Source organism: Streptomyces sp. NPDC002889 (assembly GCF_042888425.1).
Classification (GTDB): Bacteria; Actinomycetota; Actinomycetes; order Streptomycetales; family Streptomycetaceae; genus Streptomyces.
In genome coordinates this window covers 1-112876 of the sequence record NZ_JBIAPT010000018.1, presented here as the reverse complement: position 1 = coordinate 112876, position 112876 = coordinate 1, and the positions used below count along the sequence as shown (strand labels likewise).

Below are 112876 nucleotides of genomic sequence, written 5' to 3'. Positions count from 1 at the left end.
CTTCAGCGAACCAGCGCCCTCGCAGCTGCGCATCCCGAACGATCGCGGAGCGCGATCCTCGCAGGTCGGCGCGGAATTGACCGCCCGGTCCAGGGCCCTTCGGCAGGCCCGAGGGCGTGACTTCCGGATCAGGCCGGATCAGTGAGCGAGGTCCGGTGCCGGGGGCACCTCCCGTGCCCGAAGGGCTAGGGGGGCACCTCGCACGCCGAAGGCTGTGGGGAGCCTGCCGGGGCACGCGAGCCCGGCAAGATCCGAATGAGACTCCCCCTAGCCCTGCGAGACCAGGCGGTCGACCGCCGGTGTTCCCGAGGTGTATCCCGGCGTCATCGCTGTCGACGCGGCGGCGGGCAGCGGCGCCGGGGCCGGAGCGAGGCCGCGGGCGGCGACGGGCTGCTGGGCCAGGGCCAGCATCGGGGGCAGCTGTGCCACGGGCTGCGGCTGGGGCTGCTGCGCCTGGGGCTGGGCGGGGGCGGGGGTCTGCGCGAGCATCGGGGCCAGGGGCTCGGGGGCGGGGGCAGGGGCGGGGGCCTGGATCCGCTGGCCGTACAGGACCTGTTCCATCGCCGACATCAGGCGCATCACGTCCTGCTCGGGGCGCACCACGAGGCGCGCGAAGCGGCTCGAGCTGCCGATCTTGTTGCCGCATTCGCGGATCAGCACACCGTGTTCGGCGAGCAGCCGGTCGCGCAGGATCGCGCCGTCCGCGCCCTCGGGGAGGCGGACGTACACGAAATTGCCCTGGGACGGGTAGACGGTCAGGCCCGGGAGCTGGGAGAGCCGCCAGATCATCCCCTGACGGTCGCGGCGCACCTGCTGCAGGCTCTCGGCGTACTCCTGGCGGTGCTCCTTGAGCATGAACACAACCGTCTCGGCGAAGGAGTTGAGGTTCCACTTGGGCAGCGCGGCCCGCACCTTGCCGGCGAGCTGCGGGTTGGAGACGAGGTAGCCGAAGCGCACTCCGTGCAGGCCGAAGTTCTTGCCGAGGCTGCGCAGCACGATCACGTTGGTTCTCAGCACCGCCTCCGCCACGATGGTCGGGTCCTGGTCGGCGTCGGCGAACTCGAGGAAGGACTCGTCGACGACCACGAGGTCCAGGTCCTGGAGGGAGTCGACGAGCGACAGCACCTGCTGCTTGGTGAGAAGCCCGCCGTCGGGGTTGTTCGGGTTACAGATGACGGCGGCGCGGGAGCCACGTGTGCGGATGAACTGGACGAAGGAGGCAGGGTCGAGTTCGAAGCCGCGGGCTTCGGGGAGCAGCAGCATGTCCACCCGCTTGCCCGTCTCCATGGGCTGGTCGGTCCAGCGGCCGAAGGTGGGGACGGGCACGGCCAGCGATTCACGGACCAGCAGGTGGTCGATCCAGGTGATCAGTTCGGTGGAGCCGTTGCCCATGGCGACGGTCTGCGGATTGAGCCCGAGGACCTGGCACAGCTCCGCGGTGATGGTGTCCGCACTGCTCGGGTAGTAGGTGAGGATGTCGCGGAGGCTGTCGCCGAGACGGTCGAACATCGCGGGGGTGGGGAAGTACGGGTTGCAGGGGATGCAGAAGTCCACGATGTCGCCGGCCGCGCCGCCGCCCGCCCGGTTGAGTGTGAAGTACGACGGGCTGTGCGCGGTGGAACTGCGGAAAAGTGCGGTGACATTGCTGCCGGCCAAGACATGCCTCCCCTGCCTGGAACGGCCCGCGCCGATGCGTTCGAGCCGCTCTCAGGTACGGACGGGGTCGGGCCCGCGTTCAACCCCGGACCGGTTCACACGGCCACCGAGCGAGGCCTTCCGTCGCCTTTCAGCCGCACAGGGCCCGCTTCTCGGCGCCGCCCCGCGTCCCCGGGGCCTGTCGGCCGTGCATCAGCAGATAGAAACGGGCGACGGACTCCTTGGGCCCTTCCTCGAAGCGCTTCACGACCTTGCCCAGCGGGTTCCACACCCGGCCGTCGGGCATACGGATGCCGACGGGCTGGCCGAAGAGCTCACGCTGCTCCGGATCGAGGTCGACCCATCGGGCGCCTGCGCGCCGCACGATCACTTCGCCGGTGTACGCGCCGAGGCCGTCGAGGAAGCGGGCGACCTGGGATCTGCGCGGATGGCTGCGTCTGAGTCCGTCGACGACGAGGTCCACCAGCCGCAGGCTGTTCACGGAGTAGTCGAGCGGCAGTCTGCTGCGCCTGCTCATCTCGGTGACGAATCCCGCGACATGGCTCTGCATCCGCGCGGCTTCCGGCAGCGCCGCTCCTTGCCCGTTCAACAGCCCCCGCCTCTCCCCGACGACAATCTCGACCGTCCCAGCGGAGGGCAGCGGCGAAATGTCACGGGACAGGCAAGTGTTCGTTCTCACAACGGAATTGCCACAGCTTCATACAACCTTTGACGCTCTTCGGGCGTCCGGTCGGCAACTCGTCGCCCTTCACGACCGTTCGGGATTACTCACGCTCACCCGCGATCACGCCGGACCGCTCGTGATCTGGCTCACATTCGACCGTCCTCCCGTGATGTTTGCGCAGCCCGGCGCGCTGGCTCATGCGGGCCGCCCATGTGACGGGTGGGCCGCAAACGAACTGTTCTGAGAGGTGGGGCACTTGAGCCCGCGTACGTCGCATGCGTACCGACCACTGAGCATGACGCGCCGAGCCTGGCTGACGCTGGGCGCCGTTGTCCTCGGTGGGGCGGGGGTCGTCACGATCGCCACGGCCAATCCGTCGGATTCGCCCAAGAAACCTCAGCGGCAGGAGCGGGCAGCCAAGCTGCGCACGCTGCAGCTCGGCGAAGGCGGGGCGAAGGAACGGAAGTTGCCGGCCAGGGACACCGAGACGTTCTCGCTCGTCGGCATCGGCTGGGACAGCGCCGCGGCCGAGGTCGAGGGCACCGCCGAGGTGCGCACGCGGAACGCCGAGACCGGCAAGTGGTCCGGCTGGCAGCCGCTCGAGCTGGATGCGCACGGGCCGGACACCCCCGAGGGCACGGCGCACGGGGCCTCCGAGCCGCTGTGGGTCGGGCCCTCCACCGCCGTGCAGGTGCGGGTCGAGGGGCGCAAGGCGCTTCCGAAGAACCTGAAGCTGCACATGGTCGACCCTGGCGTCAGCAAGGCCGAGGCCAGGAATCCGGGGGCTGTGGCAGCCATGGAGACCGCCGCGTTCGCCGTGAGTGCCACCGAGTCGCCCTCCCCCACGGATTCCGTCGCCCCGTCGGCCACCGACACGGCCGCGCCCACCGATACGCCCGCACCGACGGACTCCGTCGCGCCCACCGCCTCCGCCACGGACACCCCCGCGCCCACCGCCTCCGCCACGGACACCCCCACGCCGTCGCCGACCGACACGGCGACGCCGAGCCCCACGCCCACCAAGCCGACCGCTCCGCCCTCGACGGTGAAGCAGCCGCCGATCGTCCCCCGGGCCCAGTGGGGTGCGGACGAGACGCTGGTGGACGACCCCGCCGAGTACATCGACAAGGTGCAGGCGGTCTACATCCACCACACCGTCGGATCGAACAACTACAGCTGCGCCGAGTCGGCCGCCCTGGTCCGCGGCATCATGACGTACCACATCAAGACCGAGGGCTGGAACGACCTCGGCTACAACTTCCTGGTCGACAAGTGCGGCCGTATCTTCGAGGGCCGGGGCGGCGGCGTGGACCTCCCGGTCAAGGGCGCGCACACCTACGGCTTCAACAGCTACTCCACCGGCATCGCCCTGCTCGGTGACTTCGAGGGCGACGCCGCCGCGGGCAAGGCGGCCGGCCGGCCGACGAGCGCGGCCCTGCAGTCGGCGTCCCGCGTCGCCGCGTGGAAGCTGGGCCAGTACGGCGGCAACCCCAAGGGCACGGTGACCCTCACCGCCGCCGGCAACACCGGCAAGTACACCGAGGGCCAGCAGGCCACGATGAGCGTGATCTCCGGCCACCGCGACGCGTTCGCCACCGCCTGCCCGGGCAAGAACCTGTACGCGAAGCTGACCGCAATCCGCGACTTCGCGGCGAGCGCCGGCCGCAACTCCGCCGTACCGACCTCCGACTTCAACCAGGACGGTGTCCCCGACCTGGTCGTCGGCCTGCCGCGGGTCGCGAGCAGCGACGGCAGCGTCACGGTGCTGCCGGGCACCTCCGACGGTCCGAACTCCTCGGCCCGCAGGACCCTCAACCAGAACAGCGCCGGTGTGCCCGGCGCTTCGGAGGCCGGCGACCTCTTCGGCACCGACAACGCGTGGGGCGACGTCAACGGCGACGGCGCCGCGGACCTCCTCGTCGGCGCTCCCGGCGAGGACGGCACCTCCACGCAGGCCGACACCGGGCAGGTGACCGTGATGTACGGCCCCGCTCTGAACACCGGCACGTCGTACTGGACCAACGCGACCACGCGTACCGCGGGCGAGAAGCTCGGCACCACTGTGGCCACCGGGGACTTCAACGCCGACGGCAGGTCCGACGTCTTCTCCGTGGCACCGGGCAAGCCGGGCCGCTGGTGGTCGTTCGACGGCGCGAGCGGCGCCGCCAGGTCGGGCAACCTCGGCTCCGTCGCGTTCACCGGTGCCGTCGCCTACGCGAGTGCCGCGACGGGCGACTTCAACAAGGACGGTTTCGCCGACGCGGCGGTCTCCTTCCGCGACCCGGGCGGCGTGGGCCGACTGCTGTGGTTCAAGGGGTCCGCGTCCGGGCTGCAGCGCGTGGGCATCCTGACGGCGAGCGGTGGGCGTTCGCTCGCGTCGGGCGACCTGAACGGTGACGGATACGCCGACCTCGCCGTCGGCCAGCCGAGCTCCACGGAGTCCGGTCACACCCTCAAGGGCGGTGCGGTCACTGCCGTGTTCGGCTCGTCCACCGGCCTGACCTCGACCGGCCGCAAGACGGTCGGCCAGGACACCACCGGCGTGCCGGGCACCGGCGAAACCGGCGACGACATGGGCGCGTCCGTGTCGGTCGGTGACGCGAACCTCGACGGCTACGACGACATCCTCACGGGCCTGCCCGGCGAGGACATCACCCGCAGCGGGGTCGCGCAGACCAACGCCGGTCAGGTCCTGCTGCTGCGCGGTTCGTCGACCGGTCCCACGGGCACCGGTTCGGCCGCCTACAGCCAGGACACCACGGGCGTGCCGGGCTCGACGGAGTCGAACGACCGGCTCGGTTCGTCCGTCACGCTGGCGGATCTGTCCGGGTACGTACGGGCCGACCTCGCGATCGGCGCCGACGGCGAGGACGCGAACAACGGCACGGTCCTGCAGCTCGACAACAGCGGTAGCAGCGGCATCGTGCCCGGCTCCGGGGTGTACTACGGCACCACGGCGCTCGGCGCGCCGACCGGTGTGCGCATCGGCCAGGTACTGACGCCGTAGAACGGGCGGAGGCGGCCGGCCCCAACAGGGGTCGGCCGCCTCCGTGTTCTCGGCGTCCGCGTCGTGCGCCTCCCCGCTACGTCGTCCCGTGGGCCGCCCGATACGCCGTCCGGCGAACCGCGACCACCGTCGTGCGCAGGGTGTCGCCCAGCTCGTCGTCGACGACAGCGCCGAAGGTCACGTCGGCGCGCGGCCGCGCCACCCCGGTCACGACCGTCACGGCTTCGTGGACCTCGTCGTCACCGGGATCCCAGCGACCTGCCACCGGGACGGTCAGACCTTGCGCGCCATCGATGGGCCGGCCGACGAGCCGACCCTCCACCGCCGCTCGCGCTGACGCGCCGGCCCGACCGGGGCCCGCAGCCTCGCCGACCGCTGTGAAGGCGGGACCGGTATCCGTCGGCATCGGCTTGACGGCTCGTAACCGATGCTGAGCACCGACCCGTTACGACAAGCCGGCGTCCTCGACCTGGCTCAGTGCTTCGTGGGCTTCCGCGGGGCGGCCGTGGGCGCGGGCGGCTTCTTGCCGTTCGCCGGCTTCGACCTGGCCGGCTCCGGGGACGACCCCGGCGTCCGCCCCTCCAGCAGCCGTGCGCAGTAGGCCGTGACCGCCTCCGGCCCGCCGCCCGCCTCGGCCTCCAGGCGCTGCCGCAGGCCGCTGTCGGCCGCGGCGCCGTGCCGCTGCTGGTTCTTGTACGCACGGCAGTGCGCCAGGACGTCCTTGGCCGTCGGCGGCCGCTCGCCCCACGTGCCCTTGTCCGCCGGAGCGGTCGGCGCCGTGGACATGGAGGGTGCCGCGCTCGCGGACTGCTGAGCGGGGCCGGACGAGGTGCCGGACGAGGTGCCGGGGGCGGTGCTCTGCCCCGTGGAGGGCTCGCCGAAGGGAGTCGGGATCGCGCCGCTCGCCATGGCGACGCCGCCCAGCATGACGCCGCCGAGAACTGTCCCGATTCCGATCTTGACCCAGACGGCCCGCAGCCGTGGGGCGCGGGGCCGCCAGTCGTCCCTGCGCCGGGTGGGGCTGTCGAGCGCACCCGCGTCGCGGGCCGCGCGGAACGCCGCCAAGGCACGTTCCCCGGCTTCGGGTGTACCCGCCACCGGGCGCGCGGCGGCGGCCAGGAGCTCATCGAGCGACGGCTCCTTGGACTGCCGCGCCTGCCACTGCGCGGGCGGCTGGGAGTGCGAGCGCGCCTGCGGCTGCCGCTGGGCCCGGTCGCCCATGGGACCTCCAGATCGGTTTTCGGTCATCTCTCATCCCCCAGCGCACGGGAGGCCGAATCTGTCACACGTCCTGATTCGAGCGCTGCGAGCTGCTTGGCGAGACGTTTCAGCCCGCGGTGGGCCGCGGACCTCACCGCACCGGGTCTCGTGCCGAGCACACGCGCCGCGGCCGGGCCGTCGAGGCCGATGACCGTCTGGAGCAGTACCGCTTCCGCCTGCCGGCGGGGCAGGGACGAGATCAGGGCCAGGGCCTGCCGGGTGGCGAGGGTCTCGAAGGCCTCGTCGGCGGTGTCCTGGCGGGCGGGCAGTTCGGCGAGATCGCTTTCGTGGATGGTTCCGCGCGGGCGGCTCTTCAGCCTGCGCAGATGGTCGAAGGCCCGGTTGCGCGCAATGCTCGCCGTCCAGGCCCGAAAGCCCGCCCCGTCGCCCCGGAACCGCCCCAGGTCGCGGGCGATTTCCAGCCAGGCGTCGGAGGCCACGTCCTCCGCGTCGTTGCCGACCAGACCGCGCAGGTATCCGAGAAGAGGGGGATGGACGAACCCGTACGCCGCGGCGAAGGCGCCTTCGTCCCCCGTCTGTGCTCTTGCGACCGCATCACCGAGCTCGGCGTCGTACGTCTCCGCACGCCGGCCGCCGCCACCCTTGACCACGCCATCCTCTTCGCCCTGCCGACACGGCGCACCCGTGCCCAGTGTTCCCCCGAAATGGTCAGCGTCAGCATTAACGGAAACGTCACACCTGACGGTGTGTGCGGGCCGCGCGGGCACGGTGCGGATCCGAGCAGTCGTTGCGGCTGCCCGAAGCGGTGGTTGAGGGGATGACGGCGGTGACCTCGGTCGCCTTGACGCTCGTCCGGACGGCGACCTTGTCGGCAATGCCGGGTTCGACGGCGGCCTCGGGGGTGATCTCTGCGGGCCTACGCCACGGACCCTATGCGCCCCACCGGTTCAGGAGGTCCGTCGTGGTGGATCGGGGTGTGCGCTCCCGTGAGCGAGACGCCGCTGCCGCCGCGGCGGCCCGCGACGATCTCCGCGCCGATGGACAGCGCCGTCTCCTCCGGCGTACGGGCGCCGAGGTCGAGCCCGATCGGCGAGCGGAGCCTGGCCAGTTCGAGCTCGGTGACACCTGCCTCACGCAACCGCTTGTTGCGGTCCTCGTGGGTGCGGCGCGAGCCCATCGCGCCGATGTAGGCGACCGGAAGCCTGAGCGCCAGCACCAGCAGCGGTACGTCGAACTTGGCGTCGTGGGTCAGGACGCAGAGCACGGTCCTGGCGTCGACCTCGGCCGACGCCAGATAGCGGTGCGGCCAGTCGACGACGATCTCGTCCGCGTCCGGGAAGCGGGTCCTCGTCGCGAAGACGGGGCGCGCGTCGCAGACGGTGACGTGGTAGCCGAGGAACTTGCCCACCCTGACCAGCGCCGACGCGAAGTCGATCGCTCCGAAGACGACCATCCGGGGCGGGGGGACGCTCGACTCGACGAGCAGGGTCAGCGGGCGCCCGCAACGACTGCCTTCCTCACCGATCACGACCGTGCCGGTGCGGCCGGCGTCGAGCAGCGCACGGGCCTCGCCCGCCGCGGTGCGGTCCAGTTCCGGGTGGCCGCCGAGCGAGCCGTCGTACGTGCCGTCGGGCCGTACGAGCAGGGCGCGGCCGGCCACGTCCGCCGGGCCGTCGGTGATCCGTGCGACCGCCGCCGCCGCCCCTCGGGCGGCGGCGGACAGCGCGGCTGCGAACACCTCCCGGGCGGGGGCGTCCGCGGGGACCGGGGTGATGAGGATGTCGATGACGCCACCGCAGGTCAGGCCGACGGCGAAGGCGTCCTCATCGCTGTAACCGAAGCGCTCGAGCACGGTCTCGCCGTCCTGGAGCGCCGTTAGGCACAGGTCGTACACCGCGCCTTCCACACACCCTCCGGAGACCGAACCGATCGCCGTGCCGTCGCTGTCGACGGCGAGAGCGGCGCCCGGCTGCCGGGGTGCGCTGCCGCCGACGGCCACCACGGTGGCGACGGCGAACGAACGGCCCTGCTCGACCCACCGGTGCAGCTCTTCGGCGATGTCCAGCATCTCGGTCTCCTCAGGAGTGAAGGGGGTGCGGAGGGCGACGGCGGGGTGTGATCCCCGGGTGTTACCTGACTCCCAGCCAGCCCTCGATCGGGTGCAGGGCGAAGTAGGCGAGGAAGACGACGGCGAGGACCCACATGAGCCAGCCGACGTCACGCGCCTTGCCCTGGACGGCCTTGATCAGTACGTGGGCGATGACACCGGCCGCGATGCCCGCGGTGATGGAGTAGGTGAAGGGCATCAGCACCGTCGTCAGGAAGACCGGGATCGATGTCGCCGAGTCGTTCCAGTCGATGTGCTTGGCGTTCGACATCATCATCGAGCCGATGACGACGAGCGCCGCGGCCGCGACCTGGGTGGGGATGACCTGGGCGAGCGGGGTGAAGAACAGGCAGAGCGTGAAGGCGAGGCCGGTGATCACGCTGGCGAGACCGGTACGGGCTCCGTCGCCGACGCCCGCGGTGGACTCGACGAACACCGTCTGGCCGGACGCGCCGGCCACGCCGCCGAGCGCACCGCCCGCGCCGTCGATGGCCAGGGCCTTGTTGAGGCCGGGCATCCGGCCCTTGTCGTCGGCGAGGCCCGCCTGCTGGCCGATGCCGATGATGGTGCCCATGGCGTCGAAGAAGCCGGCCAGCACCAGGGTGAAGACGATGACTCCGACGGTGATGCCGCCGACGCTGCCCATCCCGGAGAAGGAGACGCTGCCGAACAGCCCGAAGTCCGGGGTGCTCACGATCGAGCCGGCGATCTCGGGGGCGTTCAGTCCGCCCCAGGCACTCTTGTCGAGCCCGGCGAACTGGTGGACGAGCGCCGCGAACACGGTGCCGCCGACGATGCCGATGAGGATGGCGCCGGGGACCTTGCGGACCTGCAGCAGGAAGATCAGCAGCACGGTGACGGCGAAGCAGAGTACGGGCCAGCCGGTGAGCATGTCGCTGGTCCCGAGCTGGATCGGCTTGGCACCCGAGATCCCGCCCTCGCCGGGCATGGAGGTGACGAAGCCGGCCTGGACCAGGCCGATGAGACAGACGAAAAGGCCGATTCCCATGGTGATGGCGTGCTTCAGCGCCAGCGGGATGGCGTTCATGATCAGTTCACGTAGACCGGTGACGACGAGCAGGACGATCACGGCGCCGTAGATGACGCACATGCCCATCGCGTTTTCCCAGGTCATCTCGGGCGCGACCTGGAATGCCATGACGGCGGAGACGCTCAGTCCCGCGGCAAGGGCGAGGGGGACGTTGCCGACGATGCCCATCACGATGGTGGTCGCGGCGGCGGCGAAGGCGGTCGCGGTGGTCAGCTGATCACCGTCGAGCCTGTTGCCGGCCACATCGGGCACCGACAGGATCACCGGGTTGAGCAGGATGATGTACGCCATCGCCATGAAGGTGGTGATGCCGCCACGCACCTCCCGCCCGACGGTCGACCCTCTCTGGGTTATGTGGAAGTACCGGTCGAGCCAGGACCGGCCGGCGGGCTGGAGAGTTCCTGCGCCGGCTTCTTCCGCCGTCGTCCTCGGCTCAAGGGACTGCTGGGTCATTGTGCCTACTCCCAAGGTTCACAGGGGCACCCGCCTGAATCTTGCGGCGGCGGGATTTGGGATGGTGCGTTGGCGCACGACCCGGGGGACGGCCCGAGACGAACTGGCACTGCGGGGTACTGCTCGTACTGCCGGATGGTGCTGTGGCCGCGAGCGGTGCGGCCTGTCGTCTCCGGGCGGCGCGGCCCGGCGGGGAAAGGTGACGTTCCCTGGATGCCTGGCGCGCACCGCCCGGAGAGTTCATGGGGTCAGGTGCCGGTGAGGTGCTCGGGGCGCACCGGCGTCCGGTTGAGCTCAAGCCCCGTCGCGTTCCGGATCGCCGCGAGGACGGCCGGGGTCGACGACAGGGTCGGGGCCTCGCCGATGCCACGCAGTCCGTACGGCGCGTGCTCATCGGCCAGCTCGAGCACGTCGACGGGGATGGTCGGCGTGTCGAGGATCGTGGGGATCAGATAGTCCGTGAAGGAGGGGTTGCGCACCTTCGCGGTCTTCGGGTCGACGATGATCTCCTCCATGACCGCGACGCCCAGGCCCTGGGTGGTGCCACCCTGGATCTGGCCGACGACGGACAGCGGGTTGAGCGCCTTGCCGACGTCCTGGGCGCAGGCCAGCTCGACGACCTTCACCAGACCGAGCTCGGTGTCCACCTCGACCACCGCGCGGTGTGCGGCGAACGAGTACTGGACATGACCGTTGCCCTGACCGGTCCGCAGGTCGAAGGCCTCGGTGGGCCGGTGGCGCCACTCGAGCTCGACGTCGACAGCCTCGCCTTCGAGGACGTCCACCAGGTCGGCGAGCACCTCGCCGCCGTCGGTGACGACCTTGCCGCCCTCGAGCAGCAGCTCGGCGGTGGCCCAGGCGGGGTGGTACGAGCCGAACTTGGCCCGCCCGATCTCGAGGACCTTCTCGCGCACGGCCTCGCATGAGTTCTTGACCGCACCGCCGGTGACGTAGGTCTGCCGGGAGGCGGAGGTGGAGCCGGCGGAGCCGACCTGGGTGTCGGCCGGGTGGATGGTCACCTGGTTGACACCGAGCTCGGTGCGGGCGATCTGCGCGTGGACGGTGACACCGCCTTGGCCGACCTCGGCCATCGCGGTGTGCACGGTCGCGACCGGCTCACCGCCCACGACCTCCATCCGCACCCGGGCGGTGGAGTAGTCGTCGAAGCCCTCGGAGAAGCCGACGTTCTTGATGCCGACCGCGTAGCCGACGCCTCGTACGACGCCCTCGCCGTGGGTGGTGTTGGACAGTCCGCCAGGCAGCTCGCGTACATCCGCGTCACCGTCGGCGACCTCCCACTGGCGCTCCGGCGGCAGTGGCCTCGCCTTCACGCGGCGCAGCAGCTCGGCGACGGGGGCCGGGGAGTCGACCGGCTGCCCGGTCGGCATGATCGTCCCCTGCTCCATGGCGTTGAGCTGCCGGAACTCGACCGGGTCCATGCCCAGCTTCGCCGCGAGCTTGTCCATCTGGGCCTCGTACGCGAAGCACGCCTGGACGGCGCCGAAGCCGCGCATGGCGCCGCAGGGCGGGTTGTTGGTGTAGAGCGCGATGGCCTCGATCTCGACGTCGTCGACGACATACGGGCCGACGGCGAGCGAGGAGGCGTTGCCGACGACTGCCGGGGAGGCCGACGCGTACGCGCCGCCGTCCAGGACGATCCGGCACTTCATGTGCGTGAGCTTGCCGTCCTTGGTGGCGCCGTGCTCGTAGGAGAGCTTCGCCGGGTGCCGGTGGACGTGTCCGAAGAAGGACTCGAACCGGTTGTAGACGATCTTGACCGGCTTGCCGGTGCGCAGCGCGAGCAGACAGGCGTGGATCTGCATCGACAGGTCCTCGCGACCGCCGAACGCGCCGCCGACGCCGGAGAGCGTCATCCGCACCTTCTCCTCGGGCAGCCCGAGTACGGGGGCGATCTGGCGGAGGTCCGAGTGCAGCCACTGCGTGGCGACGTACAGCTCGACGCCGCCGTCCTCGGAGGGGACCGCGAGGCCGGACTCGGGACCGAGGAACGCCTGGTCCTGCATACCGAAGGTGTACTCCCCCTTGACGATCACGTCGGCGCGCCGGGCGGCAGCGTCGGCGTCGCCGCGGATGATCGGCTGGCGGTGGAGGATGTTGGGGTGCGGGACATGGCCGACGTGGTGGTCGTCGCGGCCCTCGTGGACCAGGATCGCGTCGGACGCGGTCGCGGACGCCTCGTCCGTGATGACGGGCAGCTCGGCGTAGTCGATCCTGATCTTCGCGGCGGCGCGGCGCGCGGTCTCCGGGTGGTCGGCGGCGACCAGGGCGACCGGCTCGCCGTGATGGCGGACCTTGCCGTGGGCGAGCACCGGGGTGTCCTGGATCTCCAGGCCGTAGTTCTTCACCTCGGTGGGCAGGTCGTCGTAGGTCAGCACGGCGTGGACACCGGGCATCGCGACGGCCTCGGTGATGTCGATCGATCTGATCTCGGCATGGGCGACCGTGCTGCGCAGGGTGTGACCCCACAGCATGTCCTCGTGCCACATGTCGGAGGAGTAGGCGAACTCGCCGGTCACCTTCAGGGTGCCGTCCGGGCGCAGCGTCGACTCGCCGATGCCTCCCCTGGTCTTCGACCCCTGGGAGATGTTGGTGGGGGTGCCCGCCGGAGAGGTGGTGACCCGTGGATGCAGCGCCATCGTCAGACCGCCTCTTCCTGACGGTCCTGACGGGCGGCCGCGAGGCGGACCGCGTCGAGGATCTTCTCGTAACCGGTGCAGCGGCAGAGGTTGCCGGACAGTGCCTCGCGGATGTCCGCGTCGGAGGGCTCGGCGTTGCGCTCGAGCAGCTCGTCCGCGGCGACCAGCAGGCCGGGGGTGCAGAAGCCGCACTGCACGGCGCCGGCGTCGATGAACGCCCGCTGGATCGGGGAGAGCTCGGTGCCCTCTCCCGTCCGCGAGTCGCCGGCCCCGGCGGGACGAGCGCTCCACCGCTGGGCGTCCTGCAACGAGGTGCCTCCCCCACAGCGCTCCGCGCCGGGGTGGGGCCCCCATGCGCCGGCGGTGCATCCGCCGTGCTCGTCACGCTGCTTGGCGTAGTCGGCCAGGCCCTCGACGGTGACGACCTCGCGGCCCTCCACCTGGCCTGCGGCGACGAGGCAGGAACAGACGGGTACGCCGTCCAGGCGGACCGTGCAGGAGCCGCACTCGCCCTGCTCGCACGCGTTCTTCGAACCGGGCAGGCCCAACCGCTCACGCAGGACGTACAGCAGGCTCTCGCCCTCCCAGACGTCGTCCGCTTCCTGCCGGCGTCCGTTGACGGTGAAATTCACGCGCATGGCTTATGCAGCTCCTTCAAGCGTGCGGGCGGTGCCGCGGTACTGCTCCCAGGTCCAGCCGAGGGTGCGGCGGGCCATGATGCCCACCGCGTGGCGGCGGTACCTGGCGGTGCCGCGCACGTCGTCGATCGGGTTGCAGGCACCGGACGCGAGCTCCGCGAACTGCTTGGCGATCGACGGGGTGATGATGTCGCCGCTCTCCCAGAATCCGCCTTCTTCGAGCGCCGCGTTCAGGAAGTCCTCGGCGGCCCGCGCGCGGACCGGGGTCGGGGCCGCGGAGCCGATGCCGGTGCGCACGGTGCGTGTCCCGGGGTGCAGCGCGAGACCGAAGGCGCACACCGCGATCACCATGGCGTTGCGGGTGCCGACCTTCGAGAACTGCTGGGGGCCGTCGGCCTTCTTGATGTGGACGGCCCGGATGAGCTCGTCGGGGGCGAGTGCGTTGCGCTTGACGCCGGTGTAGAACTCGTCGATCGGGATGAGCCGGCTGCCGCGCACCGATTCGGCCTCGACCTCGGCGCCCGCGGCGAGCAGGGCCGGGTGGGCGTCGCCGGCCGGGGACGCGGTGCCGAGGTTGCCTCCGACGCCGCCGCGGTTGCGGATCTGCGGGGACGCGACGGTGTGCGAGGCCAGGGCCAGACCGGGCAGTTCGGCGCGCAGGTGCTCCATGATCCGGGTGTACGGAACGGAGGCACCCAGCCGGACGTTCTCGCCACCGACCTCCCACTCGCTCAGCTCGGCGATGCGGTTCAGGTCCAGGAGGTACTCGGGCCGACGGTGGTCGAAGTTGATCTCGACCATCACATCGGTGCCACCCGCGATGGGGACAGCCGTGGGGTGCTCGGCCTTTGCGGCGAGCGCCTCCTCCCAGCTGGCGGGGCGAAGGAAGTCCATGAGTGGCTCTCTTCCAGTAATCGGGGTCGGTCGCCGCAACGGGCCCGGGACGGCCGGCCCTCGATTGGTTGTTCACGTCCTGTTAATGCGGTGTGGAGTCAGTACACAAGGCGCGATCCGCCCGGTGCAGTCACCGAAACCATGAAGGAGTTGGCTGGCCACCTCTTTTGTCTTGTAGATTCGAACGAAAGGCGAGGAGCGGCAACCTCACCGTTTTCCCCTGGAAACGGTGGCCACGGGGCACCGCCCACAACGAGACAGATCGGCGGCGACGAGATGCGGCTGCGCGCACTGCTGGAAACCGATGCGCTGGGCCTGCGGCTGCTCGGCGGCGAGGACGAGCTCGACCGCGGCGTGCGCGGCGTGATGACCACCGATCTGCGGGACCCCAGCCGCTATCTGTCCGGCGGCGAGCTGGTGCTGACCGGGCTCGCCTGGCGGCACTCGCCCGAGGACTCGGAACCGTTCGTACGCATCCTGGCGAACGCACAGGTCGCGGGACTGGCGGCGGGCGAGGCGGAGCTCGGGGACATCCCCGAAGACCTCGTCCAGGCGTGTTTGCGCCACCGGCTGCCACTGTTCGCGGTGAACGAGTCCGTTGCATTCGCAACGATCACCGAGTACGTGGTACGGCAGGTCTCCGGGGAACGGGCCGGTGATCTTGCGGCTGTTGTGGACCGCCACAGACGGCTGATGACCTCGGGTCCGGCGGGCGGCGGACCCGACGCGGTTCTGGACCTGCTCGGCTCCGACCTCGATCTGCGGGCCTGGGTGCTGTCCCCCACCGGACGGCAGATCGCGAACGCGGGGGATGCGCTGCCGCCCGAGGTGAGCGCCAGGCTCGCGGGCGAGCACCTGGCCGCCACCCGCACCGGCCGCCGGGCCCCGCACCGGGTCGCGGTCGACGGGGTCACGTACTCCCTGTTCCCGATCCGGAACACCGGGCGCGGGGCCGGCCCCGCCTCCCGGGATGTGCGCGAGACGATCCTGTCTGACTGGCTGCTGGCCGTCGAGGCGGACGCGGGCGACTGGCCTGCCGCCCGCCTCGATCTGCTGCAGGGCGTCACCCAGCTGATCGCGGTCGAACGGGACCGGCGCGATGCGGCCCGTACGGTACGGCGCCGCCTCGCCCAGGAAGTCCTGGAACTCGTCCAGGCGGGCGCCGCGCCCGCGGAGATCGCGGCCCGGCTGCGGGTGGCCGCGCCGGTGCTGCTGCCCGGCCTCGGTACGGCGCCGCACTGGCAGGTCGTCGTGGCCCGCGTCGACTGGGCGGCCGGGCCGGCCGGAGCGGCGGTCGAGTCCGGTGCGATCGCCCAGTCGCTGCTGGAGGAGATCCTCGTCGACCCGTCGGCGGCCGGGCCCGACTCCGCCGACCGGATCGCCGTCGCCCACACCGGCGACGAGGCGATCGCGCTGGTGCCGCTGCCGGCCATGAGCCTCGGCCTCGTCATGGACCCGGACGCCGACGCCGAACCGGGCACCGGGGAGGGCGCGGCGGAGGCCGGGCTGCACGCGGACGCCCTGCTGGAGTCCGTACGCACCCCCCTGTCGGCCGGCCTCGCCGACGACGGCCGCCTCACGCTGGGCGTCAGCGCGGCCGTGCACTCGGCGGACGGCCTGCGCGGCGCCCTGGAGGAGGCCCGCCACGCGCGCCGCGTGGCGGCGGCGCGCCCCGGCCGGGTCTGTGCGGCCGGCCACCACGAACTGGCCTCCCATGTCCTGCTGCTCCCGTTCGTCCCGGACGACGTCCGTCGCGCGTTCACGGCCCGCCTGCTGGACCCACTGCGTGACTACGACCGCCGCCATCGCGCGGAGCTGATCCCGACGCTCGAAGCGTTCCTCGACTGCGACGGCTCCTGGACGCGATGCGCCGCACGCCTGCACCTGCACGTGAACACGCTGCGCTACCGGGTGGGCAGGATCGAACAACTGACGGGCCGCGACCTGTCACGCCTGGAGGACAAGCTGGACTTCTTCCTGGCCCTGCGGATGAGCTGACGCTGCCCGCCCCGCGGTGCGGGCGACGGGTGACACGGCGTTCGGTACGCGCAGCCGCCGTGCACCGCGCGCGCCCGCTTCCCACCACGGCCCGTGTGAGCTACGGCTTCGCACCGCGTAGCGCACGGGACGTGCCACCACACCCGCATCCGAGACACCCCCGCGGCGCGGCCGGCCGCTGACACGGCGAGCGGGGCGCGCACTCGGCGATGCGCAGCCGCCGCGCACCGGGCGCGGGGCGTCGGCCCCCGCGACTTCGGGGGCTCCGGGGCGCAGCCCCGGTTTCGGGAAGGGGCGGGGTGGGGAAGTTCCCCGCCACCACGCCCACCCGCCCGCGCCACCACACAAACACGCCACCGCCCGCCGCCAGTTGCGGCCGTCACCCCTGGGGGTCATCGCGAGATCCATCGTGTTGACGGCCAGGCATCCGCCCTGGTGAGGGCCCTCCCCGTGCCCGTACCGCTCAACCACGGGGCTGCCGCGTCCCCCTCAGCCACCGAAAGATTGTGAACTGATTCACCAGACCTCTTGGTCAGGCGTGCCTGTCCATGCTGAAATGCCGTCTGACCCAACAGCTCAATGGCGTGCTCGGGGAGGGCAAGTGGCGCATACCGCCATGTCTGGTTCCGGAACCACAGCAGGTGACGATCCACTCCAGACCGCGGTATGGCGGCTGCGTTCGCGCGGCTGCTGGACCGACGCGGCGGCGCTGCTCGCACCCCTCACCGCGGACCCCGCGGCCGCACTCGAACGCGCGGGACTGCTCGTCGAGCGCTGCCTGTTCACCGGCGAGGGCTGGGCGGATGCGGAGGACGCGCTGCGCACCGCGGAGGCCGTGGCCCGTGACGACGAGGAACGCGGCGGCGCGGCCTCCGAGCGCGGCCGGCTGGCCTACGCGGCGACCCGGCTCTCCGTACGCGACCGGGCCGACGAAGCCCGTTCGGCGCTCGGCAGGGCGGCGGCGCTGCTGGCCCCGTCCTCGCCCGGCCGTCCGCTGCTGGACTTCCGGCGGGGCCTGGTCGCCGAGCACCTCGCCGACTCGCCGCAGGCGGCCCGCGCCGCCTACGAGCGCGCCCACGCGGGAGCGACCGCGCAGGGCGACCCGCTGCTGATGTCCTTCACCTGGCAGCAAAAGGCCGGACTCGCCTTGCAAGAGGGCGAGTTGGCCGAGGCGCGGCACGGTTTCGGCGAATGTCTGCGCCTCCGCGAGGATCTCGGCTATCTGATCGGCACCGCACCCGCACTGGCCGGACTCGCCGACTGCGAGCCGGAGCCGGAGGCGACGCGGCTGCGGACGGAGGCGGCCCGGCTGTTCCGGCTGCTGGGCGGGGTACCGGTATGGCTGGCCGCACAACTGGCGACGGCACCCGACCCGCACACGCCGACCGAGCCCGAACCCGCCGCGTGACACGGGAGTACGTGTGAAGACGCGCCGCAGGGAAGGCGACGTCCCGGAGCCACGGTCGCGCTGGGACGAGATCACGACGGGCCTGTGGGTCGGCGGCCATGTCTGGTCGGTCGCCGACCGCGCGCACCAGGACGTGGTCGTGGAGCGCGAGTTCGACCTCGTGATCAGCCTGTACACCCGCGCCGGCCACGGCCCGGCCGACGGAGTCGAGCACCATGTCGCCCCCATCCCGGACGACTGGCTGACCGCGGAGGAGATCGACCGCGTCCGCGGGCTGGCCGTCGTCGCCGCGGACGCCGTACGGGCGGGCAGAAGGGTGCTGGTGCGCTGCTACTCCGGCTACAACCGCTCGGGCCTGGTCGCCGCGCAGGCCCTGATCGAGTTGGGCCACGACGGCGCGGGAGCCATCGACCGGGTGAGACTCCGGCGTTCGCCGTGGGCCCTGCACAACCTGGCGTTCGAGCAGTACCTGTTGACGGGCCTGGATGTCGCGTCCCTGCTGTCCGGCCTGGAGCCGCCACCCGAACGCCGCTGATCAGACCAGCCAGGCGAACACGCGCTCCGGGTTCAGCATCAGCACCAGCAGTCCGATCGCCACGACCACCCAGAGGAAGCCCCGGACGCGGCTGCGCCGCTTCGGCGCCTGCCGCGCGGGCCAGGCCCGCCACCCGTCCGGCTCGGCCCGCACAGGAGCTTTGCCCCGACGGGCCCATCGCCGCACCCTCCCCTGCTGCCTGGCGGCCTCCTCGTCGGCACGCCGCAGGCGCTCGGCCACCAGCCGCGCCCGCGCGGACGGTTCCTTGGGCGCGGCGAGCCGTGCGGGCCCTTCGCTCTCCATCTGGAACTTCGTCCACTCCTCGTCGGGTATGGACGACCCCGGCAGGTCCCCGTTCATGGCTTGCCCCCCGCTCACCGATCGACTGTTCGGCCGCACAGAGTAATGCAGCTTTGGCCAAGCATCAGCGTTGAGTAGCGGATGGCGCCCGAGCCTGGCCGAGACGCGACACCCGTGGCGTGATACACCCGCTCGGCTCACCGCCACGCGTAGCAGCCATCATCAGGGGGCAGGCATGGCGGGGTTGACGGGCAGCGCCGGAAACGGACCGCACCGGGGCTTGTGGGGGCCACCGGCGCCCTCTTCGTGGCCGAGGTGGTCGGTGCGTGGTCCGATCGGTCGGGCGTCTTGCGGTTGCCGGCGCAGCTCTTCCATCACCCCTTGCTGTTCGGCTGCTCGGCACCGGCATTCCCCGGCGGCGAGCTGCGCCGTGTTCACCACCGTGCGGGGAGGAGAGGGCGGAGATGATCGACCCCGTGTGGCGGGTCGATGTCCACGAAGGATCCTGGCTGAGCGAACGGCGCCGGCAGGTGGCCCACTTGAACGGTGATGCCGCCGACGGATATCCGACCGGCGCGTCCTGGGCAGGGCCCGACCGGAAACGGCTCGTCACCGGAAACGGCGAGGACCGCCAGGTTCCCTCACTCTCCGAGGACGGAAAGCCTGAACGCACGGTCTCGATCGGCCGGTAGCCGTCCTCAGACCTGCGAGCCCCTGAAGTGCTCCCGTACCAGCGCCTGGACCACCGTCACGTCCTGGGCGATCAGGGCCTCCAGCAGCGCCATGTGTTCCGCCGCGTCCGCGACCAGGTCGGCGCGCCGGGTGACGGGGGCACTGGTCAGGGGCCACTGGGAACGGCGGTGCAGGTCGTCCGCGATCGTCAGCAACTGCTGGTTGCCGGCCAGCGCCAGCACGGCCCGGTGGAAGGCGCGGTCCTTCTCCGCGTACCCGGCACGGTCGCCGGTCGCCGCCGCCACGGCCGTCGCCTCGGCGAGCGGGCGCAGCGAGGTCCAGCCCGCCGCGGGGACCGTACGGGCCAGACGGAGCATGACCGGGACCTCGATCAGGGCCCGGACCTCGGCCAGTTCGGCCAGTTCACGGGGACTGCGCCGGGCGACGCGGAAGCCTCGATTGGGGACCACCTCGACCGCGCCCTCGACAGCCAGTTGCTGCATCGCCTCGCGTACCGGGGTCGCGGAGACGCCGAAGCGTGTCCCGAGCGCGGGGGCCGAGTAGACCTCGCCCGGGGTCAGGTCGCCGTCGACGAGGGCGGTGCGCAGGGCCTCGAGGATCTGGCCGCGCACGGAATGGCGCTGCACCGTGTGCGGGGCGGGCGGCTCGCTGTGGGTGTGTTCCCCACGGGCCTGCTCCGGTATGCGGGGACGGGTCGTGCCCGCCTGCTCGGGGACGCGTGCGCAGGCGTGCGGCTGCGTCGCGGCGGCATCGCGCGCTCGGGCCTGCTCCACTCGTCTCCTCTTCCTGCCGGGTCGGCGGGCCCTGCTCACTCCGGCGGGCCCCGTGTGCACGATAGGCGGACGGGACCGCAGTTCAAACCTTCGCAACGTCGGGTAAGGTAAGGCTAACCTCCTAACGATCGCGATTTGGTGGTCCCCGGCATGATGCTTCCCGCTGCGCCCCCCGCCCTCGCCTCACCCGTCGGCAGCGCCTACGCGCGGCTGACCGAGGCTTTCCCCGGGCTGCGTGTCGACGAGCTGCGGGACGACGAGACGGCTCCCGCCGGCGCCGGCTGGGTGGGTGCCGAGGAGCTCGCGGCAGGCGGTCCCGGCCTCGACGCGTTCCTGGCCTGGGACAGCGCCCAGGTGCTGCGTGACCACGGCCGACAGGCCCGCCCCGATGTCGTCGCCGGCTTCGGACTGCACCGCTACGCCTGGCCGGCCTGCCTGCTGTTCACCGTGCCGTGGTTCCTGCACCGCCGGGTGCCGCGGCTGCGGGCCCGGGATGTCGCCTTCCACCGGACGCTGGGGCGGATGACGGTACGGGTGCGGGAATTCGCGTGCCTGCCCGGCGACCCGGCCGCCGGGCTGCCCGGCGCCCGGATCGCCTCGGACGAGGAGGCGCTGCGCGCCGAGGTGCGCACGGCCGTCGCCGAGCACATCGGGCCCGTCCTGGACGGCTTCGGTCCGCGGATGCGGCGCGGCAGGCGCGCACTGTGGGGCATGGCGACCGACGAGGTCGTCGAAGGACTGTGGTACATCGCACATCTGCTCGGCGAGGAGCGCCGCGCGGTCGAGGAGCTGGAGCAGCTGCTGCCGGGCACCACCGAGCCGTACGTCGGCGCCGCATTTCGCGAGCTGACGGGCCCGAGCGGCGAGCAGCTGCCGACCCGTGACCGGGCGAGCTGCTGCCTCTTCTACACCCTGCGCCGCGAGGACACCTGCATCACCTGCCCGCGCACATGCGACGCCGACAGGGTCGCCCGGCTGCAGCAGGCGGGCTGACTCCCCTCGATTCCCCGCGGCCCTTTCGATGGCGCGAAATCGAACTGAACTCCAAGTGTTCATACGGCAGTTCGAGGAGTTCGTGCCTATCTGCGCACCGTACGGCCCCGTTGGCGGGCTCTTGCTCCGAAACCCCCTGGGCGCACGGCCGCTTCGGCCAATATGGGCGGCCGAACCGCCCTACGCGACGCAAGGGACACCGCAACATGAGACTGACCGACATATCGCTGGACTGGCTGCTTCCGGGCGGCGTGATGCTCGTGGGAGTCCTGGCGGCTGTGACGGTACTCGCGCGCGGCAAGCGCTTCGGCGACAAGGCACCGGCCGACGATTCCTGGGAACGCAGCGAGGAGCGCCGACGCCGCAAAGAGGCGGTCTACGGCATGGCCTCGTATCTGCTCCTCTTCTGCTGCGCCGCGGTCGCCGCCGCACTCTCCTTCCACGGCCTGGTCGGCTTCGGCCGGCAGAACCTCAATCTCTCCGGGGGCTGGGAGTACCTGGTCCCGTTCGGACTCGACGGCGCGGCCATGTTCTGCTCGGTCCTCGCGGTGCGCGAGGCCAGCCACGGCGACGCGGCGCTCGGCTCGCGGCTGCTCGTGTGGTTGTTCGCGGGCGCGGCCGCCTGGTTCAACTGGGTCCATGCGCCACGGGGGCTGGGTCATGACGGAGCGCCGCAGTTCTTCGCGGGCATGTCGCTCTCGGCCGCGGTGCTGTTCGACCGTGCACTGAAGCAGACCCGCCGGGCCGCGCTGCGCGAGCAGGGACTGGTACCCCGTCCGCTGCCGCAGATCCGGATCGTACGGTGGCTGAGGGCGCCCCGGGAGACGTTCGCCGCCTGGTCGCTGATGCTGCTGGAGGGCGTACGCACCCTGGACGAGGCGGTCGACGAGGTGCGTGAGGACCGCCGCGAGAAGGAGCAGAACCGGCTGCGCCGTCGTGGCCGGGAGAAGCTGGAGCGCGCCCAGCTGAGGGCGTACAACCGGCAGCACCGGGCCTGGGGGCTCGGCCGGGCCGGCCGCCCTGCCGAACTTCCCGCGCTGAGCTCCGCGACCGGCACCGCGCAGAGCGCGGGGTCGGTCGTGGAGCCTGCCATATCCGAGCCGGCGCCACTACCGGGAAACGTCCCGGTACGCCACCGGCCCTCACTGCAGGCGGTGCGGCCGACCGGCGGGGCTGAGCCCCGCACGGTGGACCTCACCGCCGAGGACGACACGATGGCACTGCCGCGTCTGGATTCGCTCGAGCGCAAACTCAAGGATCTGGAGCAGCAGTTCGGCTGACCCCGGGTCATATGACGGAGGGCCGGTCCGATGGTTTCAGACCGGCCCTCCGTGCAATTCGAACCAGATCACCTTGCCCACCCCATGGGTGGTGCGGACCCCCCAGGCGTCCGCGAGGCTCTCCACCAGGACCAGTCCCCGGCCGTGCGTACCGAGATCGGCGTTGGGCACGTGCTGCGGCACCGGCAGCCCGGCCATGAAGTCCCGTACCTCCACATGGAGTGTGTCGGCGGCGACGGTTGCGGTGAACACCGCGCCCTGGTCGGTGTGGATCAGCGCGTTGGTCACCAGCTCGCTCGCCAGCAGCTCCGCCACATCGGCCACGTCCGACAGAGTGACCTCGGTCTCAGGCTTCGCCGGATGTCGCACCAGTAGGTCGCGTAATGCATGTCGCACTTCGGGTACAGCGGTGAGATCCCCGTTTCCCAGTCTGCGGTGCAGACGGCCGTGCGATCCCCCGCAACCATGACGCCCCGTCATTTTCCCCCACTTGCCCGTCGGAACGAGTTGTCGCTTCGTATGCGTTCACGGGATGCATGCCCGCAGCGGGGAACACCACTCATGGGATTCGCCGAGAGGAATCGTGATGCATGACGACCGCACTTTGGTGGAGGGTCGGCTGGAACGTGCCCTGCGCCAGTTCATCCGTCCGGCGCAATACGCTGCCCGGACACCGCTCACCCTCGCCGTCTGGCATGCACCCGGGGAGCCGGTGCCCGTCGCAGAGGCGCTGAGGGGTTCGTACGAACCGTTCGCGACCGGAACCGAATGGGGAGCCCCGTGGTCCACCAGCTGGTTCCGGCTGGACGGCACCGTGCCCGAGGAATGGGCGGGACGGCGGGTGGAGGCGGTCATCGACCCCGGATTCACCGGCGACGGCCCAGGGTTCCAGGCGGAAGGGCTGGTCCACGACGCCTCGGGCGTGCCCCTCAAGGGCATCCATCCGCGCAACCGGCACATCCCCGTCGCCGCGCCCGCCGCCGGCGGCGAGGACGTGAGCCTGCTGCTGGAGGCGGCGGCGAACCCGGCGGTACTGCGCGACTTCGAGCCGACCCCGCTGGGCGATGTGCTGACCGCGGGCGACCGGCCGCTGTACCGGTTCGCCTCCGCGGATCTCGCCGTGCTGGACGAGACGGTGTGGCATCTGGTCCTGGACATCGAGGTGCTCTCGGAGCTGATGCGTGAGCTGCCCGCGGACCGCTCACGCCGGCACGAGATCCTCAGGGCTCTGGAGAACATGCTCGACGCGCTCGACCTGCACGATGTGGGAGGCACGGCGGCCGCAGCCCGCGCCGAGCTGGCCGATGCGCTCGCCAGGCCGGCGGCGCCGAGCGCCCACCGCATCTCGGCGGCCGGGCACGCCCATATCGACTCGGCGTGGCTGTGGCCGCTGCGCGAGACGGTACGCAAGGCCTCGCGTACCTTCGCCAATGTCACGGCGCTCGCCGCCGACTACCCCGAACTGGTCTTCGCCTGTTCCCAGGCCCAGCAGTACGCCTGGGTCAAGGAGCATCAGCCGCACATCTGGGAGCGCATCAAGAAAGCGGTCAGGGAGGGCCACTGGGCTCCGGTCGGGTCCATGTGGGTCGAGTCGGACGCCAATATGCCCGGCGGTGAGGCACTGGCCCGGCAGATCGTGCACGGGAAGCGGTTTTTCGCCGAGGAACTGGGTGTGGAGACCAAGGAGATCTGGCTGCCGGACTCCTTCGGCTACACCGCGGCCTTTCCGCAGCTGGCCGAGCTGGCCGGGGTGAAATGGTTTCTGACGCAGAAGCTCTCCTGGAACCAGTCGAACAAGATGCCGCACCATACCTTCTGGTGGGAGGGCATCGACGGGACGCGGGTGTTCACGCATTTCCCGCCGGTGGACACCTACAACGCGCAGTTCCATGCCGCCGAACTGGCACATGCGGAGCGCAATTTCGCGGACAAGGGGCGGGCGACCCGCTCGCTGGTGCCGTTCGGGTGGGGCGACGGCGGTGGCGGGCCGACGCGGGAGATGATGGAGAAGGCACGCAGGCTGCGGGACCTGGAGGGCTCGCCCCGGGTCACGGTCGAGAAGCCGTCGGCGTTCTTCGCTGCGGCCGAGGCGGAGTACGGGGCGGCCGCGCCCGTCTGGTCCGGCGAGCTGTATCTGGAGCTGCACCGGGCGACGTACACGACGCAGGCCAGGACCAAGCAGGGCAACCGGCGCAGTGAACACCTGCTGCGCGAGGCCGAGTTGTGGGCAACGGCGGCCGCCCTGCGCAATCCCGCCTATGCGTATCCGTACGACGCGCTGGACCGGATCTGGAAGACGGTGCTGCTGCACCAGTTCCATGACATCCTGCCCGGCTCGTCGATCGCCTGGGTGCACCGGGAGGCGCGGGACACGTACGAGGCGGTGCGGGCGGAGCTCGAGGGCGTGATCGCGACGGCCGTGGCCGGTCTCGGCGGGAGTGGTGATGCGGCACCGGCGGCGCTGAACGCGGCACCGTACGCCCGCGCGGAGCCCGTCGAGTTCGACGCGGCCCAGGTGCCGGAGGGGGTGGAGACCCAGGCGCTGTCCGACGGGCGCGCGCTCGCGGCCGTCACTGCGCGCCCCCACTCCCCCGGCGAGTACGGCAGCTCGGGGCAGCCACCGGTCCGGGCCGACGCCGGGGCGGGCACCATCACACTCGAGAACGAGTGGGTCCGGGTGGTCGTCGACAGCGACGGGCTGTTCTCGTCCGTGTACGACCTCAAGCAGCGCCGCGAGGTGCTGACGCCCGGCAGCCGGGGCAATCTGCTTCAGCTGCATCCCGACCACCCCAACCAGTGGGACGCCTGGGACCTCGACCGGCACTACCGCCGCAAGCACACCGATCTGACCGACGCCGAGTCGGTCGAGCTGGTGGAGGAGGGCCCGCTGCGCGCGGCGGTCCGGGTCGTCCGTGCCTTCGGCAGCTCGCGGATCACCCAGGAGATCCGCCTCGCACAGGGCCGCCGTATCGACATCGTCACCGACGTCGACTGGCAGGAGTCCGAGAAGGTCCTCAAGGCGGCCTTCCCGCTCGACGTCCATGCCGAACGGTCCACCGCGGAGATCCAGTTCGGCCATGTGCACCGGGCCACGCACGACAACACCGGCTGGGACGCCGCCCGGTTCGAGATCTGCGCCCACCGCTGGCTCAGAGTCGCGGAGCCCGAGTACGGGGTCGCGGTGCTCAACGACTCGACGTACGGCCACGACGTGACCCGGACCCCGCACGAGGCGGGTCTTGGCACGACCGTACGGCTCACCCTGCTGCGTGCCCCGCACAGCCCGGATCCCCGGACCGATCTGGGCACGCACCGGTTCACCTATGCCCTGCTGCCCGGTGGCACCCTGCCCGAGGCGGTGCGGGGCGGCCTGGAACTCAATCTGCCGTTGCGCGTCGCCGCGGTGCCGCCTGCCGGGCCGCTGGTGGCCGTCCCGAACCCCGCGATCACTGTGGAGTCCGTCAAGCTCGCCGAGGACCGCAGCGGAGATGTGGTCGTGCGGCTGTACGAGTCGGGGGGCAGCCGCGCCGAGTCCGTGCTCAGCGTGGGATTCCCCGTCGTACGGGCGCAGATCACCGATCTGCTGGAGCGACCGGTCCAGGAGGCGGAGACGGGTGAGGAGGGACTTGTTCTGCGGCTGCGGCCGTTCCAGATCCTGACGCTGCGGCTCACGCCCGCGTGAGCGCGCCGCGCCGGGGCCCTGGCCGGAGCGCCGGTCAGGGCCTCGGCACGTGCCGCAGATTCGAGCGGGCGAGCTGCAGCATCCGGCCCACCCCGCCGTCCAGCACGATCTTGCTGGCGGACAGCGCGAAGCCGGTCACCATCTCGGCCTTGATCTTCGGTGGGATGGACAGCGCATTCGGGTCGGTCACGACATCGACCAGCGCGGGACCCTGGTGCTTGAAGGCGTCCTTGAGCGCGCCCGCGAGTTGCTTGGGCTTCTCCACCCGTACGCCGTACGCGCCCGCCGCCCGGGCGATCGCCGCGAAGTCCGGGTTGCGGTTGGTGGTCCCGTACGACGGCAGTCCCGCGACCAGCATCTCCAGCTCGACCATGCTCAGCGACGAGTTGTTGAACAGCACGATCTTCACGGGGAGGTCGTACTGGACCAGGGTCAGGAAGTCGCCCATCAGCATGGCGAAGCCGCCGTCGCCCGACATGGAGATGACCTGGCGGTCGCGGTCGATGAACTGGGCGCCGATCGCCTGCGGCAGGGCGTTCGCCATCGAACCGTGGCTGAACGAACCGATGATCCGGCGGCGGCCGTTGGGCGAGATGTAGCGCGCCGCCCATACGTTGCACATTCCGGTGTCGACGGTGAACACGGCATCGTCGTCGGCGAGTTCGTCCAGGACGGAGGCGACGTACTCCGGGTGGATCGGAACGTGCTTGTCCACCTTGCGGGTGTACGCCTTGACCACGCCCTCCAGCGCGTCGGCGTGCTTCTTGAGCATCTTGTCGAGGAAGCGGCGGCTGGTCTTGGGGCGCACCCGCGGGGTGAGACAGCGCAGTGTCTCGCGTACGTCGCCCCAGACGGCCAGGTCCAGCTTGGAGCGTCGGCCGAGGTGCTCGGGCCGGACATCGACCTGCGCGATCTTGACGTCGTCGGGGAGGAAGGCGTTGTACGGGAAGTCCGTGCCGAGCAGGATCAGCAGATCGCACTCGTGGGTGGCCTCGTAGGCGGCGCCGTAGCCGAGCAGGCCGCTCATCCCGACGTCGTACGGGTTGTCGTACTGGATCCACTCCTTGCCCCGCAGCGCATGCCCGACAGGTGACTTGATGCGCTCGGCGAACTGCATCACCTCGGCGTGCGCGCCGGCCGTGCCGCTGCCGCAGAACAGCGTGACCCGCTCGGCCTCGTCGATCATCCGGGCCAGCTTGTCGATCTCCGTGTCCCCCGGGCGGACCGTGGGACGAGTGGTCACCAGGGCGTGCTCGATGGACTTCTCGGGGGCCGGCTGGGATGCGATGTCGCCGGGCAGCGCGACCACGCTGACACCGCTGCGCCCGATCGCGTGCTGAATGGCCGTCTGGAGGAGTCGGGGCATCTGCTGCGGGTTGGCGATGAGCTCGCAGTAGTGGCTGCACTCGCGGAACAGCTGGTCGGGGTGGGTCTCCTGGAAGTAGCCGAGGCCGATCTCGCTGGAGGGGATGTGCGAGGCGAGGGCCAGCACGGGAGCCATGGAACGCTGCGCGTCGTACAGGCCGTTGATGAGGTGGAGGTTGCCGGGGCCACAGGAACCGGCGCAGGCGGCGAGGCGGCCGGTGAGCTGGGCCTCGGCGCCGGCCGCGAAGGCGGCGACCTCCTCGTGCCTGACCTGGATCCAGTCGATGGCGGCGTTGCGGCGGATGGCGTCGACGACGGGGTTGAGGCTGTCACCGACGACTCCGTACAGCCGTTCGACGCCGGCGCGGACGAGAATGTCGACGAACTGCTCCGCCACGTTCTGCTTGGCCATGGATGCGCACCCCTTCTCGGTCGGCTCGGGCTTCGCGTGCCCCCTGGAAGGTCCATCAACCCACGGCCCGGGCCGCTACGCCTCCCAGACGGCTGCCGCCGTGCGGTCGTCGGCATACCCCTTCACCCGCAACTGGGTGTCCGCGAGGAACGCGGCCATGCCCGGAGGCTGGGGGCTGCGCCAGCGTGCGGCGAACTCCTCGGCAAGGGCGGGCTCGCCCCGCAGGGGATCGGCGAGGCCGGCGCTGCACAGCAGCAGCGTGTCACCGGGGCGGGCCACGGAGGCGCGGAAGCGGAACAGTTCGGCGGGCGGCCGGGACGGGGCCTCTATGTACGGCGGCGACGGGGGCGTGGCGATGCCCAGGTCCATGGTGAGCCGGTCGCCCTGCGGGGTCTCGGACGGGACCTCGCCGGCGGGCGGCGAGCCGAACCCGACCACCGGCGCGCCCGTGACATCGCCGGTTTCGGGGATGAACGGCTCTATGTCCTGCCAGACGCCGTCGCGCAGACGGAACAGCCCGCCGCCGCCGACCCCGAAGAAGACACGGGTGCGGCAGTCGGGGTCGGCGGACAGGAGCAGGCAGCGGAGATTCGCGGAGTACTCCTCGGGCCCGACGCCGAGCTCGGCGGCGCGGGCGCGGAGCTTGCCGAAGCTGCGGTCGACGAGGCGGTGCAGCCCCGACTTGAGGGCGCCGCGGCGACCGTCCCTGATGTCCTCGGCCAGCCGGGCGTGACTGCGGCCGACGGCCGCGCCGATCCAACGGCAGGCGTCCGACGCGGCGAGGTGCGCGCCCTCGGCGGCGCGGGCACCGCCGGCGACGGCAACGAGGACGAGCGCTGCGGGCCCGGTGCCGAAGCGTGCGGTGAGCAGGGCGTCGCGACGGGGCTCGCCACGGAAGCGGGCGGAGTCCCCCCGGACGGACGCGGCCCGCAGGGTGTACGTCCCGTACCGCGCCCCGTCGAGCACGGTATCGGCGACGACGTCACCGAGCTCGTGCGCCTGGGCCGGGGGCAGGGCGGTGGGCTCGGGGTCATAGGTGGGCGGGCCCCCGCCGACGATCCCGGTGACGGGCCGCGCGGCTGCGTCGAGGGGCGCGGTGCGGGGGTCGGCCACGGCCGGCGGCTCGGGCTCCGCCCGCGTCTGCTGGGGTACGTACGCCCGCTCGGGCCGCGCGGCGGGCGGCCGGGGCCCAGACCCCTCTTCGGACGCCGCCTGCGGCCCGGCGGGCGGTTGCGCCGCAGGCGGACCGGCCTGCGCACGGGGCGGCCCGCTCGGCGGCCGCGCTGCCGGCTGGGCGGACGGCACGTCCTTCCCGGTGGCGGGCGGTCCGCCCGGACCGCCGTGCCCCGGCGCCTGCGGCCGCACGGCGCCCGACGGCCGCGGGACCCCAGGGGGCGTGGGACCGGTCGACGGGCCCGAGGGTGTCCTGGGCCCGGACGGCGGCACAGCCTGCGGCGCGGGCGTCTCCCACCATGTCCGGGAGCGGTCCGGTGGGACCGGGGGCGGGACGTCGGGGGACACCGTGTCGGACGCGGAGTCGAAGCGGTCGTCGAGTGTGTCGCCCGTCGACGGTGCCGGGCCCGTGTCCGGGGCGGAATCGTCGTACAGCCGGGTCCACCAGTCGTCCTCGGTGGGCGGCCTCTCCCCCTGCTCGCTCATGCCCTTATTGTCCACCGCACAGGGCGTACGAAAACGGCGCATGCGGAAAATGACATCACCGCGGAGCAGTCCGCCGGGCGACCCCACCCCCCACGGGAAGGACGCCCGGCGGACCGGATTCGTGGTCAGCGCGTTACCGCACCGCGTAAGCGTCGACCACGAGCTGAGAGACGGAGTTGCCGTCGTCGTCCGTCAGTTCGGTCTTCAGGGTGACCGGCTCGCCGACGCGTCCGCGTGGGTCACGGTCGCGGTCCAGGCATTGTCGCCGGGCAACGCTCCGGCGGCCGAAGGCTGTTGGTGCTGCGGTGGCGCCACATTGGCAGAGGGACGGCCGGTGCAGGGATGATGTGCGCGGCGGGTTTACGCCGTGGCCGATTTCCGCCACGGCGACGGAGAAGTGCACGTCCGGGAGGGGTCACGGTGCTGGGAGCGATTGGGCTCGACGAGAAACAGGAATCGGCCTACCGCGCATTGGTCGCGCTGGGGGCGGCGGAGGTCCCCGATCTCGCGCACCGGCTGGCCCTGCCGGAGCCGGACACGGAGCGTGCGTTGCGCCGGCTGGAGCAGCAAGGGCTGGCCGCTCAGTCGTCGGCGGGCACCGGACGCTGGGTGGCGGCGCCGCCGGGCGTGGCGCTCGGTGCGCTGCTCACCCAGCAGCGGCACGAGCTGGAGCAGGCGGAACTGGCCGCGGCGGTGCTGGCACAGGAGTACCGGGTGGAGGCGCACGAGCTCGCGGTGCACGACCTGCTGGAGGTGGTGACGGGCGCGAGCGCCATCGCGCACCGCTTCCTGCAGCTGCAACTGGGCGCGACCGAGGAGGTATGCGCTCTGGTCACCGGGCGGCCGGTCGCGGTCACGGCGATGGACAACGAGGCGGAGGAGAAGGCGGCCGCCCGCGGGGTCACCTACCGGGTGGTCATCGAGCGCGAGGTGCTGGCACCGCCGTCGGGGATCACCGAGCTGAGCGCGGCCCTGGGCCGGGACGAGCAGGTCCGGGTGGTCGAGCGGGTGCCGACGAAGCTCGTCGTCGCGGACCGTACGATCGCGATGGTGCCGCTGAACCTCAGTGGGGCCGAGCCCGCGGCACTGGTCGTCCATGCGAGCGGTCTGCTGGAGTCGCTGACCGCCCTGTTCGAGTCGGTGTGGCGGGCGGCGCTGCCGCTGCGACTCGGGGTGCGTGGCGAGATCTCGGAGGAGGCCGCCGCGGGACCCGACGCCACCGATCTGGAGGTCCTGTCGCTGCTGCTCGCCGGGATGACGGACGCGAGCGTGGCCAAGCAACTGGACCTGGGACTGCGGACCGTACAGCGCCGGGTGAAGGGGCTGATGGAGCTGACGGGTGCGACGACCCGGCTGCAGCTCGGCTGGCATGCCTACGCGAAGGGCTGGGTGGCCCACGACCTGCGGGAACGCCTCTGATCCCGGGAGTCCGCGACCTGCGGGAACGCTCCTGATCCTGCACCCTTGGCAGATGGGCGAGTGGCAGCTGCTGATGGTCGGCGGGGTGATGCTGCTGGGCCTGTTGGGGGTGCTGGTCCCGGGTGTGCCGGGGCCGTGGCTGGTGTGGGCGGCGATGCTCTGGTGGTCGCTGCATGTGAAGACGGGCCTTGCGTGGGTGCTGCTGGTGGGCTCGACCGGACTGCTGCTGCTCACCCAGGCCGTGGTGTGGCTGCTGCCACCACGGCGCCTGCGCGGCGTGGGCATCACCCGCCGGATGGCGGCATTCGCGGGCGCGGGCGCACTGCTGGGTTTCTTCCTGATCCCGGTGGTGGGCGCGGTCCTGGGGTTCATCGGGGGGATCTACGGCTCCGAGCGCATGCGCCTGGGCGGCCACGGCCCGGCGATGGCGGCCACGCGGGCGGTGATGCGGGCGGGGGGAGCGAGTGTGCTGGTGGAGCTGCTCGCCTGCCTGCTGGTGGTGGGGGCGTGGATGGGGGCGGCGATCCGGGGCTGAGTCCCCGGCCGGCCCGCGCCCGCGGCGACCGTTCCCGGCCCGCGCATCCGCCCGGTCGCGCCGAATGCACCGGCGCCCGCGGGGGTCCGGCCGGTCCGAGGTCGTAGGACCCGGTTCCGTCCCCGTACCGATGCGGAGGGCGAGGTGGGCGTGTGAGGCTACTTGCATGGCGGAATTCAGCGAGGCGGAACGCGCGTATCTCTCCTCCCAGCGACTGGGGCGACTGGCGACAGTCGACCCGAAGGGCCAGCCGCAGGCGAACCCGGTGGGCTTCTTCCCCCAGCCGGACGGAACGATCCTGATCGGCGGTTACGCCCTGGCGACGACGAAGAAGTGGCGCAACCTCCAGGCGAACCCGAAGGTGGCCCTGGTGGTCGACGACATCGTGAGCGTTCATCCCTGGGAGGTGCGGGGCGTCGAGATCCGCGGCGAGGCGGAACTGCTGACGGGCCCCCATGAGCTGGGCCCGCACTTCAGCGACGAGCTGATCCGTATCCATCCGCGGAAGATCCACAGCTGGGGACTGGACTGACCGGTTCCGAGGGCGGCCCGCGCGGGGTTCGGGCCGCCCTCGTACCGGCGGGCCGTCAGCGCACGTGGCCCCGCTTGGCCTGCAGGGCCGCACGACCCTCCGCGCCCCGCATTTTCCAGCCGCGGAGCATTTCCGCTCGCAGCCGCGCGTCCGTCTTGGCCACGATGCGCTGGTTCTCGCGCAGCAGCTTGCGGTAACTGTCCAGGCGGCGCTCCGGCAGTGAGCCGTCCTCGATCGCCTCCTGTACCGCGCAACCGGGTTCCGAGGCATGGGCGCAGTCATGGAAGCGGCAGCCCTCGGCAAGATCCTCGATCTCCGAGAAGACCTGGCCCACGCCGACCTCAGCGTCCCACAGTCCGACACCCCGCAGCCCCGGGGTGTCGATCAGTGCGCCCCCGCCGGGGAGTACGAGCAAGTTGCGCGTCGTGGTGGTGTGCCGGCCCTTGCCGTCGATGTCACGGGTGGCCTGCACATCCATCACGTCCTCGCCCAACAGGGCGTTGGCAAGGGTCGACTTGCCGGCTCCGGACGCGCCGAGCAGCACGGCGGCGCCGTCGGAGAGGATCGCGCCGAGCACCTCGATGCCTTCCCCGGTCGTGGAACTGACCGGGAGCACCTGCACCCCGGGCGCGGCCGTCTCCACGTCCTGCACGAGATAGGACAGCCCGGTCGCGTCCGGCACGAGGTCGCACTTGGTGAGGACGACGAGCGGCTGTGCGCCGCTCTTCCAGGAGAGCGCCGACTTATGCAGCAGCGCATCACCACTGGAGCTGGACATCGCAAGGGTGAGGAACCGCTCGATCCGCCCGAGGTCGAGTTCGACCGCGAGCGACACACAAATGACGACGTGATCGATGTTAGTGGCCAGCACCTGGCCTTCGGAACGCTTGGACGACGTCGAGCGCACGAAGGCCGTACGGCGAGGCAGCAGCGTCCGCACGTACCGCGGATCACCGCCCTCAGGGTCGACGGCAACCCAGTCCCCCGTGCACACGACCTTCATCGGGTCGTGGGGGACGACGAACTCGGTGTCGGCTCGCATGGCACCAGCAGGGGTGATGACGTCGCACTGGCCACGGTCGACACGTACAACACGGCCAGGCAACAAACCCTGATCGGCATACGGAGCGAACGCCGCCTCCCAACCCTCATCCCAGCCATACGGGGCGAGAGGGTGCGACGAAGCCTGAAGAGAAGAGAAAAACAAGGGGTGACCCTTCACAAGGGTGGCCCCGGCACGCGCACAGAGGCGCAGAAGAAGAGGACGGTCAGCCGGAGACCACGGGAGTGGAATTGATGAACTTCTGGATGCGGGCAACGCCCATCGCAACGACAGCCATCAGTCACACCTCCCGGTCATACACAGCTGAGAGCAGCAGCCACCGGCCACCGCAAGGAACGATCACACCCTAGTCCGGCCCATGTGACAGTGCTAAGCATTTTCTTCGCCGAGAGTTCGGCGGTCTGTTGGCTTGAAGGGTGACCACCGCCCGGGTGCCAGCGACAGCCCATATTGAGATGCCTGCCCTGATTGCGGCCTGAAAGAGGTGCCAGATGACTCGTACGGTCGAGGAACGCGGGTTCTACTCCGGTCGGGTCAGTTGGAAGCGATAGCGCAGACCCTCGCCGACCGAGCGGAAGTAGCGCGCCGATCGGGGGTCGAGGGGGTTGGGGAGCAGGCACAGCCGCCGCATATCGCTGTCCAGGGCATGGGCGACGTACAGCACGTGGTAGGTCTCCCGTCTCTTCAGGGACCGCGCCCGCGCGATCTCGGTGGGTGAGAGCGGGAACTCGCCCGCACCACCGGCTGACGACTTCACTTCGAAGAGCAGGCTCGACCGCTTTCTCTCGATGATGAAGTCGTAGCCGAGAGTGTCGTCGCCCATCGCGTCGCCCAGGACCTGGTTCCGGTCGCCAGAGACCCAGGCCCCGTCGTCCACGCCCTCATACCGGTACTTGAGCCACTCAAGAGCGGCGATTTCCCCAGCGAGACCGACCGCAATCGCCTGTGTGTCGGAGAGCTTGGTCGACCTGGCGGCGGAGAATCCCGGACGCGCGCTGCCGGGGGCCCGCGAAGTGTGGGGTGCCAGTTCGGAGAGGGAGGCTGTGCCGCTAGAGGCAAGGAACTTCTGGGTGAGACCAGACCGTACAGCGGCTACAAGTTGACCGAAGTTCTCCTCCTCCGCCCACATGTCCTGGCCGTCCACCGTGATGCGTCGTCGTGCATCCTGCCGCTGACGACGTTCGCGTTGTTCCTTCCGCACGGCCTCGTCCAACTGGGCGGGTGTCAGCCCGAATCCTTCGGGTGTCAGCGTGAGGGGGGTGTCGGACGGCCACCGGCGTCCCTCCTGGAGCCAGCTCAGGGTCGCATCGTCGTTGAGGATCTCGAAGTCCAGCAAGCCGCCCGCACCTGCCTCGTCGGCGAGGGTGATCGGGTCTCCTGGCAGGCTCGAAGCAGGCAGGTCCCGCGCGGCTGCCCAGGCCAGGACCAGGTTCCGCGCGCGCTTCAGCTGGTCTAGGAGCCGGCTGCGGTTCACCGTCCGGAGTTCGTCCACGGACGACAGCCCAGGGTCCGATCCCAGCGACGGGGCACCGATGCCGGCCAGCCACCGGTCCACATGCTCTTGCATGAGGGCCGGTTCGAGTGCAGATACTCGTCCGCCCACGCAGGATTCGGCTGCAGTTTCGCCAGCGTCCGGTGCTCGGCGTACGACGAGAGGGATGCCCTCGATCGGAAGACGTCGAGGAAGCCAGCCCGCAGCGCGTTCATGATTTGGGCGCGTCGGCCGGTGACAAAGTGCCGGAACTCCTGCTCGATACCTTCGGAGTTGCGAAGAGGCCGGTATCGGGCCCCGAGTGCCGTGATCGCCACGTTCAGCGCGGTCAGGGACAGGTTCATTGCATTACGGGCGGTATCCAGCTCCGTGTGGCGTGCAGCGGCCAGCAGCGCTCCGCGCATCCACCTCTTTCTGGCTGGCCCTCCTCCTCGGCCACCGCTGGAACCGGCTGCGCCCCACTGTCGTGTACGAGGACGTCCGCACCGCGCAGGGCTACGAGGCGGCCTTCACCGTTCAGGCATAACAACGCACTTCAGGAATCCGCCCTTCCGTGCCCAGACCTCCACCACTCCACCACAGACCACGTCCTGCCTCACGTGCAGTTGCAGAGCCGCGAGCGTAGAGCAACAGCGCCATGTCCCATCCATCCGAACCAGCCGGAGGCATCGCTCGCCCCTCTGCTCCAGGGACTTTTCAAGGACTTTCAGCGCTGTCCGAGGGACTTCCGAGGGACTTTTCGCCGCCTAACGCGGCAAGCCCCCGAAAGATCGGAAAGGACCTCCGACACAGGTCAGAGGCCCCTTCCGAGGTAAATCCGCAGGCAGCGGCGACGAGTCGGCCTGTACGCCGGGTACAGTGCCCCCGGGCAAGAAAAAGCCCGGGATTCGAACCCGAGACCTACGCATTACGAGCACACGAGCGATCATGCCGTCCGGTGACGGCTCATGCTGCCGGATACCGTCTTGCCTGATCAGACCACACGCGCCGTACTCGGCGCCGCTACCTCGTGCCACACCGTCCAAAGGCGTCCGGCCACCTCTTGGCCACCCCTGGCGCGGGCTCGCGCTAGTTGGCGCTTCTGAGCACCAGCTATTGGTTCCCGACAATGCACCCACTTCGATACTCCCTGGATAAGGAGGGGGTTGTGGAGGAAGGAGAAGAAGGCTTCCCAGAACCACATGACACTCGCCCTTTCCGTCGTGGGTGACGTCGGCTACTCGGCGATGATCTCGCCGGTGGTCGCCTTGAGGGCGCTGGAGTAGGCCGTGACGCCGTACTTGAACAACATCCTCAGTCTGAGCTGGCCAGATGGGGGGTGAGGACGGCTTGGACGAGGCTCATGATCCGGGTTGTCGAGCAGCGGAGCTTGAGGATGAGCCGCCAGGGCTTGAGGGTGGCGGGCTTGTTCGACCAGTGCGCGGACCTTCGCATGGGATCGGTTGACGGCCTGCGACCGGCGGAAAGGCTGCTCCATCGGCCGCGGTAGGGAAGACGGACCGTGCCGCCTACGCCCTGGCAGCCCTTGTCCGCCCAGCAGGTGATGCCGGCCTCGGCGAAAGTGCCGATGATGCCGTGCTCACGTGCGGCCCGGACGTCATGGACGGCACCGGCCAGGGTCGGTGAAGCCCAGAGGAGACGACCCTTCGGGCGCCAGGTCCGCCGGCATCTCCGCCGAGACCGCGCGCGACGTCCGGGAACGGGTCGGCAAAGGGGACAGCCCGTTGCCCGTTCCCGATTCGTCCGGTGATTCCCGGCCGCGCTCAGGAGCGAATGGGCAGCGCAAGGACCCATGGCAGACAGACCTGGCCATGATGCTCAACTCGCTGAAACGAGATCCGGCCGTCAAGTACTCTTCGGAGGGCCGTGCCCTGGTCCGGTGGCTGGAAGTACGGCTCGTCTGCAAGGACGACACAGATCTGATGATGCGGACCCCGGCGCATCAAGCCACCAAAGTGGCCACCATGGCCCGGGTGTTCGCGGCTCGCTGGGACGAGATCGCCGCGCAGTTGGAGCAACAGGGCCTGTCAGAGGAGAACCCTGGGCAGGACGGCGCGGGCGCGGGCCCTGCCGGGTATCCGGGCGACACCACCGGAACCTGACTCGGGCCGGACCATCACACCCGGTGGGAAAGCTCGTACCGACGGGCATTCCCACCGGATTCCCGGTTCGCCCTCCCGGCGCTCTGGACACGGGGCCCACTCGAAATACGGAACGGCAGGGCCACGGAACTCTTCCGGTCCGTGGCCCTGCCGTTGTTTGGACATACCAATCGACAGCTGGGCTGCCTGATCGCGTCAGGCAGCGGGCTCGATGTTCTGATTCCGGCGGAAGACGTTGGCTGGGTCGTAGACCGCTTTGAGTGCCGACAGCCGGTCGAGTACGGACTTCTCGTACAACTCGGACCGGAAGTCCGCGGCGTCACGCATGCCGTACAAGAAGTTCAGTGACCTGCCCAGCGTCCACGGTGCGACGGCGTCGTCGATCCGCTTGAGCGCCGCGCGCACATCGGCCAGTTCGATGCCCTCGGGAGACGAGAGCACCCGCAGGATGTACGCCGCCTCGCGGAAGGACACCGCGTTCGCGACCTTGGGGGAACGCGACAGGGCGCCTCCGAGGTGACGCAGGTCGACGATGCACGAGACCGGGGCGTCCGCGCCGGCCAGTTCCCGTACGGCATCCAGAATCTGCGGGTTGAGTTCACTCAACAGGACACTGTTGCCGTCGAAGTAGTGGGCGAAATTGGGTTCCCGGTAGATCGAGCCCGCCTCGCTGTAGGGCAGCTCACCGATGTGCTCCAGGAGTGTCGGTGCGACCTCCCGCCACGGCTGTACGAGCGCCGGCCCGCCCTTGAGGTCGGTGGTGGCGAAGCGGACGTGTACGACATGCCTGCCGCGCAACGGCTCGGGGAAAACCGGAATCGGCGGATACCCGATCATGCCGACGGACGAGGTCATAGTCTCGGGGACCGTCGCAGTCCACTCGCGGAAAAAGGCGAAGACCGCCTCGGCGTGCTCGAAGCCGAAGAACATCCCGCCGCCGAAGATGCGTTCGACCGGCTGCAGGTCGATTTCCAGGCCGGTCACGACACCGAAGTTGTCCCGGCCGCCGCGGAGCGCCCAGAACAGATCCGCGTCGCTGTCGGCGGTCACATGCCGGAGTTCACCGTCGGCGGTGACGACGTCGATGGAGCGCACATGGTCGGCGGCGTAGCCGAGTTCACGGGCCAGCAGGCCCATGCCGCCCGCCAGTGTGTAGCCGACCACGCCGACGTGCCCGGCGGAGCCACTGGGCGGGATCAGTCCGTGCGGCTCCGCCTTGGCGACCACCTGCTCCCACTTGGCACCCGAGCCGATCGTCGCGTACCTGCCGGCCGGATCCACGGTGACATCGTCCATACGCTTGGTGGAAATCACCACACCGCCCTCGTCGAGCACGGTGACCCCGTGGCCAGTCGACTGGACGGCGACGGCCAGGTTCCGCTCGGCGGCGAACCGTACGGCCGCGCGGACGTCCTCGGCTCCGGTCACGCCGACGACCACAGTCGGCCGATGGTGGTACCCGGTCTGGAAACCGCTGAGCTCCTCGTCGTAACCGTCCTGCCCTGGACGCAGCACCGGTCCGGCCACTCGATCCGCCAGATCGGAGAAGTCGTCCCGTCCAGTCTCATTGGCCATGTGTCAGCGTCCCCACTCGTCACTCGTGCCCATGGCGACCCATCGCGTTGTTCGCCGGGACGCCAAGCTTCCGCATTCCAGCCTGGGTGGGCTGCGGTCAGAAGTCCAAGAGCCAGTTTTTATCGCAGCCAGAACTCCTGGTTATACCCAGCGACTCACGGCCTGGCGCCCACCCGTGTTACGCGGTGGCCTGACCCCGGTTCTCCACCGATGGCCCGAGGACGAACCGCGCATGCGCGACGAACGCGCGAGTCGCCGGGCTGACCGGATCCTGCGCACGCCAGGCGAGGGCCATACGCCCGTGCAGCCCTGGGGGATCCACGGTGAGAGCGCTGAGCTTGCCGTGGTACCCGGCGGCGAGGGACGCCGGGAGAACGGCGGGTCCCAGGTCGCGCATCGCCAGTTCGGCGAGCACGACGGGATCACTGACTTCGAAGGCGACGTACGGGACGAAGCCCGCGACGGCGCAGGCCTCGTCCAGACAGGCCCGCATACCGGTGCCTCGTGGCAGGCTGACAAGCCGTCGGTCCCGCAGAACGTCGATGGACACGGCGGAGCGTTCGGCCAGCTGGTCGCTGGAGCTCACCGCGATGACGAGTGGTTCGTCCACGAACACATGGAGATTGACGCCGGGCGGGGTCGTGGCCGTCAGGGCGACCAAGGCCGCGTCGAGTTGCCCGCTCTGGACGTTCTCGATCAGCCTGTCGGAGTTGTCTTCGGCCAAAGTGACCTCGACGTCTGGATACTCCTTGTGGAAGTCCGCCAACAGGGCGGGCAGATCAAGGCCCGCGCAGGCCCGGACCACCCCGATGGTGACACGGCCGCGCACAAGTCCGGTGAACTCGTCAATGACAAGTTGGATTCCGGCCACACCGTTCAGTACATCGCGGGCGCGTACCAGGACCGCGGTCCCCGCCTCGGTGAGCTTGACCGTACGCCCCGTGCGGTCAAGCAGTTCCTGTCCGAGTTCACTCTCAAGACGGCGGATCTGCGTACTCACACCGGGCTGTGCCACAAACAGTCGCGCTGCGGCTTTGGTGAAACTCGCTTCCTCCGCCACCGCCACGAAGTACTCCAACTGACGTAACTCCATGGTTGACCATCCTATGCTTCGCGAACTCACCTGGCGCGCTGCTTGACAGGAGCCGCCACAGCGGCCCTTGCCAAGCTAATGCTTCCCTTCCCCCAAGGACCGGTAGAGCGGCGTCGGGCTGATTCGCCCACCGCAGGGCCATAAGCAGCGCTTCTGGCAGCCAGAAGTACTGGCTCTTGGAGTTCTGACCAGATCCGACTCACGATGAATCAACGAGAGTTCGAGCCCGGGCCGAGTGGGTCCGGTTCGCCGAGAGCGGCTGCGGCTGCGGCTGCGGCTGCGGCTGCGGCTGCGAACTGTTCCTCAGCCCCGCACTGCCATCACTTAGGAGTAGCGAGTTGACCTCCTCTGCCAAAACAGTCAATCCATGGCTTGCTCTGTCGGCGCTCTGTATTGGGTTCTTCCTGATCATGATGGACATCACCATCGTGAACGTGGCGATTCCCGACATGCTCACCGACCTGAACGCCGATCTGAACCAGATCACCTGGGTCAACAGCACCTACCTGCTCACCTACGCCGTACCTCTGCTGGTCGCCGGCCGGCTCGGCGACCGATGGGGCCGCAAACCCCTGTTCGTCACCGGCATGGCGATCTTCACCTTGGCGTCGCTTGCCTGTGGGCTCTCGAACAGCACAGACATGCTGATCGCCGCCCGTGGTCTACAGGGTGTGGGTGCCGCGGTGATGGCCCCGCAGACGATGGCCTTCATCACCACCCTCTTTCCCGACAACCGACGCGGTACGGCCCTGGGCGTCTGGGGCGCCGTCGCCGGAGTGGCCTCCACCGTGGGCCCGTTGCTCGGCGGGTTCCTCGTCGACACCGTCGGCTGGCAGTGGATCTTCCTGATCAATGTGCCGATCGGCCTAATCGGCCTGGCCATGACAGCCAAACTGGTGCCGGGCGGACAACCGCGAAACGATCGCAGCTTCGACGTGCTCGGTACCGTACTGTCCGGCCTCGGTCTCCTGGCGTTGGTGTTCGGTCTGCAGAACGGTCAGCACTACGACTGGGGAACGGTCGTCGGGCCACTCACGGTCCCCGGTGTCATGGTCGGCGGAGGCCTCCTTCTCGTCTCGTTCGTCGTGTGGCAGCGCTACAACACCCGTGAGCCGTTGATGCCACTCACACTGTTCGGGCAGCGCAACTTCAGCGCGGCGAACGTGGCGGCAGCCTCGATCGGATTCGCCCTGACTGCTCTGTATCTTCCGCTGACCCTGTTCCTGCAGTCGGTACTGGATCTGTCTCCACTGGAGACTGGTGTGATCATCGTACCGATGGCCCTCTCCGCCGGCCTGGCCGGTCCGCTGTCGGGTCCCCTGTCCGACCGGGTAAGCGGCAAGTGGGTCGTCCTGACGGGGTTCTTACTGTTCGCCGTCGGCATCGGCATGATCGCGCTCGCGATGCGTCCCGGGGCGAACCTGTGGGTGCTCGCCCTGGCCCTGTTCGTGTGTGGCCTGGGGACCGGTTCGGCCTTCGCGCCGATGGCTAATGTCGCAATGACCGGCGTCCCGCTCCAATTGATCGGTGCGGCGTCCGGTACGTACAACACCATCCGCCAGTTCGGAAGCGTCGTCGGCAGCGCGGCTGTGAGCGTGGTGCTGCAGGCCCAGCTTTCGCAGTCGATGCGGTCTTCGGCCACCGCGGTGGCCGAAGACCTGCCGACCGGTTCCCGACAGGACTTCATCGACCAGATCAGTGGCACGACCAGTTCATCCGAAGGATTCGGCGCGGCACCGCCCGAGGTGCCGAACGATCTTCAAGGTCTGGCCACACAGGCCTTCCACAAGGGCCTGGCGGATGCCGCCGGCAGGACGATGGTGCTCTTGATCGTGGTGTTGGCGGTCGGTTCGCTGGCTTGCCTGACCATGGCCCGCCGTACGCCGGTCAAGCACGACAACGACCATCCGAGCGCTCGGCCCGCGACGCCAATCGATCGAGAGCCGCAGCACGGCTGAGCGCGCTCTTTCACGCGGCAGGGCGTCCGGTGGGTGACTCTGTCGGGGATCTTGGTGTTTCCCGGTGCGGCAGCATAATCAGTGGGCATGCTCGGGTCTGTTTCGAAGGCCGATAGAGTTGTCAAGGTGTCCGTTGTCCGTCCGTCCCCGTTCCGGTGAGCAGGTCCCGTCTCTGGCTGCGCAGGTCGCGCGGGCGAGCGATCCGGGCGGTACGACGGTGTGGGTGAGAGACCGGTTGGACGGGCTGTGGTGCGACGAGGACTTCGCCGACTGGTACCCGCGCGACGGGCGCCCCGGCCTCTCGCCCGCTCAGTTGGCCACCGTCTGTGTGCTGCAGTCCTGCTAGATCTGTCGGACCGTCAGTCGCCGAGTCGGTGCGCTGCCGCATCGATTTCAAGTATGCCCTGGCCATGGAGCTGGACGATCCCGGCTTCCATGACAGTGTCCTGTCCGACTTCCGCGAGCGCTTCGCCCAGGGCGACCGCGCCAACCGTCGGCTCGACCTCGCACTGGCCCGCCTCAAGGACACCCGGCTGGTGCGCGAACGCGGCACGCAGCGCACCGATTCCACCCATGTTCTGGCCGCGGTGCGCGACCTGACCCGGCTGCAGCTGATCACCGAGGCGGTGCCCGCCGCGCTGGAAGAGATCGCAGGCACTGCCCCGCACCTGCTGGCCGGCCTGGTGGGCGATGAGTGGGGCCGCCGCTACGGCCGTCCGGTCCGCCTGGGCAAGAACCCCACCCGGCCCAAGAGCAGGATCAACACCACTGGCGACGACGCCTTACGGCTGCTGGAGCATCTCCGCGGGCACGGTGCAGGCCGCGCGTTCGGTCCCAGGGTCCAGGCCCTGCGGCAGATCATGGTGCAAAACCACTACCGCGACGCGGCGGGCCGCCTGCGCTGGCGCACGGATGACGACGGCGGGCTGCCGCCCTGGTCCCGCGCGATCGTCTCCCCCTACGACACCTCTGCCCGCTACGCCCGCCGCGGGCAGACCACACGCTGGAAGGGGTTTGTCGCCCATCTCACCGAGACCTGTGCTCCCGACTGCGCCAACGTGATCACGGACGTGGCCACCACCCCGGCCACCACGTACGACGCCCAGGCCCTGCCCGGCATCCACACCCGGCTGGGGCGCCGCGGCCTGCTGCCCGCCGAGCACCTGGTCGACGGCGGCTACACCTCCCTGGTCCACCTGGATCCGCCCAAGAGCAACAGGTCACGGTCACCAGTCCGCTGCCGGGCAACCCCACCCGCCAGCACCGCAGGAACGAAGGCTTCGGCAGGGACGACTTCCACATCGACTTCGACCGCCGACAGGTGACCTGTCCCCAAGGCCAGGTCAGCAGGGGCTGGCACGGCCCCTACCAGACCTCCTCGCCTACTGCGGCCCCGCTTATCGTGGCGCGGTTCACCAAGGGCCAGTGCCAGCCGTGTCAGGTCCGCGCCCAGTGCACCACCTCCCGTGGAAGCGCCCGGAACGTGGGCTTTCCCCCTCGAGAACTCCGCGACCTGCAAGTCCGCGTCCGCGCCGAACAGCAGATGCCCGACTGGCAGGCCCGGTATGCGGTTCGCTCCGGAGTGGAGGGCACCGTCAACGAGTTCGCTCACGGACACGGCATGCGCCGCCGCCGCTACCGGGGGCAGTCGAAGGCCCACCTGCAACACGTCTTCACGGCCATCGCCATGAACATCGAGCGCCTCAGCGGCGCCGCCCTCACACGGAGCGTTGTCGAACAACCACAAAAACACAGAGTCTCGATCAGCATCCGACGCCCCCGCCTCAGCCCGTTCCCCGCACCGATGGCCACCCCTTGGCCGCCGCATCGTCTGTAGATACTGGCCAGTCATTCAGCAGCACACAAGGAAATCGCAGGTCACCGGCGTTTCTGGACGCCACAAATGCGCCACCACCTCCGGAGAGTGAAACCTCTGACCTACGCATTCCATGCACAGCCTCAAGAAGCCCTCGGCACGCACATTCCAAGGTCAAAAACAAAGAAACCGCAGGTCAGAGACCTGACCTGCGGTTCACCTTGGAGCCGCCTTCGGCATTCGAACCCGAGACCTACGCATTACGAGTACATCACGCCACCCATTCAGGAACGATCCTGTCCATGATCGGCGTGTGGTCTCCCTGACGGCGAGCGGGAGTGATCGTCAGGGAGTCCAGGACGCATCCGAGCAGCATGCGCCAGTCTGACATCGTCGACTCCTGCCATGCTTCCGCCAGCGCCTGTCCGTCCGCGAAGAAGATCGACAGGTCGGCTTCTCGCGCGAGCTCCGCAGCTTCAATTTCGAGCGTGTCGATGACTGGCGAAGACGATGCGGGTGCCCTGTTGGCTGGAGTCCAGGTTCTCCTGAAGGACGTAGAGCCGAGCCCTGCGTCGGTCGAATTCGTCCAGGGCGCTGCCGATGGCGGCCATGCCTCGTCGGTCGAAACGGTCCGTCTTCCACACTGCCAGCGTCTTGACCTCGCCAGCGATGACCGCGTCCATCGCACCTTCGAGTTTCAGGCGACGGACATGTGCCTTGGAGGCGCTCCGCTGCTCCAGCCACACCTTGCGCACAGCAAGTCCCTGCCGCTCCATCTCTCGGCGGAGGTCGCGCGCGTGCTGCTTGAGTGTCTCGAGGGTTTCCCGCTTCTTACTGCGGCGGAGATAGAGATCGTCCAGGTCGCCCGGGCGCTTGCCCGCCAGTTCCTCCGGAGTCGCGTCCCGGAACTCCTCTGCCACCTTCTGCTTCGCCATATTACCCTCCTACAACACAGATCCGGCCGCTCCAAACGGCATCTGTGCAGGTGAGGGCTGTGCTGTATTAGGCGGCGCTCTCCCAGGCCAGCGCGAGGAACCGCTCGATCCGGCCGAGGTCGAGTTCGACCGCCAGCGAGACACAGATGACGGCGTGATCGACGTTGGCGGCCAGCACCTGGCCTTCGGACCGCTCCGACGACGTCGAGCGTACAAAGGCGGTGCGCCTTGGCAGGACGGTCCGCGCGAACCGCGGATCGCCGGCCGCGTCGACGGCGACCCAGTCGCCCGTGCACACGACCTTCATCGGATCGCGGGGCGTCACGAACTCGGTGTCGGCCCGCACCATGCCGCCCGCGGTGACGACATCGCACTGACCACGGTCGACCCGTACGACACGGCCGGGCAACAGACCCTGATCGGCATGCGGAGCGAACTCCGCCTCCCAACCCTCGTCCCAGCCGTACGGGGCGAGTGCGTGCTGGGCATCAGAAGTGGAAGAGGTGTTGAGCGAAGCGTGGAACAAGGGGAACCCTTCGAAGGGTGGCCCCGGCGGCGCGCTCGGCGCGCGGAAGATGTGGGTGTCAGCCGGAGACCACAGGGGTGGAAACGATGACGAACTCCTGAATGCGGGCAGCGCCCATCGCCGTGACAGTCATCAATGTCCTCACCTCCTGCTTCCTCAACGAACCAACGCTGTTCCTTCGAGAGCGACAACGGCCGCGCCCGGGAACGAACGAACGAACCGTAAACCCACACCGCGACGCGACGCCACCCGTTAATTCCTGGGGCCGCCTCAGCCCCCGGCGCGCATGGACGGAGGGCCACGCTCGGATCGGGGCGAAGGCGGACGCGGACGCGGACCGGGTGCGAGCCATACTGAGCGAGAACAGCGTTCCGGCAGCTCCGGCCCGCACGCCCTTGGGCACGCCTCCCGGGTGGGATGCCCTCACCGACGCCGAGCGGGCCATCGCGCATCTGGCGGTTGCACAGAAATTGACTCAATCGGTCGCGGGCGGCGGTGGGTGGCTTGAGGCCGAACCTAGGGCGGACCCCCAGATGCTCTGACCACAATGGCTCCCCGGAACGCAGCTATCCCCACTCCTGCTTATAGGTGGGCATCAATTCCCCGACGTTGAACTGCCCCACGAGCCGCATCATCTCCACCGCCGTCGTGCGGCGCGGCTCCTGAACTCTGTGCACCTCGTCCTCGAAGCCCCTGTACTCACGCTGAGGCATCCTGCGCGTCAACCCTGGCCTGCTGCTCAAACTCAGCCTGCCTTGCCCGCGCCTTGACCCGCTCTCGCGTGTCCCAGGGATCCGGCAAACCAGATCTTGCTCTGCCCTGCCAAGACAACCAGGTTCACCCGCCGCTTCCGCTGCACAGCCAGTTCTTCGTCGTTTGTTTTGCAGTGAGTTGCCTCTGCACCCTCGGCTCAATCGAGGGTGGCGAGATGATCGGCGTCGCCGCCGCGCCACTCGATGAGGAAGATGGTCGCGTCGTCGCTGGTGATGCCGCCTCGTTCAAGTTTCAGCGCGTGGGACAGCGCGCGCACTACCGCCCGCACCGCAGTGTGGTCACGGACGGTGCGGTTGGTGCACTCGATGAGTTGTTCCTCACCGAACTGTTCCCCGCCGACTTGGTGCTCCTCGATCAGGCCGTCGGTGAAGCACAGCAACTGATCTCCGGGCTGCAGCATCCGCTCGCTGACTTGCGGCTCCTCGCCGCCGAAGCCGACCGGCAACGTGGTCGGGCTCTCCAGCCGGTCCACCACTGAGCGGTCGCGGATCAGCAGCGGCGCCGGGTGGCCGGCGTTGACCCATTGCAGATGGCCCGTGCCAATGTTCAGACGCATCATCTGCGCCGTGACGAAGTGGTCGGGCCCGAACTGCTCGTCGATGGCCCTGTCCATGAACGCGTAAACCTGGGACAGATCGGTGTTGGCGCGCCGGGTGTGTCGATAGGCGCCGATCGCCACCGTCGCCATGGTCGCGGCGCCCAGGCCGTGGCCCATCGCATCGATCATGGCCACGTGCAGGATGTCGTCGTTGAGGGCGTAGTCGAAGCTGTCGCCGGCCACCTCGTAGGCGGGTTCCAGGATTCCGGCCACCTCAACCTGCGGGACCATCATCGACAGCGGGGGCAGCAGCGACCATTGGATCTCGGCGGCCACGCTCATCGGGGCACGGCGGCGGACCTGGAAGAACTGGTCGGTGTAGGAGTCCTTGGTGACGATCATGTCGGCGACCAGACCAGCGAGTCTGCGCAACAGCCGCCGGTCGTCGTCGTCGACGCTGTCCAGGGTGACGACCATGACCCCGACCTGGTCACTGCCATCCAGCAGCGGCAGATACATCCGCACACTGCCGGCCTGTGGCACCTCTACGGCTCTGCGGTTCAGGAACGCCTCGCCGGCGGGGGAGTCCTCGATCGGTTCGGGGTCGCCGACCGTCAGCCGTCGGCCCGGCAGCGGTACCAGGAGCAGTTGTTCGTAGTCCTGCAGGAGGATGGAGAGGTTCCGGCCACCAATCCTGGCGACTTCTTCCGCGACGAGTGGGGCGATCAGATGCGGCGGCATTTCGTGTGCACGGTCCAGCAGCACACCCAGCAACCGCTCGCCGAATCCCTCCGATCGGTCCACCCCGACCGCGCTCTCCCTCCGCTCACCTTCCATCGTCGCTGCCTGTATCCCTTCGTCCCGCTGCTGGTTCGGGGGAACTCACTGGGCCGGGTGTCTCCGGGGAGGTTTCCGCTGAGCAACCGGATGTTCGACTTCGGGGGCTGGAGCCGGTAGGAGTCGGTGCCGTCTGGATGGGGGCGGCTTCCTCCTCCCCCGCGGCGTCGGCGCTTTCAACGCACCGGCCGGCGACCGGCTCACCGTGCCTCCCCGAGCCAACACACGCCTCGATACGCTTGGATCCTCCGGCGGCCACCGAAAGGATCAGCTCGATGGCCACGCAGGCGATCCGCACACACGGGGCGCCTGATGTGAGTGCGATCGACCCGCACAGGTTGACACCGCCAACCGGCCCATCAAACCCATTACGCCAAAGGCAGCATGTCACGCCCGGTCAGGACCGGAGGCCCCCAGTTCCGATGTCCAACCCACTCCCGATCTCACAGTCCGAGTGCCCCGCGGCGGTGACTCTGAGAGCCGGAGCCGCTCTGCGGCAGCCGTGAGAAAGGGGCGGCGGGGCCTCATCGGAGGCGGTAGACGCGGACGCCCGCGCGCGCACCGCCCTCCGCGCCACCACCGGCGAGCGCCGGCAAGACCGCGCGGCGTCGGCGCCCGGCCCGATCCTCACCTGCCCGTCGCGCTGGCCGCCGAGCGCGCCGCGGACGCCTACAACATCTCCCGTACGGACATGGACGCCTACGCCGCGCGCTCACGCCGCCCGGCGGTCACCTCGTGGCAGGACGGGTTCTTCGCCCCCGAAATCGTCCCCGTCCTCACCCCGGAAGGTGAGAAGGGTCGTCCGCGACGACTGCCCACGCCAAGGCGTCACCCCGCAGACTCTGGCCGTGCTCGCGCCCGTCGCCCGCCACGGCGGCCGGGTCACGGCCGGAAACGCGGCCCCTCTCAGCGACGGGGCAGCTGCCCTCATCGTGATGAACGAAGCCACTGCCCGCGCCCGAGGGATCACCCCGCTCGCCCGCATCCTGGCCGGCGCGGTCAGCGCCTACACCCCCGAAACCGAAGGCCCCGCGCCCATCGCCTCAACCCGGCAAGCACTCACACGGACGGCCATGACCCTCGACAGCATCGACGTCTGCGTCGGCAATGAGCCGTTCGCCGCGCAGATGCCCGCCTACTGCCGCGCACTCGACTGCGACCCGGAACGCTTCAACACCCATGGCGGATCCGTCGCACTGGGCGAGCCCTACGGTGCCGCAGGCGCTCGGTTGGCCACCACCGCACTCAACACTCTGTGTCAGAGCGACGCCACCACAGCGCTCATCTCCGTCGTCGCCGCCGGAGGCATCGGCATGACGACGATCCTCGAACGTGTGGCCCAGCTACCTCCATGCCGGCCGCTGTACTGGTGCCGTTACTGGCCGCCTCCGCCCACGCTCCCGCGGAACTCAGTCCCAAAGAGCCACCCATGTCGCTGACTCCGGGGCGCAGCCGGCCCACGATCTGCTGCTGAAGGTGGCACTCGACGAGGACCATGAGGACTTCCTGACGCTGCCGGCGTACAAGCGAGCTGTCGGCTGAGCCCGGCTCGACGCCCGACACCGCACAGCACCGGGGGCGTCGTGGTGCCGCCCTGCGCTACGGCGGTTCCCCGCACGCCGGGGTGCATGCGCTGCCCCGGGACGCCGGCGAGGCCGGGCCCACGTGGGCCCGGCCTCGCCAGAGGCGGTGGATCGGTGATCTGTGATCAGTGGTTGGTGCCCGACGCCCAGATCGCGCGGCTGCCGTCGTAGATGACCACGTTCCCGTCGTCCTGAACGACCAGGCGCGAGCCCGGGTGGCCGGCGGTGTTGGAGGCCCAGACCGCTCGGTTGGAGCGGGTGTAGACGACGAAGTTCCCATCTGTCTGGAGGCGGGCCGTCCACCCCTGGCCAACGGTGTTGGAGGCCCAGCGAGCCCGGTTGAACTCGTCGTAGATGACGAGGTTGCCGTCGGATTGCATGACGAGCCGGGCCGTGTCGGAACTCACCGACTGGTTGCGGTTGAGGGTGAACGGCGCGTGGCGCGTCTGGTTCGACGGGACTGCCGCCTCCGCCGCCCGGCCCGTGGCAGCCGAAGGGGTGTGGTCCGAGGGTGCCGCGTTCGCCTGGCCGACGAGCGTCATGGTGGCGAGTGCGGCGGTTGCGAGAAGCGTGGTGACTCTCTTCCCCACGAGAGAACTCCTTGAGTCAGGTAGTTCATCCAGAGGTGCCCCTGATGGGGCACCTCCCCCGGACTCTGGCATCCGGGCCATGCCGGAAGGATCCACTCCGCACCGCCATGACGTGTTCGTGTCATGCTTTGGCCTGAAATTGCGGACGGCAACTGCCGACGGCTCACTCCACGGCAGGTCCGTATACGAGTCGTCCCGGCAACGGGCTGGCGGTCGAGCCCGCAGCGCCATGCGGCTTCTGTGAGGACCTCTCAGACCTTGTCTGCCGCGACCAGCAGATACTGGAAGCTGCCGTCCTTGTAGGCGTCCAGGAATGCCTTCTCGATGCCGGTGGCCAGGGAGGACTTGGCGCGCAGTTCCCAGTAGGGGATGGTGGCCGCGGTGAGGTCGATGACGCTGACGGGGACGAGACGGTTGGCGGCCATTTCCTTGAAGTAGCTGCTGCGGGGATGAATGCTGCAGATGTAGTGGGCGTTGATCTCACTGACGGCCCGGGACGGCAGTCCGTAGGCGTCGTTGTAACAGCCGGTGATAGTGACGTAGCGACCGCCGTGCTTGAGGAGCCTGGCGTATTCGGGGAACAAGAGGGACAGGTCCACGTACATGGTGCTCTCGTTGTTCCAGACAGCCTGGAAACTGCCGCTCTCGAAGCCGGTGTGGAGCATGTTCTTGAGGTGGAAGCGGACCTCGTTGTCCACCCCGCGTTCCCTGGCCTGGCCGTTGGCAAAGGCGACCTGGGTTTCGGAGATGGAGACGCCGTCGACGCGGCAGCCGAAGCGGCTGTGGGCAACGAAGCTGCTGCCGCCGCGGCCCGAACCGGAGTCCATGAGGCGGTCCGCAGGGGTGATGTCGCCGAGGTGGGTCATCAGCAGGTCGGCCTGGGCGCATTCCAGGCGATGGAGCTCGGCGGTGAGGCGTTCCTGGCGGGTTTCCTCGGGGCCCTCGAGGACGGACCAGTCCACGTCGCCGATGCCGTAGTGGTGGTGGTAGATGCCGTCGACCTCGCCCAGGCGGAGGTTGACGGGGTTCTTCTCCTGGTTCCAGTAGCTGGCGACGGACTTCTGGTAGAGGCTGCGCAGGGGATGGGTGGTGGTGTCCTGGACGGTCATGGGCTTCTCCTTCATGCGGGTTTCTTTACGGGTTCAGTTCGCGTTCTGGTAACGGGCGCTGGTGGCGTGCCACTGTTTGCTGCCGCCCATCCACGCCCACAGACCGGCCAGGTAGCGGCGCAGCTGGGGAGAGCCGGCCGCTGCCAGGACGGCGCAGTCGGCCTCAACGGTGTGCATGAGTTCGTCGTGGATGGCTGCCGTGCGGTCGACGGCTTCCTGGAGGGAGCAGTTGTCCTCGGCGGCGATGAGGTTGGGCAGGTTGGTGTCGGCGGGATCTTCCTTGGCCATCGAGTAGAGGTCGTTGAGCAGGACGTTCGCCATGCCTGCGTAGAGGTAGGTGCGGCGCACGGTGGGGTCGGCGAACTCGTGGGCGGGCAGTTCGTAGCCGCCGACCGGGTCGATCAGCACCATGCAGGGGTAGAAGGCGTTCTCGTAACGGTGCAGGAGGTACTCCCACACCGCGGGCCTGCGCCCGCTGCTGCGCCATTCGGCTTCTTGCCCGTATGCGACGAACATGACGTCGAGTTCGTGGCGCAGACGTGCCACTTGGGTGGTGCTGGCGATCTGGGACAGGTGGGCCAGGCTGGATCGGAAGGCGCGCAGGACGGGCTGCCTGTGCACGAGTTCTTCGAACTGCGCGAGGTAGCGGGCGGGGAGGCGGACGGGGTCGATCACCGCGTGGGCCATCGCGAGGCGGGAGCCCAGGAGTTCCGGTTCTGTGTCGTCGCCCTCGTCGACCCAGTGGTCGTCCACGGACCATTCCGCGAGCCCGCAGCGTGCCGCTGCCAGCAGGCGGTCGGGGTCGTCGCAGTCGGGATGCGCGAGCATGAACAGGCGCCCGAACTGGTGCGAGCGCAGGCGTTCGAGGCGGCCGGTGAAGATGCCGATCTCCGCGGCCCAGTCGACCAGGCGGTTGTTGACCTCCTGCCCGAGGGCGGGGTCGTCACGCACCGCGTCGGGGCAGTACAGGGGCGGGATCCGCACCGCCGCGTCCTGGCCGGCCGAGGGGACTTGCGTGGCGGACGGTGGGACCTCGTCCTGTCGGGCGGACGGCGCCGCTTGCGACGCCGTGGACGGGGTGAGGGAGCTGAAGGCGCGAGCGGCGGCCGTGCCCGGCCCGGCGGGGCCGGCCAGGAGGCGCTCGAGCGCGACGTGCGGGGGCGGGGCCGGTAGGGCCTGCGCGATCCTGCGGGGTGTCGGGGCCGTGGGGAGGACTGGTGGGTGGGCCGCCGGCGGACCGTTCGACGTCCACGGGGGAACGCCGGCGCCACTGGTTCGGGTCATGCGAGGAGTGCCTTTCGGATGGGGCGGGTGGGCGCGCCTGCTGGTGGCCGGGCGTGCGAGGCATGCGCGGTATGCCTGCGTGGGGCGTCATATGTGGGCGAAGGCCCCGAGCGGCCGCGGACGGCGCGTGGCCAACGGCGCCGGTGCAGCGGGGCGGTTGAGGTGCCTGTCGGCTCCGGTCAGCGCCAGCGGCCGACTTCGACGTTCTCCAGGATGCCGAGAGCGTCGGGGACGAGAATCGCGGCCGAGTAGTAGGCGGTGACGAGGTAGGAGATGATCGCCTGCTCGTCGATGCCCATGAACCGCACCGACAGGCTCGGCTCGATCTCGTCCGGGATCCCCGACTGCCGCAGCCCGATCACGCCCTGGTCGTCCTCACCCGTGCGCATGCACAGGATCGAGGTCGTACGAGCTTCACTGAGGGGGATCTTCCCGCACGGATAGATCGGCACACCGCGCCAGGAAGGGACGCGGTGGCCGCCGATGTCCACCGGATCCAGGGGCAGGCCGCGCTTGTTGCACTCGCGGCCGAACGCGGCGATGGCCCGGGGGTGGGCGAGGAAGAACTTGTTGCCGCGCCGTCGCGAGAGGAGCTCGTCCATGTCATCGGGACTGGGCACCCCGTCATGGGGCTGGAGGCGCTGCGCGTAGTCGCAGTTGCTGAGCAGACCGAACTCCGGGTTGTTGACGAGCTCGTGTTCCTGGCGCTCGCGCAGCACCTCAAGGGTGAGGCGAAGCTGCTGCTCGGTCTGGTCCATCGGATCGTTGTAGAGGTCGGCGACGCGGCTGTGGACCTTCAGGACCGTCTGCGCGATGGAGAGCTCGTACTCGCGCGGCTTGGGCTCGTAGTCGACGAAGGTGTGGGGGACGAGTGGCTCGCCCACGTGTCCGGCCGCAAGGTCGATCGCCGCCTCGCCGTACCTGTTGGTGCGCTGCTGCGGGAGCGCCGCGACCGTGTCCAGATGGCTGCCCAGCGACTGGGCGCGTGCGGCGAGGTGGTCGACGTCCCTCCTGGACAGCGCCAGCACCGTGCAGGCGGTAGTGGCGCGGAACGTGCACTCCCAGACCGGCTCCGTTTCGGTCAGACACTGGTCGCCGAAGTAGGCGCCGTCGGCCAGGAATCCCAGAACGGCGTCTCCGCCGTACGGTCCGGTGCCAACCTTGTCGACGCGGCCGTGCGCCAGCAGGAAGACGCGGTCCTTCGCGTCGCCGGCACGGGCCAGCACCGTGCCCGGCGCGCAGTCGACCTGCTCGCAACGACCGGCCAGCTCGCCCAGCACCGCCTCGTCGCAGTACCCCCTGAGCGCCGGCAGCTCCCCCAGCTCAGCCGGGATGACCGAGACCTGCCCGCCGGTCTGCACGAACGTCACCCGCCCGTCGCCCACGGCATGGCTCAGCCGCCGGTTCACCCGGTAGGTTCCGCCTCGCACGTCCACCCACGGCAGCATCCGTAGCAGCCACCGCGAGGAGGTCTCCTGCATCTGCGGAACGGACTTCGCGGTCGTCGCCAGCTTCCGCGCGGCGGACGCCGCCAGACTCTGCTGCCCGGCCCCTTGTCCTTGCGCGGCTTCCCGGTCGGCTTCAACGGTCATATGTGATCCTCAGCTCTCCTTCAGGTGCCGACTTACCCTCCTTCTTAATCACTTCGCCTGTCATCACACGAAAGAAGGCGAATGCCCCTTTCCCCTCCGGGGTAGCCAGGAAGCCGTGTCGTTTCTTCGCGCAAACGTCCACATGCGGTCGATCGCTGGGTTCCGCCTGATCTCCTCTCCCACCGACGACATCACGGACGAGGCGACCCTGCCCTGCACCACCGGCGGCGGTGGTGGAAGTACCCGGATACTGTGCATGTGGCGCTTGTAGGCGCCCTGTTGAAGGGACTGATATGGCAGACCTGTTCACCGTGCGGGTTACCGTCCGGGGATATGAGACCGATACGCAGGGACACCTCAACGGGAATGTGTATCTGCAGCATGCGGAGCACGCGCGCTGGGAGTTGCTGCGGGCAGCCGGAATCGAGCAGAACGCACTGCTGGCGAAAGGAGTCGGCCCGGTCAATCTGGAGAGCACGATCCGGTACCACCGCGAGGTGGTCGCGGGTGACGATGTCGACATCACCTGCGCGTTCATCTTCGGCGAGGGCAAGTCGTTCCGGGTGGAGCAGACGTTCCACCGCACGGACGACAACACTCTGGTGGCCGAGGTCTTCAACGTCGGGGGTCTGCTCGACCTGAAGGCACGCAAGCTGGTCACCGACCCGCGCGAGTACTTCCGCGCCGTGGCCTCCGACCCTGGCGTGTTGGGCCTCTGACACGGTTTCGACGAACCGCGATGTCGCGGCCCGGACGGTGATCGGTCCGGAGCCCGTCGGGCACGTCCACAGGTGGTCGGGAGAACGGCCCGCCGGGTTCCCGTGGCGGTCCGGGAGAATCGTCACGTAGGACGCGCCGGAGTACGGGGAGTTGAAGGCCCCTTGCCGTGCCAGCATGAGGACCACGGGCCGTGCGGACTGCCCCGGCCCGGGCCGCCCTGTGTCTTCACGGCCCTCGAGCTGGGGCAACCGGTGTGGGCCCCCGTTTCTGGAGTGGCGATGGCAGACGTGCAACACCCCCTTGTCCATGCTGTCCGTGCTGTCCGTGCTGCGGGCGCCTTCCGCAGGTGGGCGCCTCCACCGGCGCTGACCGGGTTCCTGGTGCTGCTTGCGGTGATGTTCGCCCTCTCGTACGGCGTCGGATCAAGGGTCGGTCCCGTCGCGCCCGGCATGCACCCCACCGGCACCGGATCCGATGACGACTCCGACCCCCATGGGGACGGCGGCATGGGCGACATGCACTCCGGCGGTGAACGATGACGGCGGAACCGGCGAGCGCCCTGGCGACCACCGATCTGATCGTCAGCGGGATGACCTGCGCTGCCTGTGTGAACCGGGTGGAGAAGCGCCTCGCCAAGCTCGACGGGGTGAGTGCCTCGGTCAACCTCGCCACCGGCCGGGCCAGGGTGAGTCACCCCTCGGGCGTCACCGCGGAAGAGCTGGTCGCTGCTGTCGAACGCGCGGGCTACACCGCCGAACTGCCCCTGCCGCCCGAGCCGCAGGAGGACGCCCGGCCGTCGGAGTCGGCAGAGAAGGATGAGGGTGAGGAACGCCGGCGGCTGCTGATCACCGCGCTGCTGTGCGTGCCGGTCCTCGTGCTGTCCATGGTGCCCGCCCTCCAGTTCCGCAACTGGCAATGGCTGTGTTTGACACTGGCCGGCCCGGTGGTGGTCTGGAGTGCCTGGCCGTTCCATCTGCGTGCGGCGCGCGGGTTGCGTCACTCGACGGCCACCATGGACACCCTCGTCTCCCTCGGTGTGGTCGCCTCGTTCTCCTGGTCCGTGTATGCGCTGTTTCTCGGCGGCGCGGGTGATCCGGGGATGCGGATGCCGTTCACCCTGCTTCCCTCGGCGCGCGGGGATGTCGCGCACATCTATCTGGAGGCAGCGGTCGGCGTACCGCTGTTCGTGCTGATCGGCCGCTTCCTGGAAGCGCGTGCCCGCCGCGGCACGGGTGAGGCCCTGCGCTCACTGGCCGGGCTGGCCGCCAAGGACGTCACGGTCCGGGAGAACGGACAAGAGCGGCGGATCCCGATCGAACGCCTTGCGGTGGGAGCGGAGTTCATCGTCCGGCCCGGGGAACGCGTCGCCACCGACGGGGTCGTGGTCACGGGAAACTCGGCCCTGGACCTGTCCCTGGTCACCGGTGAGAGCGAGCCAGTCGAAGTCGGTCCGGGCCAGGCGGTGATCGGCGCTGCCGTCAACGCCGGGGGGCTGCTCGTCGTGCGGGCCACAGCGGTCGGTGCGGACACCCAGCTCGCCCGGATCACCCGCATGGTCACCGAAGCCCAGGCAGGCAAGGCCCGGGCCCAGCGCCTGGCCGACAGGGTGGCGGGCGTCTTCGTCCCGGTCGTACTGGCACTGGCTGTCACGGTCCTCGGCTTCTGGCTCGGTGCCGGAGCCGACCCGCAGGCGGCCGTCACCGCCTGCGTGGCGATACTCGTCGTCGCCTGCCCCTGCGCGCTCGGCCTGGCGACCCCGACCGCCCTGCTGGCCGCCACCGGCCGCGGCGCCCAGCTCGGCGTCCTGGTCAGCGGTCCTCAGGCTCTGGAGGCACTGCGCCACATCGACACTGTGGTCCTGGACAAGACCGGTACCCTCACGACCGGGCACATGACCGTCGCTCAGGTCACGCCGGTCACCGACGGCATCGGCCGGGAGGCCGCCCTCAGGCTGGCCGGTGCGGTGGAGCGGGGATCGGAGCATCCGCTGGGCCGCGCTCTGACCGCGTACGCGCAGCGGGCACTGCCCGAACGCCCGTTGCCCGAAGTGACCGGCTTCCGGGCGACTCCGGGCGCCGGGGTAACCGGCCTCGTCGACGGCCGCCGTGTCGAGGTGTGCGCCCCTGGCGACGGCCTTCCCGGGTCGCTGGCCCAGGCGCTGGCCGACGCCGAGGTGTCCGCGCTCACCCCGGTCCTGGTGCGGGTGGACGGCGTGGACGAGGCCCTCATCGCCCTGGGGGACGTCCTGCGACCCGGGAGCTACCGGGCCGTGGACCGGCTGAGGCGCTTGGGAGTGGAACCGGTCCTGGCCACCGGCGACCGCGATGCGGCAGCCCGCGCCGTGGCCGCTGAACTGGGCATCACCCAGGTGCACGCCCGCTGCACTCCCGAGGGCAAGGCGGACCTCGTACGGCAGTTGAAGGGTGAGGACCGTCAGGTCGCCGTGATCGGGGACGGTGTGAACGATGCCGCCGCGCTGGCCGGTGCCGATCTCGGCATGGCCATGGGAACGGGCACCGACGTGGCCATCGGGGCTGCCGATGTGACCTTGGTACGCGGCGACATCGAGGCGGTCGCCGACGCGGTCCGCCTCGCCCGGCGCACCTTGGGGACGATCCGCGTCAATCTCGTCTGGGCTTTCGGGTACAACGCGGTCACCGTGCCGCTGGCCGCGGTGGGCTGGCTCAACCCGATGGTCGCCGCCGCCGCGATGTCCGCCAGCTCGCTCCTGGTCGTGGGCAACAGCCTGCGGCTGCGGGCCTGGCGGCCCTCCCCACCGCGCCCGGCGTCCTCCGGAGCCCGTCGCGCTCGAGGAGGCGTTCGGTGACGACGACCCATTCCGTCCGGCCGGCTGCGGGAGAGGCCTGGAGGCCGAGCCGTCGGCGTCTGCGGGAAGGAATCCTCGCCGCACTCGCCCCCGTGGCCGCCTGCGCGGTGGCGCTGGGCGGGCTGACGGCCTGGACCCTTGCCGGAGGCGCCGGCAGTCCCCCACGCATCGAGGTCGGCGACCCGCGAATCTTCCTGCCCTACGGCGACAACGAGGACACCGCGGCGTTCTTCCGTATCACCAACAGCGGAGGAGCGGATGACCAGCTGATCGGGGTGACGTCCCCCGCCATCGAGAGCGCCATGCTGAGCCGCCACGAAAGTAACGGCAGCGGAGCCGACTTCATGCGTATGGTCGACTCGGTGGCCATCCCCGCGGGCGACACGCTGGTCATGTCACCGAGCACCATGGACGTGATGGTGAAGGTGAAGGCCCGCTGGCGGGTGGGCGACACCGTCCCGTTCGTTCTCCACTTCCGTCACAGCGGGCCGGTCGACACCGTGGTGGTCGTGGCCCGGCCCGGCAGCTGAGTCAGCCTCCCGGACCGGCCGCCACCCGCTTCACACGATCGCGAGGGAGTCCAGCTTGCCCGCCTTGGCCTCCTCGATGAGGGAGCCGAACTGGTCGGCACTCATCTGCACCTGCTGCCCGAAGTCATCGGTGATCACGATTCGGCGCTCCGCCGGAGCGGCCTCGTCGACGAACAGCTGAGGACAGCCGCAGCTGCAGTTACCGCAGAACGTCGCCACGGGCTCCAGAGAACTGATGTCGGTCATCGCACTCGTCCTTCCGTACGTGTCCGCCCGCAGAACGGCATCCCGCGACCCGGACGCCAAGGGAATGCCCGTTCGACGCCGGGCGCATGCACCGGGGAGACACACCACCGAAGCACACCACGGACGGCGTGTGCTTCCACTGCTTCCGATGGTGGGGGGATGACGGAAACCAGACCGCGTCCCGGTACGACTACCTGGGAGGGTCATGGCGCAAAGAGTGCCCCTGTGCTCCCGGGCAAGCGCGAACCACGGGAGTCGGGCGGCACAGTCCGTTCTCCCCGGAAACAGCCCGGCGCCCCGGGAACCGCGGCCGGCTCGGCTCCGACTACTCGACCGGCTTCGAGAACGGAACCGCGCATCCCCCGCGTACGCACGGCCGTGCGGTTCCGTACCCCACCGCATACCGCACCGAGGAGAGAAACACCATGCCGGAGCAGCGATACCACGTCACGGGCATGACCTGCGCCCACTGCGCCGACCACATCACCAGGGAGGTCACCCAGGTCTCCGGTGTGAGCGGCGTCAGCGTCGACCTCGCCGAAAACGCCGTCACCGTCAGCGGAACCGCGCTCGACGACACCCGGGTGCGCGCCGCGATCACCGAAGCGGGCTACGCCGTCCACGCCGCTCTGTAATGGCCGCAGCGTCGCAGTGGACGTACCCGGGGGACGACACAGCCAGTCGCACCCCGTGGCAACCGGCCGCCCTGCAGACCGACTTCGGATCCGCGCGGGAACCCGGCACGCCCGTCATCCGACTACTGCCGCGTGAGAGGGCGGCACCCCGCCGTACCGGGGCTACGGAGACTGAGGGGCGTGTGTGATGGGCGGGCTGGATATACGCATGCGGGGGGTTGCCTGCCGCCATGGCCGGGTCGAGGCCGTCGCGGACGTGGATCTGGAGATCGCCGCCGGTGAACGCGTGGCGCTGACCGGGACCAACGGTTCGGGCAAGACCACGCTGGTGCGTGCCGTCCTCGGCCTGCACCGGCAGGTGACCGGCTCGATCCTCGTCGGCGGCCGGGACACTCGTTCGCCGGCGGAATGGGCCTGGCGGCGCCGGGTCTGCGCCTGGATCCCCCAGAAGCCTGCTGTCGGCCGATTCCCCCTTCTCGGTGGGGAGTTGCTGGCCAGCAGCGCCGCACCGGTCCAGGCCGCCGAAGCCGCGACCCGGCTCGGTGTGGGACCACTGACCGAGCGGCCTGTGCACACTCTGTCCGGTGGCCAGTTGCAGCGGATGTATCTCGCGCGGGCGATCGGCTGTGTCGCCGCCGGGGCCGAGGTGCTCCTGGCCGACGAGCCCACCGCCGCCCTGGACTTCTCCGGCCAGGAGGAAGCGGCCGACGTCCTCACGGAGCTGCCGGTGACGCTGGTCGTCGTGACGCACGACCGGGCGCTGGCCGACCGCTGCGACCGGGTGCTGGAGATGGCAGCGGGCCGACTGCGGGAGGTCCGGTGACCCTCGCCACCGCCGACCTCGGCGAACTCCTGCGGCTCCTGCCCGTGCAGCGGGCCGGATTCGCCCTGCTGCTGGCGGCGGTCGGCCTGCCGGTGATCGGTGTGGTCATCGTCGGGCTGGACATCATGCCGGTCCGCTTCGCGATGATGCACGTCGCCCTGCTGGGCATCGCCGTCGGCCTCCTGAGCGGACTCGACCCGATGCTGTGCGCGCTGCTGGCCTGCGCCCTGGCCGGGGCCGGGGTCGCCCCGCTCGCCCGTACCCCGGACGGCCTGTCCGGTGCGATGGGCCTGCTGATGAGCCTCGCGATCGCGGCCGCGCTGCTGGTACTCGCCGTCTCCGGCGTCAACGCCTCCGGCGCCTTCGCCCTGCTGTGGGGGTCGATCCTGTCGGTGGGCACCGCGGACCTGATCGTCCTCGGGGTCCTCGCCGTCGTCGTACCCGGCCTGTTCTGGTGGCGGCGCCGCGATCTGGCGCTGCTGCTGTACGACCGCGAACTCGCCCAGTGCTCGGGTGTCCCGGTACGCGGACTGACCCTGGTTCTGCTGGTACTGGTCGCGGTCGCCGTCGCCGGGGCGATCAAGCTCACCGGTGCGCTGCTGGTCGATGCCCTGACCCTGCTGCCCGCACTCGCCGCGCGCCGCCTGGGCACCTCACTTAAGTCGATCACCACGTGGGCGGTCGGCATCGGCATCGCCGTGAACCTCACCGGGTTCCTCATCGCCCTCCGGCTGGACTGGCCACCCGGGCCGGTCCTCGTCCTGACCGCGGGGGCAGTCGTCCTCGCCGTCCATCTCATACCCGAACGGAGAATCAGCTCATGGCGCGCACCGGCGTCCGTATCACTTCCCTCCTCGCACTGAGCGCGTCCCTGGCCCTGGTCACGGGCTGCGGAAGCGACAGCGACTCCTCGTCCAAGAGCGGCACCGAAGGCAAGGAGAGCAAGCCGGTCGTGGTCGTCACCACCACGTGGGAAGGCGCCTTCGCGAGGGCCGCGGGCGCCGAGGACGTCAAGGTCATCGTGCCGCAGTCCGTGCACCACGCACCCGACTACGACCCGAAGCCCTCCGACCTCGCGGCAGTCGCCGAGGCCGACTTCGTGTTGTACGCCCCCTTCGAGCCGTACGCGGAGAAGATCAAGGAGGCCGCCGGCTCCGAGGCCGAGCTGGTCGAGGTGAATCTCGACAACGACGCCGACAAGGTCAAGGCCGAAGTCGCCCGGCTGGGCAAGCTGTTCGGCACCGAGGATGCCGCGGCGAAGTGGAAGACGACCTTCGACAGGGAGTACTCCAAGGTGTCCAAGGACCTCAAGGCCGCCTGGCCCGGCGGGAAGAGCCCGAACGTGGTCTCCCAGGTCTTCACCGCCTGGTCCGCGAAGCTGGCGGGCGCCACCACCGTGGGCACCTACGGGCCCGAGGCGGTCACTCCGGCACAGCTCGCGGAGCTCTCCAGGAAGAAGCCCGCCCTGGTCCTGGACAACGCCCATATGTCGACGGGAACGGTCCTGCCCGACTCGGGCGCGAAGCAGGTGAAGATCGTCAACTACCCCGGTGAGGATCTGGACCTCCTGCGGGTCTACCGCAACGCGGCGGTCGAGCTGAAGAAGGCCATGGCCTCGTCCTGACCCCGATGGTGCGGCAGGCGCGCCCCGCGCCTGCCCCCATGCCCGGGGGCAGTCCTTACGGGCTGCCCCCGGGCACGACAACCGCCCCTGGTCGCGCCGGTGACTGACCACTCGGCGCTGCCCGGCCCTGGGGCCGACCGATCTGCTCGGGTTCCTCGTCCCGGCCGTGACGGTCGGACTCGTTCGGCGGTCCGCACCCGCGGGGCGAAGAGCGGGGGGACATGAGTGTGTCCTCCCCCGGACGCCGGACACGAGGGCCCGGAGGGCGTGCCTCCGGGCCCTGGGCCCTCAGCCGGCCTGGGCGAGGGGTGCCGGGGTGGCCCCGGCCGCCGAAGAGTGCACGGCCAGGCGCTCCCCCAGAGCCGTACGGTCGGGCTTACCCGCCGGTGTCAGCGGCAACTCCCCGATCACCAGGAGGCGTTCGGGGTGCTTGCGTTGCTCCAGGCCTCGCGCCGTGAGGTGCTCGCAGAGCGACTCGAGCGTGGGGCCCTCCTCGGAGCGCGGCACGACGCAGGCCGCCAGCCGCTCCCCCATCAGCGCGTCGGGGACGCCGACGCACACGACGTCCCGGACCAGCGGGTGTGCGGACAGTTCCCGTTCCACCTCGGCGGGGCTGATGTTGGCTCCGCCCCGGATGACGACATCCTTGAGGCGTCCGACGACGTGCAGGACTCCGTCCTCGTCCAGGAAGCCGAGATCGCCGGTGCGTACCCAGCCGTCGGACGTGCGGTACCGGGCGTCGAGTTCGGGGGCGCCCACGTAGCACAAGGGTGTCATCGGGCCTCGGGCGATGATCTCACCGATGCCGCCCTGCGGTGTCTCTGCATGGGTGTGCGTGTCGGCGATGCGGATCTCGGCCACTCGGGGGTCGGGGTGCCCGGCGACCACGCCGGCGACGTCGGTGGGCGGGGTCCTGTTGTCCAGTCCGGTGTGGCAGTTGACGCCGTCGGCGGAACCGTAGAGGTTGACGACCGGGCAGCCGAACGCCTCCGCGGCACTGGTCGCGGTGGTCTCGTCAAGAGGCTCCCCGCCGAGGATCAGCGCAGTGGGCGCGGGCACCGACTCCCCCGTGGCATCGAGCCGTTCGAGCATCATGCGCACCATGGTGGGCACGCCGAGGATGTGCGTCGGCTCGTGCTCGCGTATCGCAGCGAGTGCGGCCTGCGGGGTGAACCGGTCGAGCAGGACGAGTGTCCCGCCGTGCCGGGCGAGGGCGACCGACGTGCCGTTGGAGCCGAAGGCGGAGGCGAGCGGCACCAGGAACAGACAGCGCGGCGGGGTTCTGTCAGGGATGAGGGAGGCGAGGAAGTTGCCGCGTCCGCCCGCGAGCGCGTTGTGCGAGTAGGCGACCATCTTGGGCTCGGCCTCCGAGCCGGACGACACGAGGATCCGGGCGGCGCTTTCGGGATCCGGCCGGGCAGGAACGAACCCGCTCGGGTCGGAGCGCAGCAGCACGGACAGCGGAATCGTTCCGTCAGGGACATCTCCCGGCCCCACGGCGATGACGTGCCGCAGGGCGGGCAGCGCCCTGGACAGGGACTGCAGGTCGGCGGCGTGGTGGTCGCCCCGGTGCTCGACGGCCGCGATGACGGCGACGGCCCCCGCGCGGCGGAGCAGGCATTCGGCCTCCAGGCCGCCCCGGCCGACGGGGAAGGGCAGGGTGACAGCGCCGAGGGCGGCAAGCGCCAGGTCGGCGATGACGGCGTTGCGGTTGTTGGGAAGCTGAACGCCGACCACGTCACCAGGGCGTATGCCGAGGTCTCCGAGGCCGGTGGCCAGACTTCGCACCTTGCGGTCCAGGGCTGTGTAGCAGAGCTTGCCCTTGGCATCGAGGACGGCGGTGCGGTGCAGGTCCGCGATCTGGCGGGCCCGGAAGAGGCTGTAGAGGTCGAGGTCGGGGCAGGTGCCGTCGATCACCCAGGAGCGGCGGAGGTCGGCGGGCAGCAGGTCGTGCAGGTCGACGGTCACGTGAAGCTCCAGGGGTCGGGAACGGCGGGGGCACCATGCGCGTCGCGGCTGATCGAACCGGCGAAGCGCGGATCGTTGTGCAGATCGGCGAGATCGGTGGTGACCGCGGTGGCGGTCAGGCCGTGCTCGCCCAGCAGTGTCAGGGCCTCGGCGGTGGGCATGTTGCGCAGGTCGTACGCACCGGCGGCGGCTGCACAGATATCGGCGGGGGCTATCCAGCCGTCCGCGGTACGCAGAGGCCGGCGGAACCCGGCCGGCCGTCTCGCGTCCGCTCCGGCCGCGGCACGGCGCAGTGCGGGGGCGGTGAGGACATCGGCCGCCCCCAGCAGGGAGGAGTCCACGCGGACGCCGCGGCCGGTGCGCTCGCGCAGCAGCAGCCCGGCGAGCACTGCCTCGGTGCCGAGGAGTCCGCCCATGACGTCGAGCAGGGTCATCAGCGACGGCGCGGGCGGTTCGTCGGCCGGGCGGGCGGCTTCCCCGACTCCGGTGCGGGCCTGGACCATGAAGTCCGTGCCCATCGGGGCGTCGGCCATCCGGCCGGCCCAGCCGCTGGTGTACGCGTACACCAGCCCAGGATTGACCTCGGCCAGCGCGTCGCGGTCGAGGCCGAGTTGAGCGGCCTTGCCGGGGGCCCAGTTGTGCAGGAAGACATCGGCCCCGGCAGCCAGCTCCCGCACGCGACGCCGGCCCTGAGAAGACTTGATGTCCACTTCGACGGCCTTCTTGCCGCGGTTGAGCGCGAGCCACCGGGCGGAGACGCCGGAACAGGCGGGGGGCATCCCGCGCAGCGGGTCACCGCCCGGCGGCTCGATACGGATCACGTCCGCACCGAGCCGTCCCAGGAGGTGTGCGGCGAGCGGGGCCTGAATACGGCGGCCGGCCTCCAGCACGGTCAGTCCCGCCAGCGGCCGTGCGGCAGCCGGGGGTGGCGCCGGCGGACGGGGGCCGAACGTGTGCGAGGTCAGTGACCACGCGGCGCCGCCGTCGTGTTCGGCGGCACGTTCCGCCAGTGTCCGCAGTGGGCAGACCTCGGCGCCGGAGGCGGACGCCGCCTGCCGGATGCGCTGCCAGGACCGGGCGCGTGTGGTGGCGTGCAGCACCTGCGGGAAGGGCGCGCATGCCGTTGCGTACCGGAACTGGAAGGGCCGCCAGCCTGCCCGTATCGCGTCGGCAGGCGCGTCCAGGGCCCGCCAGAATGCGGCCCACGCACCCGGGTCCAGGGTCTCGAGTTCGAAGAGAGTGCCGTCGGCGGCGGTGAACGGCGGCCCGCCCGCCGCGAGTTCGGTCGCCTCGCCCTCGTCGGCCCCGGTCGCGGCCAGGTACTGGGAGACGGCCAGCAGCCCGGCCCGCCCGGCGCTTGTGGCCACCCGTGTCGCGGACGCGCCGCGGGCCTGCCCCACCAGTCCGGCCAGCAGGCCCTGCACGGTGAGTACGGCCGTGGCGGTGGCAGCGTAGTCGACCGCCAGGCCACGCGGCTCTCCGTCGCGCCGCCCGTGCACGGCCATGATGCCGGTGCCGGCCTGCACGGTGGCCTCGTCGGTGATTCCGCTCGTCGGATCCGCCCATGTCACCCCGGCTTCCTGAGGTCCGAAACCGTCGCCGGTCAGCGCGATCCGCGTGCTGTGGGCGGTGCGCGAAGTGGCCGGCTCCGAGTCCGTCCAAGCTCCCAGGAGCCGCAGGTGCTCGCAGACGAGGCCGGTCGGTTCGGGCGGTCCGGAGGTGTCGAGCCGCAGTCCGTCGAGCGGCCGGACCGTCTGCGTGGTGGCTGGTGACGCCATGCCTCTCCTCTCCTGGCGCGGCGGTGGCCGGCGCATGGGGATGTGCGGAACGCGGGAACCAGGTCGCCTTCACGCCCGACCAGTTCCACGGGAAGGCAGTCGGACTGTCGTTCCCATGGGTTCCCGGCAGACTGGAGCAATGTGGTGGAGAGCCGAGGCCGAGTGGCGGTCGGACTTCCTGAATGTCCGCCCGAAACAGCCGATGTGAGGGTCCGGGTGGCGGAGTTCGTCCGCAGCCGGGTGATGCCGTGCGAGCCCGTACTGGACGCGGGCGGCCCGAGCGCCGCGGCCGCCCTGCGTGATCTTCGCACCCAGGCCAGGGAACAGGGCTTGTGGGCCTTGCCGTTGCCCGCCGATCTGGGCGGTCAGGGGCTTGCCCTGCCGCAGTACGCCCCACTGGCGGAGACCGAGGGAGCGAGCGACCACGGGCCGGCCGCCCTGGGCTCCGCACCGATGCTCGACGTACTGATGCTGCGACGCCACGGCAGCGCGAGGATCCAGGATCTCTATCTCAAGCGGCTGACGGCCGGGGAGCTGCGGATCTGCTACGCGATGACCGAACCGGACGTCCCAGGCACCGACCCCCTCATGACCGGGAGCAGCGCCGTGCGGGAGGCGGACGGGAGCTGGACCGTCACCGGCCGCAAGTGGTTCGTCTCCGGCGCCGGCGAAGCCGACCTGGTCACCGTCCTTGCCCGGACCGATGGATCACCCGCGGACCGCGAAGGACTGTCCCTCCTCCTCGTTCCCACCGACTCCGCCGGCTTCCGCGTCGTACGCGAACTGCCCGTCCTCGGTGCGGGCGGCCAATGGGAGATCGAACTGGACCATGTCACGGTCCCCGGCGACCACCTGGTCGGCGAACGCGGCCAGGCTCTGGCCGTCGCGGGGGAACGGCTCCAGCTGGGCCGGACGCTGCGCTGTCTGCGCTGGCTCGGTCAGGCACAGCGGGCGTTCGACCTGATGTGCCATCGCGCCAACTCCCGTGCCGGGGCACGTGGTTCGCTCGGTGGCCACCAACTGGTCCAGCAGCATGTCTTCGAGTCGCTGCTCGCTCTGCGCACCACCCGCCCGCTGGTTCACGAAGCCGTGGCACTCATCGACGCCGGGCGTGACGCCCACATCGAGGTGGGCCTGGCCAAGGTCGCCGCGGCCAGGATGCTCCAGCAGGTGGCGGACGCCGCCGTACAGGTCCACGGCGCGGCAGGACTCGGGCCGGACACACCGCTGGCCGCGCTCTTCCGCGGCGGCCGCGCCGCCCGCATCCTCGACGGCCCGGACGAGCTGCACATCACGTCCGTCGCCCGCCGGGTGCTGCGCACCTCGTGAACCGGCGGCCGGCTACACCGCCCGGACATCGACCAGGCCGGTGAGAGCGGCCAGGCCGAGGGCCAGGAAGAAGTCGCCCCACACCAGTTCGTGCCGTACGGCGGTTCCCCGTCCGGCGTCGTAGCAGCCGTCCAGCAGCATGCCGGCCGGACGGGTCCCGTCCGGCCGGGAGAGGTGCGCGCTGACGAGCCGGTCCAGAATCGCGACGGCGCGGCAGGAGTACTCCGCCACCCGGGGTCCCGGCAGACGGGCGAGCTTCAGCAACGCGACCGCTGTGATCGCGGCGGCCGAGGTGTCCAGCGGGCCGTCGGGCCGCGCCTCGTCGGCGGGCGGAACGATTCCTGCGGCGGCCCCCGGCCGCGGGGCGGCCAACTGCGCTGCCACGGCCTCCAAACGGGCCGGCTCCCACCCGGCGGAGCCGGGGCGGTGCAACGCCTCGGCCACCGCGAGCAGGAGCCATGCCCTCCCCCGGCTCCAGCCGGGCGGCGGATCATCACACGCCTGCCATCCCTTGTCCGCCGCGAAGCGCAGGGCCGGTACCGGCAGTTCGTCGCCCAGGCACAGCTCGATGTGCCGGTGGAGGTGGGACGCCGCTGCCGCTGCCCCCTCGAGCCCAGCGGCGGCGAGCAGCGGCACCATCCCGGGAACCCCGTCCACCCGGGCCAGTAGCCTGGGGCCACCGAACGCGGATCCCCAAGGCACCAGGCCGAGTTCACGGTCCACTGCGTCCAGGCAGGCCCGGGCCGCCCGCGTGCGCAGCTCGTCCGCCGCGGCATCGCCGACGGCCAGAGCGGTTCCGTACCAGAGGATCAGGCCGCGGGTGACGGTGTCGGCCTCCACCCACCCGGCCAGCCGCGCCGTGCACGCAGAGGCCAGGGCCCGGTCGGCCGCGTCGCCGGTGTGCCGGGCCCGCAACCACAGCAGTCCGGCCCAGAACCCACCGGTCCACGACCCACGGCCGCTGGTCACCCAGCGGCCTGTGTCCGGGTCGGCGAACAGGGGGAAGCGACGGCCGACTTCGGCTCCGGTGACGGCAACCCGGTCGAGGACGGCCGCCAGTGCGCGCCCGGCCCAGTCCGCCGAGGTCACGCCGCGCTCACCGCACGCTGCCGCCGCTCCCGTACCGCCCAGGTCATCGCGACAGCGCAGGCTGCCGCGAACTCGGCGGCGACCAGCAGCCAGGCAGGTCCGTAGTGACCGGCTTCCGCGAGTACGCCGAAGACCGGCGGCCCGATGGCGAAGCCGGCGAAGAACCCGGCGGAGACGAGCGCCGAGTCCTGCCCCGCCCGGCCGGGGGCGGCGCGCTGCATGACCAGCACCATGGAGACGGCGTTGCCCGAAACAGCGAACACCCCCACCGCCAACGCCGCCATCCATACCAGCGGGTGCACGAGCAGCGCGGCAGCCAGGAGCAGGGCTGCCGCGACCGCACCCGCCGCGAGCCATCCCGGCAGCCATTCGGCGCGACCCGGGCGGGCGGCCTTCGACCAGCCCACCCGTCCCACGATCCCCGCCACGCCCAGCACGGCCACGAGGGCACCGGCCACGGTGGGTTCCATACCGAGTTCCTGCGCCCCGAACAGCGCCAGGTAAGTGTTGACGGACGCGATTCCGCAGCCCAGCAGGAGGGAGAAGACAACCAGCCAGGCGATGGCTCCCCGCGGCACCGACGACGGCCGCGGACCCGCCGCCTTCGCCGGAGGATCGGCAGGCAGCACACGCCGCGCCCAAAGGGCCACCAGCAGCGCCGCGCCGGACGCCGTCCACAGCGCGCCACGCCAGCCGACGCCCGCGGCCAGCGCCGCCAAGGGCAGCCCGGCCGCGAACGCACCCAGCTGCACCCCCGACTGCTTCATCCCGGTCACCGAGCCCCGGCGAACCGGCGGAACGGCGGCCAGAATCGCCTTGTTGGTCGCCGGATTGGCCAGCGCCTGAGGCAGACCGCCCAGCGCGACCGCCACGAGCAGGAAGCCGGCACCGGGCGCCGCACCGATCAGCGCCAGCGCGGCGGCGGACACCAGGAGCAGCACAACGAGCCCGCGCCTCGGGCCTATCCGGTCCACGATCCGCCCGCCCGCGGGGGACAGTACCGCCGCGGTCCCGAACCCGATCGTCGTGGTCAGACCCAACACCGTCGGCGAGATGTTCAGTTCGCCCACCAGGCGCGGGCCGAGCGCTCCGAGCAGGAAGAGCTGCAGCATCGAGAACGCCATGGCGCAGGTGAGCAGCGCCGTCAGCCGGCCATCCGTTCCTGCCGCCGACACCGTCGACGCCCCCTGCTGTGCCCCCACCGATGTCTCCGTTCCACGCAACTGGACGCCCTCCGGGCCACGTCAGGAGTCGGCTCGGTCAACACTGTGGTTCCCTGGGTCTGTTGTGGCGTGCGCCACATACTTCGGGTGAGGTCGCCACCGGAAAACCTCGTACCCACCCGTGCCGACCGCGAAGGGGATGCGAGGATGAATCCGCCATGACTCCGGGTCGATGTTGTCGCGCGGTACGGGCTGCGGTGTTCGCGGCCACCTGTGTGCTGCTCGCGACTCTCGGCCACATCCTCATGTCGGGGGCGGTCCTCCCCTGGTGGGCCGTGTCCGCCGCGTTCGCCGCCACGGCGGCGACGGCCTGGGCCCTCGCCGACCGGCAACGCGGTGTTCTCGTCGTGACGTCGACAGCCGTCGCCGCCCAGGCGGCACTGCACACCGGGTTCTCGATGGCCCAGGCCGCGGTACATCCTTCGGTCTCCGACAGTGCCTCCTTCGCCCGGCAAGGGGCCCGGCTCCTGCTCGGCGGGGCGAGCGCCTCCGGCGCTCCCACTCGCTCCGAATCCGTGCGGATCATGACGGAAGGGGGGCAGGGCCACCACCTGCACCTGCCCTCCGGCACCTCAGGCCTGGCCCTGACGGACAGCACGACACTGTCCACCGGGCACGACATGGGCAGCATGTCCCCGGCCGGGATGCTGGCCGCCCACCTGCTGGCCGCGCTCCTGTGCGGCCTCTGGCTCGCGTACGGAGAGCAGGCCGCCTTCCGCCTCCTGCGCACGTTCGCCGGATGGCTCGCCGCCCCGCTGCGCCTGCTGTTCCGCCTTCCCGCGCCACCTCACCGGCCACGCGTCCGCGTCCGCCGTGACCGCAGGGCCCGCCTGCTGAGGCAGCTCCTGCTCACCCACGCCATCACCTCACGGGGTCCACCCTCCGGAACCGCTGTCATCTGACAGCCGGTTTCCCGAACGCGCCGGTGACCCGCCGAGCGCCTCGGGCATCGGTACTGCCGATCGGCGGTGCCGTACCACTCACCGGCCCCGCCCCACCGCGCGGTGCCGTATCCCGGATTCCCCGAAGGACATCAGACGATGACGCCTGCCCTGCCCTCACGCCGAGCCACCCCCGACGAGAAGCCATCACGTCACACACACGGCTTGGACGAACCGGTGACGCGCCTGGCACTCGCCGCACGGGACGGTGCCCCCCGCGCCGTGGACCGTTTCGTACTCGCCCTGCATCGCGACGTCTGGCGCTACGTGGCGTACCTCAGCGGCGACCCGCAAGCAGCCGACGACCTCACCCAGGACACCTTCTTGCGCGCCCTGCGCAGCCTGCACCGGTTCGAGGGCCGTTCCTCGGCCCGTACCTGGCTGCTCTCCATCGCCCGGCGCACTGTGGTGGACAGCCTCCGCTACAACGCCGCCCGCCCCAAGGTGTCGGACAGGGACGACTGGCAGTCCGCCGCCGAGCAGTCACAGCCACGCGGCCTGCCCGGCTTCGAGGACGGAATCGCGCTCGCCGAACTTCTGGCGCTGCTCCCGTCGGAGCGTCGCGAAGCGTTCGTACTCACCCAACTCCTCGGCCTGCCCTACGCGGAGGCCGCCGCGACCATCGGCTGCCCGATCGGCACCGTACGCTCACGCGTGGCCCGCGCCCGCACCTCCCTGATCGAGCTGCTGAGGGAGGCCGACGCTCCCCCCGCTCAGGGCCGGCCGGCACAGCCGGTCCCGGGCCGTCCCGCTGCCGATCGAGCACAGGCCCTCATCGCCGCTGCGGCCTGAGGACACACGGAGTTCCACCACCGAGGGGTGCTGATGTCACCGCCGTCCGTCAGCACCCCTCGGCGCTCAGGAGCGTGTGGTCGCCGGCCGTGCCCTCGGGTGTCTCGTCGGCGAGGGAGGACAGCTGGGCGGCGTCCGCCAGCTCGGCCTCCGTGACGCCCTTGACCGGGACGAACTCGGCGGCCTGACGGTTGCCCAGGGTGATGGTTCCGGTCTTGTCGAGCAGCAGCGTCGACACATCGCCTGCGGCTTCCACCGCACGCCCGGACATCGCGAGCACATTGCGCTGGACGAGCCGGTCCATGCCGGCGATACCGATCGCGGACAGCAGGGCGCCGATGGTGGTCGGGATCAGGCAGACCAGCAGCGCGACGAGCACGATCATCGACTGCTCGGCTTCCGCGTAGATCGCGAACGGCTGCAGTGTGACGACCGCGAGCAGGAAGACGATGGTCAGCGAGGCGAGCAGAATGTTGAGTGCGATCTCGTTGGGTGTCTTCTGCCGGGCGGCCCCCTCGACGAGGGCGATCATCCGGTCGATGAAGGTCTCGCCCGGCTTCGTGGTGATCCTGACGACGATGCGGTCGGACAGCACCTTCGTACCGCCGGTGACGGCGCTTCGGTCGCCGCCCGACTCCCGGATGACCGGGGCCGATTCACCGGTGATGGCGGACTCGTCGACGCTTGCGACTCCCTCGACGACGTCACCGTCGCCGGGGATGATGTCGCCCGCCTCACAGACCACCAGGTCCCCGATGCGCAGTTCGGTGCCGGGAACCCGCTCCTCGGTCCTGCCGACGAGCCGCCGCGCGACCGTGTCGGTCTTGGCCTTGCGCAGAGTGTCGGCCTGCGCCTTGCCGCGGCCTTCGGCCACCGCCTCCGCCAGGTTGGCGAAGATCGTGGTCAGCCACAGCCAGGCCGCGATCGCCCAGCCGAACCAGTCGCCCGGGTCCTGCAGCGCCAGGACGGTGGTCAGCACCGATCCCACCAGGACGACGAACATCACGGGCGACTTGACCATCACCCGCGGGTCGAGCTTGCGTATCGCGTCGGGGAACGAGGTGAGCAGCTGCCTGGGGTCGAACAGACCCCCGCCGACGCGGCTGCTGTCCGGCTTGTGGACGGTGGACACATCGGTGTGCGGCGCCCGGGTCGCGGTGGCGGTGGACACGGAGCCGGGCTCCTCTTGCTTCGTGATGCCGAGGGTCATGACGCCAGCCCCTCGGCGAGCGGGCCCAGCGCCAGGGCCGGGAAGTAGGTCAGACCGGTGATGACCAGAATCGTGCAGACCTGCAGCCCGGTGAAGAGCGGCTCGGCGGTCCGCAGGGTGCCTGCCGTCGCCGGGGGACCGGTTTCTGCTCGGCGAGCGAGCCGGCCAGCGCCAGGACGAACACGATCGGCAGGAAACGGCCGAGCAGCATCGCGAGTCCGAGCGTGGTGTTGAACCACTGGGTGTCGGCGTTCAGACCCGCGAAGGCCGAGCCGTTGTTGTTGCCGGCCGAGGTGTAGGCGTAGAGCATCTCGGAGAAGCCGTGCGCACCACTGTTGGTCATCGAATTGACCGGCGTCGGCAGCGCCATCGCGGCGGCGGTGAAGCAGAGCACCAGCGTGGGGGTGATGAGGATGTAGCAGGCCGCGAGCTTGATCTCGCGGATGCCGATCTTCTTGCCCAGGTACTCGGGGGTACGGCCCACCATCAGACCGGCGATGAACACCGCGATGATCGCCATGATCAGCATGCCGTAGAGGCCGGAACCGGTGCCGCCGGGCGCGATCTCGCCCAGCTGCATGCCGAGCATGGTGATCCCGCCGCCGAAGCCGGTGAAGGACGAGTGGAAGGAGTTGACCGCACCGGTCGAGGTGAGCGTGGTGGCTACCGCGAAGATCGACGAACCGCCGATGCCGAAGCGGGTCTCCTTGCCCTCCATGGCACCGCCGGCGATCTCGAACGCCGGGCCGCCGTGGTGGAACTCGGTCCACATCATCAGCGCCGTGAAACCGATCCAGATGGTCGCCATCGTGGCGAGGATCGCGTAGCCCTGCTTGATGCTGCCGACCATCTTTCCGAAGGTCCGGGTCAGCGCGAACGGAATCAGCAGGATCAGGAAGATCTCGAACAGGTTGGTGAAACCGTTCGGGTTCTCGAAGGGGTGGGCGGAGTTGGCGTTGAAGTAGCCGCCTCCGTTGGTGCCCAGCTCCTTGATGGCCTCCTGCGAAGCGATCGCACCGCCGTTCCACTGCTGCGAGCCGCCCATGAACTGGCCGACCTCGTGGATCCCGGCGAAGTTCTGGATGGCACCCGCGGCGACCAGCACGATCGCGCCGATAACCGAGATCCGCAGCAGGATCCGCACGGTGCCGCGTACCAGGTCGGCCCAGAAGTTGCCCAGCTCACCGGTACGCGAGCGGGCGAAACCGCGGACCGGTGCCACCGCCACCGCGATGCCCACGGCGGCCGAGACGAAGTTCTGCACCGCCAGGCCGCCGGTCTGCACGACGTGGCCCATGGCCTGCTCGCCGTAGTACGACTGCCAGTTGGTGTTCGACACGAACGACGCGGCAGTGTTGAACGCCTGGTCCGGATCGATCGAGGAGAAGCCCAGCGAGCCGGGCAGCGAGCCCTGGACACGCTGCAGCAGGTAGAGGAAGAGAACGCTGACCGCGGAGAAGGCGAGCACACCGCGCAGATACGCGGCCAGCGCATCTCGGCGTTCGGGTCGGCGCCGATGGCCTTGTAGATCCGCTTCTCCCACCGCAGATGCTTGGTGGAGGAGTAGACCCGGGCCATGTGGTCGCCGAGCGGACGGTACGCCAGAGCCAGCGCGGCGATCAGCGCGAGCAGCTGCAGCACACCGGCAAGGATGGGGCTCATGTCAGGGCTCAGAACCTCTCCGGGCACACAAGGGCGAGGACGAGATAACCCAGCAGAGCGACGGCCACGACCAGGCCGACAATGTTCTCGGCGATCACAGCTTTGCCACCCGCTTGGCGATGAACGCCACCAGCGCGAAGACCGCGATCGTGGTGACGACGAAGGCCACGTCGGCCATCGTGAGCTCCTGGAAGAGATTCGGAAATGTTCGTGCCTCCAGAGGAAAACGCCTTTCCGAACGGCCGCGCCTTTTGTTGACGGCTCCCTTACGGCCATGGGCACACCTTTGACGGCGCTCTAACGCCCGCCCCTCCGCGGCGCGTCCGACGAGTCCTCGACAGGGGCACAGGCAAGCTCTTCGATCTGACGGCGTTCTGGCGCAGGACGGCGGCAGGCCGACCGAAGTCCCAGGGCGGTGGGTCCCGGCAGGAAGGCCTGAGCACGGGTCCCGGCGTCACCCTCACGCGTGGTCCGGGTGGCGCGGTCGCCGGTGCGGGTGCTTGCTGGTCCTAGTCGTCCTCCGGGGGCCCGCGCGAGCCGAGACACGCGACCGGGTGACGCACGGACCGGGAGAGGAAGCGAACGACGCCATGGAGAGGACAGGTCAGGCGCTGCACACTCCACGAGCCGCAGGAGTGGTGGGGATCATCTTCGCCCTCCTGCTCGCTGCCGCCATCATTCTGGTCCGCCTCGCTCTGCCGGACGGACCGGGCGACGTGAACAGCGGTTGGCTCTCCAATCCCTCGCGTCGGGGCTCGGTACAGACGGCGCTCAACCTCATCCCCTTCGCGGGCATCTTCTTCCTGTGGTTCATGGGCGCTGTGCGGGCACGTATCGGTGAGGCGGAGGACCAGTTCCTCGCCACTGTCTTCCTGGGCAGCGGTCTGCTCTTCGTGGCGACACTTTTCGGGGCCGCGGCAGCTGCCGGAAGTCTGCTGGCCACGGCCGGTGCGTCCGGTGCCGACTCCAAGCTGCAACTGTGGGTCTTCGGCCAGCACTTCACCTACAGCCTTCTGACGACCTATTCGATGCGTATGGCCGCGGTGTTCATCCTCTCGACCTCCGCCATCGGGCATCGGCTCAAGGTCCTTCCACGCTGGCTCTCCGTCCTGGGCTATCTCGTCGCCCTGACACTCCTCTTCGTGACGGACAGCGTCGCCTGGTCCGAGCTGGTCTTTCCCCTGTGGGCTCTGGTGATCAGCCTTCACATTCTTGTGGCCGGCTCCCGGGCGCGGCGCGCACCCGCCGTCTCGTCATGACCAGCCACTTCCCTGGGCGTTGTCGACCCACAACCCCTTTGGCCCGCCTGCGCTCGCGCAAGCACGACACCCCTCGCATGCTGAGGCGGGGGGCTACGGGAAGGGCGGCCCCTTGATGAGGCTTGTTGTCGATCTCAACCGGTGCCAGGGGTACGCGCAGTGTGCCTTCCTCGCACCCGATGTATTCACCATGCACGGTGACGAGGCGCTGTTGTACGACCCGCACGCCGACGACGCACAGCGGGAGCACGTGGCGCGCGCCGCCGCGGCGTGTCCGGTCCAGGCCATCTTGGTGGACGACCTGGGCGATGCGCCGGCCCCGGCGAGGGAAGGACTGTCCAGTGGCCGGTGACGGGTACCTGGAGTGGATGCGGCGTGAGGGCCGGATCGTGATCGTGGGCGCCTCCCTCGCCGGCCTCCGGGCCGCGGAGACCCTACGGGAGGAGGGCTTCGCCGGTTCGCTGACGCTGATCGGCGACGAGCCCTACGAGCCCTACGACCGGCCGCCGCTGTCCAAGCAGGTCCTGCTCGGCAAGGCGTCCGCCGAGCACACCGCGCTGCCCCGGCGCCGGGCGATCGATGCGCAGTGGCGGCTCGGTGACGCCGCGACCGGGCTGGACATGGCCGCCAAGCGGGTACGCCTGGCCGACGGCGACGAGGTGGAGTACGACCGGCTGCTGATCACCACCGGCGTCCGCGCCCGGCCGTGGCCGCATGAACAGGAGGCCGAGCTGGACGGGGTCTTCGTGCTGCGCACACGCGAGGACGCGGCGGGGCTGCACCGGCGGCTGACGGCCGCACCCCGCCGGGTGCTCATCATCGGCGCCGGTTTCACCGGCTCGGAGATCGCCTCCGCCTGCCGTGAGCGGGGACTGCCCGTCACTGTCGCGGAGCGTGCGGCAGCGCCTCTCGTGGGGGCGCTCGGCGGCGTGGTCGGCCAGGTGGCCGCCGAGCTGCAACGCGAAGCAGGCGTGGACCTGCGCTGCGGCGTCATGGTCACAGGATTGGAGGGCGACTCGGCAGGGCGTCTGCGCAGTGCCCACCTGTCCGACGGTACGACGATCGACGCGGACGTCGCGGTGGTCTCGCTCGGCGCGACGCGCAACACCGAATGGCTGGCCGGATCCGGGCTCGGCGCCGGACCCCGGGGAATCGCTTGCGACGCGGGCTGCCGCGCCTTCGACGTCAGGGGCATCGTGACCGACGACGTCTTCGTCGCCGGTGACGTCGCACGATCCCCGCATGCGCTCTTCGGTTACCAGTTCCTGTCCCTGGAGCACTGGGGCAATGCCGTCGCGCAGGCCGAGATCGCGGCGCACAACATGATCAGCGCCAGTTCGGACCGCCGTCCGCACATGTGGGTGCCGGCCTTCTGGTCCTCGCAGTTCGGGGTCAGCATCAAGTCGGTCGGTGTCCCGTCCATGGGCGACCAGATCCTTGTCGCGCAGGGATCGCTCGCCGAGCGCCGCTTCACCGGCGTGTACGGATACCAGGGCCGTGTCATCGCCGCCGTCACCTTCGACCAGACCAAGTGGCTGGAGTTCTACCAGCGGCTGATCGAATCGGCGGCGCCGTTCCCGCCGGCCTTCCCCACCGTCGACCGCCGTCCTGAAGGTCTGCAGCCGGTCTCGGCCGACTTCCCCGACCCTTCCCTGCCCACCCACGGGCCGACCGTCACCCTCAGCGGCTACTCGCCGGCCGACCGGCGGATCACCTTCACCCCGGTCCGAGCCTGACCGCGGGCACGGCAACGCCCGTCCACGGCCCGCAAAGCCGTCTCCAACGCCCACAAGGACCCGTCATGACGCAAGCCTCGCTCCTGGGACAGATCCTCGACCACGCCAACCGTGCCGACCCCTACCCCCTGTACGCCGAGCTCCGCAAGACTCCGGTGTACAGGGAGGAAGACGGCGGCACGTACGTCGTCAGCAACTACTGGGAGATCAAGGGCCTGCTCCACGATCCGCGGATCAGTTCCGACGCCCGTAATCTGTCCCCCCAGGCGGCCGGCGCCCTCCCTGACCAGGAGGAGGAGGGCGCCCTGCCACCCACTTTCCTGAAGCTCGACCCTCCCGACCACGACCGGTTGCGCCGTATGACCATGCGTCCGTTCGGACCGCCGCACACACCGCGGCGCGTCCACAGCATGCGCGGCGAGCTCTCCAAGATCGTTTCGGACCTCATCGACGGCTTCGGAGACGGGGAGCACGTCGACCTCGTCGACAACTTTTCCTACCCCTTCCCCGTGACCGTGATCTGCAGACTGCTCGGGATCCCCCGCGAGGACGAGGCACGCTTCCACACCTGGGCCGACACCATCGCCGCCAGCCTGGACCCGGATCCCTCCGAGGACCCGACCGAGAGGCGCCGTGTCGCCCAGCAGGCCCGCACCGACCTGGGTGTGTACCTGGCGGGGCTCATCGACGAACGCCGCAAGGCTCCCGGTGAGGACATGCTCTCCGCGCTGGCCACCGAGCACGGACCGGACGGGCAGATGTCCCAGATGGAAGTGCTCAGCACCGCTGCTCTGCTTCTGATCGCCGGCCACGAGACCACGGTCAACCTCATCACCAACGGAATGCTCACCCTGTTGCGCAACCCGAACGTTCTCAAGCGGCTGCGGGAAGAGCCTCAGCTGGCCATCCCGCTCGTGGAAGAACTCCTGCGCTTCGAGCCCCCCGTGCAGCTGCTGCCCCAGCGCACCACGCTCGCGGATATCGAGGTCGCCGGCACCACCATCCCCAAGGGCGCGTCCCTCTGGCTCGTCCTGGCCTCCGGCAACCGGGACCCTCAACGCTTCCCCGACCCCGACCGCTTCGACCCCGACCGCAAGGACAACCAGCACCTCGGCCTCGGCAGCGGCATCCACAACTGCTTCGGCGCGCCCCTGGCCCGGCTGGAGGCACAGATCGCTCTGACCCAGCTCGCGCGCAGGCTCGACAATCCCAGCCTGGTGGAGGACCCACCCCCCTACCGCCAGAACGCTGTCCTGCGCGGCCCCCGGCACCTGAAGATCGCGTTCGACGGCTTGCGTGCCTAAGAAGTGTTCCTGATGCCTACATGAAAGGTTGAATGCGTCTGAGTGCCTCTTCTCCGATCCCTTCTCAGAGCGGTGCGAAGAATTCGCTGGACATCGCATAGGCCGGCGGCGAGCGTTGCCGGTTCGTCCCGATGCTCGGTCTGGATGGGGACGGCTGGCGCACGTGGCCGTCGGCGAGGCCCGCACGTTTGTCGACCTGCTCGAACACCTGCGAACCCCACAGCTATCCGGAAGCTGTCCGGGCCGTGTCGGCCGAGCCCTGCGACCTGCTTGCCCGGCATCCCCAGCTGACTCAGTCCATGGTGACGGTGCCTCCTCGAGTGGGCCCTGTTGCCATGGGCCTCCGCCTACGCCCCCCTGCCGAACCTCTCCGCGGTACAACGGGCGCATGTTCTGCGCAGGAAGCAGGCAGCAAGGTGGAACGGAGAGGGGGGCGGCGGCCGAGGTGGCGCCCTCGACAGCTCCGCGCGCCGACATGCGCGCCCTGTTGCCGCTGCACTCCAGGTGATTGGCTGCTTGCGGTCCGGGCTGAGCGCTGGCTGGGGGCTGCTAGTTGGACCGGTGCAATCAGTGTTGCTGCGTCAATGGTCGTGACAGTTGGCTCGGTGGCGGTACTGCGTCTGTGGCGGCAAAGGTCGAAACCGGCCAGGCCACGGCGTATCCCAACAGATGTGCCCCTGGACGTGCCCTGGTCGGGTCATGGGGGCTCGGCCTGCCAGCCCTGACACACGCAGCCCGGCCGTTCCCCAAGCGCTTCTCCGGTCGCCGACATCCCGATAGGTACCTCCGGCCCGCCGCCCATAACTCCCTCAGGACTGTCATGCACTCATTACGCAACCGACGCTGGACCTCAGCCGTACTCATCGTCATAGCCTTGGTAGCGTCGCTCCTGTCGCCATCGTCGGCCTTCGCGTGGGGTTGGGACTTCAGCGTGCCCTCCACCTCCGCGGCCGAGAACGGCACCCTTGTCTCGCTTGCCCGCCGGCCCAGTCAGATGGACGTGTTCTGGATCCGTTCCGACGGTGCCGTCATCACTGCCGCATGGAGCGACGGGAGACGGATCTGGGAGTTGCAGACCGTGGCCCCACCGGGGTCGGCGCAAACCGGCACCCTGGCGGGCGGGCTCGCCGCGGTGTCCCGGAACCCGGATCACCTGGATGTCTTCTGGGTGCGGCCGGACGGAGGAGTCGGCAGCTCCTGGTGGGATGCCGCCACAAGGAGGTGGGCCGCACCCTTCTCCATCGCGCCCGCGAGACATGCCCTCTACGGCACCCTGGCCGCCGTTGCCCGCAACCCCGACCAGCTCGACGTGTTCTGGATCGGCCCGGACCGCGCGATCGGAACCACCGCGTGGAACCCATCCCATGGATGGCTCCGCCCATGGCCGATCACACAGCCCGGGGCCGCCCACTATCCGGGCGGAGCACTCTCGGTGGTGTCCAGGACCCGTGATCAGCTCGATCTGTTCTGGGTGCGACCCGACGGCGGGGTGTCGACCGCGTGGTGGAACGCCCGTGCCAACTGGCCGTCCCGGTCCATCGCACCGGCCGGCCATGTACTGATCGGAACGCGGGAGGCCCCCAAGCGCTCTGCTCTCACCGCCTTGGCCCGCCGTCCGGACCAGCTGGACGTCTTCTGGATCGGCCCGGACGGCGGCATCGGCACCACGGCCTGGAACCCCCGGTTCGACTGGCCCCAGCCCTGGCCGATCGCATGGCCTGGTGCCGCTGCACCCGGCGGCCTGGCTGCGACAAGTCGTTCGCCCGGACAGATCGACCTCGTCTGGATCACGAAGAACAACCGGGTGCAACACCTCGGGTTCGATGAGCGCCTCCCCGGCGGATGGGACGGACTCGCAGTTGCCCCGGCCGAGCACGCCCTCCCCGGACCCATCAGTCTCGTCGGCCGCGGCCCCCACCACATGGATGCCTTCTGGGTGCGCCCGGACCGCGCCGTCGGCAGCAACTGGTGGCACACCGAGCGCGTCCGCGTCCATCTGAAGCTAGTCAACCTCCCCAACGCGGACATGGCGCCTGTCACCAACGCTCTCGCTGACACACGGACGGTGTTCGCTCGGGCCGAGATAGGAGTTGATCTGGCCTCCGTCGAGCGGATCAACGTGCCAGGGATGAACGAGGTCGACGTGAACCCCTGCCTCGCGGCGCCGAACAACCATCTCGTGTCGTCCGAGCAGAACCTCCTGTTCGGCCACCGCAACAACGTCGCAAACGGCGACATCGTGGTGTACGTCGCCCCGACGCTCGTCCCCACCAGTACCTTGGGCTGCGCCTCGCACCCCGTGGGGAGGCCAGGCGCCGTCATCCGCTACGACGCCGCCAGGTGGACGATGGCACACGAGATTGCCCACGTCCTGGGCCTGGAGCACGTCAAATGCGACACGCCGCCGTGCAACCAGTTCTTCGGTCGGCTCATGTGGCCGAACGCCGGGCAGATCAACAAGGATGTGCCGGACATAACCGCTGAGGAAAAGTCCATCATGTACGCCAACTCCCTTACCCGGTAACAGCCACCCATCCGCGCAGCGATCAGGGGTGGTGCAGGGCGCGTGGGCAGCCTGCAGGTTGGCGCAGGCCGTCCACGCGCTCGGGAGTCCGGCGACGGCTCCGGTGCGTCCTGGACGGTCGGGGTCGAACATCCTGCCTCGGCAACGTACCGCTCTCCCGCCTGCTGCAAACGGGCCTGACACAGGCGGCGCACGCAGCTGCGCGGGATGTGCGACCGCGCATTCGGTCTTCTGGGCGGGGGTGGTGATGTCGGTGATGTCGGTGATGTCGGTGATGGAGACCGTCCACTCGTCTGCGTAGCGATGTGCGGCTTCGCCTGCGAGGCCGAGTTGCAGCGAGCGGTAGGGAAGCGGCTGCAAGCACGGATCGCGCGTTGGCAGGCCGGTTGAGGTCGTGGACCGTCGAACCCTGCATCCCAGGGCACATGAGCGATTACGCAGTGCGAAGGGGCGCCTGCTCCGGCTGCGGTCACGTCCAGCGGCGCTGCTGTTGGACGGCCTGCATGAGGTCCTCGATAGCGGTCTGCGGTCACGCGCGTCGTCGATCGCTTCGAGAGCCGCGGCCTCACGAATGTGGTGGGGAAGCGCTTCGGCGGCCGTGAGTTGGTAGGCGGCCTTACGGCGCGCCCTGCACTCGGCCGGGTCTACCGCGCCGGCGCCGGACAGCGGAAAGACGGATGCCTTGTACGCGGATGTCCCCAGCACCATCATGTCCGCGATTCCATCGGCGTACCCGAGCGCGGCGGCCTTTCCCTGTCCTTCCCGGATGGTTGCGATCATTTGACGGCGGGACAGGGCCGTGGCCAGGGCTGCGCCGCCTCCCAGGAAAGGGCGCAGGTGACGGTGAGGAAAGGCCCGTCCCGGACGGAGCCGGTGAGTGCGCCGAGGCCCGCGATCGCGATGGTCCATCAGCCGCCGTCCGGGAGCTCATTTGCTCGGGTGTGGTGCCATGGTGGGAGTGCCCCGGCCGGGCGACGAGAGCCTGTTCAGTTGATGACGGCGGTGGCTTCGATCTCGACCAGGTGCTCGGGTACGTCCAGTGCCGCGACGCCCAGCAGCGTGGCCGGCGGTACTGGCGTGACGCCGAGCTTCGCGGTCGCCCGGGTGATCCCGTCCATGAGGATGGGCATCTTGTCGGGGCTCCAGTCGACGACGTAGACAGTCAGTTTCGCCACGTCGTCGAAGGAGCTGCCGATCTCGGCCAGGGCTGTGCCGATGTTGAGGTAGCACTGCTCGACCTGGGCGGCGAGGTCGCCTTCGCCGACCGTGACACCGTCGACGTCCCAGGCGACCTGCCCGGCGATGAAGACCAGCTTCGACCCGGTCGCGATCGACACCTGCCGGTAGGCGTCGATTTCCGGCAGTCCGTTGGGGTTCACCAGGGTGATGGCCATGCTGCCTGCCTCCTTGTCATGAGAGCGCGCGGGCTCGCGTGCACCCAGCCACGGCCCATGTGCTCTCTTGTGGTTACTCGGGAACCATAGGAGAGTGGCCGCTGACATGGAAGAACGCACTTTTCAGTGACTGGGGAACCTTATGGTGACCAAGCAGTTCACAGGCTCGCCGGACGAAGCGGACCTGAGGCGCGCGGACTCTCTGGCTCGGGAGATCTTCTCGGACGTCGCCAACAAGTGGGCTCTCCTGATCATCGAGGCTCTGGGGGAGCGCACCCTGCGCTTCGGTGAGCTGCGGAACGAGATCGGGGGCGTCAGCCACAAGATGCTCACCCAGAACCTGCGCATGCTGGAGCGCAACGGCCTGGTCGAGCGGACGGTGCACCCGGTCGTGCCGCCGCGGGTCGAGTACACCCTCACCGAGCCGGGCCAGGCCCTGCGGGTGACGATCGACGGACTGTGCGACTGGACCCACCGGTACCTCGGTCACATCGAGGCCTCCCGCCACCGCTTCGACGCCTGACGGGTTGATCAGCGGCGGACACTGCACCGGCCCCTGGGCCATGGCGCTGGATCATCGCGGGGCCGTTCCACCGGCTGCGGCACCGCCGCGTGGTCGGCAGAAGCAACCCGTCCGGGGATGCGGCGGTCTTACCGGGCGTCGTGCTCAGAGGATCAGCCTCTGTCGACTCGTACGGGTAACCGACTGGAGAGGGCGCACTCCATGGTGCTGGATCCCAATTTCTGCCTGGACGTTCCGGAGGGTTTCGACGATTCGGATGCTGAGACTGGGGTGCATCCCATCGCCAGGAAGCTGTTCCCCGCCACAACTGCCGCGGATGCCTTCAGGAAAGCCCATGAGTGGGTGCGGGAACAAAGAGTCCGCCTGGTCGACGTGTCGTGGGACTTCTTCCACGACGAGGACGAGCCCTACTGCCTGAGCATCTATTTCACGTTCGAGCTGGATCCCGAAGACGCCTGACCACCTCGCAGCCGACAGCTCCGGTCGGCCCCTGGCCTTCCGCCTCACCGCCGGACCGGCCGGTGATGCGGCGGCGTTCGAGGTGGACCGGGTGGTGAACAACAGCGGCTGCTGGGGCTGGGCGGGTGAGCCGTTGCCGACACTGCTTACGGCCAGGTCGCTGGACAGCTGACGCTGAGGGCGGCGGCTCCTCGGAGTCGTCGCCCTCAGCCAACTGCTCGGGTCGGCCGACGCGTACGCGCCCGGCCAGTGCCTGTACGTCTACGTCAGCCGCGTGCTCAGCAACATCGGGCTGCACGACCGCACGCCGGCGGTGGTCACGGCGTACGAATCGCGCCGGGGCGTGGCCGGGCGGACGGACTCGTGAGGGCGTATCGAGCGCTCGGCGTGTCCAGTTGGCCCGGGGCGTCTTCGGCTCGCCGTTGCTGTTGTCGGCTTCGCCCGGCTCCCGCGGACGATCACGTCACGGAGGTGGCCGCGTGGTCGAACCGGGCTTCGGTGGGCAGTGGGCGTCGACCGCATGGAGCGCGTCCGAGGGCAGGGGGGACGGAGTGGGCGCCGCCGGGACGGGCCCCCGGCCGGCCGGCACGCCGGGTGTCAGCCGGCGGACGGCGCCTGCCGCGTGCGGGTCCATTCGACCACCTCGTCCGCGCTCCAGCTGTTCACCACCCGCTCCACCGGGACTGCGCACTCTTCGGCCCGGGCACAGCCGATGATCTGCCAGTCCAGCTGGCCCGGAGCATGAGCGTCGGTGTCGATGGTGAAGAGCACTCCGGCCTCGACGGCACGGCGGAGCAACCGGCGCGGCGGGTCACGGCGTTCGGGACGGCAGTTGATCTCCACGGCCGTGCCGTGATCGGCGCAGGCGGCGAGCACCTTTTCCGCGTCGAACTGCGACTCGGGCCGCTTCTTCCCGTCGCCGATCAGCCGGCCGGTGCAGTGGCCGAGCACATCGGTGAGCGGGTTCTGCACGGCGCGCAGCATCCGGCGGGTCATCGGGCCCGGGTCCATGCGGAGTTTGGAGTGGACCGAGGCGACGACCACGTCGAGGCGGTCGAGGAGTTCCGGGTCCTGGTCGAGGGTGCCGTCGGGCAGGATGTCGCACTCGATGCCGGTGAGCATCCGAAAGGGTGCCCACTCGCGGTTGAGCCGCTCGACGATGTCCAGTTGGGCGAGCAGTCGCTCCGCGCTCAGTCCGCGGGCGACCTTGAGCGTGGGTGAGTGGTCGGTGAGGGCGGCCCATTCGTGGCCGAGTTCGGCAGCCGTACGGCCCATGTCCTCGATGGGGCTGCCTCCGTCCGACCAGTCGGAGTGCACATGGCAGTCGCCGCGCAGCGCGGCGCGCAGCCGGTCGCCGCGTTCGGCGAGCGGGGCGGCCGCTTCCTCCTCCAGATGCCGCAGATACTCCGGTGTCCGGCCGGCCAGCGCCTCTTGTACGACACCTGCGGTCTTGGGGCCGATGCCCTTGACCTTGACGAGTGTTCCGTCGGCGGCGCGCCGGGCGATCTCGTCGGGGTCGAGTTCGGCAAGTGCCGCGGCGGCGTTACGGAAGGCCCGTACGCGATAGGTCTCCGCGAGCGAGCGCTCCAGAAGGAACGCGATGCGGTCCAGCGCTTCCACCGGGTCCATCGGCGCCTCCTGGGTCCCTTTGCTCAGTCAACCCTGGGTGCGGAACTTCGTCCAACGAAGACCTGAATCCTTCCCTCCCCCTTTCAATCAACGGTTCAAGGATACCCTTACCTTACATTTATTTGATCAACTCACCCGACCGTCTTTCTTCGGCCGATTCGACCCATCACTCCCCCGCTGGTCAGAGCCTCGATCACGGTCACAGCCCGCCTCCTGTCGGTCACTTCGAGTGACCGAAACGCGATGCACGTCCAAGCGTTCTTGGCTGTCGTGGGCAAGACTCCCGTTCGAAATCCGAAACCACGAACCATAGGAGTGTTCGAAATGCGGTACATCGCCCGAGGTCTCGCTCTCGCTGCGGCCACCACGCTCGTGCTCGTCGCAGCGCCGTCAGTGAGCACCGCCGGCGCGGCACAGTCCGGCACGAAGGGCACCCAGGAGACGCAGAGCCTGTACGCGCCGTCCGCCCTCGTGCTCACCGTCACGGCGGGAGACGACGCCGCGAACGGGACCGTCCTGCGCGCGGTGACCCTCGGCTGTGCGCCCAGGGCGACCGGCACGCACCCCGCCGCGGCCGAGGCCTGTGCCGAACTGCGCGCCAACGAGGCCCGGTTCGACGCGATCACCACACGCGGCTCGAACGCCGCCTGCACCAAGCAGTGGGACCCGGTGACCGTCACCGCGGACGGTGTGTGGGAGGGCAAGCGCGTCAGCTATGTGCACACCTTCGGCAACGCCTGCACAAAGGGTCATGGCAGTGGGGTGGTCTTCGGCTTCTGAGCCAGGGGACTGCCCGACCCCGAGGGGGGAGAACAACGAGCGGCCACGGCATGTGCCGTGGCCGCTCGTTGTTCAGGGTGCTCAGGCCGCCGGCGGCACCCGCGATGGGCGGCCGGCGCCCCGGGTGAGCGTGTAGCCGCCGATACCGGCGAGGGCGCCGAGGAGGCCGCCCGCCACCGTCCAGATCCATCGGTCGGACCACCAGCCGGAGGCCCAGTCGGTATCCGACGCCTGCTCGTTCTGGGCGTCGTCCTGCTGCGCGTCGGTGGGCACGCCGGGGACGAGCGGCTCGGCCAGCGAACCGTCCACCGCGTACGCGCCGCCCACGTCCTTCGACACCGCCTCGACCTCGGCCCGCAGGGGCAGACCGAGGTCTTCCTTCGGCAGGTCGACCACGGTCAGGCGCACGTAATAGCTGCCCGGCAACGGGTCGTTGGCCCATGTCTCGGCCAGTGCCCGCACCGGTCGCATCGTGCATGACAGCTCGACGGACGTGGCGTCCCGCCCCGCCGCCCTGGTCTGCATGCCGTACATACAGGACTGACGGCGGCGCAGCCCGTCGTAGACATCGAGCTGCCAGGTCGACGCACCGTGGCGGGTGGCCGCGTCGGGCAGCGTGACCTTGGCCTTGACCGTGGGCCGCTGCCCCGCGTCGGCGGGGAACACCCAGTACAGGTAGTCGCCGCCGGCCGCCTCGGCCGTCGCGGTCTGCCCCTGCTCGAACGAGGCGGCAGTACGGAAGGAGGTGCCCGCGACGGTCGGCCCGGCCCCGCTGCCGCTCTCGCTCGGGCTGGGTGACGGACTGTCCGCAAGGGCCGTGCCCGCGGAGCCCAGCAGCGTGGCGGCGCCGAGCGCGGCCGTCGTCAGTAGGCTTGCGAACCGCATCAGTTGGTCCTCCAGACAGCGATACGCCAGCGCGAGATCCAGCCCCAGAGCAGCCCGGCCAGCAGACCGCTCAGCACCAGGACACCGAGGAACCACCAGCCGCGGCCGAGGCCGAAGAAGGCCACGTCGGCCGCCTCGTCGGGTGCCTCGACCACATCGACGGCCAGCTCGACGGGCAGTCCGGGCTCGGTCTTGATACCCGCAGGCGCCGAGAACGAGTTGGCGACCTGCAGGCAGACGGTCTCCGCCGCGGGCTTCCCGTCCGCGTCGTCGCGTGGTGCCTTCGGATAGCGCAGGCCGGCCGAGATCACATCGGTTCGGCCTGTTCCTGCTTCCGAGCCGCGGACGATTTCGCGCCCGTGCACGGTGACGGCGCGCAGCAGGACGCCGTAGTCGTTGTTGACGGCCCGGTCGGCCGACACGCTGACCGAGGCGCGCAGCTCCTGGCCCGGCAGAACGTCCACGCGGTACCAGCGGTGCTCGCCGAACTTCTCGCGGTCGCTGTAGAGGCCCGGCTTCAGCTGCGGTGCGTCCGCGCAGCGCTGCGCGCCCTCGGTCGCCACGGGAGTGACGACCGGGTCGGCAGCCCGGTCCACCAACTGGCTCACCCGTTCGGAGAGTTCGTCGGTGTGCTGCACGGAGGTGTAGGTGCCGCCGGTGGCTTCGGCAATACACATCAGCTGGTCGCGGGTCTTGGCGTCGGGGACCAGGCCCAGGGTGTCGATGGTGAGGTGAATGCTCTTGGCGGCGATGTCCCGTGCCACCTCGCACGGGTCGAGCGGTGCGCAGGTGTCCTCGCCGTCGGTGATGAGCACGATCCGCCGGGTCGCGTCACCGCCTTCGAGGTCGTCGGCCGCGCCGAGCAGAGCCGGCCCGATGGGCGTCCAGCCGGTCGGGGCGAGCGTCGCGACGGCGGTCTTCGCCTCGGTCCGGTCGAGCGGCCCGACGGGGTAGAGCTGCCGGGTGTCCTTGCAGCCGCGCTTGCGGTCGTCACCCGGGTAGTCGGCGCCGAGCGTGCGGATGCCGAGCTGGACCTCTTCCGGCACCGCGTCCAGGACCGCGTTGAACGCCTGCTTCGCGGCGGCCATACGGCTCTTGCCGTCGATGTCCCTCGCCCGCATGGAACCGCTGACGTCGAGGACCAGTTCGACCTTGGGGGATTGGCCGGCCGCCGATTCGTCGGCGGCCGCCCCTGCCGGGAACAGCCCGGCGGCCAGGGCCGCGAGCAGGACGAGTGCCCCGGCCGCCGGCCTCTTTCTTATAATCATTCGCGGAGCGTAGTGAAGATCGACCGGTGAGCCAAAAGCGGGGCCGTGAACAGTGCGGGAAGAGCCGCGGACTTGTCCGTTCCGCAGTGCGTCGAGGCCTCGGCCGGCTCGGGCGCGAAGGACCGGCTCCCGGCCAGGCTCCACGGAACCGCGAGATCGGGCGAGCCGTGCCCTTCAGCGGCGGCGGCCGCCCGACACCGCCTGTGCGACGGCGTCGAAGAAGGCGGTGTGGGAGAGGGCGCTGCACGGGAGTTCGGGGTTCCACGGTACGAGCCGTGCCCGCGTGGCAACGGGCTGCCACGCCTCCACCGCGCCCAGCTCCTTCAGCGGCAGCGCATTGGCCCGCACGTCCGTCAGCACGACGTCCGGCGCCAACTGCGCGGCCGTGGACCAGTCGACGGTGGACCAGTTGACGCCGGGGCCCGCCTCGGGCGCCACGAGGGCGACCCCGCACTCGGCCAGTGCCCGCAGATCGGGCCATGTGTGCGGCCTGGCGAGGTGCACACTGTCCGGTCCGGCCGGCGACAGGGCAAGCACCCGGGTCCCCGGGGATTCGGCCGCCGCCGCGCGCAACCTCCGCCGTGCCGCGTCCGGTTGGGCCGCCGCGGACGGGTCCTCCTGCGCACCGAGGGAGCGGGCCAGCGCGGCGAACCGGTCACGCACCTCGTCCAACGAGCGCCCCTGGCCGACGTCGAGCACCACCACCGGGACCCGTTCCTCGAGGTGCTTGGCCGTGTCGGGATCCAGGCCGTAGACCTGGTCGGAGCCGTAGGTCACCGCGACCAGAAGGTCCGGGCGCGCCCGAAGCACCGCGTCCGCGTCGACGCCCGAACCCGATCCGAGATAACCGATGTGCTCGAGCGGTAACCTCCCGGCCTTGGCCGGATCGACTCTCCCGCCGTCGTGATGGGACCCGAACACGCCTGCCGGGCGTATGCCGTGGTCGAACAGGGCCGCGCCCGCCTGGACATAGGCGATGAGTCTCGCGGGTGTTCCGGGTGCGGTCGCCAACCGGCCTCGGTCGTCCAGGAATTGCCAGTCCGCCTCTCCTGCCATACCGCCCGCACCCCAGTTCTCGCATATTCACCGGTCACCGTTCCCCGTGTGACTGCCCCGCGGCCACCTCTGTCACGCCTGGCGGCCGTCGCTGCTTCGGCGCGGTCACGCAGGAGGGAGTCAGCCCGTTCAGAGCGGGGCCGCGGCGGTGGGCAGCGTGACCTCGAAGCGGCAGCCGCCTGACACGTTGCGTACATCGGCGTGGCCCTCGTGCGCCTCGACGATGCCGCGCACGATCGCCAGGCCGAGGCCCGCGCCCGCGGGTGGTGTACGCGCCTGGGTGCCGCGCCAGCCGGTGTCGAAGACCCGGGGCAGATCCTCCTCAGGGATGCCGCCGCAGCCGTCGGTGACCGACAGGACGACCCGGTCCGCCCGGCGTTCGGCGGCAACGGCCACCGTGCCGTCGGCGGGCGTCCGGCGGATGGCGTTGACCAGCAGGTTCGCCAGGACCCTGGTCATCTCCTTGCCGTCCACCTCGACCGGGATCGGCTCGACGCCGTCGCCCGTCAGACGTACCCCGTACTCCCGCGCCAGCGGGTCCGCACCGGCCAGGGCCTCGCCGACCAGGTCGTACACCGACATCCGGGTCGGGGTGAGCGCCAGAGCACCCGCGTGGATCCGGGAGAGTTCGAAGAGGTCCCCGACCATCGCGTTGAGCCGGTCGACCTCGGTACGGATCTGGCGGAAGTACCGCTCGGGGTCCTGGACGACCCCGTCCTCCAGCGCCTCCGACATGGCACGCAGCCCGGCCAGCGGGGTGCGCAGATCGTGGGAGATCCAGGCGACGAGCTCGCGACGGGAGGCCTCCAGGGCGCGTTCACGTTCCCGCGAGGCGGCGAGCCGGTCGCTGGTGGTGGCGAGCTCCCGGCTGAGCGCGTCCAGCTCCGCGGTCGACGCCCGGCCGGGCGCGGCGAAGGACCCGCCCTCCCCGAACGAGCGTGCGGCCAGGGCGAGTTCGTGGCTGCGGGCGACAACCCAGCGCCCCAGCAGCAGCGCGGTGGCGAGCGAGACGACGGCCGCCATCGCGACGACCGTGGTGACGACGGTGAGGTCGTGCGCCGACAGGAACATGGCCTGGGCAACCGCGAGGGTCCCGGCAAGCATGGCGGTGACCGTGACGGCGGCGACGACGGTCAGCGAGACGGCGACCGAGCGGTGGCGCAGGATCCGCAGCACGACGGCACCGAGCAGCCCGGCGGCCGCGGCCCCCAGGAAGGCGAAGAGGGCGATGAGCAGTGTGTCCCGCACGACGATCAGCCCTCTCCGCGCGGGGTGCGCCCCCGCGGCCCGTACCCGCCCACGGCCCCGGGCCGCGCCTCACCGGAGCTGCGGGCGGGCGCCTCGCCGGACCGCACGCCGCCGCCGTGCGGCAGACCGCCCGGCGGGGCGTCGCCGCGGGGAACGCGGCCGGCCTGCGCGATCCCGCCCCGAACGGCCCCGTCGGCGTCGTCCTCGGCCGGGACGTCGAATCGGTAGCCCACGCCCCACACCGTCTGGATCAGCCGGGGCCTGGCCGGGTCGTCCTCGATCTTGCCGCGGAGGCGGCGGACGTGGACGGTGACCGTGGACAGATCGCCGAACTCCCAGCCCCACACGTCCTGCATCAGCCGCTCCCGGCCGATCGCCTCGCCCGGATGCCTCATCAGATGCGCCAGCAGGTCGAACTCCCGCAAGGTCAGGGGAAGTTCACGGCCGTCCTTGACCGCGCGCCGGGCCGCCGGATCCAGCACGATGCCCGCCGCGGACAGCTCGGGCCCCGCCCGCCGCTCCCCCGCCGCGCCGTTGTTCCTGCGCAGCACGGACTCCACCCGCAGCACAAGCTCACGCGGACTGAACGGCTTGGTCACATAGTCGTCCGCCCCTACTTCGAGCCCGAGGATGCGGTCGTCCTCGTCGCCACGCGCGGTCAGCATGATCACGGGTACCGGGCCGAGCTCAGCGGCGCGGAGTCTGCGGCAGACCTCCAGGCCGTCCATGCCCGGCAGCATCAGGTCGAGGACGACCAGGTCGGGCCGATGCCCGGCAGCCAGCCTGAGCGCCTGCGGGCCGTCGGCGGCCCGGTCCACGGTGAAACCGGCGCGCTCCAGGTATCCGGTGACCACCTCGGCGACCGTGGGATCGTCGTCGACGACCAGAATGCTGTGCATACCGCCAGTGTCCTCGCCCCCGGCGCCCGCCACCGCGCGCGCGGCCTTACGAATCCATGACATCCCGTCCGTGAAGTCACTTCCCGACGCCGATCGCCGACGTCGACCGCTGACGTCCGATTCGTTCAAGACCGGCCGCGACGCCCCTGCCTACGTTGAGGTCATGACTCCACGACTCGACGCAATCGGCCTGGTCGTCGCCGACATGGCCGCCTCGCTCGCCTTCTACCGCCGGCTCGGCCTGGATGTCCCCGCCGAGGCCGACACCGCTCCCCATGTCCAGCACACGCTCCCCGGCGGGCTGCGGCTGCTGTGGGACACGGAGGAGAACGTACGCTCCTTCGACCCCGGGTGGTCCCTCCCCGGGCCTTCGGCCGGGGAGACCCCCGTCCCGCTTCGCTCCCCCGGCGCGGAGCGGGTGGGCCTCTGCTTCGTCTGCCAGAGCCCCGCCGAGGTCGACTCCGTTCACGACGAGCTGATCGCAGCCGGGTACAGGAGCCACCTCAAGCCCTGGGACGCGGTCTGGGGACAGCGCTACGCGGTCGTGCTGGACCCCGACGGCAACGGCGTCTCGCTGTTCGCCGACGCCTCGTAGGCACCGAGCGTGATCCCGGCCAGGGCGCGCATCTCCCGGGCGAGATGCGCCTGGTCGGCACAGCCCGACGCCACCGCGGCCGTCGCATACGGGACACCCCGGCGCACCAGCGTCAGGGCCCGCTGCAGCCGCAGGATCCGGGCCAGGGTCTTTGGTCCGTAGCCGAACGCGTCGAGCGAGCGCCGGTGCAGCTGCCGGGCACCGAGCCCGACCGCGTCGGCCGCCCCGCCTACCGTGCCGCCCGCGTCCAGATGCCGTACGACCGCACCCAGCAGCCGGTCCGGGGGCCGGGCCTCGGCCGTGCGCCGCAGTGCCACGCCCTCCAGCTCGGCGAGCTGGTCGGCGGCGTCGTCGATCCGCTCGGAGAGCCGTCGCGCCTCGGCGGCGCCCCACAGATCCGCGAGATCCACCCGCCGGTCGCGCAGCTCGTGCGCCGGCACACCCAGAACCGTGGGAGCGACCCCCGGCGCGAAGCGCACCCCCGTCCACCGGGTGCCGGGGGGACCGTCAGGGGTGTGTGCGTGGGTGTCGGGGCCCGCAACCAGGAGCCGGCCCCGGGACCAGATCAGGTCCATGCAGCCATCGGGCAGTACCGGAAGTACGGGAACTGCACGCTGCACCTGATGACCGGCGCGAGCCGGTCGATCCGCTGTCCGCGTCCAGACGACGGCGCCCTCCAGCAGCGACGGCCGTTCCTCGTACATGGGAGGGAGGCTACTCCCGGTGGTTGTCGTGGTCCTTGTCGCGCCCGTTGTCCCGGCCCGGGTGCAGGCGTGACTTCACATCGTCCAGCGGCAGGAACTTCGACCACCGCTCCGGGAACTCCGACGGCATGTCCCCGTTGTCCTCCCCGTCGTCGTCCTCGTCGTCGTCCTCGTCGTCATCGTCATCGTCGAGGTCGAAGACATGCGCGGCTCTGGCCCGGGCCAGCAGCTCCGCGGCGTTCTCGGCCCGTACGCGCTCATTGGCTGCGCGCGCCGCGGCCGTGGCGACCGACGGCCAGACGCGGTCGATCGCGGCATTGACCGCGGCACCGACGAGGACGGCGAACGCGGAGATCCCTATCCACAGCAGGAAGGCGATGGGTGCGGCGAGTGAGCCGTAGATCGTCGGGCCCTCGACGGTGCTGGTGAGGTAGATCCGCAGCAGGAAACTGCCCAGCACCCACATTCCGAGGGCCACCAGCGCGCCGGGGATGTCCTCCACCCACGGTGATCGCACGGGCACGGACACGTGGTAGAGGGTGGTCAGGAAGACGACCGACAGCAGGATCACCACAGGCCAGTACAGAACTCTGACCACTTCCGTGCCCCAGGGCATCAGCTCCAGCACCCGGTCGGGGCCGACCACGGCGAGCGGCAGCACCACCGCGCCGATCAGCAGGGCCACGATGTAGAGCAGGAACGCCAGCAGCCTCGTCGCGACGATGCCACGCTGCCCGTCGAGCCCGTACATGACCGTGATCGTGTCGATGAAGACGTTGACCGCGCGTGAGCCGGACCAGAGGGCGATGGCGAAGCCGATGGAGATGATGTCCGGCCGGCCGCCGTGCGTGACGTCCTCCAGCAGGGGCTTCGCGATCTCGTTGACACCCCGCTCGGACAGCACCGTGCCGACCGCGCTGAGGATGTTCTCCTCGATGGAGGCGACGGTGGTGGTGTTGGTCCAGTTGTCGATGTAGCCGAGCAGTCCGATCAGGCCGAGCATCAGCGGCGGCACGGACAGGAGCGTGAAGAACGCCGCCTCGGCGGCAAGCCCCAGGATGCGGTACTCGATGCATGAATTGACGGTGTCCTTCAGCAGCAGCCATGCCATCTTCCGCTTCGAGACGTTGCGGTAGAGCACTCGGGCCCGGTGGAGTCGGCCCCGCGGCCGCTCGGGTGTTTCATTTGCTGCCTGCACCTCCTTACCGTATCGGCATGGCAGCCAGCACCCACACAGTGACCAACCAGGCTCCGCCCCTGGTGGGGTACGACGTCTTCTCGGCCGACCGGGTCCTTGCGGAGGCGGTCGAGCGGCACGTCGCGCCCGAACTTCTCGAGCAGGCGCGGGAGGAGCTCTCGGGGCTCGGGCAGACCGCGGGCTCGGCCCAGGCTCAGAGGTGGGGGACGCAAGCCAACGAGAATCCCCCGAAACTGCTCACCCACGACCGTTACGGCCATCGCATCGACGAGGTGGACTTCCATCCGGCCTGGCACCGGCTGCTGGGCAAGGGGGTCTCCGCGGGGCTGGTCAACGCCTGGGGCAGACCGGGCGGACATGTCCGGCGCACCGCAGGCTTCCTGGTGTGGTCGCAGGCGGAGGCCGGGCACGGCTGCCCGCTGTCGATGACGCACGCCGCGGTGCCCGCACTGCGCACCGACCCCGCTCTGGCCGCCGAGTGGGAACCCCGGCTGACGTCGCAGGTGTACGAGCAGGAGCTGCGCCCCGCCACGCTGAAGGCCGGTGTCCTGTTCGGGATGGGCATGACCGAGAAGCAGGGCGGCAGTGATGTGCGGGCCAACACCACCCGGGCCGAGCCGCTGGCCGTGGACGGCGAGTACGTGCTCACCGGCCACAAGTGGTTCTGCTCCGCTCCGATGTCCGACGGCTTTCTGGTACTCGCCCAGGCGGACGGGGGTTTGACCTGCTTTCTGGTGCCGCGGGTGCTGCCGGACGGGGCCCGCAACGTGTTCCGGATCCAGCGGCTCAAGGACAAGCTCGGCAACCGGTCCAATGCGTCGGCCGAGGTGGAGTTCGAGGGGACCTGGGCGCGCCGGGTCGGTGAGGAGGGGCGCGGGGTACCCACCATCATCGAGATGGTGGCGGCGACCCGGCTGGACTGTGTCACCGGCTCGGCGGCGCTGATGCGGCAGGCAGTGGCGCAGGCGGTCCACCATGCCGCGTACCGCAGCGCTTTCGGCGGGCTGCTCATCGACAAACCGCTGATGCGCAACGTGCTCGCCGATCTGGCGCTGGAGTCGGAGGCGGCGACGACGCTCGCGCTGCGGCTCGCCGCCGCGTACGACGCCGACACCGAGCAGGAGCGGGCGTTCCTTCGGATCGCGGTGCCGGCCGCGAAGTACTGGGTGACCAAGCGGTGCACGCCGCTGGTCGCCGAGGCCCTGGAGTGTCTGGGCGGCAACGGCTATGTCGAGGAGTGCGGCATGCCGCGCCTGCTGCGCGAATCGCCGCTGAACTCGATCTGGGAGGGCTCGGGCAACGTACAGGCGCTGGACGTGCTGCGTGCGCTGCAGAGAGAGCCTCACGCGCTGAACGCGTATCTGACGGAGGTGGGCAAGGCGCGCGGCGCCGATCACCGGCTGGACGGGGCGATCAAGGCACTGCTGACCGAGCTGGCGGACCTGAACGCCATCGAGGCACGGGCGCGCCGGCTGGTGGAGCGGATGGCCCTGGTACTGCAGGGCTCCCTGCTGGTGCGATGGGCGCCGCCCGAGGTCGCCGACGCGTTCTGCGCGTCGCGGCTGGGCGGGGACTGGGGAGCGGCGTTCGGCACGCTGCCGCACCCGCTCGATCTGCGGTCGATCGTCGAGCGGGCGCGCGCCGTCGTCTGACGGCTGGGCGTGTCTTTCGGATCAGGCCGGATCAGTGCGTGGTCCGGTGCTGGGGCACCTCCCGTGCCCGAAGGGCTACGGGGAGATCACAACGCTGCGACTGTGCAGGGTGGTGCTGCGCCGACACGGCACCACCCCGCACGCTGCCATGCGCCCCGCAGTGCGGTGCATGACCACCGGCGTACCGGTGTTCTGTCACCCTCGTTCACGCGCACGCCCGTTCGCGACGGTTGCAAGAGGTTGCATCCTTGTGCGGCATATCCCAGCGCGCCGGCGGCCGGCAGGAGGACGATTGGGCAGGCCGCCCCCCCGTACCGGACGCTGGCGTCGCCGAGGAGGACCCGGTGCAGAACTCAGCCCTCGACCTGGCCGGGCTCGCAGCCATGGACACCGCAGAAGCCACCCGGTTGCTCAAGGGCATGCGGGACGCCGCGCTGTCCGGACGCAGAACGGAAGTCGGCCCGCGCGCGGACATCAGCGAGTCCTGGCAGCGGATGATGCGCCACGGTATGGACCCCGACCGGGACTGCCGGGCCGGGGTGCTGCCGCTGGAGGAGACAGAACGGCGCCGGCTCAGCTCTCCGCTGGTCGAGGTGCTGCCGGTACTGCGAGAGGGCCTGGTGTCCATCGCGGAGGCGGCGCACCACATCATGGTGGTCGCGGACACCGAGGGGCGGCTGCTCTGGCGCGAGGGCAGTACGGCGGTGCTGCGCAAGGGCGACTCCCACGGCTTCGTGGTCGGCGCCGACTGGAACGAGGGCCGGGTGGGCACGAACGGCGTCGGCACTCCGCTGGTGTCCCGGCGGCCCACCCAGGTGCACTCGGCCGAACACTTCGTCTCCACCCACCACATGTGGACGTGCGCCGGGGCACCGATCACCGATCCGCGCAGCGGCAGGCTGATCGGGGTCGTCGACATCAGCGGGCCGCTGTCCACCATGCATCCGGCGACCCTCACCCTCGTCTCCTCGGTCGCCAAGCTCGCGGAGGCCGAGCTGCGCAACCGCCACTTCGCTTCGCTGGACCGGCTGCGCACCGTCGCCGCCCCGATGCTGGCCAGGCTGTCCGGGCGGGCGCTGGCGGTGGACGTCAACGGATGGCCGGCCGCCGTGACCGGGATGGCGCCGACGGGCCGCCTGCCGCTGCCGAAGGCGGTACGGGCGGGGCGGCTGTGGCTGCCCGCGCTCGGGATGTGCACGCTCGAGCCACTGCCCGGCGGCTGGCTGGTGCGGGTGGACGAGGAGCGTCCCGAGCCGGTGGCGGCCGGGCGGGTGGTGCTGGATCTGAGCAGGCCCCGGCGGCCCTCGGTGACGGTCTCGGGCGACTCCGGCAGCTGGGCACACGAGCTGAGCCCCCGCCATGCCGAGCTGCTGTACGTGCTGGCCCAGCACCGGGACGGACGGACCGCGGCACAGCTGGCGCAGGACCTCTTCGAGGATCCGACGCGCACAGTGACCGTGCGGGCGGAGATGTCCCGTCTGCGCCGCCATCTCGCGCAGATCCTGGCGCACCGCCCGTACCGCTTCACCGAGGAGGTGGAGGTGGAGCTCATCGAGCCGGAGCACCCGGGAGACCTGCTGCCGCAGTCGATGGCTCCCCTGGTGCGAAGGGCCAGACGGGAGCTGCCCTGAGCGATGCCGTCGTCAAGCGTCGTGGTTCCCTGGGCGGTATGAGCATCACTGTGACCACCTGGTCCCTGGAGCAGACCTCGGCCGCGGATCAGAGGCCGGCGGCGGAACCCGGCGGCGATGTGCGGATCGTGCGCGCCGAGATCCCCTCGCCGGAGTTCAGCCGCTTCCTGTACACGGCTGTCGGCGGCGACATCCACTGGACCGACCGGCTCGGTATGACGTACACCGCCTGGCAGGAGTGGCTCGGACGGCCCGGCGTGGAGACCTGGGTGGCGTACGAGAGGGGGACGCCGGCCGGATATGTGGAGCTCGAGGCGCAGGACGGCGGGGCGGTGGAGATCGTCTACTTCGGGCTGATCCCGGCATTCCGCGGCCGTCGGATCGGTGGCCATCTGCTGTCGTACGGGGTGGCTCGCGCATGGGACCTGGCGGAGCGCTGGCCTGGGCTGCCGCCGACCAAGCGGATCTGGCTGCACACGTGCTCCAAGGACGGCCCGCACGCCATGGACAATTATCTGCGCCGTGGCTTCACGCTCTTCGACACCAAGGTCGAGCAGGAGGCGCAGGCCCCGGCTCCTGGCTCTTGGCCCGGTGCCGGGGGCTGAACGAGCAGCCGTTCCGCTCCCGGTCCGGTGCGTTCGGCCCGGCCGGGTCCGGCGCCGTGCACCGGGGCCGCGAGGCGGACCGCGTGCACGGCGCGGTGGCGCCGGCCACGTGACCGGCGCCACACTGTCTTGCAATACGAGACATTGCTGTCCACATTTTGGACGAAGGTGGACTGAGTCCAAAGTCCCGTGACACGCTTCCGCCATGTCTGGAACTGGAATTGCCTTGGTGAGTCGGCGGCACGTCGACCTCGGCCGCATGTCCAGCGCCATCTGTCCGGCCTGCTGACAGCCCAGCACAGCCGCGCATCCCTTTTCCAGCCCCGCCCCTGCGCACCGTCGCGCTTTCCGCACGCGTGTGCAGTTCAGAGCCGCCCTCCTGCAGTCTCGAAGGACACTCCGCCATGGCCGCCATCCCCGAAAAGCCCACCTCCGCCGCGCCCCGCCGCAAGGCCGGACGCCACCGCGGCGAGGGTCAGTGGGCCGTTGGCCACATGACGCCACTCAATGCCAACGAGCAGACCAAGAAGGACGACGACGGTCTCAATGTGCGGACACGCATTGAGACGATCTACGCGCACCGCGGATTCGACTCCATCGACGGCGCCGACCTGCGCGGACGGATGCGCTGGTGGGGTCTGTACACCCAGCGCAAGCCCGGGATCGACGGCGGCAAGACCGCCATCCTGGAGCCGGAGGAGCTGGACGACAAGTACTTCATGCTGCGGGTGCGTATCGACGGTGGCCGGCTGACCACCGAGCAGTTGCGGGTGATCGGCGAGATCTCGCAGGAGTTCGCGCGCGGAACCGCCGACATCACCGACCGGCAGAACGTCCAGTTCCACTGGATCCGGATCGAGGACGTCCCGGAGATCTGGCGGCGGCTCGAGGCCGTTGGCCTGTCGACGACCGAGGCCTGCGGCGACACGCCGCGCACCATCCTCGGCTCTCCGGTCGCCGGCATCGCCGAGGACGAGATCGTCGACGGCACCTCGGCGATCGAGGAGATCCACCGCCGGTTCATCGGCAACCCGTCGTTCTCCAACCTGCCCCGCAAGTTCAAGACGGCGATCTCCGGCTCCCCGCTGCTGGATGTGGCCCATGAGATCAACGACATCGCCTTGGTCGGTGTCGAACACCCGGAGCACGGTCCCGGCTTCGACCTCTGGGTCGGCGGCGGCCTGTCCACCAACCCCAAGCTCGGGGTGCGCCTCGGTGCCTGGGTGCCGCTGGACGAGGTCCCGGACGTCTGGGAAGGCGTCATCTCGATCTTCCGCGACTACGGTTACCGCCGGCTGCGCACCCGCGCCCGCCTGAAGTTCCTGGTCGCCGACTGGGGCGCGGAGAAGTTCCGCCAGGTGCTTGAGGACGAGTACCTGCAGCGCAAGCTGGTCGACGGACCCGCGCCCGAACAGCCCGTGCAGCAGTGGCGCGACCACGTCGGTGTGCACCGGCAGCAGGACGGACGTTTCTACGTCGGATTCGCGCCGCGCGTGGGACGAGTGGACGGCGCCACCCTCACCAAGATCGCCGAGCTGGCCGAGGCGCACGGCTCGGGCCGGCTCCGTACCACCGTCGAGCAGAAGATGATCGTGCTCGATGTGACCGAGGACCAGGTCGAGTCCCTCAGCGCCGCTCTCGAGGCGCTCGACCTGCGGGTCAACCCCTCGTCGTTCCGGCGCGGCACGATGGCCTGCACCGGCATCGAGTTCTGCAAGCTGGCCATCGTCGAGACGAAGGCGCGCGGAGCCTCTCTGATCGACGAACTCGAGCGCCGGCTGCCCGAGTTCGACCAGCCGATCACCATCAACATCAACGGCTGCCCCAACGCCTGCGCCCGTATCCAGGTCGCGGACATCGGCCTCAAGGGCCAGCTGGTCCTGGACGACGACGGCAACCAGGTCGAGGGCTACCAGGTGCACCTGGGCGGCGCGCTCGGCCTCGAGGCCGGCTTCGGCCGCAAGGTCCGCGGTCTGAAGGTCACCGCTGACGAGCTGCCGGACTACGTGGAGCGGGTCCTCTCGCGCTACCGGTCGGCGCGCGAGGACGGCGAACGCTTCGCCACGTGGGCCGCGCGTGCCTCCGCGGAGGATCTCTCATGAGCGAGCGAGCGGCCCCCTTCTACTGCCCCTACTGCGGCGACGAGGACCTGCGTCCGAACGAGCAGGGCCACGGCGCTTGGGAATGCGCGGCGTGCAATCGAGCCTTCCAGCTGAAGTTCCTCGGGCTGCTCGCCCGTGGAGTTCGGCAGGACAACGGTGGGGGGAACGAGATATGACGGTGGTTCAGACCAAGGACGAGCTCAAGTCGCTCGCCGAGCAGGCCGGGCGGGACCTCGAGGAGGCCTCCGCCCTGGACATCCTGACGTGGGCGGCCGAGACCTTCGGCCCGCGTTTTTGCGTCACCTCCTCCATGGAGGACGCGGTCGTCGCCCATCTCGCCTCCCGTGCCTTCCCGGGCGTGGACGTCGTGTTCCTGGACACCGGCTACCACTTCCCGGAGACGATCGGCACCCGGGACGCCGTCGAGGCCGTGATGGATGTCAACGTCATCACGCTCACCCCGCGGCAGACCGTGGCCGAGCAGGACGCCGAGTACGGACCGAAGCTGCACGACCGCGACCCCGACCTGTGCTGCGCGCTGCGCAAGGTCAAGCCCCTCGAGGAGGGGCTGACCGCCTACGACGCGTGGGCGACGGGCCTGCGCCGCGACGAATCCCCGACGCGGGCGAACACCCCGGTCGTCGGCTGGGACGAGAAGCGGCAGAAGGTCAAGATCTCGCCGATCGCCCGCTGGACGCAGGACGACGTGGATGCCTACGTCGCCGAGCACGGCGTTCTGACCAACCCGCTGCTCATGGACGGCTACGCCTCCGTGGGCTGCGCGCCCTGCACCCGGCGGGTGCAGGAGGGCGAGGACGTGCGGGCCGGCCGCTGGGCAGGACGCGGCAAGACCGAGTGCGGGCTGCACGGCTGATGACGACCGATCAGATTCCTTTGGAGAAGCACGTGACCGGAGCCACGATCTGGCTCACCGGGCTGCCCAGCGCCGGTAAGACCACCATCGCGTACGAGCTGGCGGGCCGGCTGCGCGATGAGGGGCACCGCGTCGAGGTGCTCGACGGCGACGAGATCCGCGAGTTCCTCTCGGCGGGCCTCGGCTTCAGCCGCGAGGACCGGCACACCAACGTCCAGCGCATCGGTTTCGTGGCCGAGTTGCTGGCGTCGAACGGTGTGAAGGTCCTGGTCCCGGTCATCGCACCGTTCGCCGACAGCCGCGAAGCCGTCCGCAAGCGCCACCAGCAGGAAGGCAGCGCGTACTTCGAGGTGCATGTCGCCACTCCGGTGGAGGTGTGCTCCGTACGCGATGTGAAGGGGCTGTACGCCAAGCAGGCGGCGGGCGAGATCAGTGGCCTGACCGGGGTCGACGACCCGTACGAGGAGCCGACGGCACCGGACCTGCGGATCGAGTCCCACACCCAGACCGTCCAGGAGTCCGCGGCCGCGCTGCATGCGCTGCTCACCGAGAGGAACGTCCTGTGAGCCGGGGACACCTTCCGGCGGTAGCCGGGGGAGCACGTACGGCCCCCGGGCCGCAGACCACGACGATTGCCGCGCCTGTGCTCCCCCTGCCTTCGGCGGCCGGGACCCCCGGCGCGGGCGGACAAGCTCACGATGGGAGTGCAGCATGACGACGACGGTGAATGTCGTGGGCGAAAGCACCGACAGCCCGTACGCCCTCACCCACCTGGACGCGCTGGAGTCCGAGGCGGTGCACATCTTCCGTGAGGTGGCGGGCGAGTTCGAGCGGCCGGTGATCCTGTTCTCCGGCGGCAAGGACTCCATCGTCATGCTGCACCTGGCGCTGAAGGCGTTCGCGCCGGCGCCGGTGCCGTTCACTCTGTTGCACGTCGACACCGGGCACAACTTCCCCGAGGTCCTCGACTACCGCGACCGCACGGTCGCCGAGCACGGGCTGCGGCTGCATGTCGCCTCGGTGCAGGAGTACATCGACGCCGGCAAGCTGCGTGAACGCCCGGACGGCACCCGTAACCCGCTGCAGACCGTGCCGCTGACCGAGGCGATCCAGCAGCACCGCTTCGACGCCGTGTTCGGCGGCGGCCGCCGTGACGAGGAGAAGGCGCGCGCCAAGGAGCGGGTGTTCTCACTGCGCGACGAGTTCTCGCAGTGGGACCCGCGCCGGCAGCGTCCCGAGCTGTGGCAGCTCTACAACGGCCGCCACGCGCCCGGTGAGCATGTGCGTGTCTTCCCTCTGTCCAACTGGACCGAGCTGGACGTGTGGCAGTACATCGCCCGCGAGAAGATCGAACTGCCCCAGATCTACTTCGCCCATGAGCGCGAGGTCTTCAAGCGCAGCGGCATGTGGCTGACCGCCGGCGAGTGGGGCGGGCCCAAGGACGGCGAGAGCGTCGAGACACGGCTGATCCGCTACCGCACCGTCGGCGACATGTCCTGCACCGGCGCGGTGGACTCCGACGCCACCACGCTGGACGCCGTGATCGCCGAGATCGCCGCCTCCCGGCTCACCGAGCGGGGCGCCACCCGCGCCGACGACAAGATGTCCGAGGCCGCGATGGAAGACCGCAAGCGCGAAGGGTACTTCTAACCATGACCAGCACCACCGAGCGGCTCGCCGAGCAGTTGTCGGCGACCACACTGCTGCGCTTCGCCACCGCGGGTTCCGTCGACGACGGCAAGTCCACCCTGGTCGGGCGGCTGCTGCACGACTCCAAGTCGGTTCTGACGGACCAGCTGGAGGCTGTTGAGCACGCCTCGCGCAGCCGCGGCCAGGAGGCTCCGGACCTGGCACTGCTCACCGACGGTCTGCGGGCCGAGCGGGAGCAGGGCATCACCATCGATGTCGCGTACCGCTACTTCGCCACTCCCCGGCGCCGGTTCATCCTGGCCGACACCCCCGGGCATGTGCAGTACACCCGCAACATGGTCACCGGCGCCTCCACGGCCGAACTCACCGTGATCCTGGTCGACGCCCGTAACGGAGTGGTCGAGCAGACCCGCCGCCATGCCGCGATCGCCGCGCTGCTGCGCGTCCCGCACGTGGTGCTCGCGGTGAACAAGATGGACCTCGTCGAGTACGCCGAGCCCGTCTTCGCACGGATCGCCGAGGAGTTCACCGCGTACGCGAGCGAACTGGGCGTGCCCGAGATCACTGCGATCCCGATCTCAGCGCTCGCGGGTGACAACGTGGTGGACGTCTCCGCGAACATGGACTGGTACGGCGGCCCCACCGTGCTGGAGCACCTGGAGACCGTGCCCGTCAGCCACGATCTGACCGGATGCCACGCACGCTTCCCGGTGCAGTACGTGATCCGTCCGCAGACCGCCGAGCACCCCGACTACCGCGGCTACGCCGGCCAGATCGCCGCCGGTACGTTCCGGGTCGGTGAGAGCGTCACGGTCCTGCCGTCCGGCCGCACGTCGAAGATCTCCGGAATCGATCTGCTCGGCGAGCCGGTCGATGTCGCGTGGACCCCGCAGTCGGTCACCCTCCTGCTGGAGGACGACATCGACATCTCCCGCGGCGACCTCGTCGTCCCGAGCCATGACGCGCCCGCGACCTCGCAGGACGTCGAGGCGACGGTCTGCCATGTCGCCGACCAGCCGCTGACCGTGGGCCAGCGGGTGCTGCTCAAGCACACCACCCGCACCGTCAAGGCGATCGTGAAGGACATTCCGTCGAAGCTGACGCTCGACGACCTGTCCCAGCACCCCGCCCCGGGGCAGCTGGTCGCCAACGACATCGGCCGTGTCAGGGTCCGCACCGCGGAGCCGCTCGCGATCGACGCGTACGCCCACTCCCGCCGTACCGGCTCGTTCCTGCTGATCGACCCCGCGGACGGCACCACCCTCGCGGCCGGCATGGCGGGCGGCGCGTTCGCCACCGCCGAGGACGCCTCGGCCGAACTGGACGACGAGGGCTGGGACTTCTGATGATGACCGACATCTACGCGACCTTCGCCAAGGAGGGCGGCCGCGTCGGCAGCGGTGCCCTCGGCGCGGGCACGGGCGGAGTGGCGCGATGTGCGCGATGACGTACGCGCACTGCCTGCGCGCCCACACCCCCCGCACCCCGCACCGCCGAAAACACGCCGACATCCCGGCCGCGCCGTAAGAGCGTGACCGCCGGGCCAACGAGAGGAAAGCCTCCCGTGCCTGCCACCCGTACCACCCTGCGCCGCAGCTTCGCCGTAGCGGCCGCTCTGCCCCTGCTGGCCGTGGCGCTCACCGCCTGCGGCTACGGCTCCGAGGCGAAGAAGGACGACAAGGTCGCCCCCGCCGCCAAGGGCGAGAAGATCGGCGGTCTCGACGAGGTGAAGATCGGTTACTTCGCCAACGTCACCCACGCCACAGCCCTGGTCGGTCTCGAGGAAGGCCTGATCAAGAAGGAGCTCGGCGGCACGGCCGTCAAGCCCGCCGTCTTCAACGCCGGCCCCGCCGAGATCGAGGCGCTCAACTCCGGTGCCATCGACATCGGCTTCATCGGCCCCTCCCCCTCGATCAACGGCTACGTCAAGTCCAAGGGCCAGAGCCTGCGCATCATCTCCGGCTCCGCCTCCGGCGGTGTCTCGCTCGTCGTGAACCCGAAGAAGATCAAGTCCTTGGACGATCTCAAGGGCAAGAGAATCGCGACGCCACAGCTCGGCAACACTCAGGACGTCGCGCTCCTCAACTACCTGGCCGAAAAGGGCTACAAGGTGGACGCGACCTCCGGCAAGGGCGATGTGTCCGTCGCCCGTACGGACAACAAGGTGACCCCGGTCGCCTTCAAGTCGGGCGACATCGACGGCGCCTGGGTCCCCGAGCCGACCGCCTCCAAGCTGGTTGCCGAGGGCGGCAAGGTCCTCCTCGACGAGAAGTCCCTCTGGAAGGACGGCAAGTTCGTCATCACGAACGTGATCGTCTCCCAGAAGTTCCTCAAGGAGCACCCGGACGTCGTCGAGGCTGTGCTGCGCGGCACGGTGAACACCAACGCGTGGATCAAGGCGAACCCCGAGGAAGCCAAGAAGGCGGTCAACGCCGCGCTGGAGCGGGAGACGGGCAAGGCACTGCCGGCCGAGGTCATCGACCCCGCGTTCAAGAACGTCGAGATCCTCAACGACCCGCTGGCCTCCACGCTGCGCCTCGAGGCTGAGCACGCGGTCAAGGCGGGGCTGCTCGAGGATCCGAACCTGGACGGCATCTACGACCTCCGTCTGCTGAACAAGGTGCTGAAGGACGCGGGACAGCCCGCGGCCGACGACGCCGGTCTCGGCGCCAAGTAAGCAAACAGTCAGCAACCCGACGTTCCCAGGAGGTGATGCTCATGGCCAGCACGCTCACCAAGGCCGCCGAGGACGAGATTGCGGTGTCATACGCAGCGCGTATCACTCATGTCTCCAAGTCCTTCGGCCGTCCGGGCGCCCAGCAGCTCGTACTGGATGACATCAACATCGATGTCGCGCCCGGCGAGTTCGTCACCCTCCTGGGGGCTTCGGGGTGCGGCAAGTCGACCTTGCTCAATCTGGTCGCCGGGCTCGACCGGCCGTCCGCCGGGGAGATCGACGTCCCCGGCGGCCGCCCCGCCCTGATGTTCCAGGAGCACGCTCTCTTCCCCTGGCTCACCGCCGGGAAGAACATCGAACTCGCCCTGAAGATGCGCGGCCTGCCGAAGGCCGAGCGACGGACCGAGGCCGAGCGCCTGCTCGAGCTCGTACGCCTCAAGGGGGCGTACGACAAGCGTGTGCACGAGCTCTCGGGCGGTATGCGCCAGCGCGTGGCCATGGCTCGCGCGATCGCGCAGGCCAGCCAGCTGCTGCTGATGGACGAGCCGTTCGCGGCACTCGACGCGATCACGCGTGACGTCCTGCACGACGAGCTGACCCGCATCTGGCGTGAGACGAATCTGTCGGTTCTTTTCGTCACCCACAACGTGCGTGAGGCCGTCCGGCTCGCAGAACGGGTCGTCCTGCTCTCGTCCCGCCCCGGCCGCATAGCCCGCGAATGGAAGGTCGGTATACCGCACCCCCGCCGGATCGAGGATTCCGCGGTCGCCGACCTCTCCGTAGAGATCACCGAACAGCTGCGGGGGGAGATCCGCCGACATGGCCAGCACTGATACCAAGCAGCAGCCGACCCAAACCGATCCCGACCAGCTCGCCGGTCTGGAGGCAGGGCTCGACGCCCTGGAGACGCAGACCGCACAGCGTGTGCCGCTGGGCAAGACACTGCTGTCCAAGGCCGTACCACCGATCGTGGCCATCGCGATCGTTCTCGTGGTCTGGCAGCTCGCGTACCACTTCAAGGTGAAGGAGCACTATCTGCTCCCGAGCCCGGCGGACGTGGGCCGCACCCTCCAGGAGAAGTGGCTCGACGGCACCCTCCTCGACTATGTGTGGACGAGCCTTTCGCGCGGTGCGCTCGGTTTCTTCATCTCGGTTCTGGTCGGCACACCGCTGGGGCTGGTCGTGGCCCGGGTGAAGGTCGTACGGGCCGCGATCGGACCGATCCTGTCCGGGCTGCAGTCACTGCCGTCCGTCGCATGGGTTCCCGCCGCGATCATCTGGTTCGGTCTGACCGACGCCACGATCTACGCCGTGGTGCTGCTCGGTGCCGTGCCGTCGATCGCCAACGGCCTGGTGTCGGGAGTCGATCAGATCCCACCGCTGTACCTCCGGGCCGGGCGCGTCATCGGCGCGACCGGGCTGCAGGGCGTACGCCATGTGCTGCTCCCCGCCGCACTGCCGGGGTACATCGCCGGCCTCAAGCAGGGCTGGGCGTTCTCCTGGCGCTCGCTGATGGCCGCCGAACTCATCGTGAACGCCGCGGATCTGGGCGTGGGCCTCGGGCAGCTGCTGGAACAGGGCCGCGAGCTCCAGGACATGTCCTGGGTCCTCAGCGCGATCCTGCTGATCCTCGTCGTCGGCATCGGTATCGAACTGCTCATCTTCGCTCCACTGGAGCGGCGCGTCCTGCGCAGCCGCGGTCTCCTCGTCAAGAGCTGAGTTCCACCATGCACAGCCGCGCCCTCCTCGTCATCGCCCACGGCAGCCGCGACCCGCGGCACGCCGCGACCGTGCACGCCCTGGTGCGCCGGGTGCGGATGCAGCGGCCGGAGCTGCGCGTGTCGACGGCGTTCCTCGACTTCAACGCGCCCTCCGTGCCGCAGGTGCTGGAGCGGATGGCGGGCGACGGCATACGGGACGTGGTGGCGCTGCCCCTGCTGCTGACCCGGGCCTTCCACGCCAAGGCCGACATCCCCTCGGTGCTGAACGAGGCCCGGGCCCGCCACCCCCGGCTGCGCATCACCCAGGCCGAGGTGCTCGGACCGTCCCCGCTGCTGCTGGACGCGGTGGAGCGGCGGCTGTACGAGGCCGGGCTGACCCCTGCCGACAAGCGCTCGACCGGGGTCGTCCTGGCCTCGGCGGGCTCCTCCGACCCGGAGGCGATCGCAGTGATCGCTGAAATCGCGCGGGAGCTGCGGCACACCGGTTGGTGCGCCGTGCGGCCTGCGTTCGCCTCCGCTGTATCTGCCGCGGGCTCCTCCCGTACCGAGGACGCGGTACGGGAACTGCGTGCGAGGGGAGTGCACCGCGTGGCGGTGGCCCCGTATGTGATCGCCCCGGGGCGCCTCCCCGACCGCATCGCGGCCGGCGCCCACGAGGCCGGAGCCGATGTCCTCGCGGATGTCCTCGGGCCGTCCCTGGAGCTGGCGCGGCTGCTGCTCCAGCGGTACGACGGAGCGCGCACGGAGCAGCGACTCGCCGTCGGCGCCTGACCCCGTGGCCCCGGCCGGGCGGCCGGGCGGTGCGCTCAGTCGGTGAGGGACGCGCCGAAGCGGGCCGCCTTGTACGGGGCGCCGAGCGTGGCCGCGCCGAACGAGAACGAACCCTTCACCTCAATACCGGACGGCCCGGCGGGGAAGATCCAGATGGCTCCCCGGCTCGCGTTCTCCCCCGCGTCGCCGACCACCATCTCGGCGCGCCCGTCGCGATTGAAGTCGCCCAGGGACGTGGCGGCCTCGCCGAACATGTCGCCCTCCTCGACGCGGCCCGGGACGCCCGCGGTGTACTGGCCGAACTCCCTCGATCGGGTGCCGCTGATCCCGTCCGCCCCGCCGGTGAACACCAGTACACGCCCGGCGTCCGGGGTCCCGGTGACGTTCTCGCCCGGCAGCCCGGTGACGATGTCCTGATAGCCGTCGCCGTTGGTGTCGCCGAAGGACAGGCCGTCGCCCATGCCGTCGTGGAACTCGGCCACACCTGACACACCCGGGCTGTCCTGGTTGATCCAGACCGGATCGCGCCCGGGGCCGGTCCGCGGGCCGCCGTAGGAGACGAACAGTGCGCCACCCTTCGTGTCGTGGCTGTCCACATGCGACCACTCGTCGGGGCGGCCGACGACGACGTCCCCGTAGCCGTCCTTGTCCACGTCGGCGATGCCGACGGTGTTGCCGCCCGCAGGCAGTCCCGCGGCGTCCTTGAGTTCGACGCCGCCCCCAAGGCCTGCGGAGCCGCCGGGCAGTACGAACGTGTGCTTCTGCCAGGGATCGGAGGGGCCGAAGCCGGTGATCGCCAGGTCTCCGGTGCCGTCGCCGGTCACATCGCCGACGGCGATGCCACCGGTGTCCAGCAGGGCCGTGCCCTGGAGCGAGTAACCGCTGATGCTGCGCCAGGCACCGGAGCGGGTGAAGGGGCCGTGCAGAACATGGCCGGCATGGCGGTCGTCGCCGATGACGATGTCGGGCAGGCGGTCCCCGTCGACGTCACCTACCGCAAGGGGGGCTCCGCTGTTCTCCTGTTCACCGGGGACCGGCGCGAGGATCGTCGCGTTCTTCGACAGTCCCTTCGCTCCACCCCAGTTGACCACGACGGTGGTGCCCTGGTCCCTGCTCACCGCCTGCGACCACACCCGGCTGATGAGGTCCGCGTAGCCGTCCCGGTCCAGGTCGGCCGTGTGCAGGTCCGTACCGTACCGGCACTCCGGGTCCGCCAGACCGGAACGGTCGGGCCAGGTCACCACCTGCTTCCGGGTGGTGGACAGGCCGCCGCGACCGCCGAGGAGGACGCTCACCGCCCCTGCCCGGTCCACGCCGTTCACCAGGGACCCGGGAGCGCCGACCGCCAGGTCGCGGTAGCCGTCGCCGTTGAAGTCGTCGGGCAGGCTCGCGCTGGAGGGGCGCCCGGCCTGCCGGTCGTGCGGCGTTGACGACGCCCGGCCGATCGGGACCGCCATCGTTCCCATGGCAAGCGCAAGGCCGGTCGCGATCACCAGGCGGCGGCGAGCATTCATGAGAATCATGGGAGTTTCCCCTCACATCGGCTTCGAGCAGAGCGGATGGCCGGCGGCCGACCCCTACGTGCCCGGGTCGGCCCACCCTGTACGACCCCGTGCGGGCGGGAAGGTTGTACGACCGTGCGGCTCGCCCGCCCCGGCCAGGTCAGGACCAACCCGGGTCGCGTCCCGAGGTGGCGAGGGCTCGTTCGAAAGCCGAGGCCGGGGCGGGGACCGCGACGGGCGCGGCGAAGCCGTCGTACCGGCGGTAGACGTCGGCGTGCTCTTCGACGACGGCCAGGATCAGCGCGCCTGCCGCCTCCGGGATGCGGTGCTCCTGGCCGGTGGCCCGGGCCAGGTCCCAGCCGTGGACCGCGAGTTCCTTGGTGATCAGGGACGCGATCCGGGGGGCGGGCATCGTGGTGAAGCCGAGATCCACCTCTCCTTCCCAGACCGCCGGGTCGGACCAGGCGGCGAGGGCGCGGTCCAGGCGGGCGGCGTACCGGGCCGCCCAGTCGGCTTCGGCGGTGAAGTCGCGAGCGACGAGTGCGTCGGGCAGGGGCTTGCGCAGGGCGCGGTGTTCGAGGCCGTGGGAGGAGTAGAGGACGAGATGGTTCACGAGAGCGCGGACGTCCCATTCCTTGCAGGGTGTCGGCGCGCAGAGCTGCTCCGCGCCGACACCACCGGCGATACGGGCGGCCTCGGCCGCGCATGCGGTGAGCTGCGGGTACACGGTGTCGATGTCCATGCCCGCACGCTAGGTCGGGGTACGGACCGAGGTCTTGAACAAACGCGACAGGAGCCGCGTCCGGGCCGGTCTCAGCCGCCCGCGCTGCGACGGTTCTCGATCGTGGTGCCCTGGTCGTCGTCGAAGAGCGTGCCCTGGTGGAAGTAGAGCAGCCAGCTGTCCCCGGTCAGCCGCCACAGCGAGCTGCGATGCGCCCGCTGCCCGCCCGACTCGGTGTCGAAGGTCAGATGGACCACGCCGGGTGCGAGCTCCACACCCCTCATCCGCGAGGTCGTGATCGTCCGCGGAGCGGGCGCGTCGCGCGACGTGAGCGCGGCGATGACCGAGTCCCGGTCCCACAGCCGTCCCGAGGTTCCGCACTCCTGGAAGTCCGGGTGGAGCAGTTGCGCCAGCTGCTCGGGCGAGGATCGCACCTCCGGATCGAGCAGGCGGAACTCCGCCTCCATGGCGGCGTTGACGGCATCCGTGGACGAGAGGTCAGTCACGGGTCAGCTCCACCAGCTTGACGACGGTGTTCCAGTTCCGGGTGGTGGCGACGATGCCCTTGAACAGGCTGGGTCTGGCGAGCGCCTCGGCGAGCTTGGACCGGCCGAGGCCGTCGGGCGCGTAGAGGTAAAGGGCCCGGTCGCCGAGCCGGAACTCCTCCGGCAGATAGGCCGGGGCGTCGATCGCGGCGAGCCGGTCGGCGCCGACCGGCTCCGAGAAGTAGGTGAGGTGCAGCTGCTTGGCCTCCAGCTCGGCGGCGGGGAACGGACAGTCCTCGGCGACCGCCCGCAGATACGCGCCACTGCGCACCAGTGTGTCGACCCGGAAGCCGAAGGCCCTCTCGATGGCCCGCTCCAGTCCTGCCGCGAGCTCCTGCTCGTCGTCCGACGGGCTGCTGAAGACGACATTGCCGCTCTGCAGATAACTGGCCACGTCGGAGTGGCCCAACTGCTCCAGCAAGGAACGGAGTTCGGCCATGGGGACCTTCCGGTGCCCACCCACGTTGATCCCGCGCAGCAGTGCCGCATACCTCGTGGTCATAGGCCAACGATAAGGCGGCCGCCGTGCCCCGTGGGGGAGGGCACGGCGGCCGCCGACTCGGCGATGCCTCGGGCGGTCGGTTACTCGACGACCTTCAGCAGCTTGTTGGGCGTGCCCGCACTGGGGTTGGTGATCTTGTCGGCCGTGGCGCCCCCGGTGAGGGCCTGGGCGACCTGCTCCGGAGCGGCGTCCTTGTGGCCGGCGAGGTAGACGGCGGCCGCGCCGACGACATGCGGCGTGGCCATGGAGGTGCCGGAGATGGTCTTGGTGCCCTCGTCGCTGTCGTTCCACGCCGAGGTGATGTCCGAGCCCGGCGCGTAGATGTCCACGACGTCACCGAAGTTGGAGAACTCCGACTGCTTGTCGTCCTTGGTCGACGAGGCGACGGTGATGGCCTCCTTGACCCGGGACGGGGAACCCTGGCCCGCGTCGGAGGACTCGTTGCCTGCCGCCACGCCGAAGGTGACACCCGCGGCGACCGCCTTGCGCACCGCCTCGTCGAGGGCCTCGTCGGCGCCGCCCCCGAGGCTCATGTTGGCCACGGACGGACCCTGGTGGTTCTGGGTGACCCAGTCGATGCCGGCGACGACCTGCTCGGTGCTGCCCGAGCCGTTGTCGTCGAGCACCCGTACGGCGACGATCTTGGCCTTCTTGGCGACGCCGTGCGCGGCGCCGGCGATGGTGCCCGCGACATGGGTGCCGTGGCCGTTGCCGTCGTCGGCGGAGTCGTCCTTGTCCACGGCGTCGAAGCCGTGGGTGGCACGGCCCTCGAAGTCCTTGTGCGTGATGCGGACACCGGTGTCGATGACGTACGCCGTGACACCTTCGCCCGCGCTGTCCGGGTAGGTGTACTTGCTGTCGCCTGCGGTGTCGGCCTGGTCGATCCGGTCGATGCCCCAGGACGGCGGGTTGTCCTGGGTGGCGTTGATCGTGAACTTCTTGTTCTGGACGACCTTGTCGACGGCCGGGTCGGCGGCGAGACGCTTGGCCTCGGTCTCCGAAAGCCCGCTGGCGGAGAAGCCGTTGATGGCGGAGCTGTAGTTGCGCTGCAGCTTGCCGCCGTACTCCGTGGCGAGCTCCTTCTTGTCGGCCTTCTGGTCGAGCATCACGATGTAGCTGCCGGCGATGGCGCCTTCGGCGTTCGCTCCGTAGACCTTGCCTTCTACGGGCGCTGCGGCACCGGCGAACGAGGTGTTGAGAAGCGTGACTCCGGCTGCGGCGGCGACGGCGGTGATGGCCGCAGTGAGCTTGATCCTGCTCGCGCGCTTGTGAGTTGCCATGAAGAGGGGACTCCTCGTCATCATTTGTGGGGGGAATGCCCCGCGGACGCAAATCTTGCGGGGCTGACTCGAAACCCTGACCGATTGACGCGCCCAGATCAAGACCTTCATGCAGCTGTTACCGACTCAACAAGGTTTCGCAATACGAAATCAGCCAGTGCATCTCAAGTCGGACCGCACACTCAATCCTCATTAGATGTAAGGGGCTTCGATCCTTCTTGTCGGGGATACGACCGGTCCGAAAGGAGGAGATACCCGCCAGTCCGAGTCACCGGCCAGCACGACGAGAAGGCCGGAATCCGCCCCTAGCCTCGCAGTGGGTACGACGGTGCGGCGCCGACACCGGACACACACGGTCCGCATCGCTCACGCACGCACGCACGCAAAGACGCAAAGGCGCGCTGCCACGGGCCCGCACGGGCACGGGGACGCGTGGAGCACGGACCGGCACGGACACGCAGACGACGAGGGGACAAGCGGGCCATGGGGAGAGCAGAAGGGGGCCCGCGCGGCATAGCCGCGCGGGCCGGCGGCTGGAGCGCACAGCACCGCTGGGCCGCCGTGGGGATCTGGGTGCTGTTCGTGCTGCTCGCCATGGTGGCGGGCTCGGCAGCGGGCCGCGTCGAACTCAAGGAAAGCGACCAGCTGTCGGGTGAGACCACGTCGGCAGCCCGGATCACGGAGGAGGCCGGCATCGACGAACCGGCCGGTGAGAGCGTGCTGATCCAGGCGAGGGACCGGTCCGTCAAGGCGACCGACCCCGCCTTCCGCAAGGCCGTCGACGAGGTGATGAAGGCGGTCGAGGGCACTCGTGAGGTGACTGCGGTGACCTCGCCGTACGACACCAAGTCCCTCTCCAGGGACGGGCGCAGTGCGCTCGTCCAGTTCGATGTGCGCGGCGACGCCGAGACCGCGATCGACCGCATCGAGCCGGTGCTCGATGCCGTCGCCGGGGTCCAGGAGCGGCACAAGGAGCTGCGGATCGAGGAGCTCGGCAGCGCCAGCATGGGCAAGACCTTCGACGAGGCCTTCGGCAACGACTTCCAGCGGGCCGAGTTCTCCGCGGTGCCCGTCGCGCTGGGCATTCTGCTGATCGCCTTCGGCGCTCTGGTGGCGGCGCTGCTGCCGGTGCTGCTGGCCATCACCGCGATCATGGCCACGATGGGTCTGATGGGCGTGGCCAGCCATCTCATGCCGATGGGTGATTCGGCGAACTCCGTGATGCTGCTGGTGGGTCTGGCGGTCGGTGTCGACTACTGCCTGTTCTATCTCCGGCGCGAGCGAGAGGAGCGCGAGGCCGGACGTGACGGCCGCACGGCGATCCTGATCGCCGCCGCGACCAGTGGCCGGGCCGTCGTCGTCTCCGGTGTGACGGTATGCGTGGCGATGGCGGGCATGCTCTTCACCGGGATCGGCGAGTTCGAGTCGATGGGTCTGGCCTCGCTGATCGTGGTGGCCGTGGCGATGGTCGGCTCCGTGACGGTGCTGCCCGCACTGCTGTCGCTGCTGGGCGAGCGGGTGGAGAAGGGCCGCATCCCCTTCCTGAACCGCATCAAGCGCGGTGCGAACGGCCGGGGCGGTCAGAGCCGGGTGTGGACCCGCGTGCTCGGCGGTGTGCTCAAGCGGCCGCTGGTCTCGCTGCTGGTGGCGGCGGGGGCGCTGGTCGCGATCGCGTTGCCCGCGGTGGGCATGAAGACCCAGAACTTCACGCTGGACCAGGAGTTCGGCGACTCGCTGCCGATCGTGGCGACGTACGACAGGATCAACGAGGCGTTCCCCGGTGGGGCCGATCCGGCCGAGGTCGTCGTCAAGGCGGACGACATCAACGCCGCGCCCGTACAACAGGCGATCGCCGACTTCCGTGAGCGTGCGGTGAGTTCGGGGGCCTCCGAAGGACCGGTCGAGGTCGTGAAGCACGACGCGCAGAATCTCGCGTTCGTGTACGTGCCCCTGGTGGGCGGCTCCGACCAGGACCGGGCCGAGAAGAGCCTGAGCATGCTGCGCGACGAGGTGCGGCCTGCGACGCTGGGCAAGGTCGACGGCGTGGAGGCCCCGATCACCGGTCAGGTCGCCGGCTCGAAGGACTTCAACGACCAGATGGCCGGGGCTGTGGCGCCGGTGTTCGCGTTCGTCGTGCTGTTCGCGTTCGTCCTGATGCTGCTGTCGTTCAGGTCCCTGACGATCGCGGTCACCTCGATCGTCCTCAACCTGCTGTCGGTGGGAGCCGCGTACGGCATCCTGACGGCCGTGTTCCAGCACGGCTGGGGCGCGTCACTGGTCGGCGCGGAGGGCGTCGGCGCGATCATCGCCTGGCTGCCGCTGTTCCTCTTCGTGATCCTGTTCGGGCTCTCCATGGACTACCACGTGTTCGTGGTGTCCCGGATCCGCGAGGCGAAGCTGCAGGGCCGCGGGACCCGTGAGGCGATCACGCACGGCGTGGTGACGACCGCGGGTGTGGTGACGAGCGCGGCGGTCATCATGGTCGCGGTCTTCGCGATCTTCGGCACGCTGTCGATGCAGTCGATGAAGCAGATGGGCGTCGGCCTGGCCGCGGCGGTCCTGATCGACGCGACGGTCATCCGCGGTGTGCTGCTGCCGGCGATCATGGCTCTGCTGGGAGACCGCAACTGGTACTTCCCGAAGTGGCTGAACTGGCTCCCGGATCTGTCCCACGACGAGCCCCCGCCGCCTGTGGCCCCTTCGGTGCCGCACCACGACGACGACGGCCGCCGCGAGCCGGTGCACGTCTGACGCCCGGGTGCTCCGTACCCGCGCAGCGCTCCCCCGGGCCCTGGGCCTGGCGGAGCGCTGCGCGCGACGGCCCCGTGGGCCGAGCCCGGCCGAGACACCAGGGAGCAGTAACCCGCCGCAGGGCCGCTACAACCTCCTCGCCTCGTTCTGACCGTCTGTCATGGACAGGCCGATCCCGCGGCCGTAGCCGCCCAACGACTGGCCAGTGATCCGGCGATGCTGGCGTGCGGGCCGG

The 112876-nt window shown here is 70.1% G+C and carries 99 protein-coding genes and 6 pseudogenes; 54 read left to right on the top strand and 51 right to left on the bottom strand.

Annotated elements, in window-relative coordinates; all coding sequences use genetic code 11:
- Window positions 1-267 precede the first annotated feature (267 nt).
- Complete coding sequence (locus ACFYWI_RS25905; protein ID WP_389236915.1) at window positions 268-1656, bottom strand: pyridoxal phosphate-dependent aminotransferase; 1389 nt, start codon at window positions 1654-1656, stop codon at window positions 268-270.
- Between the two features lie 130 nt (window positions 1657-1786).
- Window positions 1787-2245 (bottom strand): hypothetical protein, encoded by a 459-nt coding sequence (locus ACFYWI_RS25900; RefSeq protein ID WP_389236913.1) that lies wholly within the window; start codon window positions 2243-2245, stop codon window positions 1787-1789.
- A gap of 370 nt (window positions 2246-2615) precedes the next feature.
- Here ACFYWI_RS25900 and ACFYWI_RS25895 point away from each other — a divergent pair, with 370 nt between their 5' ends.
- The gene (locus ACFYWI_RS25895; protein WP_389236911.1) at window positions 2616-5327 is read left to right on the top strand and encodes an FG-GAP-like repeat-containing protein; all 2712 of its coding nucleotides are present in this window, start codon (window positions 2616-2618) and stop codon (window positions 5325-5327) included.
- 76 nt (window positions 5328-5403) lie between these two features.
- On the opposite strand, the gene ACFYWI_RS25890 is transcribed toward ACFYWI_RS25895, so the two are convergent.
- The 8 genes from ACFYWI_RS25890 to ACFYWI_RS25855 form a co-directional block, all read right to left on the bottom strand.
- Window positions 5404-5733, bottom strand: coding sequence for a hypothetical protein (locus tag ACFYWI_RS25890; RefSeq protein WP_389236909.1), 330 nt, complete (start codon window positions 5731-5733; stop codon window positions 5404-5406).
- A gap of 68 nt (window positions 5734-5801) precedes the next feature.
- Window positions 5802-6548: a hypothetical protein gene (locus ACFYWI_RS25885; protein ID WP_389236907.1), complete on the bottom strand. Its 747-nt coding sequence runs from the start codon at window positions 6546-6548 to the stop codon at window positions 5802-5804.
- Between the two features lie 23 nt (window positions 6549-6571).
- A complete protein-coding gene (locus ACFYWI_RS25880; protein WP_389236905.1) occupies window positions 6572-7198 on the bottom strand; it encodes an RNA polymerase sigma factor in 627 nt (208 codons plus the stop codon).
- A gap of 266 nt (window positions 7199-7464) precedes the next feature.
- Window positions 7465-8616: an XdhC family protein gene (locus tag ACFYWI_RS25875; RefSeq protein WP_389236903.1), complete on the bottom strand. Its 1152-nt coding sequence runs from the start codon at window positions 8614-8616 to the stop codon at window positions 7465-7467.
- A gap of 61 nt (window positions 8617-8677) precedes the next feature.
- Complete coding sequence (locus tag ACFYWI_RS25870) at window positions 8678-10159, bottom strand: NCS2 family permease (protein WP_389236901.1); 1482 nt, start codon at window positions 10157-10159, stop codon at window positions 8678-8680.
- A gap of 248 nt (window positions 10160-10407) precedes the next feature.
- A complete protein-coding gene (locus ACFYWI_RS25865; RefSeq protein WP_389236899.1) occupies window positions 10408-12816 on the bottom strand; it encodes a xanthine dehydrogenase family protein molybdopterin-binding subunit in 2409 nt (802 codons plus the stop codon).
- A gap of 2 nt (window positions 12817-12818) precedes the next feature.
- The gene (locus ACFYWI_RS25860; protein WP_389236897.1) at window positions 12819-13454 is read right to left on the bottom strand and encodes a (2Fe-2S)-binding protein; all 636 of its coding nucleotides are present in this window, start codon (window positions 13452-13454) and stop codon (window positions 12819-12821) included.
- Between the two features lie 3 nt (window positions 13455-13457).
- Complete coding sequence (locus ACFYWI_RS25855) at window positions 13458-14348, bottom strand: FAD binding domain-containing protein (RefSeq protein WP_389236895.1); 891 nt, start codon at window positions 14346-14348, stop codon at window positions 13458-13460.
- A gap of 276 nt (window positions 14349-14624) precedes the next feature.
- On the opposite strand from ACFYWI_RS25855, the gene ACFYWI_RS25850 reads away from it, so the two are divergent.
- The 3 genes from ACFYWI_RS25850 to ACFYWI_RS25840 all read left to right on the top strand — a co-directional run bounded on the left by ACFYWI_RS25850 (window position 14625) and on the right by ACFYWI_RS25840 (window position 18289).
- Complete coding sequence (locus ACFYWI_RS25850) at window positions 14625-16346, top strand: PucR family transcriptional regulator (protein ID WP_389236893.1); 1722 nt, start codon at window positions 14625-14627, stop codon at window positions 16344-16346.
- 616 nt (window positions 16347-16962) lie between these two features.
- Entirely contained in the window at window positions 16963-17754 is a 792-nt protein-coding gene (locus ACFYWI_RS25845; RefSeq protein ID WP_389236891.1) for a hypothetical protein, read from the top strand.
- A 13-nt stretch (window positions 17755-17767) separates the two neighbouring features.
- Window positions 17768-18289, top strand: a complete 522-nt coding sequence (locus tag ACFYWI_RS25840) for a protein phosphatase (protein ID WP_389236889.1) — start codon at window positions 17768-17770, stop codon at window positions 18287-18289.
- Here the strand turns inward: ACFYWI_RS25840 and ACFYWI_RS25835 are convergent, their stop codons facing one another.
- On the bottom strand, window positions 18290-18649 hold the full coding sequence (locus tag ACFYWI_RS25835; RefSeq protein ID WP_389236887.1) for a hypothetical protein: 360 nt from the start codon (window positions 18647-18649) through the stop codon (window positions 18290-18292).
- A gap of 404 nt (window positions 18650-19053) precedes the next feature.
- Here ACFYWI_RS25835 and ACFYWI_RS25830 point away from each other — a divergent pair, with 404 nt between their 5' ends.
- The gene (locus tag ACFYWI_RS25830; RefSeq protein WP_389236885.1) at window positions 19054-19281 is read left to right on the top strand and encodes a hypothetical protein; all 228 of its coding nucleotides are present in this window, start codon (window positions 19054-19056) and stop codon (window positions 19279-19281) included.
- 6 nt (window positions 19282-19287) lie between these two features.
- Here the strand turns inward: ACFYWI_RS25830 and ACFYWI_RS25825 are convergent, their stop codons facing one another.
- Window positions 19288-20055: a GntR family transcriptional regulator gene (locus tag ACFYWI_RS25825; RefSeq protein WP_389236883.1), complete on the bottom strand. Its 768-nt coding sequence runs from the start codon at window positions 20053-20055 to the stop codon at window positions 19288-19290.
- Window positions 20056-20205: 150 nt separating this feature from the next.
- Between ACFYWI_RS25825 and ACFYWI_RS25820 the strand changes: the two genes are divergently transcribed.
- Together ACFYWI_RS25820 and ACFYWI_RS25815 are read left to right on the top strand one after the other, a co-directional pair.
- On the top strand, window positions 20206-21048 hold the full coding sequence (locus ACFYWI_RS25820) for a (2Fe-2S)-binding protein (RefSeq protein ID WP_389236881.1): 843 nt from the start codon (window positions 20206-20208) through the stop codon (window positions 21046-21048).
- A 206-nt stretch (window positions 21049-21254) separates the two neighbouring features.
- Window positions 21255-22328, top strand: coding sequence for a DUF2637 domain-containing protein (locus tag ACFYWI_RS25815; protein WP_389236879.1), 1074 nt, complete (start codon window positions 21255-21257; stop codon window positions 22326-22328).
- Between the two features lie 36 nt (window positions 22329-22364).
- Here the strand turns inward: ACFYWI_RS25815 and ACFYWI_RS25810 are convergent, their stop codons facing one another.
- On the bottom strand, window positions 22365-22808 hold the full coding sequence (locus ACFYWI_RS25810; protein ID WP_389236877.1) for an ATP-binding protein: 444 nt from the start codon (window positions 22806-22808) through the stop codon (window positions 22365-22367).
- A gap of 106 nt (window positions 22809-22914) precedes the next feature.
- Between ACFYWI_RS25810 and ACFYWI_RS25805 the strand changes: the two genes are divergently transcribed.
- On the top strand, window positions 22915-26010 hold the full coding sequence (locus ACFYWI_RS25805) for an alpha-mannosidase (protein WP_389236875.1): 3096 nt from the start codon (window positions 22915-22917) through the stop codon (window positions 26008-26010).
- A gap of 34 nt (window positions 26011-26044) precedes the next feature.
- On the opposite strand, the gene ACFYWI_RS25800 is transcribed toward ACFYWI_RS25805, so the two are convergent.
- Together ACFYWI_RS25800 and ACFYWI_RS25795 are read right to left on the bottom strand one after the other, a co-directional pair.
- A complete protein-coding gene (locus tag ACFYWI_RS25800) occupies window positions 26045-27787 on the bottom strand; it encodes a pyruvate dehydrogenase (RefSeq protein WP_389236873.1) in 1743 nt (580 codons plus the stop codon).
- Between the two features lie 75 nt (window positions 27788-27862).
- Complete coding sequence (locus ACFYWI_RS25795) at window positions 27863-29446, bottom strand: protein phosphatase 2C domain-containing protein (RefSeq protein ID WP_389236869.1); 1584 nt, start codon at window positions 29444-29446, stop codon at window positions 27863-27865.
- 420 nt (window positions 29447-29866) lie between these two features.
- Here ACFYWI_RS25795 and ACFYWI_RS25790 point away from each other — a divergent pair, with 420 nt between their 5' ends.
- The 3 genes from ACFYWI_RS25790 to ACFYWI_RS25780 all read left to right on the top strand — a co-directional run bounded on the left by ACFYWI_RS25790 (window position 29867) and on the right by ACFYWI_RS25780 (window position 31932).
- The gene (locus tag ACFYWI_RS25790) at window positions 29867-30865 is read left to right on the top strand and encodes a helix-turn-helix domain-containing protein (RefSeq protein ID WP_389236867.1); all 999 of its coding nucleotides are present in this window, start codon (window positions 29867-29869) and stop codon (window positions 30863-30865) included.
- Window positions 30866-30917: 52 nt separating this feature from the next.
- Window positions 30918-31400, top strand: a complete 483-nt coding sequence (locus tag ACFYWI_RS25785; protein WP_389236865.1) for a DUF456 domain-containing protein — start codon at window positions 30918-30920, stop codon at window positions 31398-31400.
- Between the two features lie 166 nt (window positions 31401-31566).
- Entirely contained in the window at window positions 31567-31932 is a 366-nt protein-coding gene (locus ACFYWI_RS25780; RefSeq protein WP_389236863.1) for a PPOX class F420-dependent oxidoreductase, read from the top strand.
- A gap of 55 nt (window positions 31933-31987) precedes the next feature.
- Here the strand turns inward: ACFYWI_RS25780 and rsgA (ACFYWI_RS25775) are convergent, their stop codons facing one another.
- Both rsgA (ACFYWI_RS25775) and ACFYWI_RS25770 read right to left on the bottom strand, forming a co-directional pair.
- A complete protein-coding gene (gene rsgA / locus ACFYWI_RS25775; RefSeq protein WP_389236861.1) occupies window positions 31988-33139 on the bottom strand; it encodes a ribosome small subunit-dependent GTPase A in 1152 nt (383 codons plus the stop codon).
- A gap of 376 nt (window positions 33140-33515) precedes the next feature.
- Window positions 33516-34562 carry a protein NO VEIN domain-containing protein gene (locus ACFYWI_RS25770; RefSeq protein ID WP_389236858.1) on the bottom strand — a complete coding sequence of 349 codons (1047 nt, stop codon included), beginning with the start codon at window positions 34560-34562 and terminating at the stop codon, window positions 33516-33518.
- Window positions 34563-34863: 301 nt separating this feature from the next.
- Between ACFYWI_RS25770 and ACFYWI_RS25765 the strand changes: the two genes are divergently transcribed.
- Window positions 34864-35013, top strand: a complete 150-nt coding sequence (locus ACFYWI_RS25765) for a hypothetical protein (protein WP_389236856.1) — start codon at window positions 34864-34866, stop codon at window positions 35011-35013.
- A 767-nt stretch (window positions 35014-35780) separates the two neighbouring features.
- Here the strand turns inward: ACFYWI_RS25765 and ACFYWI_RS25760 are convergent.
- A pseudogene (locus ACFYWI_RS25760) lies at window positions 35781-36137 on the bottom strand (transposase family protein); the annotation flags it as partial.
- On the opposite strand from ACFYWI_RS25760, the gene ACFYWI_RS25755 reads away from it, so the two are divergent.
- Window positions 36110-36589 carry a hypothetical protein gene (locus ACFYWI_RS25755; RefSeq protein WP_389237062.1) on the top strand — a complete coding sequence of 160 codons (480 nt, stop codon included), beginning with the start codon at window positions 36110-36112 and terminating at the stop codon, window positions 36587-36589. The pseudogene ACFYWI_RS25760 and the gene ACFYWI_RS25755 overlap by 28 nt on opposite strands.
- 195 nt (window positions 36590-36784) lie before the next feature.
- Here ACFYWI_RS25755 and ACFYWI_RS25750 read toward each other — a convergent pair whose 3' ends face one another.
- Window positions 36785-38164 carry an FAD-binding oxidoreductase gene (locus ACFYWI_RS25750; RefSeq protein ID WP_389236854.1) on the bottom strand — a complete coding sequence of 460 codons (1380 nt, stop codon included), beginning with the start codon at window positions 38162-38164 and terminating at the stop codon, window positions 36785-36787.
- 178 nt (window positions 38165-38342) lie between these two features.
- Complete coding sequence (locus ACFYWI_RS25745) at window positions 38343-39257, bottom strand: LysR family transcriptional regulator (RefSeq protein WP_389236852.1); 915 nt, start codon at window positions 39255-39257, stop codon at window positions 38343-38345.
- Window positions 39258-39595: 338 nt separating this feature from the next.
- Between ACFYWI_RS25745 and ACFYWI_RS25740 the strand changes: the two genes are divergently transcribed.
- The 4 genes from ACFYWI_RS25740 (at window position 39596) to ACFYWI_RS25725 (ending at window position 43052) form a co-directional block, all read left to right on the top strand.
- Complete coding sequence (locus ACFYWI_RS25740; RefSeq protein ID WP_389236850.1) at window positions 39596-41215, top strand: DHA2 family efflux MFS transporter permease subunit; 1620 nt, start codon at window positions 39596-39598, stop codon at window positions 41213-41215.
- A 133-nt stretch (window positions 41216-41348) separates the two neighbouring features.
- Window positions 41349-41561, top strand: coding sequence for a hypothetical protein (locus ACFYWI_RS25735; protein ID WP_389236848.1), 213 nt, complete (start codon window positions 41349-41351; stop codon window positions 41559-41561).
- Between the two features lie 64 nt (window positions 41562-41625).
- Window positions 41626-42540, top strand: a complete 915-nt coding sequence (locus tag ACFYWI_RS25730; RefSeq protein WP_389236846.1) for a hypothetical protein — start codon at window positions 41626-41628, stop codon at window positions 42538-42540.
- Entirely contained in the window at window positions 42537-43052 is a 516-nt protein-coding gene (locus ACFYWI_RS25725; RefSeq protein ID WP_389236844.1) for a transposase, read from the top strand. Before ACFYWI_RS25730 ends, ACFYWI_RS25725 begins: the two co-directional genes overlap by 4 nt.
- 455 nt (window positions 43053-43507) lie before the next feature.
- Here the strand turns inward: ACFYWI_RS25725 and ACFYWI_RS25720 are convergent, their stop codons facing one another.
- The 4 genes and pseudogenes from ACFYWI_RS25720 to ACFYWI_RS25705 all read right to left on the bottom strand — a co-directional run bounded on the left by ACFYWI_RS25720 (window position 43508) and on the right by ACFYWI_RS25705 (window position 46641).
- Complete coding sequence (locus tag ACFYWI_RS25720) at window positions 43508-43966, bottom strand: recombinase family protein (RefSeq protein WP_389236842.1); 459 nt, start codon at window positions 43964-43966, stop codon at window positions 43508-43510.
- 70 nt (window positions 43967-44036) lie between these two features.
- Window positions 44037-44492, bottom strand: a pseudogene (gene rsgA, locus ACFYWI_RS25715) (GTPase RsgA); the annotation flags it as partial.
- Window positions 44493-45058: 566 nt separating this feature from the next.
- Window positions 45059-45205 (bottom strand): hypothetical protein, encoded by a 147-nt coding sequence (locus ACFYWI_RS25710; RefSeq protein ID WP_389236840.1) that lies wholly within the window; start codon window positions 45203-45205, stop codon window positions 45059-45061.
- A 197-nt stretch (window positions 45206-45402) separates the two neighbouring features.
- On the bottom strand, window positions 45403-46641 hold the full coding sequence (locus ACFYWI_RS25705) for a PP2C family protein-serine/threonine phosphatase (RefSeq protein WP_389236837.1): 1239 nt from the start codon (window positions 46639-46641) through the stop codon (window positions 45403-45405).
- A gap of 454 nt (window positions 46642-47095) precedes the next feature.
- Between ACFYWI_RS25705 and ACFYWI_RS25700 the strand changes: the two are divergent.
- Window positions 47096-47416, top strand: a pseudogene (locus tag ACFYWI_RS25700) (hypothetical protein); the annotation flags it as partial.
- Between the two features lie 13 nt (window positions 47417-47429).
- The gene (locus ACFYWI_RS25695; RefSeq protein ID WP_389236835.1) at window positions 47430-48080 is read left to right on the top strand and encodes a hypothetical protein; all 651 of its coding nucleotides are present in this window, start codon (window positions 47430-47432) and stop codon (window positions 48078-48080) included.
- Window positions 48081-48349: 269 nt separating this feature from the next.
- On the opposite strand, the gene ACFYWI_RS25690 is transcribed toward ACFYWI_RS25695, so the two are convergent.
- The 4 genes from ACFYWI_RS25690 to ACFYWI_RS25675 all read right to left on the bottom strand — a co-directional run bounded on the left by ACFYWI_RS25690 (window position 48350) and on the right by ACFYWI_RS25675 (window position 52799).
- A complete protein-coding gene (locus tag ACFYWI_RS25690; protein WP_389236833.1) occupies window positions 48350-48814 on the bottom strand; it encodes a bulb-type lectin domain-containing protein in 465 nt (154 codons plus the stop codon).
- Window positions 48815-49065: 251 nt separating this feature from the next.
- Window positions 49066-49938 (bottom strand): geranyl diphosphate 2-C-methyltransferase, encoded by an 873-nt coding sequence (locus tag ACFYWI_RS25685; RefSeq protein WP_389236831.1) that lies wholly within the window; start codon window positions 49936-49938, stop codon window positions 49066-49068.
- An 18-nt stretch (window positions 49939-49956) separates the two neighbouring features.
- On the bottom strand, window positions 49957-51207 hold the full coding sequence (locus tag ACFYWI_RS25680) for a family 2 encapsulin nanocompartment cargo protein terpene cyclase (RefSeq protein ID WP_389236828.1): 1251 nt from the start codon (window positions 51205-51207) through the stop codon (window positions 49957-49959).
- Between the two features lie 179 nt (window positions 51208-51386).
- On the bottom strand, window positions 51387-52799 hold the full coding sequence (locus tag ACFYWI_RS25675; RefSeq protein WP_389236826.1) for a family 2B encapsulin nanocompartment shell protein: 1413 nt from the start codon (window positions 52797-52799) through the stop codon (window positions 51387-51389).
- A gap of 293 nt (window positions 52800-53092) precedes the next feature.
- Between ACFYWI_RS25675 and ACFYWI_RS25670 the strand changes: the two genes are divergently transcribed.
- The 4 genes from ACFYWI_RS25670 to ACFYWI_RS25655 all read left to right on the top strand — a co-directional run bounded on the left by ACFYWI_RS25670 (window position 53093) and on the right by ACFYWI_RS25655 (window position 56876).
- The gene (locus ACFYWI_RS25670) at window positions 53093-53518 is read left to right on the top strand and encodes an acyl-CoA thioesterase (RefSeq protein WP_389236824.1); all 426 of its coding nucleotides are present in this window, start codon (window positions 53093-53095) and stop codon (window positions 53516-53518) included.
- A gap of 279 nt (window positions 53519-53797) precedes the next feature.
- A complete protein-coding gene (locus ACFYWI_RS25665) occupies window positions 53798-54058 on the top strand; it encodes a hypothetical protein (protein WP_389236822.1) in 261 nt (86 codons plus the stop codon).
- Window positions 54055-56346 (top strand): heavy metal translocating P-type ATPase, encoded by a 2292-nt coding sequence (locus ACFYWI_RS25660; protein ID WP_389236820.1) that lies wholly within the window; start codon window positions 54055-54057, stop codon window positions 56344-56346. The genes ACFYWI_RS25665 and ACFYWI_RS25660 overlap by 4 nt, the downstream gene beginning before the upstream one ends.
- The gene (locus tag ACFYWI_RS25655) at window positions 56343-56876 is read left to right on the top strand and encodes a copper chaperone PCu(A)C (RefSeq protein ID WP_389236818.1); all 534 of its coding nucleotides are present in this window, start codon (window positions 56343-56345) and stop codon (window positions 56874-56876) included. Before ACFYWI_RS25660 ends, ACFYWI_RS25655 begins: the two co-directional genes overlap by 4 nt.
- A gap of 30 nt (window positions 56877-56906) precedes the next feature.
- Here ACFYWI_RS25655 and ACFYWI_RS25650 read toward each other — a convergent pair whose 3' ends face one another.
- Complete coding sequence (locus ACFYWI_RS25650) at window positions 56907-57122, bottom strand: hypothetical protein (protein WP_389236816.1); 216 nt, start codon at window positions 57120-57122, stop codon at window positions 56907-56909.
- Between the two features lie 425 nt (window positions 57123-57547).
- On the opposite strand from ACFYWI_RS25650, the gene ACFYWI_RS25645 reads away from it, so the two are divergent.
- From ACFYWI_RS25645 to ACFYWI_RS25630, 4 genes are all read left to right on the top strand, one after another.
- Window positions 57548-57757 carry a heavy-metal-associated domain-containing protein gene (locus tag ACFYWI_RS25645; RefSeq protein ID WP_389236814.1) on the top strand — a complete coding sequence of 70 codons (210 nt, stop codon included), beginning with the start codon at window positions 57548-57550 and terminating at the stop codon, window positions 57755-57757.
- Window positions 57758-57944: 187 nt separating this feature from the next.
- Complete coding sequence (locus ACFYWI_RS25640; protein WP_389236812.1) at window positions 57945-58580, top strand: metal ABC transporter ATP-binding protein; 636 nt, start codon at window positions 57945-57947, stop codon at window positions 58578-58580.
- The gene (locus ACFYWI_RS25635; protein WP_389236810.1) at window positions 58577-59443 is read left to right on the top strand and encodes a metal ABC transporter permease; all 867 of its coding nucleotides are present in this window, start codon (window positions 58577-58579) and stop codon (window positions 59441-59443) included. The genes ACFYWI_RS25640 and ACFYWI_RS25635 overlap by 4 nt, the downstream gene beginning before the upstream one ends.
- Window positions 59401-60204 carry a metal ABC transporter solute-binding protein, Zn/Mn family gene (locus ACFYWI_RS25630; RefSeq protein WP_389236808.1) on the top strand — a complete coding sequence of 268 codons (804 nt, stop codon included), beginning with the start codon at window positions 59401-59403 and terminating at the stop codon, window positions 60202-60204. Before ACFYWI_RS25635 ends, ACFYWI_RS25630 begins: the two co-directional genes overlap by 43 nt.
- A 288-nt stretch (window positions 60205-60492) precedes the next feature.
- On the opposite strand, the gene ACFYWI_RS25625 is transcribed toward ACFYWI_RS25630, so the two are convergent.
- Entirely contained in the window at window positions 60493-62172 is a 1680-nt protein-coding gene (locus tag ACFYWI_RS25625; protein ID WP_389236806.1) for a class I adenylate-forming enzyme family protein, read from the bottom strand.
- On the bottom strand, window positions 62169-63950 hold the full coding sequence (locus ACFYWI_RS25620; RefSeq protein ID WP_389236804.1) for a CoA transferase: 1782 nt from the start codon (window positions 63948-63950) through the stop codon (window positions 62169-62171). Before ACFYWI_RS25620 ends, ACFYWI_RS25625 begins: the two co-directional genes overlap by 4 nt.
- Window positions 63951-64112: 162 nt before the next feature.
- Between ACFYWI_RS25620 and ACFYWI_RS25615 the strand changes: the two genes are divergently transcribed.
- On the top strand, window positions 64113-65279 hold the full coding sequence (locus tag ACFYWI_RS25615) for an acyl-CoA dehydrogenase family protein (RefSeq protein ID WP_389237041.1): 1167 nt from the start codon (window positions 64113-64115) through the stop codon (window positions 65277-65279).
- Between the two features lie 12 nt (window positions 65280-65291).
- On the opposite strand, the gene ACFYWI_RS25610 is transcribed toward ACFYWI_RS25615, so the two are convergent.
- Both ACFYWI_RS25610 and ACFYWI_RS25605 read right to left on the bottom strand, forming a co-directional pair.
- On the bottom strand, window positions 65292-66368 hold the full coding sequence (locus ACFYWI_RS25610) for a sugar ABC transporter permease (RefSeq protein WP_389236802.1): 1077 nt from the start codon (window positions 66366-66368) through the stop codon (window positions 65292-65294).
- On the bottom strand, window positions 66365-67492 hold the full coding sequence (locus tag ACFYWI_RS25605) for an MFS transporter (protein ID WP_389237039.1): 1128 nt from the start codon (window positions 67490-67492) through the stop codon (window positions 66365-66367). The genes ACFYWI_RS25610 and ACFYWI_RS25605 overlap by 4 nt, the downstream gene beginning before the upstream one ends.
- A gap of 257 nt (window positions 67493-67749) precedes the next feature.
- Between ACFYWI_RS25605 and ACFYWI_RS25600 the strand changes: the two genes are divergently transcribed.
- The gene (locus tag ACFYWI_RS25600) at window positions 67750-68493 is read left to right on the top strand and encodes a hypothetical protein (RefSeq protein WP_389236800.1); all 744 of its coding nucleotides are present in this window, start codon (window positions 67750-67752) and stop codon (window positions 68491-68493) included.
- 138 nt (window positions 68494-68631) lie between these two features.
- The gene (locus ACFYWI_RS25595; RefSeq protein ID WP_389236798.1) at window positions 68632-69324 is read left to right on the top strand and encodes a sigma-70 family RNA polymerase sigma factor; all 693 of its coding nucleotides are present in this window, start codon (window positions 68632-68634) and stop codon (window positions 69322-69324) included.
- Window positions 69325-69415: 91 nt separating this feature from the next.
- On the opposite strand, the pseudogene ACFYWI_RS25590 reads toward ACFYWI_RS25595, so the two are convergent.
- The 3 genes and pseudogenes from ACFYWI_RS25590 to kdpF form a co-directional block, all read right to left on the bottom strand.
- Window positions 69416-70534 (bottom strand): annotated as a pseudogene (locus ACFYWI_RS25590) (HAD-IC family P-type ATPase); the annotation flags it as partial.
- Window positions 70531-72002, bottom strand: a pseudogene (gene kdpA / locus ACFYWI_RS25585) (potassium-transporting ATPase subunit KdpA). The pseudogenes kdpA and ACFYWI_RS25590, both read right to left, overlap by 4 nt.
- 202 nt (window positions 72003-72204) lie before the next feature.
- Entirely contained in the window at window positions 72205-72294 is a 90-nt protein-coding gene (kdpF, locus tag ACFYWI_RS25580) for a K(+)-transporting ATPase subunit F (protein ID WP_389236796.1), read from the bottom strand.
- Window positions 72295-72786: 492 nt separating this feature from the next.
- Here kdpF and ACFYWI_RS25575 point away from each other — a divergent pair, with 492 nt between their 5' ends.
- The 5 genes from ACFYWI_RS25575 to ACFYWI_RS25555 all read left to right on the top strand — a co-directional run bounded on the left by ACFYWI_RS25575 (window position 72787) and on the right by ACFYWI_RS25555 (window position 79019).
- Window positions 72787-73455 (top strand): hypothetical protein, encoded by a 669-nt coding sequence (locus tag ACFYWI_RS25575; protein WP_389236794.1) that lies wholly within the window; start codon window positions 72787-72789, stop codon window positions 73453-73455.
- Between the two features lie 115 nt (window positions 73456-73570).
- Entirely contained in the window at window positions 73571-73807 is a 237-nt protein-coding gene (locus ACFYWI_RS25570; RefSeq protein WP_389236792.1) for a ferredoxin, read from the top strand.
- The gene (locus tag ACFYWI_RS25565) at window positions 73797-75191 is read left to right on the top strand and encodes an NAD(P)/FAD-dependent oxidoreductase (RefSeq protein WP_389236790.1); all 1395 of its coding nucleotides are present in this window, start codon (window positions 73797-73799) and stop codon (window positions 75189-75191) included. The genes ACFYWI_RS25570 and ACFYWI_RS25565 overlap by 11 nt, the downstream gene beginning before the upstream one ends.
- Window positions 75192-75256: 65 nt before the next feature.
- On the top strand, window positions 75257-76495 hold the full coding sequence (locus ACFYWI_RS25560) for a cytochrome P450 (protein WP_389236788.1): 1239 nt from the start codon (window positions 75257-75259) through the stop codon (window positions 76493-76495).
- Between the two features lie 931 nt (window positions 76496-77426).
- On the top strand, window positions 77427-79019 hold the full coding sequence (locus tag ACFYWI_RS25555) for a hypothetical protein (RefSeq protein ID WP_389237060.1): 1593 nt from the start codon (window positions 77427-77429) through the stop codon (window positions 79017-79019).
- A gap of 255 nt (window positions 79020-79274) precedes the next feature.
- Here ACFYWI_RS25555 and ACFYWI_RS25550 read toward each other — a convergent pair.
- Both ACFYWI_RS25550 and ACFYWI_RS25545 read right to left on the bottom strand, forming a co-directional pair.
- Window positions 79275-79397: pseudogene (locus ACFYWI_RS25550) on the bottom strand (DUF4291 family protein); the annotation flags it as partial.
- 608 nt (window positions 79398-80005) lie between these two features.
- The gene (locus tag ACFYWI_RS25545) at window positions 80006-80413 is read right to left on the bottom strand and encodes a RidA family protein (protein WP_389236786.1); all 408 of its coding nucleotides are present in this window, start codon (window positions 80411-80413) and stop codon (window positions 80006-80008) included.
- A gap of 142 nt (window positions 80414-80555) precedes the next feature.
- On the opposite strand from ACFYWI_RS25545, the gene ACFYWI_RS25540 reads away from it, so the two are divergent.
- Window positions 80556-80936 carry a winged helix-turn-helix transcriptional regulator gene (locus tag ACFYWI_RS25540; RefSeq protein WP_389236784.1) on the top strand — a complete coding sequence of 127 codons (381 nt, stop codon included), beginning with the start codon at window positions 80556-80558 and terminating at the stop codon, window positions 80934-80936.
- A gap of 201 nt (window positions 80937-81137) precedes the next feature.
- Entirely contained in the window at window positions 81138-81395 is a 258-nt protein-coding gene (locus ACFYWI_RS25535) for a hypothetical protein (RefSeq protein ID WP_389236782.1), read from the top strand.
- 597 nt (window positions 81396-81992) lie between these two features.
- Here the strand turns inward: ACFYWI_RS25535 and ACFYWI_RS25530 are convergent.
- The gene (locus ACFYWI_RS25530; RefSeq protein WP_389236780.1) at window positions 81993-83024 is read right to left on the bottom strand and encodes a PHP domain-containing protein; all 1032 of its coding nucleotides are present in this window, start codon (window positions 83022-83024) and stop codon (window positions 81993-81995) included.
- Between the two features lie 324 nt (window positions 83025-83348).
- On the opposite strand from ACFYWI_RS25530, the gene ACFYWI_RS25525 reads away from it, so the two are divergent.
- Complete coding sequence (locus tag ACFYWI_RS25525; protein ID WP_389236778.1) at window positions 83349-83804, top strand: subtilase-type protease inhibitor; 456 nt, start codon at window positions 83349-83351, stop codon at window positions 83802-83804.
- Window positions 83805-83885: 81 nt separating this feature from the next.
- Here ACFYWI_RS25525 and ACFYWI_RS25520 read toward each other — a convergent pair whose 3' ends face one another.
- The 5 genes from ACFYWI_RS25520 to ACFYWI_RS25500 form a co-directional block, all read right to left on the bottom strand.
- Window positions 83886-84689 (bottom strand): hypothetical protein, encoded by an 804-nt coding sequence (locus ACFYWI_RS25520; RefSeq protein ID WP_389236776.1) that lies wholly within the window; start codon window positions 84687-84689, stop codon window positions 83886-83888.
- On the bottom strand, window positions 84689-85957 hold the full coding sequence (locus ACFYWI_RS25515; RefSeq protein WP_389236774.1) for a VWA domain-containing protein: 1269 nt from the start codon (window positions 85955-85957) through the stop codon (window positions 84689-84691). Before ACFYWI_RS25515 ends, ACFYWI_RS25520 begins: the two co-directional genes overlap by 1 nt.
- A 174-nt stretch (window positions 85958-86131) precedes the next feature.
- Window positions 86132-87013, bottom strand: coding sequence for an ABC transporter substrate-binding protein (locus ACFYWI_RS25510; RefSeq protein ID WP_389236771.1), 882 nt, complete (start codon window positions 87011-87013; stop codon window positions 86132-86134).
- Between the two features lie 129 nt (window positions 87014-87142).
- A complete protein-coding gene (locus ACFYWI_RS25505; RefSeq protein WP_389236769.1) occupies window positions 87143-88261 on the bottom strand; it encodes a sensor histidine kinase in 1119 nt (372 codons plus the stop codon).
- Window positions 88262-88266: 5 nt separating this feature from the next.
- Window positions 88267-89160, bottom strand: a complete 894-nt coding sequence (locus ACFYWI_RS25500) for a response regulator transcription factor (protein WP_389236767.1) — start codon at window positions 89158-89160, stop codon at window positions 88267-88269.
- A gap of 163 nt (window positions 89161-89323) precedes the next feature.
- Here ACFYWI_RS25500 and ACFYWI_RS25495 point away from each other — a divergent pair, with 163 nt between their 5' ends.
- Complete coding sequence (locus ACFYWI_RS25495; RefSeq protein WP_389236765.1) at window positions 89324-89755, top strand: VOC family protein; 432 nt, start codon at window positions 89324-89326, stop codon at window positions 89753-89755.
- On the opposite strand, the gene ACFYWI_RS25490 is transcribed toward ACFYWI_RS25495, so the two are convergent.
- On the bottom strand, window positions 89695-90459 hold the full coding sequence (locus ACFYWI_RS25490) for a DUF6597 domain-containing transcriptional factor (RefSeq protein ID WP_389236763.1): 765 nt from the start codon (window positions 90457-90459) through the stop codon (window positions 89695-89697). The two genes, ACFYWI_RS25495 and ACFYWI_RS25490, sit on opposite strands and share 61 nt — an antisense overlap.
- Before the next feature lie 10 nt (window positions 90460-90469).
- Entirely contained in the window at window positions 90470-91657 is a 1188-nt protein-coding gene (locus ACFYWI_RS25485; RefSeq protein WP_389236760.1) for a YihY/virulence factor BrkB family protein, read from the bottom strand.
- Window positions 91658-91674: 17 nt separating this feature from the next.
- On the opposite strand from ACFYWI_RS25485, the gene ACFYWI_RS25480 reads away from it, so the two are divergent.
- The 14 genes from ACFYWI_RS25480 to ACFYWI_RS25415 all read left to right on the top strand — a co-directional run bounded on the left by ACFYWI_RS25480 (window position 91675) and on the right by ACFYWI_RS25415 (window position 105340).
- Entirely contained in the window at window positions 91675-93309 is a 1635-nt protein-coding gene (locus ACFYWI_RS25480; RefSeq protein ID WP_389236758.1) for an acyl-CoA dehydrogenase family protein, read from the top strand.
- 383 nt (window positions 93310-93692) lie between these two features.
- The gene (locus ACFYWI_RS25475; protein WP_389237036.1) at window positions 93693-94940 is read left to right on the top strand and encodes a GAF domain-containing protein; all 1248 of its coding nucleotides are present in this window, start codon (window positions 93693-93695) and stop codon (window positions 94938-94940) included.
- Window positions 94941-94978: 38 nt separating this feature from the next.
- Window positions 94979-95545: a GNAT family N-acetyltransferase gene (locus ACFYWI_RS25470; RefSeq protein WP_389236756.1), complete on the top strand. Its 567-nt coding sequence runs from the start codon at window positions 94979-94981 to the stop codon at window positions 95543-95545.
- Between the two features lie 205 nt (window positions 95546-95750).
- Window positions 95751-95834: a putative leader peptide gene (locus tag ACFYWI_RS25465; RefSeq protein ID WP_313904670.1), complete on the top strand. Its 84-nt coding sequence runs from the start codon at window positions 95751-95753 to the stop codon at window positions 95832-95834.
- 115 nt (window positions 95835-95949) lie between these two features.
- Entirely contained in the window at window positions 95950-97647 is a 1698-nt protein-coding gene (locus tag ACFYWI_RS25460; protein WP_389236754.1) for a nitrite/sulfite reductase, read from the top strand.
- Entirely contained in the window at window positions 97644-97823 is a 180-nt protein-coding gene (locus tag ACFYWI_RS25455; RefSeq protein ID WP_389236752.1) for a hypothetical protein, read from the top strand. Before ACFYWI_RS25460 ends, ACFYWI_RS25455 begins: the two co-directional genes overlap by 4 nt.
- Window positions 97820-98521, top strand: coding sequence for a phosphoadenylyl-sulfate reductase (locus ACFYWI_RS25450; protein ID WP_389236750.1), 702 nt, complete (start codon window positions 97820-97822; stop codon window positions 98519-98521). Before ACFYWI_RS25455 ends, ACFYWI_RS25450 begins: the two co-directional genes overlap by 4 nt.
- Window positions 98521-99087, top strand: a complete 567-nt coding sequence (cysC, locus tag ACFYWI_RS25445) for an adenylyl-sulfate kinase (RefSeq protein WP_389236748.1) — start codon at window positions 98521-98523, stop codon at window positions 99085-99087. Before ACFYWI_RS25450 ends, cysC begins: the two co-directional genes overlap by 1 nt.
- A 145-nt stretch (window positions 99088-99232) precedes the next feature.
- Complete coding sequence (gene cysD, locus ACFYWI_RS25440) at window positions 99233-100171, top strand: sulfate adenylyltransferase subunit CysD (RefSeq protein WP_389236746.1); 939 nt, start codon at window positions 99233-99235, stop codon at window positions 100169-100171.
- A 2-nt stretch (window positions 100172-100173) separates the two neighbouring features.
- A complete protein-coding gene (locus tag ACFYWI_RS25435; protein WP_389236744.1) occupies window positions 100174-101517 on the top strand; it encodes a sulfate adenylyltransferase subunit 1 in 1344 nt (447 codons plus the stop codon).
- 218 nt (window positions 101518-101735) lie between these two features.
- A complete protein-coding gene (locus tag ACFYWI_RS25430) occupies window positions 101736-102848 on the top strand; it encodes an aliphatic sulfonate ABC transporter substrate-binding protein (protein ID WP_389236742.1) in 1113 nt (370 codons plus the stop codon).
- Window positions 102849-102889: 41 nt separating this feature from the next.
- On the top strand, window positions 102890-103681 hold the full coding sequence (locus ACFYWI_RS25425) for an ABC transporter ATP-binding protein (RefSeq protein ID WP_389236740.1): 792 nt from the start codon (window positions 102890-102892) through the stop codon (window positions 103679-103681).
- A complete protein-coding gene (locus tag ACFYWI_RS25420; RefSeq protein ID WP_389236738.1) occupies window positions 103668-104567 on the top strand; it encodes an ABC transporter permease in 900 nt (299 codons plus the stop codon). The genes ACFYWI_RS25425 and ACFYWI_RS25420 overlap by 14 nt, the downstream gene beginning before the upstream one ends.
- A gap of 8 nt (window positions 104568-104575) precedes the next feature.
- Window positions 104576-105340 carry a sirohydrochlorin chelatase gene (locus ACFYWI_RS25415; protein WP_389236736.1) on the top strand — a complete coding sequence of 255 codons (765 nt, stop codon included), beginning with the start codon at window positions 104576-104578 and terminating at the stop codon, window positions 105338-105340.
- Window positions 105341-105375: 35 nt separating this feature from the next.
- On the opposite strand, the gene ACFYWI_RS25410 is transcribed toward ACFYWI_RS25415, so the two are convergent.
- The 5 genes from ACFYWI_RS25410 to ACFYWI_RS25390 form a co-directional block, all read right to left on the bottom strand.
- On the bottom strand, window positions 105376-106863 hold the full coding sequence (locus ACFYWI_RS25410) for a VCBS repeat-containing protein (RefSeq protein ID WP_389236734.1): 1488 nt from the start codon (window positions 106861-106863) through the stop codon (window positions 105376-105378).
- A gap of 139 nt (window positions 106864-107002) precedes the next feature.
- On the bottom strand, window positions 107003-107584 hold the full coding sequence (locus ACFYWI_RS25405; protein WP_389236732.1) for a TIGR03086 family metal-binding protein: 582 nt from the start codon (window positions 107582-107584) through the stop codon (window positions 107003-107005).
- 71 nt (window positions 107585-107655) lie between these two features.
- Window positions 107656-108069, bottom strand: a complete 414-nt coding sequence (locus tag ACFYWI_RS25400; protein WP_389236730.1) for a DUF4440 domain-containing protein — start codon at window positions 108067-108069, stop codon at window positions 107656-107658.
- Window positions 108062-108610, bottom strand: a complete 549-nt coding sequence (locus ACFYWI_RS25395; RefSeq protein WP_389236728.1) for a DUF1697 domain-containing protein — start codon at window positions 108608-108610, stop codon at window positions 108062-108064. Before ACFYWI_RS25395 ends, ACFYWI_RS25400 begins: the two co-directional genes overlap by 8 nt.
- An 80-nt stretch (window positions 108611-108690) precedes the next feature.
- Window positions 108691-109890, bottom strand: a complete 1200-nt coding sequence (locus ACFYWI_RS25390; RefSeq protein WP_389236726.1) for a S8 family peptidase — start codon at window positions 109888-109890, stop codon at window positions 108691-108693.
- A gap of 483 nt (window positions 109891-110373) precedes the next feature.
- Between ACFYWI_RS25390 and ACFYWI_RS25385 the strand changes: the two genes are divergently transcribed.
- On the top strand, window positions 110374-112641 hold the full coding sequence (locus ACFYWI_RS25385; RefSeq protein ID WP_389236724.1) for an MMPL family transporter: 2268 nt from the start codon (window positions 110374-110376) through the stop codon (window positions 112639-112641).
- Window positions 112642-112876 lie beyond the last annotated feature (235 nt).

Excerpts from the sequence above, each read along its gene's own strand:
- ACFYWI_RS25475 (WP_389237036.1), top strand. The coding sequence starts at position 93,693 with ATGGACACCGCAGAAGCCACCCGGTTGCTCAAGGGCATGCGGGACGCC.
- ACFYWI_RS25785 (WP_389236865.1), top strand. The coding sequence starts at position 30,918 with ATGGGCGAGTGGCAGCTGCTGATGGTCGGCGGGGTGATGCTGCTGGGC.
- ACFYWI_RS25520 (WP_389236776.1), bottom strand. The coding sequence starts at position 84,689 with ATGCGGTTCGCAAGCCTACTGACGACGGCCGCGCTCGGCGCCGCCACG.
- ACFYWI_RS25450 (WP_389236750.1), top strand. The coding sequence starts at position 97,820 with ATGACGGTGGTTCAGACCAAGGACGAGCTCAAGTCGCTCGCCGAGCAG.
- ACFYWI_RS25510 (WP_389236771.1), bottom strand. The coding sequence starts at position 87,013 with ATGGCAGGAGAGGCGGACTGGCAATTCCTGGACGACCGAGGCCGGTTG.
- cysC (WP_389236748.1), top strand. The coding sequence starts at position 98,521 with ATGACGACCGATCAGATTCCTTTGGAGAAGCACGTGACCGGAGCCACG.
- cysD (WP_389236746.1), top strand. The coding sequence starts at position 99,233 with ATGACGACGACGGTGAATGTCGTGGGCGAAAGCACCGACAGCCCGTAC.
- ACFYWI_RS25630 (WP_389236808.1), top strand. The coding sequence starts at position 59,401 with ATGGCGCGCACCGGCGTCCGTATCACTTCCCTCCTCGCACTGAGCGCG.
- ACFYWI_RS25480 (WP_389236758.1), top strand. The coding sequence starts at position 91,675 with ATGGCAGCCAGCACCCACACAGTGACCAACCAGGCTCCGCCCCTGGTG.
- ACFYWI_RS25640 (WP_389236812.1), top strand. The coding sequence starts at position 57,945 with ATGGGCGGGCTGGATATACGCATGCGGGGGGTTGCCTGCCGCCATGGC.
- ACFYWI_RS25605 (WP_389237039.1), bottom strand. The coding sequence starts at position 67,492 with ATGGCGTTCTCGATGCTGCAGCTCTTCCTGCTCGGAGCGCTCGGCCCG.
- ACFYWI_RS25490 (WP_389236763.1), bottom strand. The coding sequence starts at position 90,459 with ATGTACGAGGAACGGCCGTCGCTGCTGGAGGGCGCCGTCGTCTGGACG.
- ACFYWI_RS25645 (WP_389236814.1), top strand. The coding sequence starts at position 57,548 with ATGCCGGAGCAGCGATACCACGTCACGGGCATGACCTGCGCCCACTGC.
- ACFYWI_RS25780 (WP_389236863.1), top strand. The coding sequence starts at position 31,567 with ATGGCGGAATTCAGCGAGGCGGAACGCGCGTATCTCTCCTCCCAGCGA.
- ACFYWI_RS25600 (WP_389236800.1), top strand. The coding sequence starts at position 67,750 with ATGACTCCGGGTCGATGTTGTCGCGCGGTACGGGCTGCGGTGTTCGCG.
- ACFYWI_RS25425 (WP_389236740.1), top strand. The coding sequence starts at position 102,890 with ATGGCCAGCACGCTCACCAAGGCCGCCGAGGACGAGATTGCGGTGTCA.
- ACFYWI_RS25415 (WP_389236736.1), top strand. The coding sequence starts at position 104,576 with ATGCACAGCCGCGCCCTCCTCGTCATCGCCCACGGCAGCCGCGACCCG.
- ACFYWI_RS25470 (WP_389236756.1), top strand. The coding sequence starts at position 94,979 with ATGAGCATCACTGTGACCACCTGGTCCCTGGAGCAGACCTCGGCCGCG.
- ACFYWI_RS25575 (WP_389236794.1), top strand. The coding sequence starts at position 72,787 with ATGGAGAGGACAGGTCAGGCGCTGCACACTCCACGAGCCGCAGGAGTG.
- ACFYWI_RS25895 (WP_389236911.1), top strand. The coding sequence starts at position 2,616 with ATGACGCGCCGAGCCTGGCTGACGCTGGGCGCCGTTGTCCTCGGTGGG.
- ACFYWI_RS25710 (WP_389236840.1), bottom strand. The coding sequence starts at position 45,205 with ATGCCTCAGCGTGAGTACAGGGGCTTCGAGGACGAGGTGCACAGAGTT.
- ACFYWI_RS25665 (WP_389236822.1), top strand. The coding sequence starts at position 53,798 with ATGGCAGACGTGCAACACCCCCTTGTCCATGCTGTCCGTGCTGTCCGT.
- ACFYWI_RS25860 (WP_389236897.1), bottom strand. The coding sequence starts at position 13,454 with ATGCGCGTGAATTTCACCGTCAACGGACGCCGGCAGGAAGCGGACGAC.
- ACFYWI_RS25435 (WP_389236744.1), top strand. The coding sequence starts at position 100,174 with ATGACCAGCACCACCGAGCGGCTCGCCGAGCAGTTGTCGGCGACCACA.
- ACFYWI_RS25870 (WP_389236901.1), bottom strand. The coding sequence starts at position 10,159 with ATGACCCAGCAGTCCCTTGAGCCGAGGACGACGGCGGAAGAAGCCGGC.
- ACFYWI_RS25495 (WP_389236765.1), top strand. The coding sequence starts at position 89,324 with ATGACTCCACGACTCGACGCAATCGGCCTGGTCGTCGCCGACATGGCC.
- ACFYWI_RS25835 (WP_389236887.1), bottom strand. The coding sequence starts at position 18,649 with ATGAACGGGGACCTGCCGGGGTCGTCCATACCCGACGAGGAGTGGACG.
- ACFYWI_RS25465 (WP_313904670.1), top strand. The coding sequence starts at position 95,751 with ATGTCTGGAACTGGAATTGCCTTGGTGAGTCGGCGGCACGTCGACCTC.
- ACFYWI_RS25855 (WP_389236895.1), bottom strand. The coding sequence starts at position 14,348 with ATGGACTTCCTTCGCCCCGCCAGCTGGGAGGAGGCGCTCGCCGCAAAG.
- ACFYWI_RS25540 (WP_389236784.1), top strand. The coding sequence starts at position 80,556 with ATGGTGACCAAGCAGTTCACAGGCTCGCCGGACGAAGCGGACCTGAGG.
- ACFYWI_RS25535 (WP_389236782.1), top strand. The coding sequence starts at position 81,138 with ATGGTGCTGGATCCCAATTTCTGCCTGGACGTTCCGGAGGGTTTCGAC.
- ACFYWI_RS25810 (WP_389236877.1), bottom strand. The coding sequence starts at position 22,808 with ATGACGGGGCGTCATGGTTGCGGGGGATCGCACGGCCGTCTGCACCGC.
- ACFYWI_RS25405 (WP_389236732.1), bottom strand. The coding sequence starts at position 107,584 with ATGGACATCGACACCGTGTACCCGCAGCTCACCGCATGCGCGGCCGAG.
- ACFYWI_RS25570 (WP_389236792.1), top strand. The coding sequence starts at position 73,571 with ATGAGGCTTGTTGTCGATCTCAACCGGTGCCAGGGGTACGCGCAGTGT.
- ACFYWI_RS25720 (WP_389236842.1), bottom strand. The coding sequence starts at position 43,966 with ATGGCGAAGCAGAAGGTGGCAGAGGAGTTCCGGGACGCGACTCCGGAG.
- ACFYWI_RS25890 (WP_389236909.1), bottom strand. The coding sequence starts at position 5,733 with ATGCCGACGGATACCGGTCCCGCCTTCACAGCGGTCGGCGAGGCTGCG.
- ACFYWI_RS25750 (WP_389236854.1), bottom strand. The coding sequence starts at position 38,164 with ATGGCCAATGAGACTGGACGGGACGACTTCTCCGATCTGGCGGATCGA.
- ACFYWI_RS25815 (WP_389236879.1), top strand. The coding sequence starts at position 21,255 with ATGAGACTGACCGACATATCGCTGGACTGGCTGCTTCCGGGCGGCGTG.
- ACFYWI_RS25770 (WP_389236858.1), bottom strand. The coding sequence starts at position 34,562 with ATGCAAGAGCATGTGGACCGGTGGCTGGCCGGCATCGGTGCCCCGTCG.
- ACFYWI_RS25530 (WP_389236780.1), bottom strand. The coding sequence starts at position 83,024 with ATGGACCCGGTGGAAGCGCTGGACCGCATCGCGTTCCTTCTGGAGCGC.
- ACFYWI_RS25515 (WP_389236774.1), bottom strand. The coding sequence starts at position 85,957 with ATGATTATAAGAAAGAGGCCGGCGGCCGGGGCACTCGTCCTGCTCGCG.
- ACFYWI_RS25595 (WP_389236798.1), top strand. The coding sequence starts at position 68,632 with ATGACGCCTGCCCTGCCCTCACGCCGAGCCACCCCCGACGAGAAGCCA.
- ACFYWI_RS25885 (WP_389236907.1), bottom strand. The coding sequence starts at position 6,548 with ATGGGCGACCGGGCCCAGCGGCAGCCGCAGGCGCGCTCGCACTCCCAG.
- ACFYWI_RS25680 (WP_389236828.1), bottom strand. The coding sequence starts at position 51,207 with ATGACCCGAACCAGTGGCGCCGGCGTTCCCCCGTGGACGTCGAACGGT.
- ACFYWI_RS25685 (WP_389236831.1), bottom strand. The coding sequence starts at position 49,938 with ATGAAGGAGAAGCCCATGACCGTCCAGGACACCACCACCCATCCCCTG.
- ACFYWI_RS25820 (WP_389236881.1), top strand. The coding sequence starts at position 20,206 with ATGATGCTTCCCGCTGCGCCCCCCGCCCTCGCCTCACCCGTCGGCAGC.
- ACFYWI_RS25390 (WP_389236726.1), bottom strand. The coding sequence starts at position 109,890 with ATGGCAACTCACAAGCGCGCGAGCAGGATCAAGCTCACTGCGGCCATC.
- ACFYWI_RS25460 (WP_389236754.1), top strand. The coding sequence starts at position 95,950 with ATGGCCGCCATCCCCGAAAAGCCCACCTCCGCCGCGCCCCGCCGCAAG.
- ACFYWI_RS25395 (WP_389236728.1), bottom strand. The coding sequence starts at position 108,610 with ATGACCACGAGGTATGCGGCACTGCTGCGCGGGATCAACGTGGGTGGG.
- ACFYWI_RS25830 (WP_389236885.1), top strand. The coding sequence starts at position 19,054 with ATGATCGACCCCGTGTGGCGGGTCGATGTCCACGAAGGATCCTGGCTG.
- ACFYWI_RS25620 (WP_389236804.1), bottom strand. The coding sequence starts at position 63,950 with ATGGCGTCACCAGCCACCACGCAGACGGTCCGGCCGCTCGACGGACTG.
- ACFYWI_RS25845 (WP_389236891.1), top strand. The coding sequence starts at position 16,963 with ATGTCTGGTTCCGGAACCACAGCAGGTGACGATCCACTCCAGACCGCG.
- ACFYWI_RS25875 (WP_389236903.1), bottom strand. The coding sequence starts at position 8,616 with ATGCTGGACATCGCCGAAGAGCTGCACCGGTGGGTCGAGCAGGGCCGT.
- ACFYWI_RS25420 (WP_389236738.1), top strand. The coding sequence starts at position 103,668 with ATGGCCAGCACTGATACCAAGCAGCAGCCGACCCAAACCGATCCCGAC.
- ACFYWI_RS25865 (WP_389236899.1), bottom strand. The coding sequence starts at position 12,816 with ATGGCGCTGCATCCACGGGTCACCACCTCTCCGGCGGGCACCCCCACC.
- ACFYWI_RS25730 (WP_389236846.1), top strand. The coding sequence starts at position 41,626 with ATGGAGCTGGACGATCCCGGCTTCCATGACAGTGTCCTGTCCGACTTC.
- ACFYWI_RS25670 (WP_389236824.1), top strand. The coding sequence starts at position 53,093 with ATGGCAGACCTGTTCACCGTGCGGGTTACCGTCCGGGGATATGAGACC.
- ACFYWI_RS25805 (WP_389236875.1), top strand. The coding sequence starts at position 22,915 with ATGCATGACGACCGCACTTTGGTGGAGGGTCGGCTGGAACGTGCCCTG.
- ACFYWI_RS25455 (WP_389236752.1), top strand. The coding sequence starts at position 97,644 with ATGAGCGAGCGAGCGGCCCCCTTCTACTGCCCCTACTGCGGCGACGAG.
- ACFYWI_RS25410 (WP_389236734.1), bottom strand. The coding sequence starts at position 106,863 with ATGATTCTCATGAATGCTCGCCGCCGCCTGGTGATCGCGACCGGCCTT.
- ACFYWI_RS25545 (WP_389236786.1), bottom strand. The coding sequence starts at position 80,413 with ATGGCCATCACCCTGGTGAACCCCAACGGACTGCCGGAAATCGACGCC.
- ACFYWI_RS25675 (WP_389236826.1), bottom strand. The coding sequence starts at position 52,799 with ATGACCGTTGAAGCCGACCGGGAAGCCGCGCAAGGACAAGGGGCCGGG.
- ACFYWI_RS25745 (WP_389236852.1), bottom strand. The coding sequence starts at position 39,257 with ATGGAGTTACGTCAGTTGGAGTACTTCGTGGCGGTGGCGGAGGAAGCG.
- ACFYWI_RS25850 (WP_389236893.1), top strand. The coding sequence starts at position 14,625 with ATGCGGCTGCGCGCACTGCTGGAAACCGATGCGCTGGGCCTGCGGCTG.
- ACFYWI_RS25500 (WP_389236767.1), bottom strand. The coding sequence starts at position 89,160 with ATGCACAGCATTCTGGTCGTCGACGACGATCCCACGGTCGCCGAGGTG.
- ACFYWI_RS25385 (WP_389236724.1), top strand. The coding sequence starts at position 110,374 with ATGGGGAGAGCAGAAGGGGGCCCGCGCGGCATAGCCGCGCGGGCCGGC.
- ACFYWI_RS25650 (WP_389236816.1), bottom strand. The coding sequence starts at position 57,122 with ATGACCGACATCAGTTCTCTGGAGCCCGTGGCGACGTTCTGCGGTAAC.
- ACFYWI_RS25560 (WP_389236788.1), top strand. The coding sequence starts at position 75,257 with ATGACGCAAGCCTCGCTCCTGGGACAGATCCTCGACCACGCCAACCGT.
- ACFYWI_RS25705 (WP_389236837.1), bottom strand. The coding sequence starts at position 46,641 with ATGGAAGGTGAGCGGAGGGAGAGCGCGGTCGGGGTGGACCGATCGGAG.
- ACFYWI_RS25800 (WP_389236873.1), bottom strand. The coding sequence starts at position 27,787 with ATGGCCAAGCAGAACGTGGCGGAGCAGTTCGTCGACATTCTCGTCCGC.
- ACFYWI_RS25660 (WP_389236820.1), top strand. The coding sequence starts at position 54,055 with ATGACGGCGGAACCGGCGAGCGCCCTGGCGACCACCGATCTGATCGTC.
- ACFYWI_RS25525 (WP_389236778.1), top strand. The coding sequence starts at position 83,349 with ATGCGGTACATCGCCCGAGGTCTCGCTCTCGCTGCGGCCACCACGCTC.
- ACFYWI_RS25795 (WP_389236869.1), bottom strand. The coding sequence starts at position 29,446 with ATGAGCGAGCAGGGGGAGAGGCCGCCCACCGAGGACGACTGGTGGACC.